Raw genomic sequence first — 112002 nt, 5'->3', positions numbered from 1 at the left:
CGCCCATCGTCGCGATGATCCACCATCCGCTGGCGCAGGAAAGCGACCTGCCCGACGACCTTGCCGACCACCTGTTGCGGACCGAGCGTGCGAACCTGAGGCTGGCCCGCCATGTCTTGGTCCCCAGCCCGCATACCCGCGACATGCTGATCGAACGCTATGATGTGCCCGCCGACCGGATCACCATCGCCCGCCCCGGAACCAAGGCCCGCCAGCCGCGGCAGGTCCGCAAGGCACACCCTGCGCTGATCCTCTCGGTGGGGATCCTGCATCCGCGCAAGGGACATGACGTACTGGTGCAGGCGCTTGGGATGCTGGGCGATCTGGAATGGCAGGCGCAGATCGTGGGCAACCCTTGGGACGACGCCCATGTCACCCGGTTGCAAGACCTGATCGCCCGCAGCCCCCTGGGCGACAGGATCACCCTGGCGGGGCGAGTGTCCGACGACCGGCTGCAGGACCTCTATGGACAGGCGTCGGTCTTTGCGCTGGCCACCCGGTACGAGGGCTATGGCATCGTCTTCGACGAGGCACTGTCCCATGGGTTGCCCATCGTCAGTACCACGGCGGGCGCCGTTCCCGGCACTGTTCCCGCCGATGCCGGTCTGCTGGTCGCCCCCGATGATGGCGCAGCCTTGGCGGATGCCCTTCGTCGCATGCTGACCGATGTGTCCTTCAGGGAAAGGCACGCGGATGCGGCACGTCAGGCGGGTCTGGCTCTGCCCAGCTGGGACGACACCGCCCGCATCGTGGCGCGTGTGCTGGACGATGTCATGGACGCGCCTGCCCAGTAGACAGTTTGCAGATCCTGCATCACCATGCGCCAAATCACCGACCGGAGAACGCCATGAGATCCCTGTTCCACCTTGCCATCCATGTGACCGATCTGGATCAGGCGCGACGCTTCTACGGTGACATCCTAGGCTGTGCCGAGGGGCGTTCGACGGATACATGGGTCGATTTCGACTTCTTCGGCCACCAGCTTTCCCTGCATCTGGGCCAGCCCTTTGCCACCACGCGCACGGGCAAGGTGGGCGACCACATGGTGATGATGCCGCATATGGGCGTGGTCCTGGCCCTGCCCGATTGGCTGACACTGGCGGAACGCCTGCAATCGCATGGCGTCGAATTCGACATCCCGCCCGTCATCCGCTTTCAGGGCCAGCCGGGCGAACAGCGGACGATGTTCTTCTTCGACCCCTCGGGCAACCCGATCGAGGTCAAGGGTTTCGCCGATTTCGAAGGGCTTTTCGCGTCATGAAGCTGCCCGTTGTAATGCAAGCAACCCTGCCAATCCACGACAGCGCTGATCGTTTCCCCGTGCGCCGCATCTTCTGCGTCGGCCGCAATTATGCCGATCACGCGCGCGAGATGGGCCACGACCCCGACCGCGAGCCGCCGTTCTTCTTTACCAAGCCCGCCGATGCCGTGCTGACCGACGACGACGATCTGCCTTATCCGCCCGCGTCATCGGATCTGCATTACGAGGCAGAACTGGTCGTCGCCTTGGGCGCGGGCGGCACGGAGATCGCGCCGCAGGATGCCACGGCGATGATCTGGGGCTATGCGGCGGGGAACGACTTCACCCGGCGCGACCTGCAGGCGCAGGCCAAGAAGATGGGGCGACCGTGGGACATGGCCAAGGGGTTCGACCTTTCGGCGGCCATCGGCCCGCTGCATCCGGCTTCGCAGACCGGCCCGATGGACAAGGGCCGGATGCAGCTGCTGGTCAACGGCGACATCCGGCAGGATGCCGATCTGTCGCAGATGATCTGGCCGGTGGCGGATATCATCAGCCACCTGTCGGGGTTGGTACGCCTTGCCCCCGGCGATCTGATCATGACCGGCACGCCCGCAGGCGTGGGTGCCGTGACGCGCGGCGATCAGGTGACGGTGCGGATCGAGGGCCTCAGCCCCCTCTCCACCCGCATCACCTAGCCCAGGGAATATCCGGTGCCGCGAACCGTACGCACCGGATTGTCGCCACCGTTCTGCATCAGCGCCTTGCGCAGACGCCCGACGTGGACATCGATGGTGCGCGTATCGACATAGATGTCGCGCCCCCAGACCCGGTCCAGAAGCTGTTCACGTGTCCAGACCCGCCCCGGCTTCTCCATCAGGGTGGACAGCAGGCGAAACTCGGTCGGGCCCAGGTGCAGCGACTGGCCCGCGCGGAAGACGCGATGTTCGGATGCATCGAGGATGATGTCCGCGAATGACAGCCTTTCGCCCATGCTGGCGGGGCGCGTGCGGCGCAGCTGGGTACGCAGACGGGCCATCAGCTCGACCACGGAATAGGGTTTGACGACGTAATCGTCGGCCCCCGTCTCGAGGCCGCGGACGCGGTCGACCTCTTCGCTGCGGGCCGACAGCATGATGATGGGGATATTGCGGGTGGCGGGGTCGGCCTTAACCTGACGGCAGACCTCGATCCCGGACACCTTGGGCAGCATCCAGTCCAGCACGATCAGATCGGGCATCTCTTCCTGCACCAGCAGCAACGCGTCCTCGCCATTGTCGGCCACGACGCATTCGAACCCTTCGGCTTCCAGGTTGTAGTGAAGCACTTCGCGTTGCGCGCCCTCGTCCTCGACGATCAGCACGCAGGGGGCTTGGCGGGACATGGATCAGCCCTCCTGGATCGTGTCGACCATCGGGACGCTGTTGCTCTTGGGGCGGGCCTCGTCGGGCAGTTCGCCCGTCACCAGATAGACCACCTGCTCCGAGATCGAGGTGGCGTGGTCGCCCATGCGTTCGACGTTCTTGGCAATGAAATGCAGATGCATGCAAGACGTGATGTTGCGCGGATCTTCCATCATGTGGGTCAGGAATTCGCGGAACAGCGCATTGTACATCTGGTCCACCTCAAGGTCGCGCTGGCGCACGTCCTGCGCCAGATCGGCGTCGCGGCGGATATAGCTGTCCAGCGCATCCTGCAGCATCTTGTTGACCGCCGTGCTCATCCGGCGCAGGGCCATGCCCGCGCCCTCGATGGCGGGCATCTGCGACAGGACCGAGGTGCGCTTGGCCATGTTCTTGGCGTAATCGCCCACCCGTTCCAGCGACGCCGAGATCTTGATGACGGCCAGCACCATCCGCAGGTCGGTGGCGGTGGGCGCGCGCAGGGCGATCAGGCGGGCGGCGTCCTCGTTGATCTGCACCTCCAGCGCGTCGATGGCCTTGTCGCGGCGGCGGACTTCCTCGGCCAGTTCCTCGTCGCGGGTGTCCAGCGCGGTCGAGGCATCGGTGATGGCGGCTTCCACCATGCCGCCCATCTTGACGACCAGGGCCTGGATGGTTTCCAGGTCGCGGTCGAACGCCGAGGAAATATGCTTGTCGCGGTTCATGATCGCTTCCTTCTGACGGTTCAGCCGATCCGGCCCGAGATGTAAGCCTCGGTCCGGCTGTCACTCGGTTTCGTAAAGATGTCGTCGGTATCGCCATATTCGACCAGGTTGCCCAGGTGGAAGAAGGCGGTCTTCTGACTGACGCGGGCGGCCTGCTGCATCGAGTGCGTGACGATCACGACCGAGAACTGTTCGCGCAGCTGGTCGATCAGCTCCTCGACCTGTCCGGTGGCGATGGGGTCAAGTGCCGAACATGGTTCGTCCATCAGCAGCACCTCGGGGGCGGTTGCGACGGCGCGGGCGATGCACAGACGCTGCTGCTGGCCACCCGAAAGGCCGGTGCCGGGTTCATGCAGGCGGTCCTTGACCTCGGACCAGAGGGCGGCACCGCGCAGGCTCTTCTCGACGATTTCGTCCAGTTCGGCCTTGTTGCGGGCCAGACCGTGGATGCGGGGGCCATAGGCGACGTTGTCGAAGATCGACTTCGGGAAGGGGTTCGGCTTCTGGAAGACCATCCCCACCTTGGCGCGCAGCTGCACCGGATCGACGCGGCGGTCGTAGATGTCGTCGCCGTCGATGCGGATCTCGCCCTCGATGCGGGCGATGTCGATGGTGTCGTTCATACGGTTGATGCACCGCAGGAAGGTCGACTTGCCACAGCCCGAAGGGCCGATGAAGGCGGTGACGGTCTTGTCCAGGATCTCGACGTTCACGTCCTTGATGGCGTGCTTTTCGCCATAATAGACCTGCACGTTCCGGGCCGAGATCTTGATGTCTTGCTGGCTCACGGCGCTCTCCGTTCGGGTCGTGTCATACATGTTCTATACGGCCTTCTTGTGCAGGTTACCAACGGCGCTCGAACTTGCGGCGCAGGAAGATGGCCAGCAGGTTCATGCACAAAAGGAAGATCAGCAGGATGATGATGGCACCCGAGGCCCGCTCGACGAAGGCGGGGTCGCTGCGCTGCGTCCAGTTGTAGACCTGGACCGGCAGGGCGGATGCGGGGTCGAACAGACCCTCGGGCGGGGCGGCGGGGAATTCGCGCACGAAGGCCACCATCCCGATCAGCAGCAGCGGCGCGGTTTCACCCAGGGCCTGCGCCAGACCAAGGATGGTACCGGTCATGATGCCGGGCATGGCCAGCGGCAGGACGTGGTGGAAGACCGACTGCATCTTGGACGCACCCACCCCAAGCGCGGCGTCGCGGATCGACGGCGGCACCGCCTTCAGCGCCGCACGGGTCGAGATGATGATCGTCGGCAGCGTCATCAGCGTCAGCACCAGGCCGCCGACGATGGGCGCCGATTGCGGCAGGCCCGCGAAGTTGATGAAGACCGCCAGACCCAGGATGCCGAAGACGATGGACGGCACGGCGGCCAGGTTCGAGATGTTGACCTCGATGATGTCGGTCAGGCGGTTCTTGGGGGCGAACTCCTCGAGATAGATCGAGGCGGCGACCCCGATCGGCACCGACAGGAACAGCACCACCAGCATCATGTAGAGCGAGCCGAGGATCGCGATGCCGACGCCCGCAGCCTCGGGGCGCTGGTCGGATGCGTCGGGGTTGGTGATGAATTCGCGGTTGAAGCGGGTGACCAGCACGCCATCCTCGGCCAGCGCATCCGCCAGCATCAGCTGCTGGGGCGAGGTGTTGCTGTCACGCTCGGCGCTTTCCTTGCTGACGCGGCCCTTGAAGTATCCGTCGATCCGGCCATTCACCAGCACGTTCACATCGACCGTCTGTCCGACCAGTTCGGGGTCGGCCAGCACGCGGTCGCGCAGCTGGGCCGATGCCTCCTTCGAGACCAGGCCGGTCATGTCCTTTTCCGACAGGCCCTCGATCTGCGTATCCATCTGGGCCACGGCCGCATCCAGCGCGTCGTCCAGCACGCGGCCATAGGCCAGCGTCAGCACCTTGGACATTTCCGCCGGATCGCGGTTTCCCTTGGGGTCCAGCTTTTCGGCGCTGAGCGCGACGGGCATCGACAGGTAGGTCTGGCGGAAGGCCCCCGAACCGTCACGAAGAATGGTTCCGACCAGCAGGACCAGCGCGATGACCGCGATGCAGATGGCAGTGGCCCCATAGGCGCGGAACCGCTTTTCGGCAGCATTGCGGCGGCGGGTGCGGGGATCGACCTCGAACAGGGAAATCCGTGAGGCGTGGTTCGACATATCGGTCATTCGTACTGCTCGCGGTATTTGCGCACGATGATCAGCGCGACGATGTTCAGGCACAGGGTGATGACGAAAAGCGTCAGCCCCAGGGCGAAGGCGACAAGCGTCTCGGGCGAGGAGAAATCGTTGTCGCCGGTCAGCTGGCTGACGATCTTGACGGTGATGGTGGTCATCGCTTCGAGGGGGTTCAGGCTCATGGTGGCGGCGGCACCGGCACCGAGGACCACGATCATGGTTTCCCCGATGGCGCGGCTGGCGGCCAGCAGGACGGCACCCACGATGCCCGGAAGTGCCGCGGGCAGCACCACCTGGCGCACGGTCTCAGAGGGCGTGGACCCAAGGCCAAGGGCGGCGTCGCGCAGGCTTTGCGGCACGGCGTTGATGATGTCGTCGGACAGCGAGCTGACGAAGGGGATCAGCATGATGCCCATGACCAGACCTGCCGTCAGCACCGATGACGCCGAATTGCCCAAGCCCAGGGGCTGCGCGATCCAGTCGCGCAGCATCGGACCCACGGTGATCAGCGCGAAAAGGCCATAGACGATGGTGGGGATGCCCGCCAGCAGCTCGACCATGGGCTTGGCAAAGCTGCGGATGCGGGGGCTGGCGTATTCCGAAAGGTAGATCGCGGCGAACAGCCCGATCGGCACCGCCACCACCAGCGCGATGAACGAGATGTAGAGCGTCCCCCACAGCAGCGGCAGCATGCCGAGGCGCGAATTGCCGTCAAAGCGCGGTGTCCATTCCAGGCCAAAAAAGAACTCGTGCCAGCTGTATTTCTGGAAGAAGCTGCCTGTTTCGAAGATCAGCGACAGCACGATGCCGACGGTGGTCGCGATGGCGATCAGCGAACAGATGATCAGGACGGACATGACCATGCGCTCGACCGCGCTGCGGGCCTGGAAGTCGGCTCCGATGCGGCTGATGCCCCAGCCCAGCCCCAGGATCGCCCCGCCCAGAACGGCAAGCCCCGCCACCCCGCCGGTTGTCGGGTCGATCTGGCCGGTCATCCGCAGCAGCAGCGCCAGAACCACGATCACCGCCGCCGGACCGAAGGTGGTCAGTGCGACGCTGACGCCGTGATAGGTCGGGCGGCTGTGCAACATCCGCACGTCGGGGCCAGCGGCACCCAGCGCACGGTTGCGACCGATCAGGTATCCGGCGACGGCCAGAAGCAGGCTGGCGATCAAAGCCCAGGACAGTGGCATCGGTGCTGTTCCTTGCTGTTGGAAAAGGATCGGACCGCGGGATCATGCCCCGCGGTCCGCGTTGCGTCTTACTGCATGGTCGCTTCGTCGGCCACGGCAGCCTGGGTCTCGGCCAGCTCGGGGTCGGAAACCAGGCCGTATTCGGCCAGCGGGCCGTCGGGGCCTGCGATCTCGTCCGACACGAAGAATTCGGCGAATTCCTTCACGCCCGGTACTTCGGAGATGTGGGCCTTCTTGACGTACATGAACAGCGGACGCGACACGGGGTATTCGCCCGAGGCGATGGTCTCGGTCGAGGGGGTCACGCCGGACATGGTCGCGACCTGCAGCGTGTCGGTGTTGTTCTCATAGAAGGACAGACCGAAGACGCCGATGCCGTTGGGCGAGCTGTTGATGCGGGCCAGCGTCTCGGTGTAGTCGCCGTCGATGTCGACCGACTTGCCGTCCGTGCGCAGCGTCATGCAGGCGGCTTCGGCGTCATCTTCGCCCATCTCGGCGGTGAAGACTTCCAGCGCGCCGCTGTCTTCGCAGCCCTGCAGGATGACCTTTTCCTCGAAGACTTCGCGGGTGCCGTGACGGGTGCCGGGCACGAAGGCCAGGATTTCCTGATCGGCCAGGTCGGGGTTCACCTCGGACCAGTTGGCGGCGGTGTTGTCGACGATCTTGCCGTCCTCGACGACCTTGGCCGAAAGGGCCTTGAACCAGTCGGTGGGCGTGAATTCGAAGGCATTGCCGTCGGCCAGGTTCGCGAAGACGATCCCGTCATAGCCGATGCGGACTTCCATGATGTCGGTCACACCATTGGCGGCGCATTCCTCGACTTCGCTGTCGCGGATCTTGCGGCTGGCGTTGGCGATGTCGATGGTGTTTTCACCGACGCCTTCGCAGAAACGGCGCAGACCGGTGGACGAGCCGCCCGATTCCACGACCGGGGTCGCAAAGTCGCTGTTCTCGCCAAACAGTTCGGCCACGATGGTCGAATAGGGCAGCACGGTCGAGGAACCTGCGACCTGCACCTGATCGCGGGCAGCGGCAGCGCCTGCCGACAGGGCGATCACGGAAATGGCGGTTGCGGTAAAGCCGATGGTCTTCATGCGTGTTCTCCGGGATTGGATGGAACGGAATGTCATGACGGCAGGCCTAGTCAGTTCTGATGACGCCTATGTATGATTTTTGTGACAATCACATGACAGTCACCGGGGTTCGGCAAAGAAAAAAGACCCCCGCGTCGCATGACGCAGGGGCCTTTTCTGCAATGAATGCGGGTGTCTCAGCCCCAGTCGGCCTGAAACTCGCGCCATTCGCGCGCGCCCATGCCGCTGTCTTCCTGTGTGACAGTTTCCCCCGCAAGGCGACGCTTCAGCACGGCCGCGGCCTGCGCGGACAGGCTGACGGCATCCATCCGGTAATCGCGGAAGGCGCCGAAGGCGGCCGGCACCCAATCCTTGACGATGTCGCAGATGACATCGGCATAGGCCCGGATTTCATACTGCGCATGGCTGTCGGCACGCAGGCGCAGGAAGTGCAGCAGGTTGTGCAGATCGACCTTCCAATACCATTGGGTATAGATGTTCGTCGGCAGGTTCATCCGCGCCAATTCGCGCGCCAGCCCCTGCTGTCCGTCCTGGCTCAGCATCGATTCATAGTTGTCATAGCTGCGCATCGCATCCTCGCGCAGCAGGTTCAGCACGCGCTGCGCTTCCTCGCCCTGCAGCACCTCGCCCCGGCCCTGATGGTTCTGGCTGGACTGCGCGGCCAGCTTCTCCTCAGCCGGGATGTAGAATTCGCGGTCCATCACCGAATAGCGGCCCGAGTATTCGTTGATGTTGGCCGTGCGGTGGCGGATCCACTGGCGGGCGACGAAAACCGGCAGCTTGACGTGCAGCTTGACCTCGCACATCTCGAAGGGGGTCGAATGCCAGTGGCGCATCAGATAGCGGATCAGGCCTTCGTCGTTCTGAACCGACTTGGTGCCCCGGCCATAGCTGACGCGCGCCGCCTGACAGATGGCTGCGTCGTCGCCCATGTAGTCGATGACCCGCACGAAGCCATGATCCAGCACCGGATAGGCGGTATAGAGATGCCGCTCCATCCCTTCGGCGACGGTGCGAAGGGTCTGGCGGGGGGATTGGCGCTGTTCGTCGATCTGGGCCTGCTGTTCGGGCGTCAGGGGCATTGGGGGACCTCATGGATGGCAAGCCTTCCTTTGCCATGCTGCCGCCTCGGCTGCAACCGCGCTGCGCCCGGCGACGTTGCATAGCCCGAAGGTGCGTGCCACCCTGCGCGTCACAAGACAGGAGATCCCATGAAAGTCCGCTATCTGCACAGCATGGTCCGCGTAAAGGACCTGAAGAAGACGATGGAGTTCTTCGGCCTGCTGGGGCTGAAGGAAACCCGCCGCATCGACAACGACAAGGGTCGCTTTTCGCTGATCTTCATGGCCCCCGAAGGCCAGCCCGAATGCCCGGTTGAACTGACCTACAACTGGGACGGCGATGAAGGCCTTCCCTCGGACAGCCGCCACTTCGGTCACCTGGCCTATAGCGTCGGCAACATCTATGAGATGTGTCAGAAGCTGCAGGATGCGGGCGTGACCATCAACCGTCCCCCGCGCGACGGGCACATGGCTTTCGTGCGCAGCCCCGACAACATCTCGATCGAGCTGCTGCAAGAGGGCGACAGCCTGCCCCCGCAGGAACCCTGGGCCAGCATGGAAAACACCGGCAGCTGGTAAGCCGGCCCCGCGCGCATTCGCAAGGATGCGCGCGAGACCCTAATAGATATAGCGGATCTGCTCCGTCCAATATCGCTCGATCCGGCGGTTCTGCAGATTGACCAAATCCAGCATCGGATCCTCGAGCACCCCCGACATCGCCAGATCCTCGGCATGGCGGATGAACATGCCGCGCACCATGTCACGCACCATCTGCCCCTCGGGCGTCAGGCGCACACGGACCGATCGGCGATCGGCGTCGCAGCGTTCGTGATGGACATAGCCCATCGTCACGAGCTTCTTCAGGTTATAGCTGACGTTCGACCCCTGATACATGCCGCGGGACCGTAGTTCACCGGCGGAAACCTCCGCCTCGCCCAGGTTATAGAGGATCATGGCCTGCACCGGGGTCAGATCGCCACGGTGCAGACGTTCGAATTCATCCTTGATCGTGTCCAGCATCAGCCTGTGCATCCGCTCCAGCAGCTGCAGCGATTCAAGGTAGGCCACGGTCAGGTCGGACGTGTCGTCCGCAAGGGGGCTGTGGTCTTTGGTCGGGCGCGGATCGCGTGGGGCCTGTGCGAGCATGGCGGTAAGATGTCCTGTCCTGTTCGTCATGGACCGACATTCGCGCGAAAAAGGAAATCTTGAGTTAATTCCCGCGCACCCGACCTGCATGATTCAAGACAATTTTAGCGATCTGTCGCGAATCTTTCACCTGCATGGGCCGCGATGCGGTCCAGAAGCGGCGCGAACATCGCGGCAGCGGGATCGCGCGCGGCCTGCGTGTCCTGACCGATGCGCGCGGTGACCCACAGATACAGGTCCTGATCGTTTTCACCCAGCATCCGCTCATAGAGGTTCAGATCATCCGCCGACAGCGCAGCCAGCTGATCGTCGGCGAAATGGCCCAGGATCAGGTCCATCTCCTTCATTCCGCGCCGCCAGCTGCGCATGTGCAGGCGCTTCAGGCGGTTTTCGGGGGTTTCCATCGTGTCAGCCATGACCCAGAGCCTCTTCCATGCGTTCGATGCGGTCGCAGACCTCGGCCAGCAGCTGGCGCAGATCGCGCAGTTCCGACCGCAGGGCCTGACCTGCTGCGGTGTCTTGGGGCCCGGCGCCCTCTCCCGTCAACAGCCAAACGGGGGAAACCCCCGCGATTGCGGCGATCCGTCCCAGGATCGAGGGCATCGGCTCGGCCTGATCGACCTCCCACCCTTCCAGCGTCTCGGGGCGCAGGCCCAGCTGTTCGGCCATCTGATCGACCGACAGGCCCACACCTTCGCGTGCGGCGGTCAGCCGGTCGCCCATCGTCGCCACCGGATCGGCATAGCTGTCCATCGTGATCAAACCCCTGCTTGTGGCACATATCGGCAAAGCGTATGCCAAGCCTGTGCGCAGTTCAAACGCAGTTCAAACAACGACAGGTGCATCATGGCATTCATCTCTGACCGGCTTGCCCGCATCAAGCCCTCGCCGACCATCGCCATGACGACCCGCGCGGCGGAACTGCGCGCCGAAGGCCGCGACATCATCGGCCTGTCGGCGGGCGAGCCGGACTTCGACACGCCCGAGCATGTCCGCGACGCTGCCAAAGCCGCCATCGACGCGGGCCACACGCGATATACGGCGGTCGATGGCACCCCTTCGCTGAAACGCGCCATCGCGGATAAATTCGCGCGCGAGAACGGGCTGGACTATGCGCCCTCGCAGATCACGGTCGGCACGGGCGGCAAGCAGATCCTGTTCAACGCCCTGATGGCGACGCTGGACGAGGGCGACGAGGTGATCGTCCCCGCCCCCTATTGGGTCAGCTATCCCGACATGGTGCTGCTTGCGGGTGGCACGCCGGTGGTGGTCGAATGCGGCATCGATGTCGGTTTCCGCCTGACACCCGAGGCGCTGGAAGCTGCGATCACGCCCCGCACCAAGTGGCTGATCCTGAATTCACCCTCGAACCCCTCGGGGGCGGGATACGACCGCGCGCAGATGCAGGCGCTGTGTGATGTGCTGCTGCGTCACCCGCAGGTCTGGGTGCTGGCCGACGACATCTATGAACACCTCGTCTTCGACGGCTTCGAATTCTGCACCCCCGCGCAGGTCGAGCCGCGTCTGAAGGACCGCGTGCTGACCATGAACGGGGTCAGCAAATCCTATGCCATGACCGGCTGGCGCATCGGCTATGGTGCTGCACCCGAGCCGCTGATCAAGGCGATGGCCAAGCTGCAGTCGCAATCGACCTCGAACCCCTGCTCGGTCAGCCAATATGCCGCCGAGGCCGCGCTGACCGGTCCGCAGGATTACATCCGCGACAGCCGCGCGGTCTTTCAGCGGCGTCGCGATCTGGTCGTCGCAGGGCTGAATGAATGCCCCGGTCTGGAATGTCCCGTCCCGCAGGGGGCGTTCTATGTCTATCCCTCGATGGCGGGGCTGATCGGGGCGACCTCGGCGGGGGGCACGCTGATCCGCGACGACGAGACCTTCGCCAACGCCCTGCTGGACGAGGAAGGCGTCGCCGTCGTCTTCGGGGCTGCCTTCGGCCTCAGCCCGCATTTCCGGATCTCTTATGCGACGGGGGACGATGTCCTGCGCGATGCGGTCGCAAGGATCCGCCGGTTCTGCGAAGGGTGCAACCGCCCCTGACCGGGGCGCGTTGGGTCCGGAACACAACCAGGAAAGGACCTCTCATGCTGCCCCATAACGCCATGGTGGTCGTCGCTGACGGCCATTCCGCAAAGATCTTCCGCAATGTCGCCAAATACGGGATCGAACTGTCCGAGACGCACCATGTGACCCCGGCCTCGCTGGCCAGCCCCGCCCATATGGCGATCCCGGATGAAGCAGCCGCGAACAGTGATCATGACGAGGCCGTCTTTGCCGTCGATCTGACCCATCACTTGAATACGATGATGCTGCAGAACGATATGGACGACGTGGCGATCATCGCCGATCCATCGACCCTTGGGATCATGCGCAAGCATTACCACAAGGAACTGCAGTTGCGCCTGCGCCGCGAGGTCGCCAAGACCATGACCAATTCGGATGTCCGCAGCGTCCAGACCGCGCTGAACTGAGATCGCCTACAGAACAACTGAAAAGGGCGCCCCGATCGAACGGGGCGCCCTTTTCTGAATCAGAAGATGCCAAGAACATAAAGAATGACGATCACGACGACCGGAACACCCAGAAACCAGGCTGCGATACCCTTCATTGCGCTTCTCCTTACGCGATATCTCGGGTAACGCGGCGTTCTGTCGCGGGTTCCGTTACAGCGCCGTCCAGCCGCCATCGACGCTGATCGAGGTTCCCGTGATCTGGGCGGCCGCATCGCTGCACAGGAAGACCGCCGTGTCGCCCAACTGGTCCGTCGTGGCGAATTCCTTCGAGGGCTGGCGTTCCAGCAGGATCTTCTCGATCACCTCGTCGCGGCCCATGTCATATTTCTTCATCGTGTCGGGGATCTGCGATTCAACCAGCGGCGTCAGGACATAGCCGGGGCAGATGGCGTTGCAGGTGATCGGCTCGCGCGCGGTTTCCAGACCGGTGACCTTGCTGAGGCCAAGGATGCCGTGCTTGGCCGCGACATAGGCCGATTTGAACGGGCTGGCCGTCAGACCATGCGCCGAGGCGATATTGATCACCCTGCCCCATCCCGCCTTGCGCATCATCGGCAACGCCGCCGCCGTCGTATGGAAGGCCGAGGACAGGTTGATGGCGATGATCGCGTCCCATTTCTCGGTGGGAAAATCGGGAATGGCGGCGACATGCTGGATGCCCGCATTGTTCACCAGGATGTCGCAGGCCCCCGCCTTTTCGATCAGCGCGCGGCACTCATCGCCCTTGGACATGTCGGCCTTGATATAGCGGACGCTAACGCCATGTTCGGCGGCCATGTCGCGGGCCAGTTGATGGTCGCCCTCGCTGTCGGTGAAGCTGTTCAGCACGACATCCGCACCCGCCTTTGCCAGACGGTGGGCCACGCCCAGCCCGATGCCGGAATTCGATCCGGTGATGATTGCGGTCTTGCCTGTCAGGAATCTTTCGAACATCGGCTGCTCCTCGGGGTTGGCCTCGTCCGGCGCATCGGCCGGGCGATGTTGCAGGCGCAGCATGGGCAAAAAAAAACGCCCGCACAAGGCGGGCGAAGTTATGAGGCAGGTTTCATACAGGCAAGAAACCTATCGAGCAGTGCCCTATTTATACGCGAGGAACCGCCCGAGTCCAACAGACTTCTTTCCCCCTTGGTTGACGCCCCCTCGGCGAGCCTGTTGATAATGCGATCAAAGAACGACAAACGGGGCGGTGGGCGATGCGAATCTGGGAAATCCTTAACAATTACGGAACGGATCGTATCCTTCCCGTGATCGCGGCCTTGACAATCGGTGTTGCAGCAATGCCTCTGGCAAGCCTTGCCGAACCTGCACATGGTCTTGCAATCTATGGCAAACCTGCGCTTTCCCCTGATTTTTCCCATCTTCCTTACGCGAATCCTAAGGCGCCGAAGGGCGGTGCGATTCGGCTGGCGGAACCGGGCGGCTTCGATTCCCTGAAGCCCTGGGTGCTGAAGGGCAATCCGGTCTGGGGCGTGGGCGTCCATGTGGCGGAAACGCTGGCCATGCGGTCGATCGACGAGCCTTTCACCGTCTATGGCCTGCTGGCCGAGACCATCGACACCGCCCCCGACAGGTCCTGGGTCGAGTTCACCCTGCGCCCCGAGGCCCGTTTTTCCGACGGCAGCCCGGTCACTGTCGAAGATGTGATGTGGTCCTATGAGACTCTTGGGACGAAGGGCCACCCGCGCTATCTGGGGACCTGGTCCAAGGTCGCCAGCATGGAACAGACCGGCCCGCGCAGCATCCGCTTCACCTTCACCGAACAGGACCGCGAACTGCCCCTGTTGATGGGTCTGCGCCCGATCCTGAAGAAGGCGCAGTGGGAGGGGCAGGATTTCAGCGATTCTAGCCTGGAACCGCCCATCGGCACCGGCCCTTATGTGGTCGACCGGGTCGATCCGGGCCGTGCCATCACCTTCCGCCGCAACCCCGACTATTGGGGCAAGGATCTGCCGCTGATGGCCGGGATGAACAATTTCGACACCATCCGCTATGACTATTTCGGCGATGCCAATGCCATGTTCGAAGCCTTCAAGGCAGGCGAGGTGAACGCCTGGCGCGAGCTTTCCGCCCAGAACTGGGCCAGCGAATACGACTTTCCGCTGGCAACCTCAGGCGGGATCGTCATGGATCAGATTCCGAACGAACGTCCCTCGGGGATCATGGGGCTGGTGATGAACACCCGAAATCCGATCTTCGACGACTGGCGGGTGCGCCAGGCGATGATCGAGATGTTCAATTTCCGCTTCATCAACCGCACGCTGAACGGCGGGGACGATCCGCGGATCACCTCGTATTTCTCGAACTCGGTGCTGGCGATGTCGCATGATGCGGCGACGGGAAAGGTGGCCGAGCTGCTGGAACCCTTCGCGGACGACCTGCCCCCCGGCACGCTGGAAGGCTATGACCTGCCCGAGGGCAGCGAACGCCCGATGGACCGCCCCGCCGTGCGCCGCGCGCTGGCCCTGATGAACGATGCGGGGTGGACGGTGCAGGACGGCAGGCTGGCCGATGCCGAGGGCCGCCCCTTTTCCTTCGAGATCCTGCTGAACCAGAACGGATCGTCCATGCGGACCGGGTCCGAGACGCAGCAGATCGTGAACATCTATGTCGAGGCCCTGCGCCCGCTTGGCATCACGCCCCGCGTCACCCTGCTGGACAGCGCCCAATACATCGAACGCACCAACAACTATCAGTTCGACATGACCTGGTACGAACGCGGGCTGTCGCTGTCGCCGGGCAATGAACAGCGCCTCTATTGGGGCAGCGAGGGCGTCGACACCCCCGGCAGCCGCAACTGGATGGGCATGGACAGCCCCGCCGCCGAGGCGATGATCGACGCCATGGCCACCGCCGAGACGGGCGAGGATTACACCGCCGCCGTCAGGGCGCTGGACCGCGTGCTGACCGCCGGTCGCTATGTGATCCCGGTCAATTTTTCACCCTTTTCGCGTCTGGCGCATTCGTCGGACCTGAAATACCCCGAGGAAATACCGATTTACGGAGACTGGCCGGGATTTTTACCGGAAGTCTGGTGGCAGGAGACGAACTGATGCGCATGTTCTGGGTTACATTGCTGGCCTGCATCACGCTGGCCGGATGCAACACGATCGCCGGCATCGGCGAAGATATTACCGGAGTGGCCCGCTGGTCCCAAGGCGGCATATCCGGAGGAGGTTATTGATGAAGTGGCACCACGTTAAGGAAAACTGGCCTGCCTTCTATGAAGCCATCATCGACAAATGGCCTCAGGTCGACGAAGCCGATCTGGACGAGATCGACGGCGATCAGGGCGCCTTTGTCGACTATCTGGTCGAGGCGACCGGGCAGGACCGCGAGGAGATCCGCGAGGAGCTGCGCGAATGGCTGGTGGGGGAAATCCCCTCGGACATCGTCATGGACCCCAGCCATGACAATCACTCGATCGCGCTCAGCGCCAAATATGTCAACGAGGGCGAGGACGAATACAGCGACGACGCCGCATTCGGCGACGACGGAGAAAGCCCCGACGACGATTGATCGCCGGGAACCGCAGCCGCCCAACCCCATGCGGGTCGGGCGGCGCAGCGGATGTCACTGAATGATCTGCCTGTCGCTCAGCCGCGACAGCTTGCCGATCCGGGACACCATCAGCGCATAGATCACCGCATAGAGCCCGGCGACGATCAGGCCGACCCATTGGATCTCGAACGGGGTGAAGAAATAGGCCCCGACCAGCGCCAGCTGCAGCAGGAAGTGCAGCGGGTAGTATTTGCGGTCACCCAGGCTCTTGCGCGACCAGTTCAGGTTCGCGGAATACAGCCGGATCAGGCTGTCCAGCGAATTCACCACGAAGACCACGCCGACGAAGATCATGAACCAGTTCAGCCATCCGGGGATGACGACATGCCCCTGGTGATAGACGAAGAGGACGCAGAACCACAGCCCCAGCGGAATGGCGGGAAGGATGACCATGGCGGCCGCCAGCTGCCAGACGAGCAGGCCGCTGACGAAGCGGGCGACGAACTGGCCGATCATGATGCTCCAGGCGAACCACCAGAACAGGTAGAACTCGTGATAGTCCGAGATCGGGGTGGCAAAGCGGCGGATGTGGACGAAGTAGTCCATCAGCAGCCCGATGTTGGCATAGAAGTCGTCCATTCCCACGCGACTATAGACGAAGGCGATCATTGCCAGCGCGGTGAAGGCCAGCATCCCGAAGCCATAGCTGGACAGGATCGCCAGCCATTTCATCACGCGCATGTCGCCGCTGCTGATGACGGCGGTCGCGATGACCCCGATGACCAAGGCCCAGACCACGCCCATCGGCAGATCGGGGGCATAGGTCGGCAGGTTCGTCATGAACAGATAGCAGGTGAAGGAACAGGTCGCGATGACCGTCAGGTTGTAGACCCACTTGATGACCGGGATCTCGAACAGCCTCAATCGCGGCTCGATCGCGACGAAATAGAAGGTCGTGACGAAATACATCAACCAGACCAGGGGACCCCACATGCCGAATTCCACAGCCAGCGCATTGGTGAAATCGAAGGCGGCATCGGCCTCATAGACGGGAAATTCGCCCAAGGGTAGCATCACCAGTCCCATGTCCAGACCGGCGGTGAAAAGAAGGGCAATCAGCGTGAACAAGCCGACGGGCTGTTCCCCCTGTACGCGCATGTTGGGCCAGCGGATCAGGACGAACAGCGCGCAGGCCAGCACGCTGAGATAGGCAATTGTGATGATCGGCGTCATAGACGATCCTTTTCTTCTTTCGGATTTCTCCGCGACGGAGACCGACCCGCATCCGCGCAGTCGCAACCGAAAGGCACAACCACCGGATCGATGCCGGCACGGCGCAAAGGCGCCGCTGGTTATCTTGGTTCGCCGGCGTTATCCGGTAAATTGAGTGATTAGTCAATCAAGAAACCGGACAGCCCTGGGCGCGGTTCCCCTTCCGTGGTCCTATCCCGCATATTGGACGCCTCGAAGGGTTGAGCTTGCAGCCACGATCTGACAAATGCTCGGCGCTTAACGTCGGGCTGACGGACAAAGGAGCCGTGACCGTGTCGAGCACGCTGAAAATCGCCTTGGGCAGCATTCTGGTCGGAATCGTGGTGCTCGGGCTCAAGACGCTGGCCTGGCATCTGACGGGTTCCGTGGCGCTGCTTTCGGACGCGCTGGAAAGCACGGTCAACGTCGCGACAGCCCTTGCGGCGGTCATCGCCATCCGCGTGGCGCAGCGTCCCGCCGATCAGGGCCACCCCTACGGCCACCACAAGGCCGAGTTCTTCAGCGCCGTGCTGGAAGGCGTGCTGATCATCGTCGCGGCCCTTCTGATCCTGCACGAGGCGTGGTCCGTCTTCCAGAACCCCCGCCCCATCGAGGGTGCCGGCCCGGGTCTTGCCATCAACGCGGTCGCAGGCGTCCTGAATGCCATCTGGTGCAGCGTGCTGATCCGTCATGGCAAACGCCTGCGGTCACCGGCACTGGTGGCAGATGGCAAGCACCTGCTGAGCGATGTTGTTTCCTCGGGCGGGGTGCTGCTGGGCGTCGGCCTGTCGGTGTTGACCGGATGGTGGGTGCTGGACCCTGCGCTGGCAATGCTGGTCGGCGTCAACATCCTGTGGTCGGGCTGGAAGGTGATGACCGCATCGCTGAGCGGGCTGATGGATGAGGCTGTGCCCGACAAGACGCTGACGATCATTCGCGACATCATCTCGGACAAGGCCACCGGCGCGATCGAGGCGCATGACCTGCGCACCCGTCATGCCGGCAAGGTCACCTTCATCGACTTCCACCTTGTCGTGGATGGTCAGACCACGGTCTGCGACGCCCATGAAATCTGCGACCGGATCGAGGCCTCGTTGAAGGCCCGCCTGCCCGACGCGCAGATCACCATTCATGTCGAGCCCGAGCACCATGCCAAGCACTCGGGCGTCCTGGTGATCTAGGCCTCCAGTCGCACCCAGACCGGGACGTGATCGCTTGGCTTTTCGCCTGCGCGGGCGTCGCGGTCCACGCCTGTTTCGCGCATCAGATCGGCCGCCTGCGGCGACAGCAGCAGATGGTCGATGCGGATGCCGTCGTCCTTGTTCCACGCCCCGGCCTGGTAATCCCAGAAGGTGAAGGGCCCGCGCGTGGCCCAAGGATCACGGGCGCGGATCGCCTCGGTCCAGCCCTGGTTGAGGATGGCGCGGAATGCGGCGCGGCTTTCGGGGCGGAACAGGGCGTCGTCGACCCATTTCTGCGGATTGGCGGCATCGCGCGCCTCGGGGATGATGTTGTAATCGCCCAGCATGACCACGGGCATTTCCATGGCCAGCAGTTCGGCGGCGCGCAGGCGCAACCGTTCCATCCATGCCAGCTTGTAGTCGTATTTCGGTCCCGGCGCAGGGTTGCCGTTAGGCAGATACAGCCCCGCGATGCGCACGGCCTGATCGCCCACCACCGTCGCCTCGATATAGCGGGCCTGTTCGTCGCCGTCGTCGCCAGGCAGGCCGCGGGTCACATCCTCAAGCGGCAGCTTGGACAGGATGGCCACCCCGTTGAAGCCTTTCTGGCCGTGGGTTTCCACCGTCCAGCCGAGGTCCTGAAAGTGTTCGCGCGGGAACCCTTCGTCAACGGACTTGATTTCCTGAAGGACGACGACGTCGGCATCGGTCTGGGCCAGCCAGTCGGTCAGCGCCTGGATGCGCGCCTTGACACCATTGATATTGAAGCTTGCGATTTTCATGGCCGCATCTTTAGCGTGACCCATGCGTTTGGCAACCGGAACCGCGAAAGGATCACCATGCTGCGCATCCTGATGCTGGCGACCGCCCTGCTGCCGACCGGCACATATGCCGAACCGCGGCCTGCGACGGGGTTGCTGTCGAAACAATCACCCCTTCCCGCGACGATCCCCCTGCAGGTTCGAACGTCCAAGGGGCATGACTATGCGATCAGCCTGCAGGACGACAAAGGGTCACCCGTGATCAGCGGCTATCAGCGCGGGGGCGACTTTTTTCGTCTGCTGGTCCCACCGGGGCGGCATGACGTCACGATCACAGCGGGCCTGCCAAAGGACTGGCAGTCGGATCAGGGCTTCACCACGGGAATGAAAGCCTCCGTCGCAATGGACTTCGCCATACGCGCCAACCGGCGAGAGGGGCATCAGATCACGGCAAAGGTCGTGAACGGTGAACTGCGGCTTGGCGATCGGCGGGATCAGACCATCTGCCAGATCGCGGAATGGGACAGCATTCAGAAAGAGACGACCGAAGGCGGCATCCCGCTGCGCTATCTGGACCAAAGCCTGGATACGCGCAGCAGGTTCTGCGACTGATCACATCGAGAAGGACGTTCCGCAGCCGCAGCTGCTGGTCGCATTGGGGTTCTCGATGACAAAACGCGCGCCAATCAGCTCATCGCTGAAATCGATGACGGCACCGGCAAGGAAGGGCAAGGATACCGGATCGACGACGACGCGCTGGCCCTCGTTCTCCAGGATCAGGTCGTCATCCTCGGGCTGATCGAAGCGGATGTCGTATTGGAACCCCGAACACCCCCCACCCGACACGGCCACCCTCAGCGGCAGTGCATCGCGGTCGGCGTTGATCTGGGCAAGGCGCTGAAACGCGCGTTCTGTGACTTTCGGCGGCAGGTTCATGGGGCGTTCCCGTTTTCGTCCGTAGGGTTGGAATATAGGGTTTCCGACGAACACTCGCAAGGAAGGGCCCTGTCCCGTGACTGCACTAGCGCCTTATGCCTGCCAGCCCGCCGACAGTCGCGGGCGGCTTCACGCTGAAAAGCTGTCCACCTTCCGGTCGCCCTGGCAGCGCGACCGCGACCGGATCATCCATTCCAGCGGCTTCCGCCGGTTGAAGCACAAGACGCAGGTCTTCGTCGAACATGACGGAGACGCCTATCGCGGGGATTATTTTCGCACCCGCCTGACCCACACGATTGAGGTCGCGCAGGTCGCCCGCACCATAGCCGGCGCGCTTGGGCTGAACACCGACCTGGCCGAGACCGTCGCGCTGGCACATGACCTCGGCCACCCGCCCTTCGGCCATACCGGCGAAGACGCACTGGCGGAACTGATGGCACCTCATGGGGGCTTCGACCACAACGCGCAGGCGCTGCGGATCGTGACCAAGCTGGAGCGTCATTACGCCGATTTCGACGGGCTGAACCTGACATGGGAAAGCCTTGAAGGCATCGCCAAGCACAACGGTCCGATCACCGGCGATCTGCCCTATGCGCTGGCCGAAGTGAACGCACAGTGGGATCTGGAACTGCATACCAATGCCAGCGCCGAGGCGCAGGTCGCGGCCGTGGCCGATGACGTCGCCTACAACCACCACGACCTGCACGACGGGCTGCGCGCCGAGCTGTTCACCGAGGCCGAGCTTTCCGAATTGCCGATCATCGGTCCCGCCTTCGCCGAGGTCGACCAGCTCTATCCCAGCCTCGACCCGACCCGCCGCCGCTACGAGGCGCTGCGCCGTGTCTTCGGCGTCATGGTCGAGGATGTGATCGCCGTCGCCCAGAATCGCCTGACCGGACTTCAGCCGCAGTCAGTGGATGACATCCGCAACATGGACGGCCCGATCATCCGCTTTTCCAAGCCGGTCTATCAGAACATCAAGGCGATCAAGTCCTTCCTGTTCCAGCGCATGTATCGCGCCCCTTCCGTTGTGGTCGAGCGCAACAATGTCACGCGCATGCTGCACGACCTGTTCCCGCTGTTCCTGGACGATCCCTCGAAGCTGCCCGATCAATGGGGGCAGATGGCGCGGCAGATGGACGACCGGACGGAACGGGCGCGGCTGGTGCTGGACTATGTCTCGGGGATGACGGACCGCTATGCCATTGCGGAACACCAGCGCTTGATCGGACACGGTTGAACCATCCGGCAGGGGGCCGCGTTGACCGGGCGAAACGATGAACAAGGAAGGATCCTGTCATGATCAATCGTACCGGTTCTGCGAAATGGGAAGGCGGCCTGAAAGAGGGCAAAGGCCAGGTCTCGACCGAATCCGGCGCCCTGTCGGCCCAGCCTTATGGCTTCAACACCCGCTTCGAAGACAAGGCAGGCACCAACCCCGAGGAACTGATCGGCGCGGCCCATGCTTCCTGCTTCTCGATGGCACTGGCCATGATGCTGGAGCAGGAAGGCGTCACGGGCGTCAGCATCGAGACGACCTCGAAGATCTCGATGGACAAGGAGGGCGAGGGTTTCGCCGTCAAGAAGGCGCATCTGACCACCCAGATCACCGCCGATGCCGATGAGGCCAAGGTTCTGGAAGTCGCCGACAAGGCCAAGGAAGGCTGCCCCATCAGCAAGCTGCTGAATGCCGAGATTACGATGGACGCCAAGGTCGCCTGACCCCGCCCCATCCCAATGCTAAACGCCGGCGCGATTGCGCCGGCGTTTTCATGTCAGACCATCATTTCCTTGGTCGAGGTCAACTTCACGTCCGGATGGTCGCGCCCGACCCGGTCGATGTCCCACTGCAGGCGCGTCAGATAGACCAGATCGCCGTCGTGGTCATGGGCCAGATGGCCCTTGTTGCTTTCGGCGAACGCATCGACCTTGGCCTTCGGCCCCGCAACCCAACGGGCGCTGGTGAACTGCGACCCCTCGAAGCGGACGGGGATGCCGTATTCCAGCTCGATCCGGCTGGCCAGAACCTCGAACTGCAGGGCACCCACGACGCCGACGATGAAGCCCGAACCGATGGTGGGCTTGAAGACCTTGGCGGCCCCTTCCTCGGCGAATTGCATCAGCGCCTTCTCAAGGTGCTTGGCCTTCATCGGATCGGTCGCCCGCACCGATTGCAGCAGTTCCGGCGCAAATGACGGAATGCCGGTGAAGCGCAGCGCCTCGCCCTCGGTCAGGGCATCGCCGATGCGCAGCTGGCCGTGGTTCGGGATGCCGATGATGTCGCCGGCCCAGGCCTCCTCGGCCAGTTCGCGGTCGGCGGCCAGGAACAGCACCGGGTTCGAGATTGCCATCGGCTTCTTCGTCCGCACATGGGTCAGCTTCATTCCACGCTCGAAATGCCCCGAGGCCATGCGCACGAAGGCCACGCGGTCGCGGTGCTTGGGGTCCATGTTGGCCTGAACCTTGAATACGAAGCCCGTGACCGTGGTTTCCTCGGGCGCGATTTCGCGATCCGCGCTGTTCTGCGGCTGCGGAGGGGGACCGTATTCGCTGATCCCCTTCATCAGCTCCTGTACGCCAAAGCTGTTGATCGCGCTGCCGAACCAGATGGGCGTCATATGCCCTTCCAGAAAGGATTTGCGGTCAAAGGCGGGCAGCAGTTCGCGCGCCATCTCGACCTCTTCGCGCAGCTTGGCCAGCAGGTCGGCGGGCACGTGATCGGCCAGCTTGGGATCGTCCAGACCGTCGATGGCGATGGATTGCGCGACCTTGTTGCGGTCTGCGCGGTCCATCAGCTCCAACCGGTCATGCAGCATGTCGTAACAGCCGATGAATTCCCGCCCGACCCCGATGGGCCAGGATGCGGGGGCCACGTCGATGGCCAGGTTTTCCTGGATCTCGTCAATGATCTCGAAGGTGTCGCGGGATTCGCGGTCCATCTTGTTGCAGAAGGTCAGGATCGGCAGGTCGCGCAGGCGACAGACCTCGAACAGCTTGCGGGTCTGGCTCTCGACGCCCTTTGCGCCGTCGATCACCATGATCGCGGCGTCCACCGCCGTCAGCGTGCGATAGGTGTCCTCGGAAAAATCGCTGTGACCGGGCGTGTCGACCAGATTGAAGCGATGTCCGTCAAAATCGAACGACATTGCCGAAGCCGAGACCGAGATCCCGCGATCCTGTTCCATCTTCATGAAATCCGACCGCGTGCGCCGCGCCTCGCCCTTGGCACGCACCTGTCCGGCCATCTGGATGGCACCGCCATACAGTAGGAATTTCTCGGTCAGGGTGGTTTTGCCGGCATCCGGATGCGAGATGATCGCAAACGTCCGGCGGCGTGAAATCTCGGGCGGGAGTTCGGGGCGATTGGTCATGTTTGCGGCTTTATCGCGCAAAATTGGGCATGGCAATCGCCGTAATACTTGACCTTTAAGACAAGATTTGAATTTTCCGCATCCAAAACTTGAACGTTTGTGAGAATAACATGTTCATTCGTGTCGTTAACGAGGGAGCATGTGATGCATCAGTCAGTCCAACAATTGGCACATATGGTGTCCGCGCGCGGCATGGACTGGCTGCAACGCAAGATCCTTGCCCTGCCCGAAGCATGCGCCCCCGACCATCCCGACATGTCGGGCCTGGCCACGGCCGCCCGCATCGCGCCCATTCTGTCAGGTTTCCGCGGGCGCATCTCGCCCTTGGAAATCGTCGTCAAGCGGCGTGTGTCCGGCGACATGATCCGGCAGGCCGCGCAACGATGTCTGAATGGTGCACGCGATTTTCCGACACTGCAACTGTTCCAGGCCGGAAATTTCCTGACACCCGAAGATCCCCTGTGGCAGCTTGCCTGCCGCACCTTGGCCGAGGATGGCGAAACGCCCTTGGCCCGCCGACTGTGCGCCTGTCGCAATGACACGTTGGAATGCGTGGCCGAGGTGGCGCTGACCCGGCCCTTCAGGGACATGACCACCGATCAGGTAACGGCCTATGCCCATATCGTCCTGCTGAGCTATGACTTCAGAACGGGTCGCATTCGGGTTTCGGACAAGCGATCCGTCACCAGGATCTATGACAACCTGTGCCAGATGGCCGATTGGGCCTTGCAGGAACGCTGTACCTCTTCGGTTGCCTGGACGGCCTTCTGCCTGCGCCTGATCGATTCCGATCACGACATCACCGAGGCCATGGCCGAGTTGATGCAGTTCCAACGCAGCGACGGATCTTTTCCCGCCCGCCTGGTCGAAGGTGATGAGCGTCAGGAATTCTCCGATGGCGCCTATCCGACCCTGCTGGCCGTCTTGGCGCTGCACAGCGCGCTTTATCGCCGCTGGCGGGGGCCGCTGCCGGTGCCGACCCAGAGCAGGCCCCTGCACGCCGCGATCAGACAAGCGGCTGACGCCGCCATCGTGCAACTGGGTGAGGCTCGCCCAACGCTGGAGCAAGCCGTCATTCTTTCCCGCGCAACGGGCCGCGACTGGATCGCCCGTATCGGCGTACCGTTCCGGACCCTGTCGCCAAAGCGCTCTATTCACATCGCCACGCTGTGCTTCCGCGATCCGATATCCGCGCGACACGTGCGCAATCGCATCAGCCTGCGCGAGATGCCGGGGCTGAATGATATCGGTCAGGCCGAGGTCAACTGGCTGCAAGGCAGGCCCGTCGTCATCACTGACACGCTGCCCGAGGCGCTGCTGGCGCTGTGGATGCGGGCGGCAGACGCCGATGACGCCGATGCCTTCATGCATTGCACCCGACTGGCGGCACATTTCCATCTGTGCCCCCTGCCCTCGGCGATCGTCAGAATGGCCAACCGGCTTGCGGCTGCCACGATCGATCTTGACGTCGATGCGACGCTGGACGACAGGCTGCACCAGATCCAGCGGCTGAACATGATGGCCCAGATCTTCGAGCCTGCCGAAGAACTGGCGGCAGCCGCCTAGAACAACCCCTCGACCTGTCCTTCGGGGTCCAGGCCGATCACCTCGGCTGCGGGGTTTCGCGGCAGGCCGGGCATGGTCATCACCTGCCCGCAGATCGCGACGATGAAGCCTGCGCCCGCATTCAGCCGCACCTCGCGCACCGGAATGACGTGGCCTTCCGGCGCACCGCGCAGTTCCGGATCGGTCGAGAAACTGTATTGGGTCTTGGCGATGCAGATCGGCATATGCCCATGACCCGCGTCTTGCCACGCCTGCAGTTGTTCACGGACACCGGGGGCCGCTTCGGCGTGATCTGCATGATGGATCTGGGTGCAAATGGTCTGCACCTTGTCCCACAGCGGCATATCGTCGGGATAAAGCGGCGTGAAACCACCCTCGGCCTGATCGACGATCGCGACCACGGCATTGGCCAGATCCTCGGCCCCGGCGCCGCCTTCGGCCCAGTGGCGCGCCACGATGGCCTGCACGCCGCGCGCTGCGCAGTAGTCCTGCATGGCCGCAATCTCGGCCTGACTGTCACCGGCGAAGTGGTTCAGCGCTACGACCACCGGCACGCCGAAGCTGCGCAGATTGTCGATGTGACGGCCTAAGTTGGCGCAGCCACGGGTCACGGCGCCCACGTCTTCGGCACCCAGGTCCGCTTTTGCCACGCCGCCGTTCATCTTCAGCGCCCGCACCGTCGCCACCAGCACCACCGCCGAGGGTGCCAGCCCTGCCAGACGGCACTTGATGTTCATGAACTTCTCGGCGCCCAGATCGGCGCCGAAGCCAGCCTCGGTCACGACGTAATCCGACATCCGCAGCGCGGCCTTGGTGGCGATGACGCTGTTGCAGCCATGGGCGATATTGGCAAAGGGGCCGCCGTGCACCAGCGCCGGGTTGTTTTCCAAGGTCTGGACGAGGTTCGGCTGCAGCGCGTCCTTCAACAGCACCGTCATGGCACCGTCCGCCTTCAGATCACCCGCCGTCACGGGATTGCGGTCGTCGTCATAGGCCACGACGATCCGCCCCAGACGGTCCTGCAGATCTTCCAGATCGCGGGCTAGGCACAGGATCGCCATCACCTCCGAGGCCACGGTGATGTCGAAACCGGTCTGACGGGAATAGCCGTTCATCGGGCCGCCCAGACCCACGACCGTATCGCGCAACGCCCGGTCGTTCATGTCCACCACGCGCCGCCAGGTGATGCGGCGCGTGTCGATCCGCAGCGCGTTCCCCCAATAGACGTGGTTGTCGATCATCGCCGCCAGCAGGTTGTGGGCCGAGGTGATCGCATGGAAATCGCCGGTGAAATGAAGGTTCATATCCTCCATCGGGACGATCTGGGCATAGCCGCCGCCCGCAGCCCCGCCCTTCATGCCGAAGTTCGGGCCAAGGCTGGCCTCGCGGATGCAGATGATGGCACGCTTGCCGATGCGGTTCAGCGCATCGCCCAGGCCCACGGTGGTGGTGGTCTTGCCCTCGCCCGCGGGTGTCGGGTTGATGGCGGTCACAAGGATCAGCTTGCCCTGCTTACGTCCTTCAAGCCCTTTGATGGCATCATGGGTTATCTTGGCCTTGTCATGGCCATAGGGCAGGATCTGCTGTTCGCTCAGTCCCAGCTTGGCTGCGATCTGCGCGATCGGGCGCTTGACCGCGGCGCGGGCGATGTGAAGATCGGTCGTCATCTGTCTGATATTCCCGTTCTTTTCCTGACGGTAGCCCTCAGCGGACCACCATGACCGAGACGGGCGAATGCCGGACCACGGCATTGGCGTCGCGGCTGACAAGGATGCTGCGCAACTCGTCGGGCTGATGGCTGGCCATGACGATCAGATCGGCCTGATACTTGCGCGCGGACTTCAGGATCGTCTCGGCCACGTTGCCATGCCCGACATGGGTGCGGATGCGCGAGGGATCGTCGAAGTGGGCGTCAGCGAAGGCGTCCAACGCCTCTTTCATGGCCTGCAGGACGCCGGTCTCGTATCCCTTGGGCAGGAAGGTCGCCACCATCGAGCTGCCGAAGTCGTGGACGACGCCCAGAAGGTGGATGGTGCCGCTGTCCCCTGCCAGCCGCTTGGCGACCGGCAGGGCTTTTTCCCAGCTTTCAGGGTGCTGAAGATCGATGGGCAGCAGAATGTTGTCATGCATGGGCGTGATCCTTTCGCGGGGCCGGGTCCGACGGCAGACGCCGCCGTTGCGCCCAGACCACCAGCATCAGCAGCAGGAAGGAGGGGATATAGATCCAGTACTTCGACGGCGCCTGAACCGGGGCGTTGACCGACATGATGGTCTGATCCCAATCAAGACCTGCCTCTTGCGCAGGGCTGTCGAAGGCGACGTTGTCGATGATCACGCTGTCCCCGTCGGTGATCAGATCGATCCCTGCCGCGGCCAGGCGATCCTCGCCCGTGTCGCCCTCGGGGACCTCCAGCAGGGCCACGAATTCGACGGGGCTGCCGATTTCGTCCAGACCCGAGATGCGCAGCCGCAGGCCGTCGCCGACCTCGCTGTCCTCCAGCGCTTGCACGAATTCCGTCGCGGGGCGTTCCTGATAGGAGGGGAAGGCGTATTCCCAGAAGAAGCCGGGACGGAAGATGCTGAAGGCGATGACCAGCAGCAGCACGGTTTCCCAGATGCGGTTGCGGGCCAAGAACCAGCCTTGGGTCGCCGCCGCGAACAGCAGCATGGCAATGGTCGCCGTCACGAAGACGAAGATCCCGTGCAGGAAGTCCACGTTGATCAGCAGCAGGTCGGTGTTGAAGATGAACAGGAACGGCAGGGCCGCCGTGCGCAGGCTGTAGAAGAAGGCCACGACGCCGGTGCGGATGGGATCGCCCCCCGACACGGCGGCAGCGGCGAAGGACGCCAAGCCGACGGGCGGCGTCACGTCGGCCATGATGCCGAAGTAGAAGACGAACAGGTGCACCGCGATCAGCGGCACGATCAGCCCGTTTTGCTGGCCAAGGGTCACGATGACCGGCGCCAGCAGCGCCGAGACGACGATATAGTTCGCGGTCGTCGGCAGCCCCATCCCCAGGATCAGCGACAGCACCGCCGTCAGCCCAAGGATGGCCAGCAGATTGCCGCCCGACAGGACCTCGACCACATCGGCCAGGGCCGATCCGACGCCGGTCTGGCTGACCGCGCCCACGATGATGCCGGCGGTCGCCGTGGCGATGCCGATGCCGATCATGTTTCGCGCGCCTGAAATCATGCCGTCGACCAGGTCGTTGACCCCGGCACGGATGGCATGGCCGGTCGTGCTGTTTCCGGTGCGGTCGCTGCCGCGCAGCAGCACCATCAGCGGGCGCTGCGTGACCAGGATGAAGATCATGTAGGCCGTCGCCCAGAAGGCGGAAAGGCCGGGCGACAGGCGGTCCACCATCAGCGCCCAAACCAGCACCACGACCGGCAGGATGAAGTGCAGGCCAGACCGCACCGTCGGTCCCGGCAGGGGCAGTTCGGTCACCGGCGCGTTGGGATCATCGATCTCCAGCGGTTCCTCGCGCGACGCGACCCACAGCAGGCCGACATAGGCGGCGGTCAGCAGCGCGAAGACGATATAGGGCGACGCCTCGCCAAAGGCGGGACGGATCCAGCCCATACCATAATAGACCGCGATCGACAGCGCGCAGATGCCCGCGATGATGAAGGCGGCAGTCAGCAGACGGCGCAGGATCGGCGGCGGGGTATAGGAGCGTGCCAACCCCTCCATCCCGGCCTTCATGGCCTCAAGGTGGACGATATAGACCAGCGCGATATAGCTGATCGTGGCGGGCAGGAAGGCGTGGCGGACGACGTCGAAATAGGGGATGCCGACATATTCGACCATCAGGAAGGCCGCGGCCCCCATGACCGGCGGCATGATCTGGCCGTTGACGGATGATGCGACCTCGACGGCACCGGCCTTTTCGGAACTGAAGCCGACTTTCTTCATCAGCGGGATGGTGAAGGTGCCGGTGGTGACGACGTTGGCGATGGAGGAGCCCGAGATCAGGCCGGTCATCGCGCTGCTGACCACGGCCGCCTTGGCGGGACCGCCCCGCATGTGACCCATCAGCGAAAACGCCACCTGGATGAAGTAGTTGCCCGCCCCTGCCTTGTCCAACAGCGCGCCGAACAGCACGAAAAGGAAGACGAAGCTAGTCGAGACGCCAAGTGCGATGCCGAAGACGCCTTCGGTGGTGATCCACTGGTGGTTGGCGACCTCGGTCAGCGAATTGCCGCGATGCGCGATGATCGAGGGCATGTAGGGGCCGAGGAAGGTATAGACCAGGAAGACCGTCGCCACGATCATCAGCGCCGGCCCAAGGCTGCGGCGCGTCGCCTCCAGCAGCAGCAGGATGCCGACGACAGCCACCATCAGGTCCGGCGTGATCGGCGCACCGACCCGGCGGCCCAATTCGTCGCTGTAGACGAAGACATACATGGTGGCGACAACCGACAGGATCGCCAGCGCCCATTCCCACCACGGGATGCGGATCTTGGGGCTGCCCATCAGGACGGCCGCGACGACGCCCGCCGCCGCCATGCCGATGAACCAGACCGGCATGCTGGAGGGTGCGCCATAGATGAACAGGCCAGCCAGCAGCACGGGAACGGCGACACCCAGACCGATCTGGAATGGCGACTTTTCAGCGGGATAGGCCATGAAACCCAGAAACATCGCGAAGGCCAGATGGACGGCCCGCGCGTCGGTCGCGCTGATGATCCCGAAGTTCAGCATGAACGGCAGAGGCGAGGCGATCCACAGCTGGAACAGCGACCAGCAGAAGGCCACGACCAGAATGAACTTGCCGACGAAACCGGGGGGCGTCCGCGCGCCCGTGTCCGAGGAGGCGACCAGTTCGTCCAATTCGGCCTGCGACAGCTCTCCGCGGCCCGCTGCCTGCATCTCGACCGCGCTGGCCTGCTGCTGGCGCTTCTTGGTTTCGTCTTCGTCCATCCTGCCCCCTCGTCAATTCGTTGTTTCAATGGCTTCTTATTGAAAGGGCGGCCCCGAAGGACCGCCCCGTTCAGACCAGGATCACTCGACCCAGCCCTGTTCGCGGTAATACCGCTCGGCGCCCGGATGCAAGGGGGCGCTGTTGCCATCGGCAATCATTTCTTCCGGTTCGAGGTTGGCGAAGGCCGGGTGCAGGCCCTTAAAGCGGTCGAAGTTGTCGAAGACGGCCTTGACGACCTGATAGACGGTCTCCTCGGGGATGTCGGCCGAGGTCACGAAGGTCGCCTTCACGCCGAAGGTCTCGGTGTCCTCGTCGTTGCCCGCATACATGCCGCCGGGAATGGTGGCCTTGGCATAATAGGGGTTGTCCTCGACCAGCTTGTCGATGGCCGGGCCCGCGACGGTGACCAGCTTGGATTCGACCGTCGAGGTGGCTTCCTGGATCGAGCCGTTGGGATGGCCGACGGTATAGGTGATCGCATCGACCTGGTTGTCGCCCAGTGCCGCCGACTGTTCAGCCGGACGCAGTTCCGAGGACAGCGAGAAGTCGTCCATCGACATGCCCATTGCGTCCAGAACGATCTCCATCGTGCCGCGCGAGCCGGAACCCGGGTTGCCGACGTTGACGCGCTTGCCTTTCAGGTCCTCGAAGGTCTCGATTTCGCTGTCGGCACGGGCCACGACGGTGAAGGGCTCGGGGTGGACGGCAAAGACGGCGCGCAGCTTGTCGAAGGCATCGCCTTCGTAATCCGAGCTGCCGTTATAGGCGTGATACTGCCAGTCGGACTGGGCCACGCCCATCGTCATGTCGCCCGCCTTGATGGCGTTGATGTTGGCGATCGAGCCGCCGGTGGCGGGCGCGGTGCAGCGCAGGCCGGTTTCGGCGGTCTGGCGGTTGACCAGGCGGCAGATCGACTGGCCGACGACGTAATAGACGCCGGTCTGGCCGCCGGTGCCGATGGTGATGAACTGTTCCTGCTGGGCAAGCACCGGCGATGCGGACAACGCGAATGCGGCCCCCATCAGGATCGGTTTCATTTTGCTCATGCGGTTTCTCCCTTGGTTTTATGACGGGGCTGCCTTCCGGCTGCCCTCATGCCTGCCGCCAAGGTTAAAGCACCGGGCGGCTTTGACAATCCCCAAGGGCAACCGCGCGGCATGTCGCCCGGTTCCCGCCCTATGGGGGACATCCGGTTTTTCCTGTCATGTGCAGGGTTTAAGGGTCATTTCGTGTCAAATTGGCGACAATGAACGCTGGCTATCGGGGCACGGTGCGGGCCATCGTGGCAAGGGTGGACAGCATCCGCCCGTCACCCTAATGTCGCCCCGTGCAGCGACCGACTGCTGCATGGCATGCCTCGCGCCCAGTTTATTTCGGTATTACAAAGCCATGCTAGAGTTTGACAGCGTCTCCAAGTCGTTCTGGACGGGGAAACAGCACAAGATCATCCTTGATCGGGCCTCGTTTCAGGTCGAACTGGGCAATTCGCTTGGCATCCTGGCCCCGAACGGCACGGGAAAGACGACGCTGATCAACATGATGTGCGGGTTGGAGCAGCCGGACGAAGGCCGTATCAGGCGCAATTGCCGGGTGTCCTTCCCCCTTGGGTTCATGGGCGGGCTGATCACCCGGCACACGGGGAACGAAAACGCCCGCTATATCGCGCGGATCTATGGTCTGGACCCGGATTACGTGTCGGCCTTCACGCGCTGGTTGACCGATATCGAAGAATATTTCGACATGCCCGTCGGCACCTATTCCAGCGGGATGAGGCAGCGTTTCACCTTCGCACTGCTGCTGGCGCTGGACTTCGACATCTACCTGATCGACGAGGGCATGCCCCAGACGACCGATGCGGAATTCAACCGCAAGGCGGGCCGCGTGCTGTTCGACCGGCTCAAGACCGCGACGACCATCGTCGTGTCGCATCAGCCGACGACGATTGAAAAGTTCTGCAACCGGGCCGCCATCCTGCGCGACGGCAAATTGTACATGTTCGAGACCTTGGACGAGGCGAAGCAATACTATGACTACACCTCCTAAAGCGCGCCGCTATCACGCTTCGATTTCGGAATCGGTCACGCCCGGATCGGCACCGCAGACCCATGATCCCGAACCGGCGGCCACGCCGAATGCCGCGCCCGCGCCCAAGGTCCACCTGGAGGTCAGCCGCAAGACACCCCCGCAGGACGAGGACGAACGCCTGAAGAAGTTCATGACCACCGAGCCGGTCGAGGACGGCTTCGGTGATCTGCGCATGACGCAGCCGCAGGACAAACCCACCGCCACCGCGGCCGATCAATCCGAGATCACCGAGGAACAGCTGGCAGCCGTGCGTGCCGAAAAGCTGACCGAACGCCAGCTCCGCATTGCCGGACGGATCGCAAACCTGCACCAGATCGCGTTTTCGTCGAACGAGGAGGCGATCCTGCGCCTGCGCGAACGCGGGATCGATCCGTCGCAACGCAGCGCCGTCGGGCGCATCCTGTCGTCCGAAGGCAGCCGCGCCAAGGGCAGCGAGGCACCCCGCGATCCGAAATCGGGCATGCCGGCCCTGCGTGCCGCGGGTCCTGCAAATCCGGGGCCCAACAGCCTGCCTGCGCTGACCCCCGGCGACAATCGCGGCAAGACGCCCGCCCTGCCCTCGCGCGAGGATCTGACCGAGGATAGGCGCGCCGCCGAAATCTATCGCATCCAGAAGGACCTGGCCCGCCGTCGCCGCAAGCGGATGATGATGCTGGCCTTCCGCCTGCTGTTCTTCGTCTTCATTCCGACCTTTGCCGTGGGTTGGTATTACGGCAAGGTCGCATCGCCTCTCTATGCGACCTTCACGCAGTTCCAGATCCAGACCGCCGACGGCGGCGGTGGCGGTGGCGTGAGCAGCCTTCTGGGCGGATCGGGCATGGGAACCAACACGGATTCCGTCGCGGTGCAAAGCTATCTGACCTCGCGCGATGCGATGCTGCGGCTTGATGCCGACAAGGGCTTCAAGCGGGCCTATCAGGACCCCAGCATCGACCCGATCAAGCGCCTGGACGACGACGCGACGAATGAGGCGGCCTTCGACGTCTATCAGGATTCGGTCAAGATCGGCTATGATCCGACCGAAGGCGTCCTGAACATGGAGGTCATCGCCCCCGACCCGCAGCTGAGCGTCGAATTCTCTCGCGCGCTGATTTCCTATGCCGAACAGCAGGTCGATGCGATGACCGCGCGCATGCGCGCCGATCAGATGGACGGCGCGATCCAGACCTACGAGGATGCCGAGGCCAAGATGCTGGCCGCACAGCAGCGCGTGCAGGAATTGCAGCAGACCCTCGGCGTTCTGGACCCCGTGGCCGAAAGCAGCGTCGTCATGGGCAAGGTCAGCGAGCTGGAAAGCCAACTGACCGCCAAGCAGCTGGAACTGGGGCAACTGTTGGCCAACCCCCGCCCCGTCCAGAGCCGCGTCGATGCCGTGCGTGGCGATATCGAACGTCTGCGCAGCCTTGTCGCCGAAACCCGTCTGCAACTGACCGAAGGAAACGACACGCGCAACTCTCTGGCCGCCATCGGCGGGCAACTGCGCGTCGCGGAGGCCGAGATGGCCACCCGGCAGGAAATGCTGGCGGCATCGGCCGCCCAGATGGAGGCTGCGCGCATCGAGGCGAACAAGCAGGTCCGCTATCTGTCGCTGTCTGTATCCCCCATCGCGCCCGACGAGGCGACCTATCCCAAGGCATTCCAGAACACGATCGTGGCCTTCCTGATCTTTTCGGGTATTTACCTGATGATGTCCCTAACGGCCTCGATTCTTCGCGAACAGGTATCCACATGACACAACACAAACACGTCCGCATCGGTCATCTGACCTGCGGAAACGACCTTCCGCTGACCGTCATCGCCGGTCCGTGCCAGCTTGAATCGCTGGACCACGCCATGATGATCGCCGAGCGGATGGCCGAAGCCTGTGCCAAGGCCGGCGCCGGTTTCGTCTTCAAGGCATCCTACGACAAGGCCAACCGCACCTCGCTGTCGGGACGCCGCGGGCTTGGGATCGAGGAAGGGCTGGACATTCTTGCCACCGTCCGCGAACGCCTCGGCTGTCCGATCTTGACGGACATTCATGACGCAGAACAGGCCATCCGCGCCGCAAAGACGGCCGATATCATCCAGATCCCGGCGTTCCTGTGCCGCCAGACCGACCTTCTGCTGACGGCGGGACAGACCGGTGCAGTCATCAACATCAAGAAAGGTCAGTTCCTGGCCCCTTGGGACATGCCCAATGTGGCAGCCAAGGTCGCCTCGACCGGCAATGAAAACATCCTGCTGACGGAACGCGGGGCAAGCTTTGGCTACAATACGCTGGTCGCCGATATGCGGTCGCTGCCGATCATGGCGCGCACCGGCTATCCGGTGATCATGGATGCGACCCATTCGGTGCAGCAGCCCGGCGGACAAGGCGGGTCGTCGGGCGGTCAGCGCGAATTCGCACCGGTCATGGCGCGCGCGGCAGTCGCGCTTGGCGTGGCCGGCGTCTTCATCGAGACGCATGAGGACCCGGACAACGCGCCCTCGGACGGCCCGAACATGATCCATCTGGACCGCATGCCGACGCTGGTCGCTTCGCTGATGGAGTTCGACAAGCTGGCAAAGGCCGATCCGCTGTCCGCATGATCCGCGTTCTGCTGTTCATCCTGATCGGGCTGATTGCCGCCCCTGCCATCGCGCAGGGGCCACCGGCGCAATCCGCGCCAAGCGGCGCCATCGCCACCCACGACAACGTCAACACCGATCTGGCGATTCTGAACCGGATTTCCAGCATTCTGGCGCAGTTACCTGATTTCGATCAAATAAATGCGCAGGTCGATGCGGGTATCGTCACCCTCAGTGGCGAGGTGACCGAGCAGCCCACCGTCGAGCGCCTCAAGACACTGATTGCCCGTGTCGAGGGCGTCGTCGCCATCGAGGACAGCGTCCAACTCTCCACAGACCTGACGACGCGACTGGAATCGGTGCGCGAAAGGTTTCAGTCGCGACTGACGCAAGTGGTCGCGGGCTTGCCCTTCATGGGGCTTGGCCTGGCCGTCGGCGCGGTTATCGTGCTGGCCGGTGGCTGGCTGTCGCGGCGCGAACGGACCTTGGCCAGCATCGCGCCGAACCCTTTCATTGCCGGTTTCCTTGCGCAGGCCATCCGGCTTTGCACCTGGATCGTGGCATTGGTCGTCGCATTGGACCTGATGGGCGCCCGGGCATTGCTGGGGACGCTGCTGGGTGCGGCAGGTATCTTCGGCCTCTCGCTCAGCTTTGCCGCCCGCGACACGATCGAAGGCTTCGTCGCGACCATGCTTCTGTCGCTGCGCCAGCCATTCAACCCGAACGACCTGATCGAGGTGAACGGCCTGCGCGGTCGTGTGATCCGTTTGACCAGCCGCGGCACGACGCTTTTGACGCTGGACGGCGACCATATCCGGATCCCGAACCAGATCATCTACAAGGCGGTCCTGGTCAACTATACGCTGAACCCGGAACGCCGCTTCATGGTGGATCTGACCATCGACCCTGCTGCCGATCTGGGTCGCGCCCGCGATCTGGTCGTGCGTGCCTTGAACAACATGGATTTCGTGCTGAAGCGCCCCGAACCCGTGGCCTGGCTGGACGCCGAGGGCCCCGAGCATGTGGTCATCCGCGCCGGTGGCTGGGTCTCGCAGGACGGGACCGATTTCGACCTGGCGCGGGGCGAAGCCTTCCGCCTTCTGCGTCATGAATTGGACGCCAAGGGCTATCTGCTGCCCGAACCCGTCCATCGCATCAGGCTGGAGCAGCCCGAGGAAGAGGCGCCTTCACGGGTCCGTCCGGTGCGTCCGGCAGACCGACGTCTGGCCGATTCCAGCCCGGATGAGGCTTTCGAGGAAATGGTCGAACGCGGGCGCGTTGATGACGGACGCGATCTTCTGTCGCCGGGGACGCGCTAGGGCGCCCGCCCCGCCGCATCCGCCGATGCCCAAGCCCATTGGAAGTTGTATCCGCCCAACCAGCCGGTGACGTCCACGCATTCGCCGATGAAATAGAGCCCCGGCACCTGCCGCGCCTGCATGGTCTTGGCATCCAGATCGCGGGTGTCGATCCCGCCAAGCGTGACCTCGGCGGTGCGATACCCCTCGGTTCCAACGGGTCGCAGCGTCCAGCGGTTGATCCGCTTGCCCAAAGCATCCAACACCTTGTTTGGCTGATCGGCCAGACGCGCCTTTGCCAATCCCATCTCGGCCGCCACAGCCTGCGCCAGGCGTTCCGGCAGCAGATGGGTCAGGGCAGTAGAAACGGCGATCTTGCCGCTTTCCTGCTTGCGCTGCTTCAACGCCGCCGCAACATCAGCCTGCGGGCAAAGATCGATTTCCAAGGGTTCGCCGCTTTGCCAGAAGCTCGAGATCTGCAGGATCGCAGGTCCGCTCAGGCCACGATGGGTGAACAGCAGGGCATCCCGGAACGATCCGCCCTTGTGATCGATCCGCACCTCCAGCGAGACGCCGGCCAAGGGTTTGCACAGCGCCAGATCCTGTTCGGCAAAGGTCAGCGGCACCAGTGCGGGGCGCGTATCCGTCACCCGCAAATCGAACTGTCGTGCAAGATCATAGGCGAAACCCGTCGCCCCGATCTTGGGGATCGATTTTCCCCCCGTCGCCACGATCAGGCGATTCGCGCGAATCGCGCCGGTCGATGTGCGGATGACGAAATCATCCGAATCGCGGGCTACCGATTCGACGTTCGTGCCCAGCCTCAGTTCGGCGCCGGTCATGCGCTTCAGCAACATATCGGTGATCTGCGTCGCCTTTCCGTCGCAAAACAGCTGCCCCAAGGTCTTTTCATGCCAAGAAATACCGGCCCTATCGACAAGCCTGACAAAATCAGCGGGCGAATAGCGCGCCAAGGCGCTAGCGGCAAAGCGGCGATTCCCGGACAGGAACCGATCCGGCGTCGTCGCCATATTCGTGAAATTGCACCGGCCGCCCCCCGAGATGCGGATTTTTTCGGCCGGGGTCGCGGCGTGATCCAGCACCAGAACGCGCCTGCCCTGCCCCAAGGCCGAGCCCGCGCAAAAGAGACCGGCAGCCCCAGCCCCCATAATAACGACGTCAAACTGTTCCATGGGCTGCCGGATAGACCCGAATGAAAAAAGTGGCAAGATTTCTGCAAATTTCGACTTGCACCCCCCGAACAGCTTGGCTATTCACCCTCTCACAAGTTGGGGCGTGGCCAAGTGGTAAGGCATCGGTTTTTGGTACCGTGTACCGTAGGTTCGAATCCTACCGCCCCAGCCAATATCTTCTAAGTCGTTGAACTAAATAGTCTTATCGAAGACGGACAGCCGATATGGACCATTGTCCATCATCACTGTCCATCATGGCATTTATGTCCCCAGCCAAAGGGACCCGTCATGGGCATCGCCAATTTCACATTTCGCCGGGGCGCGATCTACACTTGGCGTCGCCGCATTCCCAGACGTGCCGATTCAGACGCATCGAACCTGCAGGTGTCCCTTCGCACCGCTTGCCCGTGGACAGCGCGCAGGCTGGCCGTCATCGTAACAGCAGAGAGTGAGAAGGTATTCGACCGCATGGGAATGGATGGTCTGACGCCCGATGTGGCGCGGCAGTGGCTTCAGACGGTAATCCGCGACGAGTTGGAAGATACGGCACGGCGCACCCGCGCGGCCTTCCACCTACCGAAAACTGGCAATTCTGTGGAAAGCGTTCACCACGATCGAGTGGTTGGCGAAGCCCTGCGTCTGGTGGCGCGCAAGGGTGCAGAGGTGGACCTGGATGAGGACGAGTGTCGCAAACTGACCGCACGCGGCTATTCCAGCGCCGATCTCGACTGGATCAACCACTACCAGCACCACCTTGGGCGGGCGGCCGCCACCGAAGCGATGGAGAGCAAGGTCAGCCGCCATGTCGCCGAGATTGCAAGGCAAAGAGCGCATTAGCGAGCATGAATTATTCGACGCCAAACGCATCTATCTGAAAGGACGCGCAGTCCCCTAGACTACTACCCGTCCTTTGAAAAGAATTTGACGTAAAGTAAGCTATTTGTTGCACCTGTTGATCGGGTTGGTTGAAATCGTTTCTCTACCAAGCCACCAGTACTGGTGGCTTGCCGCCGAGGACTGAATGAGGGCCTGGTGATTGCAGAAGGTCGTTCATTTCCGGATGGCCGCCTTCATCTCCGATCCTGTCTTCTGATCATGCCGGTCAACGCGCTCGTATTTCGCTGCGCGGTCCTGCGGTTCAGGAAGCGCCACAGCCCCTCATTAGAGACGTGGTCGAAGGTGGGCTTGCGAACGCCCTTCCTATACATGGATATTTGCACGCTGGAGCAGCGGCGCCGATTTGCCCAGGCAAAGGACGTGAATTGCGATCCCTGATCTGTATTCATGATTTCGGGTCGGCCGAACTTGTGGATGGCCGAGCGTGATTCATGACCACGACAATCGCCCACCCTGCGGCGCGTGTCGAAATTTCCGTGCCACGGGCGACCGCCTTTATTGTGTCGATCGGCCAAACCCCAACCGGGTTCAAGTGGCAGCTGAATGTATGTGCAGCCGCAGGGCCATGCTGTCAGGCCCCGCGGCAATCTTTCTTGATGGCAACTATTCAGGCAGCGCCGATATTGGCTGGGAGGCACCCAGTGTTTCGCGCATCCGGCCGACCTTTGCCGGGGCAATGGCCGCGGCCTGGTTGCCCCATGAATTGCGGACATAATCCAGGACGGACGCGATCTGCGCGTCGTCCATCTTCCAGGCGAAGCTGGGCATGCCGGCGGCCGTCCTCGCACCTTCGGTATAGGGCGCGCGGGCGCCGTTCAGCATGACGTGGATCAGGCTTGACGGATCGGCAAGCAGTGCGTTGTTGCCCTTGAACGCCGGGACCGCATTGACGATCCCCTCGCCGTTCAGCCCGTGACAGGCCGAGCAGTTCACCTCGTAGGCCAGTTCCGCCGAGTCGGCGATCTTTGCGGGGGCGGTCCGTTCCGCGCCGCTGTCCTCGACCGACAACAGATAGTTTGCCATCGCCAGCCGGTCATCCACGGTCAGGTATTGCAGCGAATGCTGGACGGCTTCGGCCATCGGGCCCGAGGCCACGGCAACCCCGTCGGTGCCCGTTCCAAGATATCGCGCCAGATCCTCGGCCGAGGTCCCGCCGACCCCCATGGCGGCGTTCGAGGTGATGTCCGGCGCGTGCCAGCCGTCGACATTTGCGCCATGCAGATAGGCGCTGCCCTGCTCGGCACCCAGGATGTTGCGCGGGCTGTGGCAGGCAGAGCAATGCCCCGCCCCGTCGACGATATAACGGCCTCGATCCGCGACCGGATCGCCGTCGAAGCCCTCGTTCTTGAAGAACAGCATGTCCCAGCCTGCCATCGCGAGGCGGATGTTGAACGGGAAGGGCATTCCCGCATTCTCGTCGATGTCGTTCTGCACCGGCTCGACCGTGGACATGTAGGCCCAGAGGTCGTGCATGTCCGCATCTGTCAGCTTGGCATAGGCCGTGTAGGGCATTGCCGGATAGAGCAGACCATGCTGACCGATACCTTGGCGCAGCGCGTTGAAGAAATCCCGCTCGGTCATTTTGCCGATGCCGGTTTCGGTATCGGGCGTGATGTTGGAACTGACCAGCTTGCCGAAGGGCGTCTCGATCTCGTATCCGCCGGCCATCTCGCCCTGCCCGCGCGTGTGACAGGCCGCGCAGTCGCCCATCCGCATGACGTATTCGCCTCGCTCGGCCGCCTCGGGATTGGCCTCGAACGTGGCCAGGGTCACGTTGTCATCCGCCACGTCCGAACGTGACGTCTCCAGCGTTTCATATGCCCAGGTCCCCGCTCCGATCGCCGCGACTGCCGCGATTGCACCGGCGCCCGCCCCGATCTTCTTCCAGTTTGCCATGAGTTACGCCTCCACCAGCGGGCCGGGATTGTTCACATAGGTCGAATGGATCGCCTTGGCCGCGCGGATCGCCAGCGCGCCGATCGTGACGGTCGGATTGTATCCCGCGTTGTTCGGGAAGCAGTTCGCCCCGACCGAAAAGACGTTGTGGCAGTCCCAGCTTTGGCAATAGGGGTTCAGCGCCGAGGTGGTCGGGTCCGCGCCCATCACCAGCCCGCCGATCGTGTGCGAGCTCAACTGGGTATAGGGGTTCCAGCTGTTTTCCGTCTGCAGATCGGTTGTCATCGCGTCGGCGCCGGCCTCTTGCATGATGGCTTGCGCCTTGTCGGTGATATGGCGCATCATTGCCTTGTCGTTGCGGTTCCAGTCGAAGGTGATGCGCAGCAGGGGTTGGCCGAAACGGTCCTCGTACGTCGGATCGAGCGACAGGTAGGCATCGCGCGTCGACATCGAGGTGCCCTGATTGAACAGCGTGGCCGCCTCGTTGTAGCTTTTCGAGAAGCCTTCCTTCCACCCCGAACCCCAGCGGCTTGTCCCCGGGCGCAGCGTGTTCGCCAGCGCGATGGGTCGTCCCTGCGTCTGCACCGACATCATCCCCGCACCCCCGATGAAGTCGAGATCCGCGTGATCGAAGTTGTCGCCGTTCAGGTCGTCGATCTGCACCGCCATCGCGCCTGCCGAAATGAACGGGTTCATCTTCGCGCCGTCGAAATAGCCCGTCACCGACGAACAGGTCTGATAGTTGTAGTTGCGCCCGATGGTGCCCTGCATGGTCGAGGGGTCGTACTGCTCTCCGATCCGCGACAACAGCATCAGCCGGACATTGTCCATCTGATAGGCGGTGAAGATGACGATATCGGCGGGCTGGAAGCCTTCGCCTTGCCCGTCGCTGCCGACATATCGAACCCCGGTCACTGTCTTGCCGTCCTCGGACTTGACTGCGTTCAGGGCCTGGGTCTCGGTCAGGACGGTGAAATTCGGGCGACGCATCAGGACCGGCAGGATGCAGGCCTGCGGGCTGGATTTGGAATAGTTGCCGCAGCCGTGGAAGTCGCAGAACCCGCAATAGGTGCACGGCCCCATGCTGACGCCCAGCGGGTTCACATAGGCCTGCCCCAGGTTCCCCGCCGGAATGGTGAACGGGTGATAGCCCATCCGCGTGGTCGTATCGCGATAGCGCGCCATCCAGTAGCTGTCCTTCAGCGGCGGCGTCGGGTAATCCCGGCTGCGCGGCCCCTCGAAGGGATTGCCGCCGGGCCGGATCTCGCCGTTCAGGTTGCCCGCGATGCCCGAGGTTCCGGCGATACGCTCGAACCGGTCGTAATCCTCGGCCAGGTCGTCATAGGTGATGCCCCAATCCTGCAACAGCAGCCCCTCGGCCCGCAGCGCATCCAGTCTTGCGCGGCCGTAGCGATCCTCGGTGCGGGTCGCGACCTCGAAGTCCCAGGGCGAGAAACGCCAGGACATGCCCGCCCAATGGGTGCCCGCACCGCCGACATTCTCGCCGAACTGGAATGCGGACCATTCGCGTGTGGGCGCCGCAGTCTGCGACGAGCGGTTTCGGAAGGTGTACGTCTCGCGGCTGGGGGCGGCCAGCATCTGGCGCCGGGTGTGCCATTTCAACTCGTCCGGATCGACGGCGGGCGGAAAATCGGTCGAGGTGTCGCGCCACTTTCCCCGCTCGATCGCGACGACGTTCAGCCCCGCGCGCGTCAGTTCCTCGGCCATGACGGAACCCGCCCAGCCCAGCCCCACGATGACCACATCGGCCTTGGGTCTTTCATTTGCCATGGGAACGGCTCCTTCAGTTCGACGGGATCAGGCTGACCGGAGCCAGCGCAAGGTCTTCGTTGTGGCGGTCGACATAGGCGCGATAGTCGTAGCGCGCGCCCGGAAAACCGATCATGGTCCAGCCTGCGAAATCGCGGTTGCCGCCATAGATCGGGTCCGACAGATACCCTTCGCGGGCGTTCTGCAGCATCAGTTCGAAGAATGCCTGGCCAAAGACCCCGCCCGGCAGGTCGATCCGTCCCGCCTCCATCCCGGTCAGGATCTCGTCGATCCGGTCGGGCGACAGTGCGGCAAAGCTCGCGCCGTCATTGTCCTGTGCATATTGCTCCAGCGCCTTCAGACCCTTGGCATAGCGCTGGCGCGGGGTTTCCAGGAACTGCTTTTGCCCCATGACCTCTTCCTCGTGGCCGGGCTGAAGCGGGCCTTCCAGGTAGTAGGCCGCCCCATCGCCATAAGGTCCGGCAAGCTGCGCATCCAGGAAATCAAGAACCCCCGCCTCGGATGCCGAGGGACCGTGGTCGTCGGACGGGATCAGCCGGTCGAAGACGGCCTTCAACGTCGCGTGGTCGGTCTGATCGGTGAACACCTTGAAATCACCGCCGCGCACGATGGGACCCGGCATGTGATCTGCGGTCTGGGCGGTCGCGGCGGGTACCCCGCGCAGTTCGGCGGCACTGGCACGCCCTGCAATGCCTGCACCCGCGGCCGCTGCGCCGATCGAGAAAAGCGCTTCGCGTCTGTTCATGAACGATCCTTTCGGTTCGATGATGGGATCCCCGCCGGACCGGACGCCCGGCCCCTTGCAGCTGCAGGATCGCCTGCTGTGAGTTGTGAAGTTTACCGGCAACCTCGAAGCACATCCGCGTGGTAAAAACCCCTGCCGAGGACGCTGGCATTCCCCTCGAATGTCATGTGCCAGGCCGTAGGACCGCGGCACGATGCGGACAAGGCATCGCCTCCGCCCACGGCGCGAATTGCGGACGTTTGCTGCAGTTCGTCTCATCCGGAGCGAAACGTCTCATGCCCGCTGTTTCAATTTGACATCCGGGCCCCATGTCGCCGCGGCCTTGACAGTCCCGCGCCCAAGGTCAAATTGCCCCTGTGGGAGGATCGACGCCCCGGCGACAGCCGGGCTTAACCGGGCAAGTTGCGTGGCAGGACCGACCATTTCAGAACTTGCGGCAGAAGCCGGGGTCAGCAAGAGCACCGTGAACCGCATTCTGGCAGGGCGGGGCGCGGTCCAGAAAGTCACTGTGGCACAAGTGCTGACGGCCGCCGAGCGCATCGGCTATCGCGGCACCACGGTCATCCGTCCACAACTGCACCGGGCGTCCCCGGAACGCCGCTTCGGCTTTTTGATGAACGGTCGCGACAGGCTGCTCTACCGAGAGCTTGCACGATATGTCGAGATGCAGGCAGGCGCCATTTCCGAACTGAAGGTAGCGACCGTGGTCAGGCATCTCGACCGTCCCGACCCGACCGAGACCGTCGCCGCGCTGCGCCACCTTGCACAAAGTTGCGACACCATTGCGGTCGAGGCCATCGACCACCCCGAAGTGACCGCCGAGATCGCCGCGATCGAAGCGCAAGGTACACCGGTCGTCGCCTTTATCTCGAACCTCTCCAGCCCGGAACGCAGCGGTGCGATCGTCGCGAACGAATGGCAGCTAGGTCGGACCGCCGGGCGTTTCGTGTCTCTGATGGCGCCCAGAAGCGGCAAGGTGGCGGTGCTGAACGGCGATTTCGGCTATCTGTGCCAGCAGTCCGAGGATGCAGCCTTTCGGGGCTATCTGCAGGACCGGTGCCCGGGGCTGGTGCTGTTGCCCACCATGAAGACGAATGAATGCGATACGCACGCGCGGGCGATCATGCTTGATCTGCTGCACGCCCATGGCCAGGCGCTGGTCGCGGTCTTCGTGACCGGAGGCGGGCTTGAAGGGGTGGTCCAGGCGCTCGAGGATGCAGGGCGCTGCGATCTGATCCTGATCGGGAACGAGCTGACCGAGACGACGCGCGCCGCCCTTGGTCGGGAAACCGTCAATGCGATCCTGAAGCATCCTGTCCGCAGGATGATCGACGAAGCGCTTGATGTTATGGTTCGCCTGACCGGTCCCACCTCTCCGCCCAAGCCCATCCTCCGCGAGCTGCCCTTCGAGATACTGCTTCCCGAGAATTGTTGAACTTGAAACGAGGCAGGGGCACCTTTGAAAACCCGGCCCCGCCACTTGGATCATTTCAGCGAACGGTCGGGCGCGAGCTTCCTTCCGGTTCTGTCCCGCAATCCCGCAATGCATGGTTCGGACGCTCTGCAATCATGGCACATGCTGGCGTCCGTCCGAGCCAATTTTCCGATCTAAAACCCGAACTCATCCGAAGTGATATCGAATCCATATCCTTCCGAATATCGCCCTGTCCCTTGCCGATCCAATGCTGTTTCGAAAAGGTTTTGGTCGAGGCGCAAACCTTGGATGCGGGTCGACAACCACAGATTGAGGCCGCGCAGATTCTGCGCCCCTCCAAGCTGAAATGATGCCCGCAGGACCTACCCTTATAGATAGGTCATTGAAACAGAAGCATTAAATTTTTCGGCCAGCTTAGATAAGCATAGACATATAAAATATTAACGGTATGTCCTTGAAGCCGGGACAGCGTCGGTCGACGGGCTTCTGAGGCCTGACGACCGACCCCGGAACTGGCGGTTCAAGATGCCCTGGCCAGACCTCCGGATGAGTTTTTCGGTTTGCCTTCGGGGCGCTTTAGGGACGACAATCATGACATATTATTACAAGAAGTACGAGTGGACCGCTTTCACCGAGGCGGACCTGCTGGCCAGCGGCAAGAACGGCTGCGATTTCGGCAAGGGCGACTCGTTCGTGATGAGCCACGCCACCGTCAAGATGTCGACCTATGACAACGACAGCAAACTGTCGGGCGACAGCTGGTACGACTGGTACGACTATTCCGAGGATCGTTCGGGCCAGGACGGCTATGTCGACGGCAAGGCCACCGGCTGCAAGATGTTCGCCGAACAGTATCACGTGCTGCACGGTTCGGACGGCAAGACCTACTACATGATCGAGATCAAGATCGAGGGTCACGATTCAGCCGGTGCCGGCAACGGCTATTTCACCTACTATGGTGCACAGCCCGCCGCGGGCGTGGAACTGACGGTCGTGAACACCTGCAACGTCGCAGGTTCCTGGATCGACTACTCTTGCCTTGGCGCGGGCAAATCCGCCCCCCCGAACACGCCCCCGACCTTCACCAACGTCCCCGCGAACGGCGTCTTCTGCGTCGATGAGAACATCAAGCTGGTCGTCGACCTGAACGCCAATGATGCCGATGGCGATGCGCTGAACTTTTCGCTGGTGGGTGGCGAGGATGCCGCCCTGTTCGAGATCGACGCCAAGACCGGCGTGCTGACCTTCAAGGCCGCCCCGGACTTCGAGGCCCCCGGTTCCAAGGATGGCGACAACCTCTACAAGGTCATCGTCGCGGTCGACGACGGCAAGGGCGGCGTCAAGCACGCCGAGCTGTCGGTCTGCGTCAAGGATGTGGACGAGACCCCCAAGTGCGTCGTCTATGAAGCCGAGGACATGAAGCTGTCCTGCTATACCGTGAAATGCGCATCAAGCGCGTCGGGCGGGGAATACATCGCGCTGACCGGCTATCACGGCAGCGCCTCGCAGGTCTTCGACGGCGCTTCGGGCGACTACGACCTGACCCTGCGCTTCTGGGATGCGGCCCGCGGTGACGGCTATGTCAAGATCCTGGTCAACGGCCAGGAAGTCGGCGTCGCCCGCCTGAACGCCGAAAACAACCAATGGTCCGAGGTCAAGATCGAGGATCTGAACCTGTCCAAGGGCGATGTCGTCACGCTGAAAGGCTATGGCGTCGGCTGCGAATACGCGATCATCGACAACATCAAGCTGTGCCCCGCCGATCCCGCCATCAAGCCGGGCGCGCTGGAAGGGCGCCTGTTCCTGGATGCCGACAAGGACGGTTTGGACAATGCCGAGGCCGGGGTTGCCGGTGTGACCGTGCAGCTGCTGGACAGCGCCGGCAACGTGGTTGCGACCACCACCACGGGCGCCGACGGCGACTATCGCTTCGACGGCCTGCAGCCGGGTGAATACCGCGTCGCATTCCCGACCGAGGTCGAGGGCCGCGTGCTGACCGATCAGAACGTCGGATCGGACGACGGCATCGACAGCGATGCGGACACCGCAACCGGCATCACGGATGTCGCAACCGTTCTGGAGGGCCAGATCACCAAGGACGTCGATGCGGGCCTGAAGGATCCCGGCACCGCAGCCGTCGAAGGCCGCATCTTCATCGATGCCGATGACAACGCCGTGGACGATGCCGAAGCCGGCGCTGTCGGCGTGACCGTGCGCCTGCTGAATGCAGCCGGTGCCGTCGTCGCGACCACCGTGACCGCAGCCGATGGCTCCTATGTCTTCGATGGGCTGGATGCGGGCGATTATGTCGTCGAGTTCCCCACGACCGTCGACGGCCGCGTGCTGGTCGCGGCCAACGTGGGCGCCGATGACACCATCGACAGCGATGCCGACACCGCAACCGGCCGCACCGGCACCATCAGCCTATCGATCGGTCAGGTTTCCTCGGACAACGACGCCGGTCTGAAGGATCCGGCGACTGCAAGCCTCGGCAACCTCGTCTTCCTGGATGCAGACAAGGACGGCGTGCAGGATGCCTCCGAGGCGGGCGTTCAGGGCGTGACGGTCACGCTGTTCTTGGGCGGCGTGGCGATGGCCACCACGACCACCGATGCGAACGGCAACTATCTGTTCACCGGTCTGAAGGCGGGCACCTATACCGTCGGCTTCACCGAAAAGGCGGGCTTCGACTTCACCGCCGCCAATGTCGGCGCCAATGATGCGCTGGACAGCGACGCCGACGCGGTGACCGGCATCACCGGCCCGATCACCCTTGGCATCGGCCAGACCAACCTGGACGTGGATGCCGGCCTGGTGATCGAGAACCGCGCCCCCGAGGCGATGGACGATGTCGCCAAGACCTGCGCCGACGATGCGGTGACGGTCGACGTGCTGGCCAACGACGGCGATCTGGACGGCGATGCGCTGAGCATCACGCAGGTTGCAGGTCAGGACATCGTCGAGGGCGGATCGGTCGACGTGGATGGCGTCTCCATCGCGCTGGTCGACGGCAAGCTGGTCTTCGACGGATCGGCCGCCTATGCCGATCTGATCCTGGGCCAGAAGGCGACCGTCAGCTACAGCTACGAGGTCTCGGACGGCAATGGCGGCTTCGATACCGCGAATGTCGACATGACCTTCTGCGGCGCCAAGAACACGCTGGACACGATCAAGGACAGCCTGCCCACCAGCGGCAATCTGGTGCTGACCGCCGATGCGTCCTTTGACGGTGGCTTCTACGGCGTCACACTGTCGGGCACGGGCGACGACCGTCTGGACGGCAAGTTCTTCGACATCACATACTGCGTTTCGGCCTATGAACCGATCCTGCCTGACGTGACGGTCCCCTACAGCGTCTATCTGGCGGATGCAGCCTCGGTTCCCTCGGGCGTCGTCGCACGACCGCAGAACCTGGACGCCGTCAACTGGATCCTGAACCAGGGCTTCGAGGATGTCGACAATGGCGACGGCACGGGTCAGACCTATACCCAAGCCGAAATCCAGGGCGCCATCTGGGGCCTGACCGACAACATCGTCTTCGTGAACAGCGCCATGGGCACCGATGCCAACGCCCGCGAGATCTATGATCTGGCGCTGGCAAACGGCGAAGGCTTCCAGGCAGGCGAAGGCGACATCATCGGCCTGATCCTCGATCCGACCGCCGAGGCAGAGGCCGCGGGCAACCAGCAACCGCTGATTGTCGGCGTCGAATGGGATGTGCTGGAACAGGACTGCTTCTGCTTCGCCTGATCGCCATCGCAGCGGTGCCCCCGGTCGGGGCGCCGCTTTCAATTCCGGTCGTCCAAGGGCCGGAATCGGGTCACGCAGCCCGTGATTCCGCCATGTAAAGGACGGCACCTTGGACAGCCGTCCGTTGTTTTCGGAGTTCGAACCTTATGAAGATCTTCTCGATTGCCACTGCCGCCGCCAGCATCTCGGCCTTCGCCACGGGCGTCGCCCATGCAACCGTCGCAGGCTTCGGCCCCCCGCCCCCGTCGGTCACCCCGGTTCCGGAAATCAGCGCGCTGGAAGGCACCGCCGCCCTGGCAGCCCTGGCCGCCATCGTGCTGCTGACCTGGGAGCGCCGCCGCCGCGCCCACTGATCGCGCGTTTCCACGGCATCAAGCTTGACAGGCCTGCCGTCCGGCGGGCCTGTTCGTCTGAAGACCACCCGATCCCCCGAAGGCCCATGATGAGCGACATGCCCGCCCCTCCGCTTCGTCCCCGCGTCGCGCCCTGCGCCTTGGCAGCCGGGCTTCTGGCGCTGGAATTCCTGGTCATCGGGATGATCTTCAAGCATGTCATCGATTTCGACTGCCGCGGGAACTGGGGCGTCACGGCCTGCGGCACCGCCAGCAAGAGCCTTGCCGCGCTTTACTGCATGATCGCCGCCGTCGGGCTGTTCTCGATGCTGCGGCCCGCGCTGTTCCGCGACCTGCTGAGCGAGGCAGGGCATGACGCGCGCCCCCTGCTGCTGAACCTTGCGGGCTTCGTCCTTGCGATGATCCCCGTCCTGATGCTGCAAGGTGCGACGGGAACCGCGATGATGGCACCGGCCTTTGCCCTGTGGATCGCGGGAATGGGCCTGATCCTGACCGGCCTTGCGGGTTGGCTGGCGCCCCGGTTCCGCTGGCGGGCATTCCTTGGGCAGACCGGCCTGCCCCTGGGTGTCGCGCTGATCGCCAGCGGCCTGGCCCCCGCCCTGGCCGTGCGCCTGCAGCCGATCTGGCAGATCGAACGCATCTCGGACGTGACCTTCCGCGTCGTCACCATGCTGATCGAGCCGTTGGGCTATGACCTCTATGTCGACCCGATCCGCAAGCACATCGGCGAGGGCGACTTCATCCTCTCGATCGCGCCCGCCTGTTCGGGGATCGAGGGCATCGCGCTGGTGATGATCTTCGTCAGCCTCTACCTGTGGCTGTTCCGGTCCGAACTGCGGTTTCCCCGTGCCTTCCTGCTGTTCCCGGTCGGCATCGCCGCCAGCATGGTGCTGAATGCGGTGCGCATCGCGGTGCTGCTGTTGATCGGCCTGCACGGCCAGCCCGAACTGGCCGTCGGCGGCTTTCACAGCCACGCGGGCTGGATGATGTTCACCATCGTGGCGCTTGGCATCATCCTGATCGCCCGCCGCGTTCCCGCGCTGCATCGCGCGCCCGTCCTGCGGGCCGCACGCACCGAGACGCTGCCTCCGCTGTGGCGCGATCCGGTCGCCGCGCGCATTCTGCCTTTCGCCGTCTTCATGCTGACCGCCGTGGTCGCACCCGCCATCAGCATGACGCCCGCGATGCTCTATCCCCTGCGGGTGATTCTGGTGGCGGCCGCCGTGGCGCTGGTCTGGCCGGTCCTGCGAAACCTTGTCTGGCGCATCTCGCCCTTGTCTTGGCTGGCGGGCATCCTGGTTGGCGTGATGTGGGTCCTGATCCCCGTCGCCCCGACCGAAGGCCCCCTGCCCTATGGCACGCTGTCGGGCGGCATGGTCGCGCTGTGGTTCCTGTTCCGCGGCATCGGCACCGTGCTTCTGGTTCCCCTGGTCGAGGAGCTGTTCTTCCGCGACTATCTGGAAACCCGCCTGCGCGGTTCGGAACCCGACAGTCCCGCCCCGATGGCCCGCGTGATCCTGGCGGCGCTGATCACCGCCGGCCTTTTCGCGGCCCTTCACGACCGTTGGGCCGAGGCCTTCGTCGCGGGGCTGGTCTTCTCACTGGTCGCAAGGCGCAGCGGGCGCATCTCGGACGCCATCGCGGCCCATGCGGCGGCGAACCTCGTGGTCTTTGCCGTGGCCGTGGTGACGGGAAACCTGGCCATCATCTAGGCGACCCCGACAGATCGACCTGACGTCGCAAACGGGCTTGTCGATGGCGCAAATGTCGGGGCGCGTCGATCTCGATCGCGGCAAGACTGCGCGCAAACGGGCCGGTCGAAGGGAAAACCAGCGTGATCAGCGTTCTATCGTCAGTCTGGGCTCTTCTTGTCGGCGTCGTGCTGATCATGCTGGGCAACGGCATGCATTTCACGCTGATCGGCCTGCGCGGCGGGATCGAGGGTTTCACCTCGGTCGAGCTGGCCATCGTCACCTCGGGCTATTTCGTGGGCTTTCTGTCGGGGGCGCGGCTGACGCCGGTGATGATCCGCCGCGTGGGGCATGTGCGGGTCTTCGCGGCCTTGGGCAGCTTCACCTCGGCGGGGTTGATCGCCCTGCCCCTGCTGGCCGAGCCCTGGGCCTGGACCATCCTGCGCGCGCTGATCGGCTTTTGCATGTCGGGGATCTATGTGGCGGCGGAAAGCTGGCTGAACGCGGCCTCGACCAACCAGACACGGGGCAAGGTGCTGTCGGCCTACATGATCGCGCAGACGCTTGGCATCATCGGGGCGCAGGCGCTGCTGACCTTGGGCGATGCGGGCAATTCTGCGCTGTTCATCGTGGCCTCGATCCTGGTGTCGATCTCATTCGCGCCGATCCTGCTGTCGGTGGCCCCCGCCCCCGTGGTCGAGGTCGCCCGCCCCATGTCGCTGACCGCCCTGATGAGGGCTGCGCCGCTCAGCACCGTGGGGATCTTCCTGCTGGGCAGCGTCTATGCCACGCAATCGGGGATGGCGGCCGTCTTCGGCACCAAGATCGGCATGACGGCATCGCAGATCGCGCTGTTCGTGGCGATGCTGTTCGCGGGCGCGCTGGTGCTGCAATACCCCATCGGCTGGCTGTCGGACCGCATCGACCGTCGCAAGCTGATCTTGGGCGCCGCCGCCCTGGGCGCGGGCTGTTGCGCGTGCGGCGGCATGGTCGATGGCGCGCTTTGGCCGATGATGGGCGCGGCCTTCTTCGCGGGTGGTGTCACCACGCCGCTCTATGCGCTGTTCCTCGCTTATACCAACGACGCCCTCACGCCTGAGGATATGCCCGCGGCTTCGGGCGGGTTGGTCTTCACCTTCGGGCTGGGCGCGATCGCGGGTCCGGTCGCGACGGGCTGGGCCATGCAGGCGACGGGACCGGGGGCGTTCTGGGTGGTGCTGGGCGGGCTTTTCGCCGTCATCGCCCTCTATGCGCTCTATCGCATGACGCAGCGGGCGCCGGTGCCGGTCGAGCAGACCGAAAGCTATCTGGGCGTCCTGCCCACGACATCGCCGGTCGCGGTCGAGGCCGCGGGCGCATGGTCCGCCGAACAGGCCGAACAGTCCGAGGCCCCCCAGACACCCTGATGCCCCACCCGCAAAGGCGGATGGGGCGTCGGTCCTACCAGTTGCGGCGCAGGGTGGCGGAAACCTCGCGTCCGGCGTTGTAGAAATCGGCGTAGAGCCCGCCGTATGCCGAATATTTCTCGTCCGTCAGGTTGCTGACATTCACCGACAGTTCGGTCCGGTCGTCCACCTGGTAGGTATAGGCCGCATCCAGCAGCACATGACCCGAAGTCGAGGCCGTGTTGGCATCGTCATACTCATAGGAACCGACATAGCGCGCACCCAGCCCGAAGGTCATCTGCCCAAGGTTCGGCGTGGCATCCAGCCGATAGTTCACCCAGACCGACCCCGAATGCTCCGGGATCAGCGCAAGGCGGTTGCCCTCGTTCCCGGCGGTGCCGTTCTCGACGATCTCGCTGTCGACATAGGAATAGGCGGCGGTCATCGTCAGGTTCGGTGTCAGCTCGGTCTTGGCTTCCAGGTCCAGCCCGCGCACCCGGACCTTGCCGATGGTCGCCGCCATGTTGGTCACGGGATCGGTGCGGGTGATATTGTCCTTGGTCAGGTCATAGACCGCGGCGCTGAAGATCGAGCGGCTGGAGAGGGGTGCATATTTCACGCCCAGCTCGTATTGCTCGCCCCGTTCGGGGGCCAGACCCGTGCCGGCAGGGACGACCGATTGCGCAAAGCTGCCATAGACCGACAGCTCGTCCGTGGCCTTGTAGGTCAGACCCACCCGGCCCGTCGTCTCGCTGATGTCGTCCCTGCTGGTCGTGCCCGCAAGCCGGTCCTCGATGCGGGTGTCCAGCCAGTCGTGACGCAGCCCCAGGGACAGGACATAGCGATCCGCGAAGGTCAGTTCCTGCTGTCCATAGATCGCGCGACCGCGCGTGCGCGTCAGGGTGTCGGTGATGACCGGAACGCTGTCGGGCGCCCCCGTGTAGACGGGGTTGGTCCAGTCGATGTCGGGGGCCGCGCCGAAACCATAGATCTGGCCCTCGGTCGACTTGCTGTATTCCACGCCCAGCAGGCTGCGGCTGTCGATGCCGTTCAGGGTCGTGTCATATTGCAGATGCGCCTCGCCGATCAGCTGGTGATCGTGGCTGTCGTCGGTGAAATAGGCGCGGTTCGCGATGGTCCCCGATCCGCCCGAGACATAGGCATAGCCGAAATCGCTGTCGGTATCGCTGTAGCGCAGGGTCGAACCGACACTGAGCCCTCCGCCCAGATCGCGGTTCATGATCAGCGTGGCCGTGGTGCGATCCGTGCCGCGATAGTTGAAATCGGGTTCGCCGAAGAAATCACTGCGGTCGAAATCGCCGCCGACGGGGAAGCCGCCGCTGCCCGGAACGCCGTCGCGGTCCAGCACATCGACCACCAGGTTGACGCTTGTGGCGTCGTCGGGACGCCATGTCAGGCCGCCCATCAGGAATTTTTCGTCGTTGCGGGATTGTTCGTAGTCGGATTCGCCGTCCCGCAGCTTGCCGGTCAGGCGATAGGACAGCGTATCGTCCCGGGTCAGATTGTCGCCGATGTCGAAGCCTGCCTCGACCCGGTCGTTCGATCCGACGGTCGAATAGACCTCGCCGAAGCGGTCCGACTTGGGCAGCTTGGTCTGGTAATTCACCACGCCGCCGGGGTCCGAAATGCCGAACGAACTGGAGTTGGCACCCTTGACGATCTCGAACCGGTCATAGGCATAGGCTTCCTCGCGGATGGCACCGAAGGGGGTGCCAAGCGGCAGGCCGTCGCGATAGGTGTTCGGATCGAAGCCGCGCACCTTGAAATAGTGGAAGCGGTCATCGGCGCCATATTGGTCGGTGACGACGCCCGCGGTATAGGACAGGACATCCTCGACCGTCTCGGCGCCGCGGGCGCGGATCTCGGCCTCGGTCACCACCGATACCGATGCGGCGCTGTCCAGAAACGGCGTCTCGAGCCTGCCCGCCCCGTTCGACTGCAACGCCACGATAGAGCCGTTGTCCTGACCCTCGACGACGATGGGGTCCAGAACGACCACCTCGTCCTCGGTCTGCTGCGCGTGAAGGCCCGTGGCCATCACCGCCAGGGCTGAACTGCATCCAAGCAGGGTCGCGATGAACGCCCCGCGCCGACGGCCCGTCACGGGGCCGTTCGCTGTCATGATCCGCATGAAGATCTTCCACAATATCGATTTGTTGTCGTGCTGGCCACCGGATGGGCCGCGCTGCCTCACGCGGCCTATGCCGGATCGCTGATGGACGGGCTTCTAAAGCCTCGGGCCGCAAACGTCTTGCTTATTCCTAGTGTTTTTGTAAGAAACTGCGGGACTGTCGCAGAAATGCGACGCATGACAGCCAGACGATCCGAAAAACCCGGATCAAATTCGTTCATATTCAACGGAGTGTCGCCGATGTGGTGTCGTTTCCTGCCCTGCGCAACGGCCATGGCCGCCTGCCTGCCCCTGCCTGCCCATGCAGAGGAAGCAACCTATCCGCAGATCGTCACCCATGCTCTTGGGCAGACTACCATTCCCGCGCGCCCCGAACGCATCGCCACCGTAGGGTGGGCAAACCACGAGGTTCCCCTGGCCCTTGGCATCCTGCCCGTCGGCTTTGCAGGTGCAGGCTTCGGCGATGACGACGGGGATCGCATCCTGCCTTGGGTCGGCGACGAGCTGCGGCAGATGGATGCCGCGCCCCCGCCCCTTTTCGACGAAACCGCGGGCATCGACTTCGAGGCCGTCGCCGCCACGCGCCCCGACGTGATCCTGGCGGCCTATTCGGGGCTGGACCGCTCGGAATATGAGACGCTTTCGATGATCGCCCCCGTCGTCGCCTATCCGCAGTCGCCCTGGACCACGGACTGGCGCGACATGATCCGGCTGGACAGCGCGGGGATGGGCAGGGCCGCCGAAGGCGGTGCGCTGATCGCCGAAACCGAGGCTCTGATCGCACAAACCCTTGCGCAGCATCCGCAGATCGAGGGCAGGACGGCAATGTTCGCCACCTTCCCCGACCCGACCGACCTCAGCGTCGTCAGCTTCTACAACGACAACGATCCCCGGGTTCGCTTCCTGCACGACTTGGGGCTGGTATCGCCCGACAGCGTGACGCAGGCGACCGAAACGGGCCAGTTTGCCGGATCCGTCAGCGCCGAGAGGGTGGATCTGTTCGACGATGTCGACATCATCGTGACCTATGGCGGGCAGGACATGCTTGATCTGCTGAAGGCCGATCCGCTGCTGGGGCGCATGCCCGCCATCGCCGATGATGCGGTGGTGATGCTGGGCACGGGACCGCAGGCGGCGGCGGCGAACCCGACACCCCTTTCCATCCCTTACGTCCTGCCGGACTATGTCGAGAAGCTGGCGCAGGCCGCGCGGAAGGCGCAATGACGATCCGCCACCCCCGGCGCATCTGGCTGGCCGTGATCCTGCTTGTGCTGGCGGCGCTCTGCGTGCTGTCGGTCGTGGTCGGCACGCGGCATGTGGGGATGGCTGACATTCTGGCGGCCCTGTCGGGCGGGACCCAGACGATGGGCCAGGCCGCCGTCGCCACGCGCATCCCGCGCACCATCCTGGCCGTCATGGCGGGGGCGGCACTGGGACTGGCGGGGGCCATCATGCAGGGCGTGACCCGCAACCCGCTGGCTGATCCGGGGATCCTGGGCGTCAACATGGGCGCATCGCTGGCGGTGGTCATCGGCATCGCCTGGTTCGACATGTCGTCCCTTGCGGCCTATGTCTGGATCGCGATCCTCGGCGCGGGGGTGGCGGCGGTATCGGTCTATGCCATCGGATCACTGGGCCGGGGCGGCGCGACGCCGCTGAAGCTGGCCTTGGCGGGCGCTGCGACCTCGGTCGCGCTCTCCTCGATGGTGATCGCGGTGGTGCTGCCGCGCAACGACATCGCGGGCGGCGTGCGGGCCTGGCAGATCGGCGGCGTGGGCGGCGCGACCTTCGACGCGATCGCGCAGGTGGCGCCCCTGCTGGCACTGGGCCTGCTGCTGGCGATCCCCACCGCCCGCCGCCTGAACATGCTGGCCCTGGGCGAGGATCTGGCCCGCGGCCTTGGCGAAAGCCCCGCCGTCGCGCGCGGTCTGGCGGCGGTCTCGGCCATCCTGCTCTGCGGTGCGACGACCGCGATCTGCGGGCCGATCGGCTTTGTCGGTCTTGTCGTGCCGCATGTCTGCCGCCTGCTGTTCGGCGTCGATCACCGCTGGCTGCTGCCCCTGTCGGCGCTGACGGGGGCCTGCCTTCTGCTGGCCGCCGATACGCTTGGCCGCATCCTGATCAGCCCCACCGAGCTGCCGGTCGGGATCGTGACGGCCCTGATCGGCGCGCCTTTCTTCATCTGGATCGTCCGTCGGCAGAGGATCTCAGCCCTGTGACCGATCAATCCATCCCGACGCGTCTGCGCAGCGCCCGCCTGCAACGGTCCAACGGTTATCGCACGGCGGTCGCCTGCCTGGCGGGCCTGTTGGCGCTGGCCGTCATGATCACGCTGTGCGTCGGGCAATCGGTGACGCCGCCCGGCGACGTGCTGCGCGTGCTGGCGGGCGTCGATGTGCCGGGCGCATCATTCACCGTGGGACAGCTGCGCCTGCCGCGTGCGGTGCTGGCGGTGCTGGCGGGCCTGTGCTTCGGCCTTGGTGGCGCGGCCTTCCAAGTGATGCTGCGCAATCCCTTGGCCAGCCCCGACATCATCGGCATCAACGCGGGCGCCAGCGCGGCGGCGGTCTTTGCCATCGTCGCGCTGTCGCTTGGCGGGCCATCGGTCGCGCTGATGGCGGTGGTCGCGGGTCTGGGGGTGGCCGCGCTGATCTTCGGGCTGTCGTTCAGGAACGGCATTTCGGGGGGACGGCTGATCCTGGTGGGAATCGGCGTATCCTCGATGCTGGACAGTGCCATCGCATTCCTGCTGGCGCAGGCACCGGCCTGGGACCTGCAACAGGCGATGCGTTGGCTGACCGGCAGCCTGAACGGCGCGACGCTGGACCAGGCGCTGTGGCCCGCGCTGGCCTTGGCGACCTGCGGCAGCCTGCTGATCGGCCAGCGGCGCGGATTGGAGATGCTGAGGCTGGGCGATGACACCGCAGCGGCCCTTGGCACGGATGTCGCCCGCACGCGGCTGATCGTCATTCTGACGGCGGTGGGCATCATCGCGGTGGCGACCGCCATCACCGGCCCCATCGCCTTCGTGGCCTTCCTGTCCGGCCCCATCGCCGCGCGCATCGTGGGGCCGCGCGGATCCGTGCTGATCCCCGCCGCGCTGGTCGGTGCGCTTCTGGTGCTGGCAGGCGATTTCGCGGGCCAGTTCCTGCTGCCGGGGCGCTATCCGGTGGGTGTCATGACCGGCGCCATCGGGGCCCCCTATCTGATCTTCCTGATCATCCGCGCCAACAAGACCGGAGCGACCTGATGCCAGACCGCATGACCCAGCACAGCCTTGCCGCCCATGACCTGTCATCGGGCTATGCCGAGCGGATGATCTTCCAGGGGCTGAACCTGCAGATCCCCGCGGGCCGGATAACCGCCATCGTGGGGGCGAATGCCTGCGGGAAATCCACCCTGCTGCGGACCATGTCGCGGCTGATCGCGCCCAAGGCCGGGCAGGTGCTGCTGGACGGCAAATCGATCCACGCCATGTCGCCCCGGCATCTGGCCCGGACCCTTGGCCTGCTGCCGCAATCCCCCATCGCCCCCGAGGGCATCACGGTGGCCGATCTGGTCGGGCGCGGCCGCCACCCCCATCAGGGGTTCCTGTCGCGCTGGACTGCGCGGGACGATCAGGCCGTGGCCGAGGCGCTGCAGGCGACCGGCACGCAAGATCTGGCCGAACGCGCGGTCGACGAATTGTCGGGCGGCCAGCGTCAGCGGGTCTGGATCGCCATGACGCTGGCCCAGCAGACCGACCTTCTGCTGCTGGACGAACCGACCACCTATCTGGACATCTGCCACCAGGTCGAGGTCCTGGACCTGCTGGTCGACCTGAACCGCGCGCGCGGCACGACGGTGGTGATGGTGCTGCACGACCTGAACCTGGCGGCGCGCTATGCCGATCACCTGGTCGCGATGCGGGCGGGCAGCATCGACGCCGTCGGCCCGCCCGACCAGGTGCTGACGCGCGACATGGTGCGCCGCGTCTTCGGGCTGGACAGCATGGTGATCAGCGACCCGGCCTCGGGGCGGCCGCTGATGCTGCCCCTGGGGCGGCACGGGGTGGCGCAGCCCGCCGCGCGTTCGGCCTAGTGGAAATCGCGGCTGGGGAACAGCTGACGGGCCTGATCGCGGGGATGGCGGGGGCCGCCGCGCATGCTGCCCCCCACGGGGCGGCGGGTTTCGTCGGCGCGTCCGTCGTTCACCTGCAGCGTGACGGGATGGCCCAGATGCGACAGGCGGGGTGAGAGGTCCTCGATTCGTTCGGCAATGATATGGACGACCTGCCCGTCGCGCTGGACGCGACCATGAACCCGCAGCAGGCGCCCCGTGACGACCTGCTGGCGGAACGCCTCATAGACCTTGTTCCAGACGACGACATTGGCATTGCCGGTCTCATCCTCCAGCGTCAGGAAGATCACGCCCGATGCCGTGCCGGGGCGCTGACGGGTGATGACCAGACCCGTGACCGAGATGCGCCCCGACGCCTGCCCCAGCCGTTCATGGGGCACGCAACCCGGCAGATCGGGGCGCAGCAGTTCCAGCGGATGGGCGCGCAGCGACAGGCGCAAGGACACGTAATCCTCGACCACCTCCTGGCCAAGGGACATGGGGGGCAGGATCATCTGCGGCTCATCCCCGCCCTCGCCATCCAGGCCGAACAGCGGCAGGGGTTTGGGGGCATTCAGCGCCTTGGCCGCCCAGAGCGCATCGCGCCGCGTCAGCCCCAGGGCGGCAAAGGCATCGGATTCCGCCAGCCGTTCCAGCGTGGCGGGCGGCACGCCGGCGCGGCGCCACAGGCTCTCGACATCGGCATAGCCGTTGCCGCGCGCCGCCCCGATCCAGGCCGCATCCTCGGCTTTCATGCCGCGGATCAAACGGAACCCCAGACGGATGGCCAGCGACCCGTCTTGGCGTGGTTCGACCGTGCAATCCCATTCGGAATGGTTGACCGAAACCGGACGCACCTCGACGCCGCGGTCGCGGGCATCGCGGACCAGCTGGGCGGGGGCATAGAACCCCATCGGCTGGCTGTTCAGCAGCGCGCAGGTAAAGATCGCCTGGTGGTGGCATTTCAGCCAGGCCGAGACATAGACCAGCCGCGCGAAACTGGCCGCATGGCTTTCGGGAAAGCCGTAACTGCCGAACCCCTCGATCTGGGCAAAGCAGCGCTGCGCGAAATCCGCGTCATAGCCCCGCGCCAGCATCCCCGACACGAAGCGGTCGCGAAAGCTGCCGATGGTGCCCATCCGCTTGAAGGTCGCCAGCGACCGGCGCAGGCGGTCGGCCTCGGAGGGGGTGAAGCCCGCTGCGACCACGGCGATCTGCATGGCCTGTTCCTGAAACAGCGGCACGCCATAGGTGCGGCCCAGAACCTCCATCATTTGGGGGCCCAGATCCTCGATCGGTTCGCGTTTCTGACGGCGGTTGATGAAGGGATGGACCATGCCGCCCTGGATGGGACCGGGACGGACGATGGCGACCTCGCAGACCAGGTCATAGAAGGCGCGGGGCTGCATGCGCGGCAGGAAATTCAGCTGCGCGCGGCTTTCGACCTGAAAGACCCCCACCGCATCGGCGCGGCACAGCATGTCATAGACCCGCGGGTCATCCGCAGGCACGTTGGCCAGCGTCAGCTTCTGGCCGCGGTGATCAGCCAGGAGGGCAAAGGATTTGCGGATCGCCGTCAGCATCCCCAACGCCAGAATATCGACCTTCAGCAGGCCAAGCGTGTCGATGTCGTCCTTGTCCCATTCGATGATGGTCCGCCCCTCCATCGCGGCATTCTCGATGGGGCAGAGTTCGTCCAGACGGTCGCGGGTGATGACGAAGCCGCCGACATGCTGGGACAGGTGGCGGGGAAAGCCGATGATCTGGGAAATCAGCCAGGCCGTCTGGCGCAGCCGACGGTCGCGCGGGTCCAGCCCCGCATCGCGCAGCCGGTCGTCGCCCGGTGCCGCAGAAGACCAGCCCCAGATCTGCCCCGTCAGCCGCGCCACCACGTCCTGCGACAGGCCCATGACCTTGCCCACCTCGCGGATGGCGGCGCGCGACCGGAAATGGATCACCGTCGCGGTCAGCCCGGCGCGTTCGCGGCCGTATTTTTCATAGATCCACTGGATCACCTCCTCGCGCCGTTGATGTTCGAAATCAACGTCGATATCGGGCGGCTCGCCCCGGTCCTTGCTGATGAAGCGTTCAAAGATCAGCGTGATGGATTCTGGCGGAACCTCGGTGATGCCCAGCAGATAGCAGACCACCGAATTGGCCGCAGACCCCCGCCCCTGGCACAGGATGCCCTCGCTGCGGGCAAAGGCCACGATGTCATGGACAGTCAGGAAATAGGGGGCGTATTCCATGTCGGCGATCAAGGCCAGTTCCTTGCCGATGCCGTCCAGAACCTTCTGGGGGGCGCCTGCCGGATACCTCCAGGCCACGCCTTCGCGGGTCAGGCGTTCCAGCCGCTGCTGGGCGGTTTCGGAGCCGCTGTCCTCTTGCGGATACTGGTATCGCAGATCGTCCAGCGCAAAGGTGCAGCGCGCCGCGATCTGGATGCTGCGGTTCAGCGCGGCGGGATAGCGGTGGAACATCCGCGCCATTTCCGCCCCCGATTTCAGGCGGCGTTCGGCATTGGGCAAGCGGGCGCTGCCGATGTTGTCGATGGTCCGGCCAAGGCGCAGGCATGTCAGCACATCGGCCACGGGACGGCGATAGGCGCGATGCATCAGCGCGTCCCCCACCGCCACCATCGGCAGACCCGTCGCGGCCGAGACCTGCGCCAGCGCGTCCAGCCGCGCCTGGTCGCGCCCGTCATAGCGGGGTGCCGCGCCCAGAAAGGCATGGCCCGGAAAGCGCCGCGCCATGGCCAGCAGGTCGTCCTTGTCGGGGCCCTCGCCCAAAGGGTCGGGCGGCAGCGCGATCAGCACCATTCCCGCCCCCCATTCGGCCAGATCGGCACGGGTCAGGTGGCATTCGCCCTTGGGGGCACGCCGCTTGCCCAGTGACAGCAGCCGCGTCAGCCGGGTCCATGCCGCCAGATCGGTCGGCAGGGCGATCCATTCGACCGCGCTGTCGCTCAGCACCAGCCGACTGCCCGCAATCAGGCGCGGCAGGGTCGGGCCGGACAGTTCAGGCGCGGGCGTCTGGCCGGTGAAATGCGGCACCACTTGGCGGCTGGAATGGTCGGTGACACGCTGCGACCGAATGGTGGGCCCTGCCTCGGCCTCAAGGCGGCGCAGTTCCTTCAAGGCCGAGAACGCCCGCACCACCCCCGCGACGGAATTGCGGTCGGTGATGGCGATCGCCTCGAGGCCCAGTTCGGCGGCGCGGGTGACCATTTCCTCGGGGTGGGAGGCGCCGGTCAGGAAGGTGAAATTCGTGGTCACGCAGAGTTCGGCATAGCGGGTGTGGGGGGTGGTCATGCGAATTCCCCCGCCACCTGCCAGCCGGGATCCTGGGGCGTGTGGAACAGCCACAGCCGCGGCCCCTGATGCGTCTGGATGCGCCAATAGTCGCGCAGCCCCGTGCGCCAGTCGGGATCGTCCAGCCACCATTCGGGCGCGATCCGTTCCGGACCCGCCGCGCGCAGCGTCGTCAGCACCTGCCCCTGCCAGGAAAAGCCCGCGGGGGGCGTTCCCGGACGCGGGTCCGATGTCGGCGCGACCGGGCGCGGCGGGAACAGGCGCAGGGGGCGTGCGGGACCGGTGCCGCCAAACCCGCGCGCCGCGCAGGAATAGGCGGCTGCGGCCAACTGGAAGCTGCGTTCGGGGATCAGGCTGTCCATCGGCAGGAAGCGCAGCACCGCATCGAAGCCCAACCGGTTGCCCAAGCGCGACAGCAGGTCGGCCATCGCATCGGCACCCTGCCCCGCCTGCCCCATGACGATCTGAGCGGGGGCCAGGGCCTCGGTGACGGGGGCGGTCAGGCGCATCGCCTCGATCCCGAAACCGGCGTCGATGTCGTCCAGGCCGCGCGCGAACAGGGCGGCCATGCGACCGGCGTCGCGCATGGCGCGGGCCAGGCCGATCTCGACCGTCAGGGTCTCGCGGTCGACGCGCGACAATTCCAGCCGCAGGCGCCGCGCGCCATACTGGTGGTGGGACAGGTGATCGCACAGCCGGTCCAGCAGGCGTTCCAGCCCCGCCATGACATCGACCGTCAACCCGATCGGTTCGGGCAGGGTCAGTCGCACGCCGAAATGCGGAGCCTCGGGCTCGGCGGCGACGGGTTCGGGCTGGTGGCCCAGCAGCTGGTCCAGCCGCACCATCAGATCAGCGCCGAAGCGACGGGCCAGCGGCGCGCGCGGCAGGGCCGCCAGATCGGCCACATGGGTCAGGCCCGCACGCCCCAGGGCCGCAGCCGTCACCGCATCGATGCGCAGCGCCTGCACCGGCAGATGCATCACCCCCTGCATCAGCTGCCCATCCGGCACGATCCCCCCGCCATGACGGGCCAGCGCATGGGCCGCCGCCCGCGTGCCCGCAATGCCCGCGACGGCGGAAAGCCCCGCCCGGGACAACCCGTCGTGCAGATCTGCCAGCAGCTCGGCCTCGCCCCCGAACAGATGGGCCGCGCCGGTGATATCGGCCAGCAGCCCGTCATCGCCATCCCGCGCCACCAGCGGCGAATAGCGCATCGCCCATCGGCGCAAGCTGGCCAGCGCGGCCGCCTCGGCAACCGGATCGGCGGGACGGGTGCAGAGGTCGGGACAGATGGCGCGGGCATTGGCCAGCGCCATGCCGCGATGCAGCCCCTGCCCCTGTGCATCGGCGTTCAGGCAGTGCAGCTGATCGGCATTGCCCACCCGATGGACAAGGGCAAAGGGCCCCTCGACGGGTCGGCGACGCTGGCTGGCCTCGCTTGCCAGCCGTGGAAACCAGATGCCAAGCAGCCGCCGTCCCATGATCCTTTCCCATCCATTGCTGTTTGTTCACTATCCGTTCTCATTACGGAACATCTTTCCGCAAGTCGAGTCCAGCATTTCCGCATCTGCGGACTTTACTTGTATGGAAGTATGGCATAGTTCGAGATGCAGGAGATCACGATGCCCGAACACACGATCCTTGCCCGACCGGCCTCGACCGCCCAGCAGGTCCACGACTGGCTGTATCAGCGCATCATCCGTGGCGATCTGGCCCCCGGCGCCCGCCTGTCGGAAACCGAGATCGCCGAGACCATCGGTCTGTCCCGCCAACCCGTGCGCGAGGCGTTCATCCGGCTGGCCGGCGAGGGACTGGCCGAGATCAAGCCGCAGCGTGGCACCTATATCGGCAAGATCTCGATCCGCGCGGTGCTTTCGGCCCGCCTGATCCGCGAGGCGGTGGAGAGCGATCTGGCCCGCATGGTGGCCGATGCCCGCCCCGATCTGACCGCGATGCAGGCCGAGATGGAGGTCCAGGACCGCACCGACAAGGCAGGCGATGTGGCCGAATTCATCGCCTCGGACGACCGCTTCCATCAGGCCATGGCACTGGCTGCCGGTCAGCCCGCCGTCTGGCAGGATCTGGAGCGGCTGAAATCGCAGATGAACCGGATGCGCCACATGTCGATGCGCGTCTTCGACCGCAGCCAGACCATCGCCCAGCACCGCACCATTCTTGACGCGCTGCTGGCGGGCGATGCCGACACGGCGGAAACCGCCATCCGCGCTCATCTGCGCCAGATGCTGACCGAGCTGCCGGAAATGGCCGCAGCCCATCCCGACTACTTCACCGACTGAGAGATACCCGATGCGACAGACTTGGCGCTGGTTCGGCCCGAACGACCCCGTATCCATCGACGACATGCTGCAGGCCGGCGTGCAGGGCGTGGTCAGCGCGCTGCACCACGTCCCCACCGGACAGGTCTGGACGCCCGATCAGATCCGCCAGCGTCAGGACCAGATCGCCACCATGCGCGACGGCACCCCTTCGGGGCTGGCATGGGAGGTCGTCGAAAGCCTGCCCGTCTCCGAGGCGATCAAGACCCAGACCGGCGATTGGCGGGCGCATGTCGACAATTGGATCACCTCGATGCGGAACCTGCATGCGGCGGGCATCCGGGTCATCTGCTACAACTTCATGCCGGTGCTGGACTGGACGCGGACCGATCTGCAATGGCGCAGGCCCAATGGCGCGCGCTGCATGCGCTTCGATCTGACCGATTTCGCGGCCTTCGACCTGCACATCCTGGAACGCCCCGGCGCGACGGACGACATCCCGCAGGATCTGCAGGACGCCGCCGCCCGCCGCTTTGCCGATATGGACGACGCACGTCGCACGCAATTGACGGGCAACGTGGTCTTCGGCCTGCCAGGTGCCGCCGAACACATGACGATGCAGGACGTGCGCGACCATCTTGCCAGCTATGCCAAGGTCACCGATCCGGTGCTGCGCGGCAATTTCCACGCCTTTCTGGAACTGGTCGCGCCTGTCGCGCAGGACCTCGGGATGCGGCTCTGCTGTCACCCCGACGATCCCCCCTTTCCGCTGCTGGGCCTGCCCCGCGTCATGTCGACCGAGGCCGATTTCGCCGAACGCATCGCCGCCGTCGATCTGCCCGCCAATGGCATCACCCTGTGTTCCGGATCCCTTGGCGCACGGCATGACAACGATCTGACGGGCATGATGCGGCGCTTGGGCGACCGGGTGCATTTCCTGCACCTGCGCAACGTCCGCCGCGACGGCGACACCATTCCCGCCTCCTTCTTCGAGGACGAACACCTGGGCGGTCAGACCGACATGGTGGCCCTGATCCAGGCGGTGGTCGAGCAGGAGGCCGCCCGCCGTGCCGCCGGACGCGAGGATGCCGTCATCCCCATGCGCCCCGATCACGGGCAGGACATTCTGGACGACATCGGCCGCGGCGGTCAGCCCGGCTATCCCGCCATCGGTCGCCTGAAGGGCCTCGCCGAACTGCGCGGCGTCGAGGCCGCATTGACCCATCGAAAGGAGGGCTGACATGTCACGCATCATCTCGATCGGCGAGGCCATGGTCGAACTTTCGGCCAGCGATCAGCCCGACCTGTGGCGCCTTGGGGTCGCGGGCGACACGCTGAACACCGCTTGGTATCTGCGCCGCCTGATGCCGCGCGACTGGCAGATCGATTACCTGACGCGCGTGGGCACCGGCGAATTTTCCCAGAAGCTGCTGGATTTCCTGCACGTCGAAGGCATCGGCACCGACCACATCGCCCGCGACCCCGAGCGTGAGATCGGCCTCTATGCCATCAGCCTGAAGGACGGCGAACGCAGCTTTTCCTATTGGCGCGACAGTTCGGCGGCACGCAGGCTGGCCGATGATCCGGGCGCGCTGGCCCGTGCGTTGCGGGGCGCGCGCATGGCCTATCTGTCGGGGATCACGCTGGCGATCCTGCCCGAGGAGGGCCGCGCAAGCCTGATGCAGGCCCTGACCGAGGCACGCGATGCGGGCACCACCGTGGTCTTTGATCCGAACCTGCGGCCCCGGCTGTGGAAGGACGGCGAGACCATGTGTCATGTCATCCAGCAGGCGGCGTCCCATGCCGATCTGATCCTGCCCAGCTTCGACGATGAGGCGGTGCATTTCGGTGACAGCGATCCGCAGGCGACCATCGACCGTTATCTGGCCGTCGGTGCGGGCCATGTCGTAGTCAAGAACGGCGGCGGTCCGATGGCCTTCGATGGCGCTGAAGGCGCGGGCACCCTGCCCGATCTGTGCCCCGAAGCGGCAGTGGATACCACCGCCGCGGGCGACAGCTTCAACGCAGGCTATCTGGCGGCTTGGCTGCAGGGGGCGGATTGCCATGCCGCCATCATGGCGGGCCACGACCTAAGCCGCCGGGTGATCCAGCATCGCGGCGCGCTGGTGCCGCAGGCCGTGGGTTAGACCACGGCCCCGATTTGCCAAGGCAGGAATTCATTGTCGCCAAGCCCCAAGGCCTCGCTTTTGGTTTCCTGCCCCGAGGCCACCTCCAGGATCATCGCGACGATCTGGCGGGCCTTGTCCTGCAGGCTGACACCCGACAGGATATCGCCGCAATTCAGGTCCATGTCGTCGCGCATCGCGGCATAAAGCGCGTCATTCGTGGCCAGCTTGATCGTCGGCGCGGGCTTTGACCCGAAGGCCGATCCGCGCCCGGTGGTGAACACGATCAGCTGCGCCCCGCCCGCGATCTGGCCCGTGGCCGAGACGGGATCATAGCCGGGCGTGTCCATGAAATTCAGCCCCGGCGCGGTGATGGGTTCACCATATTTTAGAACCGCGTTCAGCGGCGTCGCCCCCGCCTTGGCCACCGCACCCAGGGATTTCTCCAGGATGGTGGTCAGCCCGCCGGCCTTGTTGCCGGGGCTGGGATTGTTGTCCAAGGACGCGCCGTTCCGGGCGGCGTAATCCTCCCACCAGCGCAGGCGGGCCAGCAGTTTGTCGGCCAGTTCTGGGCGCGACACACGGTCCAAAAGCAGACGTTCGGCACCAAAGATCTCGGGCGTTTCGGACAGCACGACCGATGCGCCCTGCGCCGCCAGCATGTCGCAAGCCACCCCAAGCGCCGGGTTCGCCGTGATCCCCGAAAATCCGTCCGAGCCGCCGCATTGCAGCCCGATCTTCAGCGCCGATGCGGGCGCAGGCGCACGCCGCGCCTGGTCGACCTGCGGCAGCATCTGCCGCACCCGCTCCTTGATGGCGTCGATGGTGCGCCGCGTGCCGCCGTTTTCCTGGATGGTCAGCCCGTGGAACCGCGCGGCCTGCCCCAGTTCGCGCTTCATGCGGGAAATCTGCATCACCTCGCAGCCCAGACCCACGAACAGCGCCGCGCCAACGTTGGGATGGCCCGCATGGCCGGTCAGCACCCGTTGCAGCACCTGCCAGCCCGGCCCGCTGTCGGCCATGCCGCAGCCCGTGCCATGCGCGAAAGCCACCACTCCATCGACATGGCGGTAAGGGTCCAGCGCCCCTTCGATCCGCAATTCCTCGGCGGCGCGGCGGATGACGGTGGCCGAACAGTTCACGGTGGCAACCAGCGCGATGAAGTTGCGGGTGCCAACCTGTCCCCCGTCGCGGTGATAGCCCTGAAAGACCATTCCCCCGTCTTGATACGCCGCCAGCGCGGCCTGCGCTTGGGCCAGCCCTACGCCGGGGCGATAGTCGCGGTCATGCTCGCCAAAGGCGCAGTTGTGGCTGTGGACGTGATCGCCCGCGGCGATATCGGCGGTGGCATAGCCGATGGTCTGGCCGTATTTGACCACCGCCTGCCCTTGGGCGATACCCGCGCGGGCGATCTTGTGACCGGCAGGGGCGGCGCCCTTTTCGGTCAGGATCGCCACGTTGTCGGCGGGGTTCAGGACCAGCGGATCACGCATCGGCTACCGCCTGCGCCGCCCCCTTGTTGCAAAGCGCCGTCAGTGCCGTAGTCAGGTCGCGCGCAAAACCCGCGTCGTCACGCAATGCTGCCGGAAACACCTGTTCCAGTGCCAAGAAGCCCGCGACCGTTTCGGCGGGATCATCGCGCCACAGGGCGGCCAGCCGGTCGGCCATCGGGTCCTTGACCTCGATCGCCGCACCTGCCAGATCGACGCGCGAAACATAGCGCATCCAGGCCGCCACCGCCAAGGTCAGACCCGGAACCGCCCGGCCCGCGGCGCGGCCTTCGGCGATGGAGCCCAGGATACGCTGCGGCAGCTTCTGGCTGCCATCCATGGCGATCTGCCAGGTGCGGTGCCGGATGGCGGGGTTGGCATAGCGGTCGTGAAGCGCATCGGCGTAGCTGGCCAGATCCTCGCCCGGCGGCGGGGTCAGGGCCGGAATGATCTCGTCCCGCCACAGCATGCGCACGAAGCGCGAGAAGACCGGATCACCCACCGTTTCGGCAATCGTCTGATGCCCCGCCAGATAGCCCAGATAGGCCAGCGAGGAATGCGTGCCGTTCAGCATCCGCAGCTTCATGTGTTCATAGGGCGTGACATCGGCGACCAGCTGCACGCCGACGGCGCCCAGATCGGGGCGGTCGCCGCCCACGAAATCATCCTCGACCACCCATTGGCGGAAGGGTTCGTGCATGACCGGGGCCTCGTCGCGCAGGCCGGTCAGTTCGGCCACGCGGTCGATGTCCTCGGGACTGGTCGCGGGCACGATGCGGTCCACCATGGTCGAAGGGAAGCGCCCCTCTGCCGCGATCCAATCGGCCAGATCGGGGTCGATCAGCCGCGCCAGTTCCAGCACCACGCCGCGCAGGACGCGCCCGTTCTCGGGCAGGTTGTCACAGCAGAGCACCGTGAAGGGCGCGATGCCAGCAGCACGACGCAGCGCCAGGGCACGGACCAGAAAGCCGGGGGCCGAACAGGGCAACGGGCCCGCCAGATCCTGCGTTATATCAGGATGATCGGCATTCAGCCTGCCGGTCGAAGGTTCGTGGCAATAGCCCTTCTCCGTCACCGTCAGGCTGACGATGCGGACGGCGGGATCGGACATGGCCTTCAGCACGGCCTGCGGGTCCTCGGGGGCGACCATGACGTCGCGCAGGATGGTCACGACCTGCGGACGTTCGCCCGTGGGCGCCAGTTCGACCGCGGTATAGGACCAACCCTGCGGGCGCAGCTTGTCGCGCATGCCCGGCGATTTCAACGACACCCCGATGATGCCCCAATCGCCGCCGGCCGCAGCCATCGCTTCTGAGACGTAGATTGCCCCGTGGGCCCTAAAGAACGCCCCCAGACCCAGATGCACAATGCCCGCGGGGGCCTCGGATGGGGTGTGATGCAGCCTATCTTGCAAGCCAGCCTCCATCGACGTTCAGGATCGCGCCGTTGATGTAATCGGACGCAGGTGCCGCCAGGAAGACGGCGGTCTGGCCGATGTCGTCGGCCTTGCCCCAACGGCCCGCGGGGATGCGGTCCAGAATGGCGCGCGACCGGTCGGGGTCGGCGCGCAGGGCCTCGGTGTTGTTCGTCTCGATGTATCCCGGCGCGATGGCGTTGACGTTCAACCCCTTGGCAGCCCATTCGTTCGCCATCAGCTTGGTCAGCCCCGCCACGCCATGCTTGCTGGCGGTATAGGAGGGCACGCGGATGCCGCCCTGAAACGACAGCAGCGACGCGATGTTGACGATCTTGCCCATGCCGCGCGGCAGGGCGGCACGCGCAAAGGCTTGGCAGGTAAAGAACAGCGCCTTGGCATTCACGTCCATGACGTCGTCCCAATCGGCCTCGGAGAAGTCGACGGCATCGTCGCGGCGGATGATGCCTGCGTTGTTCACCAAGATGTCGATGCGCTGTTCGGCAAAGACGTCGCGCGCGGCCATCGGGTCGGCGAAGTCCAGGCGCATCGCGCGCCCCGACCCCATCATGGCCAGGGTCTCATCGCAATCGCGACGTCCGGCGGCGATGACATCGGCCCCCGCCTGCGCCATGGCGACGGCAATGGCTTGACCGATGCCCGTGTTGGCACCGGTCACAAGGGCGGTGCGGCCTTCCAGCGAAAAGGGGCTCAACGCATGTCCTCCGGCTGGATGAAGTCCATGTCGGTGTAATCGACGTTGTCGCCTGCCATGGCCCAGATGAAGGTGTATCCGCCGATGCCCGCGCCCGAATGGATCGACCAGGTCGGCGACAGGACGGCCTGTTCATTGGCCACGAACAGGTGGCGCGTTTCCTGCGGTTCGCCCATCAGGTGCAGGACGCGCGATTCCGGCGCCATGCCGTGGTACAGGTAGGCCTCCATCCGGCGGTCGTGGACATGGCTGGGGATGGTGTTCCAGACCGAGCCATCTTCCAGCGTGGTATAGCCCAGAACCAGCTGGCAGCTTTCCATGACCAGCGGGTGGATGAACTGCTTGATGGTGCGCTTGTTGCTGGTTTCGACCGCGCCCATGTGGACGTGCTTGGCCTCGGCCACCGTGACCAGCCGATGCGGCAAAGCGCGATGCGCGGGCGCCGAGGTGATGTAGAACCGCCCCTGCCCCGAAAACGTCACCGCCCCCGCGCCCATGCCCAAATATAGCACGTCGCCCGTGGCCATGTCCCAAGCCTCGCCCGCGGCCTCGACCCGACCGTCGCCGCCGATGTTGACGATGCCCATTTCACGGCGGTCCAGGAAGCTGGGGGTCTTCGTTTCGTCGATGGCGTCCAGCGTCAGGGGGGCGCCGTTCGGCACCACGCCGCCCACGACGAAGCGGTCGTAATGGGTATAGGTCAGGCGGATCTGGCCGTCCTGGAACAGACCCTCGACCAGGAAATGCTGGCGCAGGGCCTCGGTATCCATCGTCTTGGCATGGGCGGGGTGAATGGCGTGGCGGGTTTCGACTTGGGTCACGGAAGGTCCTTTCACAGAAAATCGTCGCGGCGGGGGGTGAAGCTGTCGATCAGCTCGCCCGCCTCAAGACACAGGCAGCCGTGTTCGGCGCCCGATGGGATCACGAAGGCATCGCCCGGCCCGACCTCGAAGTCGCGGCCGTCCTGGGTGAAGCGATAGCGCCCCGATTGGACATAGGTGGATTGCACATGCGGATGGCTGTGCAGCGCGCCCCGGTCGCCCGCCGCAAAGGCAAAGCGGACGACCATCAGTTCGGGCGAATGGGCAAGAACGGTGCGGATGGGATCGCTCATTTGAACACCGAAGGCAGCCAGAGGGACAGGGCGGGGACATAGGTGACCAGCATCAGAGTCAGGAACGCCGCGCCATAGAAGGGCCAAATGGTGCGCATCGCCTGCCAGATGCTGATGCGTCCGACCGCGCAGCCGACAAACAGCACCGCCCCCACGGGTGGCGTGCAAAGCCCGATGCCCAAGTTCAGGATCAGGATGACCCCGAAATGCACCGGATCGACCCCGAAGGCTTGCGCCACCGGCAAAAAGATCGGCGTGGTGATCACGATCAACGGCGACATGTCCATGAAGGTGCCAAGGATCAGCAGGATCACGTTCATCAACAGCAGGATCACCAGCGGATTGTCCGAGACGCTTTCCAACAGCGCGACCAGTTGCGTGGGGACACGCAGATAGGCCAGCAACCAACCGAAACAGGCCGCGCAGCCGATGACCAGCAGGACCATGGCGGTGGTGCGCACGGCGCCCTTGGTCGCCTCGACGAATTCGGACCATGGCAGGCTGCGATAGACCAGCGCCGTGATCAGCAGGGCATAGACCACCGCGATGTTCGAGGATTCGGATGCCGTGAAGACCCCCGACCGGACGCCGCCGAAGATGATGGCGATCAGGATCAGCCCCGGCAGGGCCGAAACGAACAGCGTGCCCAGCATGCGCAGACCGGGGAAGGCCTCGGTAGGATAGCCCTTCTTACGCGCGACATACCAGGCGGCCGCCATCAGCATCAGCGCCAGCAGCATCCCCGGCAGAATCCCCGCCGTGAACAGGTCCGCAATCGACAGGCGCCCGCCCGCGGCGATGGAATAGATGATCATGTTGTGGCTGGGCGGAATCATCAGCGCGATGATGGAACTAACGACCGTGATGTTGACGGCATAATCGACGTCATAGCCGCGTTCCTTCATCTGGGGGACCATCAGCCCGCCGACCGCGCTGGCGTCGGCCGCAGCAGATCCGCTGACCCCGCCGAACATCAGGCTGGCCATGATGTTGACCTGTCCCAGGCCCCCGCGCATGTGCCCCACCATCGCCCCCGCAAGGGCCACCAGCCGCCGCGCGATATCGCCGCGCACCATCAGGTCGCCCGCGAAGATGAAGAAGGGAATGGCCATCAGCGCAAAGACGGAAATGCCGCTGTTCAGCCGCTGGAAGACCACCACCGGCGGCAGCCCCAGATAGAGGATGGTCGCAAAGCTGGCCGCGCCCAGGCAAAACGCCACCGGCGTGCCGATCAGCAGAAGCGCGGTGAAGCTGCCGAAGAGTATCCAAAGTTCCATCGCGTCATTCCTTGCCGGATTTCAGGACGTCCAGCGCGGCGGGGCCTTCGGCCACTCCGTCCAACTGGCCGTCGGCGGCGTCATCCATTTCACCAAAGCGGGCGGTCTTCAGGCCGGCGGCGCGGCGCAGGATGCGCTCGATCGAAAACAGCATCAGCAGGACGCCGCCGCCCACCAGAGGCGCAAAGTCCCACAGGCGGGAAATCCCCAGACCCGGCACCACGCCCGAGGCGACCCGTTCGGCCAACTGCCAGCCATAGAAGGCCATCCCAAAGCCGAAGGCCGTGACGACCAGATCGGACAGGCTGTGGAACCACGGGCGCCAGCTGGCCGGGACCAGCATCAGCCCCACGTCGAAGGACAGGTGATAGCCTTCCTTGACGCCCACGGCGGCGCCCAGAAAGATGAACCAGCCCATCAGCATGACGCTGGCGGGTTCGGCCCAGAACAGGCTGCTGCCGATCACGTAGCGAAAGACCACCTGGGCAAAGACGAAGGCGGTCATCAGCACCAGCCCGATGCCTGCCAGCCACAGGCCCGCGGTGGCGACAGCCCCCGTCATCCGGGCAAGCCGGATCAATCCATCGCGCATGGCGCGTTCCCTTCAAGGTTCGAAAGGGCCGCCCGCGGATCGCGCGGGCGGCCTGATGTCACTGCGTGTCCTGGATGCGCTTGACCAGGTCCTGCGCGTCCGGGGTGGTGACGTATTTCTCATAGACCGGGGCCATGGCCTCGATGAACGGGGTCTTGTCGATCTCGGTGATGATCTCGGCGCCGGCGGCCTCGACCTTTTCCTGCGAGGCCTTTTCCTGTTCGGCCCAGAGCTCGCGCTGGACCTGCGCCGAATTGCGGGCGGCCTCGCGGATGATCTGCTGATCCTCGGGGGTCAGCTTGTCCCAGCTGGCCTTCGACATGGCGACCAGTTCGGGCACCATCAGGTGTTCGTCCAGCGTGAAGTACTTGGCGACCTCGGCATGGCCCGAGCTGTCATAGCTGGGGAAGTTGTTTTCCGCCCCGTCGATGACGCCGGTCTGGATCGAGGAATAGACCTCGCCGTAAGGCATCGGCGTGGCATTGGCACCAAGCGCCGACATCATGTCCACGAAGACATCGTTCTGCATCACGCGGAACTTCATGCCCGCCAGATCCTCGATCGAGGTGATGGGCTTTTGCGAGTTGTAGAAGCTGCGCGAACCGCCGTCGTAATAGGCCAGCGCGATCAGGTCGTTCTCCTCGAAGCCCGCGCCGATCTCCTCGCCGATGGGGCCGTCCATGACCGCGTGCATGTGATCGACCGACCGGAACAGATAGGGCAGCGACATCAGCTGCGTGACCGGCACGATGTCGTTGAACGACCCGAAGCTGGCGCGGACCATGTCGATGACGCCGAACTGGGTCTGCTCGATGGTGTCCTTTTCCTCGCCCAGCTGGGACGAGGGGAAAACCTCGATGCAGATGCGGCCATCGGTCTTTTCCTTGACCTCGGTGGCCATGGCCTTGACGCCCTCGACCGTGGGATACCCGTCGGGATGCGTGTCCGAGGACCGCAGCGTGATCTCGCACGCGCCCGCAAGGCTGGCCGAGCACATCAGCCCGGCAATCGTCGTCATCAGGAACTTCATCTTATCCTCCCAAATAAGCAGTTCAGAGTTTGTAGGCCCGTTTCGCCAGGCCGTAGGTCAGGTCACGCGCCACCTCGGGGGCCTCGTCTTCCGCAAGACGACCCGTGGCGACCAGCGTGGCCAGATAGGAACAATCCACCCGGCGCGCGACGTCGTGGCGCGCGGGGATCGAACAGAAGGCGCGGGTGTCGTCGTTGAACCCGACCGTGTTGTAGAAGCCCGCCGTTTCCGTCGTCATCTCGCGGAAGCGGCGCATGCCTTCGGCGCTGTCGTGGAACCACCATGCGGGACCAAGCCGCAGGCAGGGCCAGACGCCGGCCAAGGGGGCCAGTTCGCGCGCATAGGCGGTCTCGTCCAGCGTGAACAGGATCACCGTCAGGCGCGGGTCCATGCCCACCGCGTTCAGCAGCGGGCGCATCGCGGTCACGTAATCGGTGCGCCCGGGAATGTCGAAACCCTTGTCGCGGCCGAACATGGCCATGACCTGATCGGAATGGTTCCGGCGCGATCCGGGGTGGATCTGCATGACCAACCCGTCCTCAAGGCTCATGCGGGCCATTTCGGTCAGCATGTGGCCGCGGAAGGCGTCGGCTTCTTCCGCGGTGCAGATGCCGCGCAAGGCCTTGTCGAACAGCGCCGCCGCATCGGCCTGAGGCAGATCCTCGGTCCGGGCGCTGGCGTGGCCGTGATCGCTGGAGGTTGCGCCATGTTCGATGAAGAACGCCCGCCGCGCCCGATGGGCGTCCAGATAGCCCGCCCAGGTCGTCGTGTCGAAGCCAGTCTGCTGGCCCATCAGGGCGACGTTGTCGGCGAAACCCGCCATCTCGGGGTCGATGACGCCATCGGGACGATAGGCGGTGATGACCCGTCCCTGCCAGCCGCTGTCGCGGATCATCGCGTGCCAGCGCAGGTCGTCGGTGGCAGCCTCGGTCGTGGCAATGGCCTCGATGTTGAACCGCTGGAACAGGGCGCGGGGGCGGAATTCGGGCTTGGCCAGACATTCCGCGATATGATCGTAATACCAGTCGGCGGTTTCGGCAGACAGGCGCCGGTCGATGCCGAAGACGTCCTGGAACGCATGGTCCAGCCACAGACGCGACGGCGTTCCGCGCAGCAGGTAATAATTTTCTGCGAACCGCTGCCAGATGCGGCGCCCGTCGGCCTCGGTCGACCCGCCATCCACACGCGGCACGCCCAGGTCGGTCAGCGGCACGCCTTGCGAACACAGCATCCGGAAGACGTAATGGTCGGGCGTGACGAACAGCTGCGCGGGGTCGGGAAAGGGCTGATCCTCGGCGAACCAGCGCGGATCGGTATGGCCGTGCGGGGACAGGATCGGCAGTGTCCGCACGGTCGCGTAAAGGTCGCGCGCAAGGTCGCGAACACCTGTTTCCGTTGGAAAAAGCCTGTCTTCGTGCAAAAGCGCCACCAGTTGATCCCCTGCCCTGCTTGTCTTGGCTGTGGTCAACTAATATGCTAGTTTACAAATTGCGTCAACAGGAGCCGCATATGTCCCCTTCAAGCCTCAAGGCCTTGCCAAGCATGGATGAACTGCGGCCCCGCACGGTGACCGATCAGATTTTCGACGTGCTCTATGACCGCGTGGTGAACCTGACCCTGCCCCCCGGCACCAAGCTGTCCGAATCAGAGGTGGCCGCGCAGATGAACGTCTCGCGGCAGCCGGTGCGCGATGCCTTCTATCGCCTCTCGCAGCTGGGCTTCATCCAGATCCGCCCTCAGCGCGCCACCACCGTCGTGCCGATTTCGCAAGAAGCCGTGCTGCAGGCCTATTTCATCCGCAGCGCTCTTGAGGAACAGACCATCCGCCATGCCGCGACCACCTTGACGCCGGCGCATCTTTCGGATCTGAACGCGCTGCTGGACAGGCAGGAGGCCGCGATCAAGACCGACAGCTTCGCCGAGTTCCATGCCCTGGACGATCAGTTCCACCACGACATCTGCAAGGCGGCGGGGCTGGAGTTTGTCTGGGCGCTGGTGCGGGACAACAAGGGCCACATGGACCGCGTACGCTATCTGAGCCTGACGTTCGGGGCCGAATTCGCCTTCAGCGAACATCGCACCATCATCGCGGCCCTGCAGGACCGCGACCCCGATGCCGCGGCGGCGGCCATGCGGGGGCACCTTGGCCATATCAGCGACATCCTGGCACGCCTGCGCATCGACCGCCCCGAGGTCTTTGGATGACCCCCTTCAGGGGATCGTGAAGCGATAGTCGGTGGCACGGCGATAGGTCTGCCCCGGTCGCAGGATGACATCGGGATAGCCTGCGCGACCGATCGCATCGGGCCAGGCCTGCGTTTCCAGCGCCAAACCGGCACGCGGCCCATGGACACGCCCCTCCAGCCCCGCGAGCCCCGCGAGCCCGTCGAAATGGGCGCCGTCATAGACCTGCAACCCGGGTGCATCGCTGTGCACATCCATCCTCACGCCGCTGGCCCCCTGCAAGGTCGCCACGCAACGCATCCCCCCGCCGTCCGGAGGGCAGAAGTTGTGGTCGATGCTGACGCCCGCCAACCGGCGCGGCTGCCGGAAATCGAACTCGGTCCCCGCGACAGGCTGCGGCGCGCCCAAGGGGATAAGATTTGCATCCACCGGCAGATAGGATGCCGCGGGAACCTGCAGGCGGTGACGGTCGATGTCATCGCTGCCATCGAGGTTGAAGTAACCGTGATGGACGATGTTGCAGGGCGTGGGCGCGTCGGTCGTGGCGGTGATGCCGATATGAAGCGCATCGGGACGCAGGGCGATCACGGCATTCATGGTGATCCTGCCGGGAAAGCCCATATGTCCGTCCGGCAGGGTCAGCGACAGGCAGACCTGATCGGGTTGCACATCGCTTGCCTGCCAGATCTGCACCGCCGAACCGTCGCGCCCGCCATGCAGGCAGTGACGCCCGCGAAAGTTCCTGTCCAGATGGCAATGCCTGCCATCCACCACCGCGCGCCCCTGCGCGATGCGATTGGCGCAGCGCCCCACCAAGGCGCCGACATAGAGCCCGCCCTGCAGGTAATCCGCGACATTCGCACAGCCCAGCACCAGCGGATGCGCGACCTTGTCATGACGCAGGTCCTGCACGATGCCCCCGAGGGTCAGGACCTGCGCCTGCATCGGACCGTTCCGCAGCGCGATCACCTGAACGACGCGACCGTCGGGCAATTCGATATCGGGCATGCGCTTTCCTTTCCACCGCATCGTTCAGACGTCTTGATGGCCCATTCCGGCATCCTCGGAAAGAGCAAGTCTGGCGGCCACCTGCGCGACCAACCGCGCCACGCCTTCGACCCGTGCGGTCATGGGCCGATCCTTGCGGCTGACAAGCCACAGCTGGTGATGACGCTTGTGGGGCAGATCGGCGATGCGCAGCATGGCCCTGTCCGGGTGGGTCTGGAACCCGCTGCGCGGTAGCAGCGTATAGCCGATGCCCTGCACCACCGGCGTCGGGATCTGGCCGATCTGGTTGACGAAGGCGCGCTGATGCAACCCCTCGGCCCCCGTGAACCGATCCGGATAGTTCAGGGCAAACAGCTCATCGGCATAACCGAAGCCGTCGGGATGGGCGATGAACCCCGCCTGTTGCAGATCATGAAAGGTTGGTCTGGGGTTCTGATCGGCGGGGATGACAAGACACAGCTGTTCCTGCCCCAGATGGCGTGCGTCAAGACGCGGATGGGCGGGGTCGTGACCCAGAACGCCCAGGTCGACCCGTCCCTCGTGCAACCCTTGCAGCACGCTGGCCTGAGGCGCCGCGTCCAGCCTGATCGACAACCCCGGTGCCTGCTGCATCAGCGGCAGCAGCGCGGGCATCAGCGGCAGCGCGAAGCTGCCTGAACAAGCTATACGCACATCGCCCTGATGCGGGTCGTCGGTCTGCAGCGCCTGCATCAGCTGGCGCTCCTCCTCGCGCCGAGATTGCGCCAGTTGCAGCACGGCCTCGCCCGCGGCGGTCAGGGTAAACCCTTTCCCCTGTCGGATGATCAGCGGATGGCCCAGCTGCGCCTCCAGCTTGCGCAGGTGCTGCGACACGCCCGGTTGCGTCATCCCAAGGTTCTGCGCCGTCTTGGTGAAATGCCCCGTCCGGCACAGTTCGGCAAAGGTCCGCAGCCAAGCCGCATTCAGCATCATGACGATCCGTTATCAAAACCATGCCGAATGATAATTTCACATATGGGATGACGATGTCTAGCTGAGGGTCAGCAGAACGAAAGGATATCACCATGAACCCGACACCCCGCAGCTTTTCGCATATCGGTCTTTCGGTCCCCGAGCTGGACGCCGCCGTCAAATTCTATTCCGAGGTGATGGGCTTTTATACCATCATGGAGCCGACCGAGGTGACCGAGGATGACAGCGACATCGGGCAGATGTGCACCGACGTCTTCGGACCCGGTTGGAACCGCATGCGCATCGCCCATCTGGCGACCGCAGACCGCATCGGTTTCGAACTGTTCGAATTCGACGGCAACGAGGCGCCCGAGGACAACCTGCCCTTCCGCCGCCACGGCACCTTCCACTTCGCCATTCAGGACCCCGACCTGGAAGGTCTGCTGGCCCGCATCGTCGCGGCAGGTGGCAAGCAGCGGATGCCCGTGCGCGAATACTTCCCGGACGAAAAGCCCTATCGCATGGTCTATGTCGAGGACCCCTTCGGCATCGTCTTCGAGATCTACAGCCACAGCTACGAGCTGACCTATTCCGCCGGCGCCTATTCCTGACAGCACAACGAAAAAGGGCGGCCCTTGCGGACCGCCCTTTCAACAGAGAGACGACTGATCGGGTGATCAGAAGCCGTAGACCACTGCCAGACCGAGCGAGTTGTCGGTGCGGATCTTGCGGTTTTCCTGGTATTCCGTGGTGTAGCTTGCACGGGTTGCCAGCTGCTCGGACAGGCGGAAGTTCACGCCGAACTCGTTGGTGATGACGTCGTCGGCATCGCTCGACCCCAGATAGTCGGTGTCGTTGGTGATGAAGACGTTCTCGTTGATGCGGTGGTACAGACGCGAGGACGCGATGTAGCCGACCTCGGTGTCCGAGCTGTCGCTGACGGTGTTGCCGTCGAAATCACGGCCGGCATACTGGGCACCGGTCTGCGTGTAGCGGACGCCGACACCGGCCTGAACGCGCCAGGTGGTGGTGGGGGTGTTCAGAACGCGGTAACCCGGACCGAAGCCCAGGAAGGCGTCGCGGCGCAGATCGCTGAATTCGGCTTCGAAGTCATCAGCCGACTGCGCATCGCTGTCACGCTCGCCGTCGACCAGACCGTTCTGGCTGATGCGACCCAGGGCGAAGGCATAGAACTGATCGTTGAAGTAGTACTGCGCGTCGTAGATCGCGTTGGCTTCTTCCTGATCCTTGTCGCCGTTTTCGTCTTCGCCGAATTCGATCGACAGGCCGACGCTCTGGGCGAACTGGCCCTGATTGTAGTTCACGCGGCCAGCGACGGCCAGATCCTGGTTCTCGTTGTTGCCGGTGCGGCCCGAGTAGCTGAGCGACATGGTGCCGAACAGGCCCTGGCGGCGGTCTGCGGGACCGAAACGGTCGGCGTCGACGGCGCGGTCGAAGCTGTCGGTGACGTTGTCTTCGATGTCGGTGATGCGGTCATCGATGGCCGACACGCCGGTTGCATCTGCACCGGTGGCGATTTCGCTTTGGGCAAAGGCAGGGGCCGACAGTGCGGCAAGAATGGCGGCGGTGCCGGTCAGCAGCGTAACTTTTTTCATGTCATGTCCTCACGAGCTGAGTTTGGAGTGTCCCGTCCCCGACATGGGCCCGGTGCATCTCTGCTGGTGGATCAATTAACGAGTGCCCCTGCCGGTTCAAAGGCCTAACGCCGGAAACGCCTGCTAGCGGAAATGTGAGCAGCCTCGGCCTTGACAATAAATGGCAGAAACTTGCCGAAAAACCACTGAAACATAAAGTGATGCAACCAATTGCCCATTCTGCCAAGTGCCGCGCATGCGGGCGCAATTCGGTGTTCCGGTTTGGAAGATGGGTGACCTTACGTTACATGCAGATTGAAACATCACCGTGACTGTTCAATTTTCAGGCAGTGAAATGCAGCGCTGACGACAGCGTGATTGTTGCACAGATACCACGGTCGCTACGTCATCTTGCAGCCGGGCCACGGGGCAAATGTGCAGGCTTGGGACCCAGACTGACGCAACATGGGCCAAAATCAAGAAAAAAGGCCCGGACCTTCACGGGTCCGGACCTTTTCGTTGTCAGGTTCCAGGTCGGATCAGTCGAACGAGTCGGGCTGCAGCGACCGTGCCATGTGGTCGAGGACGGCATTCACGAACTTGGATTCCTTGCCCTCGGCGAAGAAGGCCTGCGTCAGGCGGACGTATTCGGTGATCACGACGCGGAAGGGTGCGCGGTTCAGGACCAGTTCGGCCCCGGCGGCACGGAAGACCGCGCGCAGCACCGGATCGATCCGCTCGATCGGCCATTTCGCGACCAGCCCCTTGTCGGTGGCCTGGTCGATGCGCGATTGCCACATCACGGCGTGATCGACGATACGCTCGAACAGCTCCTCGTCGGCCTGGGCCGTCGGACCATCGCGATCCTCGAAGTCGATGCGATAGTTGCGGAATTCACGCGTCACGCGGTCGGAGGCCTGACCCATCGCCTCCATCTGGAACAGCGCCTGAACGGCATAGAGCCGCGCCGCGCTGCTGAGCGTCCGGCGGTCGGGGCGCTTGGCGCCCTCGTGTTCGATATCGCTCATGCTTTGCCTTGCCCTTCCAATTCGCCCGCCAGGCGGATCACATCATGCGGGGCGGCGGCGTCCTTGCGCGTGCCTGCCCATCTGCGGGACAGCGCGACCAGATGCAGCGCCGCTGCGGCCGCCCCGCCCCCCTTGTTCTGTCCATCCGGATCGGCACGGACCTGGGCCTGGCCCAGGTTTTCCACCGTCAGGATGCCGTTGCCGATGCAGACGCCCTGCAGCCCCAGCAGCGTCAACCCGCGCGAGCTGTCGTTGCAGACCGTGTCGTAATGCGTCGTTTCCCCGCGGATCACGCAGCCCAGCGCCACAAAGCCGTCATAGTGGCCGCTGCGCGCAGCCATGCCCACGGCTGTCGGAATTTCCAACGCGCCGGGCACTTCGATGACGTCGAACACGGCACCGGCCTGTGCCGCGGTTGTACGGGCGCCCGCCAGCATCCCGTCGGTGACGTCCTTGTAATAGGGCGACACGACGGCCAGCAGCCGCACCGGCGCGTCAAACTGCGGCAATGCCAATTCGTGATGTTGCGTGTTCGAGGCCATGTCTCAATCCTTGGGGATAGGCCGGGTGGAATGGATGGAAAGGCCGTAGGCGTCAAGCCCCACCACCTTCACCGGCGCGGAATTGGTCAGAAGGATCAGTTGCGACAGGCCCAGCGCCGACAGGATCTGCGCCCCCAGCCCATATTGACGCAGAGTATGGGGCCCGGCTTCGGTCGCATCGACGATGGCATGGGTCAGATCGCGGATCAGGACGACCGCGCCGCGGCCTTCCTCGGCGATGGCCTTCATGGCGGCACCGATGCTGCCCGATGCCTCGCGTCCGACACCCAAGACATCATGCAGCGGGTCCAGCGCGTGCATGCGCACCAGCACGGGTTCGTCGCCCGTCACGTCGCCCTTGGTCAGCACGATATGTTCGGTGCCCTGCGTCTGATCGGCAAAGACCCGCATCGTCCAGTCGCCCCCGAAGGCCGAGGTGACCTGACGTTGGCTGCGTTCCACGATCAGGTTGTCGTGACGGCGACGATAACGGATCAGATCGCTGATGGTGCCGATCTTCAGGTCGTGGCGTTTCGCGAAATCCACAAGGTCGGGCAGACGCGCCATGCTGCCGTCGTCGTTCATGATCTCGCAGATGACGCCCGAGGGGTTCAGGCCCGCCAGCCGCGAGATGTCGACCGCAGCCTCGGTATGGCCCGCGCGGACCAGCACGCCGCCGTCGCGGGCGCGCAGCGGAAAGACGTGGCCGGGGGTCGCAATGTCTGTGGCGCCCTTCGACGGGTCGATCGCAACGCTGACGGTGCGGGCGCGGTCGTGCGCACTGATGCCCGTGGTCACGCCCTCACGCGCCTCGATGGAGGCGGTGAAGGCGGTCTCGTGGCGGCTGGAGTTCTTGGGGCTCATCAGGGTCAGACCCAAGGCCTCGATCCGTTCGGCGGTCAAGGACAGGCAAATCAACCCGCGTCCGTGGGTCGCCATGAAATTGATCGCATCGGGCGTCGCCATCTGGGCGGGAATGACCAGATCGCCCTCGTTTTCCCGATCCTCGTGGTCGACCAGAATGAACATGCGACCGTTGCGGGCCTCGTTGATGATCTCCTCGGTGGGGGCGATCACCGCCGACAGATCGCTTTCGACCGGACCGGGTTCTTCGAATTTCATCTGGCTGTCCTTTGATGGCCCTGTCGGCGGGGTGGGTTATCCGGCTTCGGCAAGCCGCGCGACATAGCGGGCCAGCGTGTCGATTTCCAGGTTCACGGCGTCACCTTCACGGGCGTCGCCCCATGTGGTGACCTGCTGGGTATGGGGGATCAGGTTGATGCCGAAACGATTGCCCTCGACCTCGTTCACAGTCAGCGAGGTGCCGTTCAGCGCGACCGATCCCTTGGGGGCCACAAAGCGGGCCAGTTCGGGCGGCGCCTCGAAGGTCAGGCGCAGGCTGTCGCCATCGTTCACCGCCGAGACGATCCGCGCCACGCCGTCGACATGGCCGCTGACGATATGGCCGCCCAGCTCATCCCCCACGCGCAGCGCCCGTTCCAGGTTCAGGCGCTGGCCGACCTGCCAGCCGTCGCTGCCGATGTTGGTCTTGGATAGCGTCTCGGCCGAGATGTCGACATCGTACCAGTCGTCGCCCTTGGCCACCACGGTCAGGCAGACGCCGTCCGAGGCGATGGATGCCCCCATGTCCACGCCCGACATGTCATAAGCGCAGCCAATGCGCGCCCGCATGTCGCCGCGCATCTCGACCGCGCGAACGATGCCGATATCCGTGATGATCCCGGTGAACATAGCCATCCCTTTCCGTCTTTGCGTTTGACCTAGGCCATCACCCCTGCCCGATCAAGCACCAAGCCCGCGCCGATGGAATGATCGGCATTTGCATCATTGGCAAAATTCGCTGGATCGAGGGCCGGCTTCATGGCATCCCATGATGTAACGTATCGGTGAGGATACGACCCTGTTGCAAGTTGCCCTTTCAATGATCCGGTATGATCCGCAGACCGTCAGCGCCGCCAAGGCCGATCCGCCCTCGGGCGCGACCGGAAAGGTGGATGTGGCTGGCGGCCGCGAAGGGCGCGTCTTCCTGATGCTGCAGGGGCCGCATGGTCCCTTCTTCGACCGGCTGGCGCGCCTGCTGCGGGCCACGGGCGCCGAGGTCTGGCGCTGCGGCTTCAACGCCGGCGACGAGTTTTTCTGGAGCGACAAGCCACGTTTCATCCGCCACGAAGGCAGCGTGCTGGAATGGCCCGATCACCTGGCCGCGTTGATCCGCGACAAGGGCGTCACCGACATCGTGCTTTACGGCGACGTCCGTGCCATCCACGACACAGCCCGGTCGCAGGCCGCCGCGAACGGCATCCGCTTTCACGTCTTCGAGGAAGGTTACCTGCGCCCCTATTGGATCACCTATGAACGGCACGGGTCGAACGGCAACTCGGCACTGTTGGGCATCGGCCTGGCCGAGATGCGCGCCGCCCTGCGCGAACAGATCAACGAGGTTCGCCGCCCCCCCGCCCATTGGGGCGACATGCGCCAGCACAAGTTCTATGGCGCCTTCTATCATTTCCTGATCCTGATCGCGAACGGCCGCTATCGCGCCTATCGCGGGCATCGGGCCATTTCGGTCGTTCAGGAATTCCGGTTGAACCTGCGCCGCTTCGTGCTGGCCCCGGCCTACAACATCGGGCGGGCGGTCCAATGGCGGCGGCTGCGGCTGTCGGGCTTTCCCTATGCGCTGGTCCCGATGCAGCTTGAACACGATTCGAACTTTCTGGGCCATTCGCCCTTCACGAAGAACGCGCAGTTCATCCAGCAGGTCGTCGCGGCCTTTGCCCGTTCGGCCCCCCGGCATCATCACCTGGTCTTCAAGGCCCACCCGCTGGAGGATGGGCGCGCGGGAAACCGCAAGGCCATCCGCGCCGCAGCCGAGGAGGCGGGCATCGCCGAACGCGTGCATTACATCCGCGGCGGCAAGCTGGCCGAGATCCTGTCCCATGCCCGTGCCGTGGTGACCGTCAATTCCACCGCAGCCCAGCAGGCCCTATGGCGCGGAATCCCGGTCAAGACCCTGGGGCGCGCGGTCTATGAAAAACCGGGGCTCGTGTCCGAACAGACACTGGACGATTTCCTGCAATCGCCCGATGCACCCGATCCGCAGGCTTACCGCGTCTTTCGCGATTACCTGCTGCAGACCAGCCAGGTGCCCGGCGGATACTATGCCGGAAGGTCGCGCGCCCATGCCCTGCGGCAGGTGGCAGACATGATGCTGTCGCCCGAGGACCCCTATCAGGCGCTGGCATCGGGGCGAACCCTTCCGCGTCAGCAGCTTGGCGATCGGGACGGATGATGCCGCAATGGCAATATTCCGTGGCCTGCCGCGTGCAGGAACGCTAGAATGACAACGAACCGGTCGACAAAGACCGGAACTGGATAACAGGAGTAAGCGAGGTGACAGTTTTGTTTCGGTTCAATGCCCCGGTAAGGCTGCTTCTGATTGCGTCGATGACACTTGTCTCGGCCTGTGCGCTGCCGCGTTCGGGCCCCAACAAGAGCGAGATCTTCGATGGCGCGGTCGAACGCGGCGGCAACACTCAGGTGATCTATGTGAATGATCACGTGACCAGGGCCGCCAATTTTGCACCCTCCTACGGTTTCTCGAACAGCTTCCGTTCGGCCGGTCAGGTCGGGGCGGACGAAATCCGTGCGGGCGACGTTCTGGGTCTGTCGATCTGGGAAAACGTCGATGACGGCCTGCTGGCATCGCTTGGCAGCAGCTCGACCCAGCTGACCGAGATCCAGGTGGACAGCGCGGGGTATATCTTCGTGCCCTACGCGGGCCGCGTCCGCGCCGCAGGCAGCACCCCCGATCAGCTGCGCCAGACGATCACGCAGCGCCTGTCCGCGCAGACCCCCGATCCGCAAGTGACGGTGCAGCGCATGGCAGGCGACGGCGCGACCGTTTCGGTCGTCGGCAGCGTCAGCGCGCAGGGCGTCTATCCGATCGAACGCCCGACCCGCAGCCTCTCGGCGATGCTGGCGCGCGCAGGCGGCGTCGCCATCGCCCCCGAGGTTGCCGTCGTCACCGTCAAGCGCGGCAACGACAGCGGTCGGGTCTGGCTTACGGATCTTTATGCCAGCCCCTCGAACGACATCGCGCTGCGTCCGGGCGACCTGATCGTGGTCGAGGAAGACCAGCGCAACTTCACCGCGCTTGGCGCCCTTGGCGGCCAGACCCGCGTGCCCCTGGGCAATGAGACCATCAACGCAGCCGAGGCGATCGCCATGGTCGGCGGCCTGAATTCGACACTTGCCGACCCGACCGGTGTCTTCGTTCTGCGCAACGAACCCGAATCCGTGGCAAGCCGGGTGCTGGGCAAGCCGGTGATCGGTTCGCAGCGTTTCGCCTATGTGCTGGACCTGACGCGCCCGAACGGGCTGTTCCTGGCCCGTGACTTCGTGATCCGCGACGGCGATACCGTCTATGTGACCGAAGCGCCCTATGTGCAGTGGAAGAAGACCCTGTCCGCCGTCACCGGCAGCGTGGCCACGGCCGACAGCCTCAGCTCGATCGGCAATTGACCTTTCGATGACAGGTGAAGACGACAAGGCCGCCGGGACCCCTCGGCGGCTTTGCATTTACAACCTCGGGTTCCTGAACCGCCCGCGGTTGGCGCGCATCCTGAGGCTGGCCGGATGGCGTCCTGTCATCGGCCTGCCCCGGGCGGGACAGCCCGTGGGCATCTGGGGCGCAAGCCCGACGGCGTGGCGCGGCAAGGCCGTCGCGGAACGCTGCGGCAGCCCCTTGATCACGGTCGAGGATGCCTTCCTGCGTTCGATCCTGCCCGGTCGCAGCAAGGGGGCGCTGGCGCGTCGCGGCCCCATCGGCCTGCTGATCGATCCGGTGGGGCTGCATTTCGACCCCACCAAACCCTCGCGGCTGGAACAGCTGGCGCAGCGACCGCTGACGTCCCATCAGATCGCGCAGGCGGAAATGGCGCTGGAGCGACTGCGGGCGCTGGACCTGTCGAAATACAACATGCACGACCCGGAGCTTGCGCCGCCACCGCCGGGGTATGTTCTAGTCGTCGACCAGACGCGGGGCGATGCCTCGTTGCAGGGCGCGGGTCGCGAGCGGTTTCTGCAGATGCTGACCGCCGCGCGCGATGAAAACCCCGGGAAGCGCATCGTCATTCGCACCCATCCCGAAACTGCCGCCGGACTGCGCGCCGGGCATCTGGGGCGCGATGACCTGCGACCGGGCGACCTGATCAGCGATGGGCCGGTCTCACCCTGGCGGCTGGTCGAAAATGCCGATGCGGTCTATGCCGTCAGCTCTCAGTTGGGATACGAGGCTATGCTGGCGAGTCATCGGCCACGCCTGTTCGGTCAACCCTTCTATGCGGGTTGGGGTCTCAGCCGTGACGAATTCCCCCTTCCCGTCGGGCGGCGCGGTGCCGCGACATGGCAGGCTCTGTTTGCCGCCAGCCATCTTGACGGTCCGACCTGGTATGATCCCTGCCGCGACCGGCTGACCGATTTCCACGGCGCATTGGACCAGATGCAGGCCGAGGTGCGCGCCTTCCGTCAGGACCGCCACGGCCATCTGGCCTATGGCATGCGGCTGTGGAAACGCCGCTTCATATCGCGCGAGTTCGGCGATGCGGCACCCTTGCACTTTGCGTCGGAACCTTCGGCGCAGGTGACGCTGGCATGGGCCGGACATGCCGCCGCCGTCCCCCAGGCCACGCGGGTCGAGGACGGCTTTCTGCGCTCGCGCGGCTTGGGGGCGGCCCTGACGCCGCCCCTGTCGGTGGTCGCGGACGACATCGGCATCTATTTCGATCCGACTGCGCCGTCGCGGCTGGAACAGCTGATCGCGGATGGACCGCCCCCCGACGGACGGGACCGGGCCAAGCGGCTGATGGCATCCCTGATCGCGGCACGCCTGTCAAAATATAACTTGGCCGGCGCGACCGACCTGCCCCCGCGCGACGGACGCCTGCGCATCCTGGTGCCGGGACAGGTCGAGGATGACGCTTCGATCCTGAAGGGGGCGGGGCGCGAACGGAGCAATCTTGCCCTGCTGCAACGGGTGCGGGCGGAGAACCCCGATGCCTGCATCATCTACAAGCCGCATCCCGACGTCGAGGCGGGGCTGCGTCCCGGCAAGATCGACGCGTCGGCGGCTGACAATGTAGCGCTGCTGGCCGACCCCATCGCGCTGATCGAGGACGTGGACCAGGTCTGGACCATCACCTCGACCTTGGGATTCGAGGCGCTTTTGCGGGGGGTGCCGGTGACGACGCTTGGGGCGCCCTTCTATGCTGGATGGGGGCTGACGCGCGATCTTGGCCCCATTCCGGACCGCAGGCAGGCACGCCCCGATCTGGCGGCATTGGTCCACGCCTGCCTGATCGCCTATCCCCGCTATCGCGATCCGCTGACCGGCCTGCCCTGCCCGGCCGAGGTCGCCGTCCAGCGCCTGCGCGAAGGCGTCAGCGGTCAGCCGCCCAGCCTGCGTTTACTTGCCAAGGCCCAAGGCGCACTGGCCGGTCACGCTTGGATCTGGCGGCGCTAGATCGCCCGCCAGCGGTGGAAAAGGTCGGGACCGATGGTGCGTGTCTCGACCAGCCGGAAGCGCGGGGCATCGGCCAGACGGTCCCACCCGGTCGGCCCGACAAAGGGGCGCGCGTCCGACCCCAGCATCAACCCAGCGCTGTAACCGATGACCTGATCGACGAGGCCAGCCGACAGCAGGCTGGCGGCAAGGCGGCCGCCCCCCTCGCAGAAGACGCGGGTGATGCCGCGACCGGCCAGATCAGCCATGATCTGATCGGGCGGACCTTCGACGCGCCACAAAGGCCCGTGATCGTCGTCCTGCGGCGCAAGCGCGGGCAAGGCCTGACCCGAGACCACGATCCGCACCGGCTGCTGCGGCGTCCGGATGCCGCGCACGTTCAGCTGCGGCAGGTCGGCGCGCGCGGTCATGCCGCCCACCATCACCGCATCATGCTGGGCGCGCAGCGCATGGACATGCGCCCGCGCATCCGGCCCGGTGATCCAGCGGCTTTCCCCGCTGGCCATGGCGATGCGGCCATCGAGGCTGCTGGCCAGCTTCAGCGTCAGGAAAGGCCGCCCGCGGGTGATCCGGCTGAGGAAACCCGCCTGCAACTCGGCGGCCTGATCGGACAGCACGCCCTGGGTCAGTGCGATCCCCGCCGCCCGCAGCATGGCATGCCCCTTGCCCGCCACGCGCGGATCGGGATCGGTCAGCGCGGTCACGACGCGTGCCACACCCGAGGCCGCCAACCCTTCTGCGCAGGGGGGCGTCCGCCCGTGATGGGCGCAGGGCTCCAGCGTCACATAGGCCGTGGCCCCGCGCGCCAGATCGCCCGCCTGATCCAGCGCCATGCGTTCGGCATGGGGCCGCCCGCCCGGCTGTGTCCAGCCCCGACCCACGATGCGGCCATCGCGCACCAGCACGCAGCCGACGGCGGGATTGGGCCAGACATTGCCAAGCCCGCGGCGCGCAAGGCGCAGCGCATGGGCCATGTGGCTGGCATCGCGTGATGGATCAGAGGTCAATCTTGGTGGCGCCGGGGCGCAGTTCGGATACGAATTTGTCGAAGTCATCCGCATCCTGGAAGTTCTTGTAGACGCTGGCGAAACGCACATAGCCGACGTTGTCGATGCGCGACAGGGCCTCCATCACGATCTCGCCGATGGCCTTCGAGGGAATGTCGGTCTCGCCCGTGCTTTCGAGGCGACGGACGATGCCGCTGATCATCTGCTCGATGCGCTCGGGCTCGACCGGGCGCTTCTGCATGGCGATCCGGATCGAACGGGCCATCTTGTCGCGGTCGAAATCCTCACGCTTGCCGTTGGATTTGACGACCACCAGATCGCGCAGCTGCACGCGTTCATAGGTGGTGAACCGCCCCGAGCAGGACGGGCAGAACCGGCGTCGGCGGATCGCCACATTGTCTTCGGCCGGACGCGAGTCCTTGACCTGAGTATCCACGTTTCCGCAAAACGGGCAGCGCATTCCGTTGTCCCTTCGATCCGGCAATCCGCAGCCACTATAGGGATCTTGGCAGGGCTTGGGTAGCACTATCCGTGGCACACAAGATGGGCGTTTCGGAACCTGTGACGTGAAAGCCGCGTTCGAGGGCAGCTTTTCCACGGAATTTCATAGGATTGGAAAGACAATGGCCAAGACCCTGTTCATCACCGGCGCATCATCCGGCATCGGCGCCGCAACCGCGCGAAGCGCCGTCAAGGCGGGCTGGAACGTCGCGCTCTTTGCCCGGTCGGAAGACAAGCTGTCGGATCTGGCGCAGGAACTGGGCGACAAGGCGCTGGTCGTCACCGGGGACGCGACCGACATGCAGGCGCTGACCAATGCCGTCGCCCAAACCACAGATCGTTTCGGCGGCATCGATGCGGCCTTCGCCAATGCCGGGCGCGGGCTGTCCAAACCCGGCACCGAGGCGGGCGATCTGGACGACATCAAGGGCATGGTCGATCTGAACGTCATGGGCGTCATCATGACCGCACGCGCCACCCTGCCGGAACTGCGCAAGACCAAGGGCACGCTGGTCCTGACGGGATCTGCGGCGGGGCGCAGGCATATCTCGGGCTCGATCTATGGGGCGACCAAGTGGTTCGTCCACGGCTATGCGGGCAACCTGGCCGAGGAGATGCGCGAATGGGGTGGCCGTTGTTCGGTGGTGGCACCGGGCATGGTTGATACCGCCTTCTTCGACGACGGCGCGCCCGACAAGCTGCAGGCGCAGGACGTGGCCGAAGCCGTGATGCAGATGATCCAAGCGCCCGCCCGCGCCGTCATCCGCGAAACCTACCTGATGCCGCAGAACTAAAGCGGCTGGAACATCGCCGCGACCTGACGCCTGTGCGGTGCGCGGCGATGTTCGACCAGATAGATCCCCTGCCACCGCCCCAGCATCATCCGCCCCTGCGACACCGGCACCTGCAGGCTGACCGGCAGGACCGAGGCCTTCAGATGCGCGGGCATGTCGTCGGGGCCTTCGTAGCGATGCGTGATCCACCCCATCGACAGATGATCGGCGGGCGGCGCAATCCGGTCCAGCCATCCCAGCAGGTCGACCTGCACATCGGGATCAGCGTTTTCCTGAATCAGCAGCGAACATGAAGTATGCTGCACCATTAGCGTCAGCAGGCCGTCGGCGGCACCGCTGTTCCGCAACCAGTTTCCGACCTCTCGGGTGAATTCGTGGCAGGCGGGGCCTTGGGTGTCGATGGTAAATTCAGTGATCATTCCGCAGCCTCGGGTCCGGACAAGGCCTCATCGTCGCCGCGATCATGGTCCAATGCAATCTGCTTGGAGGTCCGCGCCCCGAGCCCGCGCAGCATCTCGACCTGGCGGATGACGTTGCCCGATCCGCGCGTCAAACGATCCATCGCCTGCCCATGGGCGCGGTTGGCCTGATCCAGCGCCTTGCCGACCCCCTCCATCGCGTCGACGAAACCCGCGACCTTGTCGTAGAGCTGCCCCGCGCGCCTTGCGATCTCCATCGCATTGCTCTCGCGCCGTTCGACCGCCCAGATATGTTCAATAGTCCGCAAAGTCAGCATCAGCGTGGTCGGCGTCGTCAGCCCCACACGCCCCTCCATCGCGAAGGAGGCCAGCGTCGGATCGGCCCGCAGCGCGTCCGAGAATGCGCCCTCGATCGGGATGAACATCAGCACATAATCGACCGAGGCGTCATCCATCCGGTGATAGCCCTTGGCCGACAGCGTCGAGATATGGGCGCGGATCGCGGCGACATGGCGGCGCAGGGCCGCCTGCGCTTCGGCGGGGTCGTCATGGGTCACCGAAACCTCGTAATCGTTCAGCGAGACCTTGCTGTCGATCACCATGACCTTGCCGCGCGGCATCTTCACGACAACATCGGGTCGCCACAGCTTGCCGTCGTCATCGCGCCAGCTGGATTGCAAGTCGTAATGCGTGCCATCCATCAGGCCGGATTCTTCAAGGATGCGTTCCAGCACCATCTCGCCCCAGGCTCCCTGCCGCTGCTTGTCGCCCTTCAAGGCCCGCGTCAGGTTCATCGCCTCGCGTGAGATCTGCTCAGATCGGTTGTGCAGCGACAGGATCTGTTCGCGCAGCCGGGCGGATTCCTCGTCCAGGATCTTATTACGGGTCTGCATCTCGGTCTGGAAGCGGTTCACCTGGTCGCGGAAGGGGTTCAGCAGCGCGTTCAGCTGATCGTTCTGCGCCTGCTGAATCTGCCCTTGCTGCACACGCAGGGTTTCCGCGGATAACAGCTTGAACTGCGCCGTCATCTCGGCCCGCATCTCGCGCAGAGTGGCAATCTCGCGCGCGGCGGCCTCGGCGTCCTTTTCGGCACCAAGGCGATGCTGCGCCAATTGGGTTTCCAGCCGATTGGTAGATTGATGCGCCCGGTGCAGCGCATCGGTCAGGCCGTCGCGCTCTTCCTCAAGCTGCGACAGGCGGTCGGCCAGCAAATCATGCCGCGCCTGCAACTGGCCCAAGGCCACGTCACGTTGGTGCAGTTGAGCTTGCAATGCCGACAGATCGGCGGCGCCGCGACGCTGCTGTCCCGCCGCGCGGAACCAACCCATGATGGCGATCAGCGCGACCACGCAGGCAAATGCCAGCGCTTGACCGCCCTGCCACCAGATCATGTCCTCAAATCCCTGCATCGCCGCACTGTCCCTTGATATTTCGGCCAGTGTTCACTTTTCGTGCCCGGCCTGCAAGGGCAGCCGTCAAATGGCGATGGATACCAGAAAGGCCACCACCGCGCCCGCGTAATCCTGCGGACGCACGGTGGATTTCCCCGAGCTGGCGAACCAATCCATCAACGAGGCGCGATCCTTGTCGGAAAAACGCATCCGCCAATCCTGGAACCGGCGCAGGTCCAATGCGCCCTGATCCAGAATGGTAATATCCTCGTGGCGGTCGTCTTCAAGGATCAACTCGACGACCTCGATCAGCCCTTCCTTGGGGCCTTCCAGCCACTGGAAGAACATCCCGTCCTCGAAGTGCAGGCAGCCCGTCAGGCCAAGCGCCTGATTGCGGTGACGCGCCGAACGAAGAATGTCCTGCGTGTCGCCGCTGCTCAATCCGGGTGCGGCAGAGCTGCGATACAAGAAGTACCCCAGCCCATCGACTTCTCTCAGCTCATTGATCAAGGAAAGACCGCAGCTTTCTGCTGCGCGACGGATGCTTCAGCTTGCGAAGCGCCTTGGCCTCGATCTGACGGATCCGTTCGCGGGTGACGCTGAACTGCTGGCCGACCTCTTCCAGCGTGTGGTCGGTGTTCATGCCGATGCCGAAGCGCATCCGCAGAACGCGTTCCTCACGCGGGGTCAGGCTGGACAACACGCGGGTCGTCGTTTCCTTGAGGTTTTCCTGAATGGCGCTGTCCAAGGGCAGAACGGCGTTCTTGTCCTCGATGAAGTCGCCAAGCTGGCTGTCTTCCTCGTCCCCGATGGGGGTTTCGAGGCTGATCGGTTCCTTGGCGATCTTCATCACCTTGCGAACCTTTTCCAGCGGCATCTGCAGCTTTTCGGCCAGTTCTTCCGGGGTCGGCTCGCGGCCGATCTCGTGCAGCATCTGGCGTCCGGTGCGAACCAGCTTGTTGATCGTCTCGATCATGTGGACCGGGATGCGGATGGTCCGCGCCTGGTCCGCGATCGAGCGCGTAATCGCCTGACGGATCCACCAGGTCGCATAGGTCGAGAACTTGTAGCCGCGGCGGTATTCGAACTTGTCCACGGCCTTCATCAGGCCGATGTTGCCTTCCTGGATCAGGTCCAGGAACTGCAGACCGCGGTTCGTGTACTTCTTGGCGATGCTGATGACCAAGCGCAGGTTGGCCTCGACCATCTCCTTCTTGGCCTGGCGGGCTTCCTTTTCGCCGCGCTGGACCTGCGCCACGATGCGGCGGAATTCCTCGATGTCGACGCCGACATACTGGCCGACCTCGGCCATGTCACCGCGCAGCTTTTCGACCTGGTCGCGCGACCGGTCGAACAGGGCCTGCCAACCGCGACCGGCCTGACCCGACATGCGATCCACCCAGGTCGGGTCCAGTTCGCTGCCACGATAGGCGTCGATGAATTCGCGACGGTTGATGCGGGCCGCATCGGCCAGCTTGACCATGCCGCTGTCGATGGTGACGATCCGGCGGTTGATGCCGTAAAGCTGGTCGACCAGCGCCTCGATGCGGCCGTTGTTCAGGTGAAGCGAATTCACCAGCACGACGATCTCGCTGCGCAGGGTCTGATAGTCGGTTTCCGCCGTGGCCGAGAAGCTGTCGTCCTCGTTCATGGTGGCCGACATGCGCTGATCCTGCATGTCGGACAGACGCTCGTAATAAAGCGCGATGGATTCCAGCGTTTCCAGAACCCGCGGCTTCAAGCTGGCTTCCATCGCGGACAGCGACAGGTTGGCGCCTTCGTCCTCGTCATCCTCGTCGTCGGTCCGCAGAGGATTGCCGTCGGCGTCGTATTCCTCGCGCTTGGTGGTCTCGGCGGCGCCAGAGTTCGCGGTGGTCTCGCTGCCTGCGACGGGAACGACGACTTCCTCGCCCTCCTCGCCTTCCATGGATTGACCAAAGGTGGTTTCCAGGTCGATGACGTCGCGCAGCAGGATGTCTTCGTCCAGCAACTCGTCGCGCCACAGCGTGATGGCCTTGAAGGTCAGCGGGCTTTCGCAGAGGCCCGCAATCATCGTGTTGCGACCGGCCTCGATCCGCTTGGCGATGGCGATCTCGCCTTCGCGCGACAGCAATTCGACGCTGCCCATCTCGCGCAGGTACATGCGGACGGGGTCGTCGGTGCGGTCCAGCTTTTCGGTTTCGGTGGTCGCGACCGCGACCTCGCGGTTGCCGCTGCCGGTGGTGGCCAAGGCGCCGCCTTCGGATTCCTCGGCTCCGTCCTCGTCCTCGATGACGTTGATGCCCATTTCGGACAGCATCGACATCACGTCCTCGATCTGTTCGCTGCTGACCTGCTCGGGCGGCAGGACGGCGTTCAGCTGGTCATAGGTGATGTAGCCACGTTCACGCGCCTCGGCGATCATCTTCTTGACCGCAGCCTGGCTCATGTCCAACGAATGGGCGTTGTCGTCCTTGTCGGTCTTGTCGTGGTCGTCGTCCTTGGCGGCCATCCAGGGCTCCTTCTCGGCGCGGTCTTGGGCAGGCGATTCGGCCGATTTGGCGAATCACTGCAAAATTATATCGTTTCTAGCGCGGTTCCCGGCCGATTCAAAGGCCGTCCGCGCTGATGATTCGCAATCCCGGCATCCGGTGATTCGCGCCCGCCGCGCAGGTTCACCGCCCCGAGGGCTTGCGCCAGATCTCTCCGTTCAGCCATCCCGACAGCTGTGCCGACAGGGCATTGCGGTCTTCGTCCATGTCGCCGCTGGTCTCCAGTTCAGGACGTTCGGCCAAGTGACGGGCGCGGGTGGTCTGGCTGATGCGCCAGGTCAGCCCTTCGTCGGCCTCGCCCTGGATCTCGCTTTCGGCGCGGGCCAGTTCGTGGCTTGTGGCACGGGCCGCTTCCAGCCGGTCCAGAAGGTTGTGCAGGATTGCGGCGGCGGCGGTATCCTCTTGCTGCTGGATCACGTTCGGGGTCAGACCCAGATGGGCGTCGCGGCGCAAGGTTTCAAGGCAGCGCCGCCCCATCTGGCTTTCGCCCTGGGTCAGCAGATCGTGAAGCAGCGCGCCGCGTTCGGCATCGCGCGGGACCAGGCGTTCCAGCCGTGCCTCGACCATCGCCACCATCGAGGGGCGCAACGCGCAGATCAGCAGGGCCGCCCCTTCCAGCAGATCCTCGCCGTGTTCGGGCATGTTCAGGTTGACCGGCGGCAGGGGCCCGCGCGGGACCGAGGGCTGGCCGCCCCGCTTGCCGCCTGCATTGCGGCCGTTGGCTGGCTGCCAGTTGGACTGCGCCTTCTTGCGGGCGCCGCCACCAAAGGCCTCCCACCGCTTGCGGCGGATCTCCTCGGTGTAATGGCCGCGGGTCAGCTCGTCCGGGATGCGGGCGACGGCTTCCTGCAGGCGGCGGTCCAGCGCGGCCTTGCGCTCGGGGCTGTCGAAGACCTGCCCTTCGGTTTCCCGCGCCCAGAGCAGATCCAGCAGCGGCTTTGCCCCGTCCAGAAGCGCCCCCATGGCACCCGGCCCCGACGATTTGATCAGATCGTCGGGGTCCTGCCCCGCGGGAAGGATGACGAAACGCAGGGCCTGCCCCGGTCCCGTCATCGGCAGCGCCAGGTCGATCAGCCGTTGCGCCGCCCGCTGCCCCGCCGCATCGCCGTCCAGCGCGATGACCGGCTCGGGCGAGACGCGCCACATCAGGCGCAGCTGGTCTTCGGTGATGGCCGTCCCCAAGGGGGCGACGGCCCCTTCGAAGCCCGCCCGCGCCAAGGCGATCACATCCATATAGCCCTCGGCCACGACAAGGCGCTGGCCCTTGGCGACCGCACTCCGCGCGGGCCCGAGGTTGTAGAGGTTGCGCCCCTTGTCGAAGAGCGGCGTTTCCGGGCTGTTGAGGTATTTCGCCCGCGCGTTCGGGTCCATCGCGCGACCGCCGAAGCCGATGCAGCGGCCCTGCCCGTCACGGATGGGAAAGATGATGCGGTCGCGGAAGCGGTCATAGATCGCGCCGCCGTTGTCGGGCTTGGCCGACATGCCGGCCTGAATGATGAGCGCCTCGGGGAAGCCCTTTTCGCGCAAGGCCGTGGTCAGCGCCTGGCGGCTGTCGGGGGCAAAGCCGATCTCGAAGCGTTCCAGCGTGGCCGCGTCCAGCCCACGACGGTCCAGATAGTCGCGCGCGGCGGCGGCCGATGATGTCTGAAGCTGCAGGCGGAACCAGCGGCAGGCGGCCTCGGTCACCTCCAGAAGCTTGCTGCGCAGGTCGGTGCGTTCGCGGGCGCGCGGGTCGGGTTCGGGCATCTGCAGCCCGGCCTCGGCAGCCAGCAGCTTGACGGCATCCATGAATTCGAGGCCGTCGGCCTCGCGCAGGAAGGTCAGGGCATCGCCCTTGGCCTGACAGCCGAAGCAGTAATAGAAGCCCTTCTGGTCGTCGCAGTGGAAGCTGGCGGATTTTTCCTGGTGGAAGGGGCAAGGCGCCCACCAGTCGCCCCGCGCCTGGTTCGACTTGCGCAGATCCCACACCACCTTCTTGCCGATCACGCGGCTGATCGGAACGCGATTGCGGATCTCGTCGAGGAAACCGGGAGGGAGGGCCATGGTCTGATTATCTGCGATGATGCGCCCTGCGGCAAGCTGGGCGGAATGGGTATTTGGGCAACCGAGAAGATGCGATCAATGCGCCCCTACGGCACCGCGTGCAAGTCCCCAGTAGATATCCGCGATCCGGTCGCGATCAAGACGCCCGCCCTCGCGGTACCAGTTGGTGACGCCGGTCAGCATCGCGATCAGCGCCAGGGTGGTCAGCTTGGGGTCCTCGAGCCGCATGACATTCGCGGCGTTGCCGTCGCGCAGGATGCGTTCCAGCGCGGCCTCGTAGCGGCCGCGCAATTCGGCGATGGCGGCAAAGTTTTCGGGGCTGAGGTTGCGCAGCTCCATGTAGGACAGGAAGACCGCGTCGGGATGGTCCAGGCTGAAGCCGATGTGGAAGCGGACGAAACGTTCAAGCCGCGTCAGGGCGTCGGCCTCGGGGGTGTCGGTCCAAGCCGCCAGCAGGTCCTGCATGTGGCTTTCCAGCAGATCGTGCAGCAGCGCCTGCTTGTCAGGCGTATAGGCATAGAGCGCCCCCGCCTGCACACCCACCGCCGCCGCGATCTGGCGCATGGACACGGCCGCATAGCCCTGTCTTGCGAACAGGCGGCGGGCTTCGTCGCGAAGCAGGGGGCCGGTGATCTCGGCGCGGGAACCTTGGGTGCGGGCCATGCGCCGTTCTAGCCCGCGCGGGGGGCGGTGAAAAGGCATCAGGGCCGTTGCCGCCGCCCCGGCCTGCGCGTAATCATGTGGCCATGACACATGCACCCCGCCTTGCGCTGATCCTTGTCGCTGCCCTTGCTGCCTGCGGGGGTGATGGCGACTACCCCGAGCTGCTGCCGACCAGCCAGCTGCTGGCAGAACCCGCGGTGCCGGTGCATGCGAGGGCCGCTGCCGCCGACCCCGCCCCGGTCGAGGCTGCCACCGCATCGCGCGCCGAGGCCCTGCGCGCCCGCGCCCGCGCCCTGCAGGGGCCCGTCGTCCCCGAGGCGTTGCGCCGCGCCGCGATGCGGTGATTGCACGCGGCGGGGGGCGCTGCTACCAATTTGCCTGCACATGGGGAGGATGGGCGACATGGGGGTGATCACCTCGATCGAGGATCTGAAGAGGCTGCATCGGGCACGAACGCCCAAGATGTTCTATGATTATGCGGAATCGGGCAGCTATACCGAGCAGACCTTCCGCGAGAACACGACCGATTTTGCCAAGCTGAAGCTGCGCCAGAAGGTGGCCGTGGACATGTCTGACCGCAAGCTGGGCGGCGACATGATCGGCATGCCGGTGACGATGCCGGTAGGGCTGGCCCCGGTCGGCATGACCGGCATGCAGCATGCCGACGGAGAGATCCACGCCGCCCGCGCCGCCGAGAAGTTCGGTGTGCCCTATACGCTGTCGACCATGTCGATCTGCTCGATCGAGGATGTGGCCGCCCATACGACCAAGCCCTTCATGTTCCAGCTGTACGTGATGAAGGATCAGGATTTCCTGTCGGCCATCATCGAACGCGCCAAGGCCGCCAATTGCAGCGCGCTGGTGTTGACGTTGGACCTGCAGATCCTGGGGCAGCGTCACAAGGATCTGAAGAACGGGCTCTCCACGCCGCCCAAGATGACGCTGCCGACGATGCTGGATCTTTCCACGCGCTGGCGGTGGGGCATGGGCATGCTGAAGACCAAGCGCCGCTTCTTCGGCAATATCGTCGGCCATGCCAAGGGGGTCGGGGACACCAGTTCGCTGATGGATTGGACGCACAAGCAGTTCGACCCCAAGCTGGATTGGGACAAGGTCGCCCGCATCCGCGAGATGTGGGGCGGCAAGCTGATCCTGAAGGGTATTCTGGACCCTGAGGACGCCCGCATCGCCTCCGATTTCGGCGCGGATGCGATCATCGTCAGCAACCATGGGGGGCGTCAGCTGGACGGGGCGCTCTCCTCGATCCGCATGCTGCCGCATATCGTCAAGGCCGTCGGCGACCGGGTCGAGGTGCATATGGACAGCGGCATCCGGTCGGGTCAGGACGTGCTGAAGGCGCTGGCGCTTGGGGCGCATGCGACATGGATCGGGCGGGCCTATATCCACGGCCTCGGCGCCATGGGCGAAGCCGGCGTCACCACCGCGCTGGAGGTCATCCGCAAGGAGCTGGATATCAGCATGGCGCTTTGCGGGGAACGCGACCTGAAGAACGTCGGGCCGCAGAACCTGCTGATCCCGCGCGGCTTTACCGACGAATACCCGATAGCCTGACCGCGACCGCCTTCTGCGCCCAGACCACGGCGAAAGGCAGCGCGATCCCCAGCACAACGGCGACCAGCAGGTCGTCGACCCCGATCAGCGGCAGACCCTGCAGCACGATCACATGCATCACGTAGATGCCCGCAGCCGCCGCCCCCAGAGGCAGGGTCGTTGCGGGCATCGGGATGCGCCGGACCAGCAGGAAGATCGCCGGACACAGCAGGAAATGGCCCAGGGGGATCTCCAACAGCGGGTCGTCGCCAACGCGGGCGATCCAGAACATGTTCTCGGCCACGGTCAGGGCCAGCCCGACCGCAGCGGCCAGTGCGACCAGACGCATCCGCGCGCCCTCGGCCAGCAGCCAGCCCATCGCCAGATAGGGGTAAAGATACATCGGGCCGTTGCGGTAATGCTCGATCGGGACCTGCGACAGGCCAGTCATGCGGGCGTATTGCAGCCCCAGCCCCAGCAGCGCGAAGCCGATGGCAGATACGATCACCGCCCGCCGCCCCATCATGCGAAACGCCCCCAGCATGATGCCCGCGATGGCGATGCCCTGCAGGAACCACAGGTGCATGAAGCCCAAGACCAGCTCACGCAGGGTGTCACCCACCGGACGCGCGCTGAAATAGGGCCAGAGGAACAGCAGATAGACCCCCGACCAGATGGCATACATCGCCAGCAACTGCCCCACCCAAGGCGACAGCCGACCCCGGCGCAGGGTGGCTGCCAGGAAATAGCCCGCGATGATCGTGAAGACTGGCACCGCCACGCGCAGGATGCTGTTGCCAATGGCCAGCCCGGTGTCGCCGATGGTATCGCGGGCAAAGCCGGAATGCCCCAGCACGACGAACCCCGCCAGAAGGACGCGCAGATAATCGATCGACATGATCCGGCCTTGCACGTGTCGCCCCCGTTCCCGACAAGCTGTTGGACAGGGGCGTTATCTGCGATTGCCGCGCCAAGTCAAACCGAGGTTGCACCCCGCCCTCGCAAGACACGCGAACGTCATTTTCGACCTTCACAACCCGGGGCGATTGCGTTATGGGCACCGCTTGGTCGCCGTGCACCCTTGGAGGACGGCGTCATCACATATGGTTAAGGATAAATAACATGGCCAAAGAGATTCCGGATCTGGTGGCTGAGGCACGCGCGGGGACAGGCAAGGGGGCCGCCCGCCAAGCTCGCCGTGACGGCAAGGTGCCCGGTATCGTGTATGGTGGCGGCGCAGAGCCCGTCGCGATCGCGTTCGACTTCAACAAGCTGCTGACGCAGCTGCGCAAGGGCCGCTTCATGTCCACGCTGTGGAACCTGCAGGTCGAAGGCCAGGACGACGTCCGCGTCATCTGCCGCGGCGTGCAGCGCGACGTCGTCAAGGATCTGCCGATCCACATCGACTTCATGCGCCTGCGCCGCACCTCGAAGGTGAACCTGTTCATCCCCGTTGAATTCATCAACGAAGACAAATGCCCCGGCCTGCGCAAGGGCGGCACGCTGGTGACGGTTCGCAACGAAGTCGAGATGATCGTGACCGCGGGCGACATCCCCGACCACATCACCGTCGACTTGGAAGGCGTCGACATCGGCACCTCGATCCACATCAGCAGCGTCAAGCTGCCGGAAGGCGCGAAGCCGACCATCGACCGCGACTTCGTCGTCGCCAACATCGCCGCTCCGTCCGCCCTGCGTTCGGAAGGTGATGACTCGGAAGGCGAAGAAGCCGAAGCAGCCGCGGAATAATCGTTCCCCGCGCTTGGGTCGCATGACCGACGGGGCGGTGCCACAGGCGCCGCCCCTTTCCTTTTGGGCCGTGCTTTGCTAGCTCCGCCCCGCATCCCTTGCAGGAGATCCGCATGGAACCCGTCCACATCATCGGCGCCGGCCTTGCCGGGTCCGAGGCCGCCTGGCAGATCGCACGCGCAGGCGTCCCGGTCGTGCTGCATGAAATGCGCCCGACCGTCGAAACCTTCGCCCATAAATCCGGCGATTGCGCCGAGATGGTCTGTTCCAACAGCTTCCGGTCCGATGACGACGTGATGAACGCCGTGGGCCAGCTGCATTGGGAAATGCGGGCCGCGGGCGGTCTGATCATGGCCATGGCCGACAAGCACAAGCTGCCCGCAGGTGGCGCGCTGGCCGTCGACCGCGAGGCGTTCTCGGCGTCCGTCACGGCGGCGCTGAAGGCGGAACCGCTGATCACCATCGTCCCCGGTGAGGTTACCGAGCTGCCGACCACCGGCAACTGGATCGTGGCGACGGGTCCCCTGACCTCGGACGCGCTGGCCGGTGCCATCCGCAAGATCACCGGCGCCGAGGCGCTGGCCTTCTTCGACGCCATCGCCCCCATCGTGCATGCCGATACCATCGACATGTCGATTGCATGGGAACAAAGCCGCTACGACAAGGGCGATACGCTGGAGGAACAGCGCGCCTATATCAACTGCCCGATGACCAAGGACGACTACGAGGGTTTCATCGACGCCCTGCTGGCCGCCGAAAAGACCGAGTTCCACGAGGGCGAGACCGCCGGTTACTTCGACGGCTGCTTGCCGATCGAGGTCATGGCCGAGCGCGGTCGCGAGACCCTGCGCTTTGGCCCGATGAAGCCGGTCGGCCTGACGAACGTCCACAAGCCCGATGAAAAACCTTACGCAGTGGTTCAACTTCGCCGTGATAACGCATTGGGCACGCTGTATAATATCGTCGGTTTCCAAACCAAGATGAAATACGGCGCCCAGACCGAGGTCTTCCGCCGCATCCCCGGTCTTCAGGACGCCAGCTTCGCGCGCCTTGGTGGCATCCATCGCAACAGCTTCCTGAATTCTCCCACGCTGCTGGACGACCGGATGCGCATGAAGCGCCAGCCGAACCTGCGTTTCGCGGGTCAGGTCACCGGCGTCGAGGGCTATGTCGAAAGCGCCGCGATGGGGCTGCTGGCGGGCCGGATGGCGGCCGCACAGGCCAAGGGCCAGGACCTTGCGCCCCCCGCCTTCACCACCTCGATGGGTGCGCTGGTCAACCACATCACCGGCGGGGCCGAGGCCAAGACCTTCCAGCCGATGAACGTGAACTTCGGCCTGTTCCCGCCGGTCGAGGAAGGCCGCAGCGGTCGCCGTGGCCGCAAGGACCGCTATCCTGCCTATACGCAGCGCGCCAAGGATGATTTCAACGCATGGCTGGCCGCCCAGTAACGCGCTTTGCGCCCTCGCCCACGGGGCTTCTGCACCTCGGGCATGCGTTCTCGGCGCTGACGGCGGCGCGGGCGGGGGATTTCCTGCTGCGGATCGAGGATATCGACCGCGACCGCTGCAGGCCGGAATATGAACAGGCGATCCATGACGATCTGGCGTGGCTGGGGCTGGACTGGCCCCGCCCCGTCATGCGCCAGTCGGACCGGATGGAGGCCTATCGCGACGCCTTGGCGCGTCTGGCGCGGCTGACCTATCCCTGCCGCTGCCGTCGTGGCGATATCCGTGCGGCGCTCTCGGCCCCGCAGGAAGGCGCCCTGCCCGCTGGACCGGATGGGCTGATCTATCCTGGCACCTGTCGCCACCGCCCGATGCGCGACGCCGGTCCCGACGACGTGATCCGGCTGGATGTGGGCCGCGCCTTCGATGCCCTTGGGGTCGACCGCATCGGCTTTGTCGAACAGGGCACCCCGCACCGGATGACCCGCAGCCAGTTTCTGGACGGCATCGGCGATGTCATCCTGTCACGGCGGGGAATGGGCACCTCCTATCACCTGGCGGTGGTGGTGGATGATGCGGCGCAGGGGATCACGCTGGTCACGCGCGGCAAGGACCTGTTCGACAGCACATGGATCCATGTCCTGCTGCAGCACCTGCTGGACCTGCCGACGCCCGCCTATCTGCATCACCGCCTGATCCGCGACGAGGCGGGCAAGCGGCTTGCCAAGCGCGACGACGCCCGCGCCATCCGCCACTATCGCGACGAGGGCGCGACCCCCGCCGATATCCGCGCCATGGTCGGGCTTCAGGACATCGGCTGAAGGATCTCGACCTCGGCTCCGTCGCGGATGGCGGTATAGAAGCAGCTGCGGCGGTTCGTGTGACAGGCGGGACCGGTCTGGCGCACCAGAACCAGCAGGCAGTCGGCGTCGCAATCGACGCGCATCTCGACCAGCTCCTGCACATTCCCCGAGCTTTCGCCCTTGACCCAGAAGGACTGGCGCGACCGCGACCAATAGGTGACGCGCCCGCTTTCCAGCGTCCTGGCGACGGCCTCGGCGTTCATCCAGGCCATCATCAGCACCTCGGCGCTGGAGGCATCCTGCGCGATGACGGGGATCAGCCCCTTGGCATCATATTTCAGGCTGAGGGGATCGAACATCGGGTTTCCTTTCACGGGGCGCATACCTATCTAACCCTGAGAACAGGTGCCGAAAAGACCGCAGGACAGATTATGGCCGACAGCGACCTCATGCAGCTTTACTCGCGCCGTATCCTGGCGCTGACCACCGCGATCCCCCATCAGGGCAAGCTGGAGGATGCGCAGGCCAGCGTGTTGAAACGGTCGCCGCAATGCGGATCCTCGGTGACGGTGCATCTGTCCGTGACGGATGGGGTGATCTCGGATTTCGCGCAAGAGGTGCGGGCCTGTGCGCTTGGGCAGGCCTCGGCCTCGGTGCTGGGCCAGGCGGTGATCGGGTTGGATCGGGATAGCGTCGTCGCCGCGCGTGACCAGTTGCGCGCCATGCTGACGCAGGAGGGTCCGCCCCCCGCCGCCCCCTTCACCGACCTAGAGGCGCTGATCCCTGCACGCGCCTATCCCAACCGCCATGCCTCGATCCTGCTGGCATGGGACGCGACAATCGAGGCGATGGACAAGGCCGCCGCCTGACCTTTTCGAGACAATGAGAATGAAAAAAACCGGCCCCTGCCAGGGCCGGCCAAGTTGCGCGTGCTGGACAGTGGCGGCGCACAGGCAGGGCGCCGCATCGCAACGCGGGGCAGACGAAACAGTCTAGGCTTGCAGGATCGCGGGCAGCCAAAGCGTCACGACGGTCGTGGTCGCCAGGGCGGTAACACCAACAAGGTCACAGATAAAATCGCGGGTCATGGGCAGCAACTCCTTTTCCGTTGCTGCTTTGTTCTCATGTTCCTGCGATTCTGTAAAGAACATTTTAAGAACATTATGTGTTGTCAGCCGACCTGGACCAATCGAATCGCCTGATCCTGCTGCATCAGCCACATCAGGTGCCGCATCGCCACGCCACGCGGGCTGTCCAATCCGGGGTCGCGTTCCAACAGTGCACGCGCATCGTTGCGGGCCACTGCCATCAGCCCGGACTGATGTTCCAGATCGGCGATGCGAAACCGCGGAAGGCCCGATTGCGCCGTGCCGATGACGTCCCCCGCACCGCGCATCTCCAGATCGACCTGGGCGATGCGAAAGCCGTCCTCGGTGTCGCGCAGGGTGGTCAGGCGGCGCGCGCCGGTTTCGTTCAGCGGCGGGTGATACATCAGCAGGCAGGTCGAGGCCCCCGCCCCTCGCCCCACCCTGCCCCGCAACTGGTGCAACTGCGACAGGCCGAAGCTTTCGGCGCGCTCGATCACCATGATCGTCGCCTCGGGGACATCGACGCCAACCTCGATCACCGTGGTGGCCACAAGGATCTGCGCCACGCCCGAGGCGAAATCGGCCATGGCCGCGTCGCGTTGTTCGGTGGGCAGCTGGCCGTGGACCATGCGCACCAGATCGCCGAATTGCGCACGCAGCGTGGTAAAGCGGGCCTCGGCGGCGGTCAGGTCGCTGACTTCGCTTTCATCGACCAAGGGGCAGACCCAATAGGCACGCGCGCCCTGCGCCAGCGCCACCCGCAGCCGTTCCGTCACCTGACCAAGCCGCTGATCGCTGATCATCACCGTCGTGATCGGCTGACGCCCGGGCGGCTTTTCATCCAGCACCGAGACGTCCAGATCGCCATATTGCGACAGCGCCAGCGACCGCGGGATCGGCGTCGCGGTCATGATCAGCATGTCGGGCGGAACATCGCCCTTGGCGGCCAGCTCCAGCCGCTGACCCACGCCGAAGCGGTGCTGTTCGTCGATGATGGCCAACCGCAGGTCGTTGAAATGCACGTCCTTCTGAAAGACGGCATGGGTGCCGACCAGGATATCGATGTGGCCCCCGGCCAGATCGGTCAGGATCTGCTGGCGCGTGGCGGTCTTATCGCGCCCCGTCAGTGCGGCCAGTCGCACCCCGGCCGCGCGGGCAAGGGGTTCGAGGGCGCGGGCGTGCTGGCGGGCCAGGATCTCGGTCGGGGCCATCAGGACGGCCTGCCCGCCCGCCTCGACCGCGACCAGGGCGGCCAGCATGGCGACCAGCGTCTTGCCCGCGCCGACATCGCCCTGCAGCAGGCGGTTCATGCGGCGGTCGCTGGCCATATCCTCGGCGATTTCCTGCACCGCACGGGCCTGCGCCCCCGTCGGAGGCCATGGCAGATGGTCCAGCACCGCGCGGCGCAGGCCGCCATCACCTTGGCTGGGTCGCCCCTTGAGGCGGCGCTTCTCACGACGCACCAAGGCCAGCGTCATCTGATGGGCCAGGAATTCGTCATAGGCCAACCGCGCCCTTGCGGGACTGTCCGGCGACATGTCGGCAGGCGATTGCGGCGCATGGGCCTGCGCCAGAGCGTCCCGAAAGCCCGGCCATTTGCGGTCCCGGAGCAGCTGCGGGTCGATCCATTCCTGCATCTCGGGCACCCGTTCCAGCGCCCCCCTGACGGCCTTCGCCATCACCCCCTGGGTCAGCCCCGCCGAGAGGGGATAGACCGGCTCGAACTGCGGCGGCAGGGGGTCGGCCTCGGGCAGGATATGGTCGGGGTGGACGATCTGGGCGTGGCCGTCGAACAGTTCCAGCTTGCCGCTGACGATGCGGCGCTGTCCGGCGGGCAGCTGCCCCTCGATCCAGTTTTCGCGCGGGCGGAAGAAGACCAGCGTCAGGTCGGTCTTGCCATCGGTGCAGTGAACCCGCCACGGCCTGCCCCGGACCTGCGGCGGGTAGTGGCGGAGAATGGTGATGGCGATGGTCACGATCTCGGGGGCGCGGGCCTCGTCGATGGCGGTGATGCGGCGGCGGGTGATGCCGCTGGCAGGCAAGGTCATCACCAGGTCGCGTGGCTTTTCGATCCCAATCTGCTCCAACGCGGCACGGCCCTTGGGGCCGATGCCGGCAAGCGTGTCGATGCTGGCGAACAGCGGAAACAGGGCGGGCGGGCGGCCCTTGGGCTGGGTCATTCGACCCCCGCGATGCGCAGCCATTCATCCTCGTCGATGACCTTCACGCCCAGATCGGCGGCCTTCGTGGCCTTGGACCCCGCCCCCGGCCCGGCGATCAAGAGGTCGGTCTTGGCGCTGACGGACCCCGCGACCTTGGCCCCCATCGCCTCGGCCTTTGCCTTGGCCTCGGCGCGCGACATGCGTTCCAGCGTGCCGGTGAAGACCAGCGTCTTGCCCGAGACCTCGGTCTGGGCGCTGGCCCTGGCCTCGACGGGTTGGACCGTCAGCTGCGCCAGAAGGCGGTCGATCCCCTCGCGTTCGGCGGGCTGGCTGAAGGTCGTGACCAGCGAATTGACCAGAACGCCGCCGATGCCGTCGATGCCCGTCAGTTCCGACCAATGCGGGCTTTCGGCCAGAACCGCGCGCCGTTCCTTGTCGTCGGCGACCTTGAAGGCGGGTTCTGCGGCGGCACCGTCGATGGCGGCGATCAGCGCCTCCCACGTGCCGAAATGGCGGGCGAGCGTCGCGCCTGCAACCTCGCCCAGATGGCGGATGCCAAGGGCGAAGAGCAGGCGCGACAAGGGGATCCGGCGCTTGTCGTCGATGGCGTCGAACAGCTTGCGGGCCGATCGTTCGCCAAAGCCGTCGCGGTTCTTCAGGCGGGTCAGCTGCGCCTTGTCGCGCGCCTCCAGCGTGAAGATATCGGCGGGTTCGCGGATCGGCAGGATGGGATCGGCGAAGAACATCTCGATCTGCTTGGCGCCAAGCCCGTCGATGTCGAAGGCGGCGCGGCTGACGAAATGCTTCAGCTTCTCGACCGCCTGCGCGGGGCAGATCATGCCGCCGGTGCAGCGCCGGACGCTGTCGCCCGGTTCGCGGATGGCCTCGGACCCGCATTCCGGGCAATGCGTCGGAAAGACATAGGGCGTATTGTTGTGCCGCCGCGACAGGTCCACATCGGCGATCTTGGGGATGACGTCGCCCGCGCGATAGACCTTGACCCAATCGCCCTCGCGGATGTCGCGCCCCTCGCGGATGGCTGCGCCGGTGTTGTCGCGACCGGCGATGTAATCCTCATTGTGCAGTGTCGCGTTCGAGACGACGACGCCGCCCACGGTCACAGGCTCCAACCGTGCGACGGGCGACAGGGCGCCGGTGCGGCCGACCTGGATCTCGATCCGGTCAAGGCGCGTCCAGGCGGTTTCGGCGGGAAACTTATGGGCTATCGCCCAACGCGGCGTGGTCGCCCGAAACCCCAGACGCGCCTGATAGGCCAGATCGTTCACCTTGTAGACGACGCCGTCGATGTCATAGCCCAAGGTCGCACGCTGCTGTTCGATCCGCGCCCAGACCGCGATCAGCCCGGCGGCATCGTCGCAAACCTCGGTCAAGGGGTTCGTCTGAAAGCCCAGATCCGCCAGCCGCTGAACGGCCTGCATCTGCGTGGAGGCCAAGGGTTCGGACAGCTCACCCCAGCTGTAGGCGAAGAAGCGCAAGGGGCGGCTGGCCGTCACCTTGGGGTCGATCTGGCGCAGCGATCCGGCGGCGGCGTTGCGCGGGTTCGCAAAGACACGCCCGCCCTCGGCGCTGTTCAGCGCTTCGAAATCGGCATGGGTCATGTAGACCTCGCCGCGCACTTCAAGGATGTCGGGGACATCACCTGTCAGGCGCTGCGGAATGTCGTCGATGGTCCCGGCATTGGCCGTGACGTTTTCACCGACCGTGCCATCGCCTCGGGTCGCCGCCTGAATCAACCTGCCCTTTTCATAGCGCAGCGACAGCGACAGCCCGTCGATCTTGGGCTCGGCCGTGACCTGCAAGGGCGCGTCGGCACCAAGCCCCAGAAAGCTGCGGATGCGGGTCAGGAAATCGGCGACATCCTCGTCCGAGAAGGCATTGCCAAGCGACATCATCCGTTGCGCATGGGTGATCTTGCCGAAGCCCTCGGCAGGCGCGGCGCCCACCTGCGCGGTGGGGCTGTCTGGCCGGGCCAGATCGGGGAAGGCATCCTCCAGCAGCGCCAGCCGCGCCTTGGCGGCGTCATATTCGGCGTCCGAGATGACCGGCGCATCCTGCCCATGATAGGCAGTATTGGCGGCGGCGACCTGCGCCGTCAGTTCCGCGATCTCGGATGCGGCCTGATCATGATCCAGATCCGCCACGGGCGGCCGCCCTGCCACATTCTGCGCCATCTTATCCTCTCCGGCTCGGCATGGCCGGAAAGCGTCCGGCCACATATCCTCGTCAGATCAGGGTATCGCCCAAGGTGGCGCGATCGTCCAGCGCCAGCGGGCGATCAGGCGCCGATCGCAATGCGTTGATCCGCACCCGAGGACGGATCGCGCAGGACATAGCCCCGGCCCCAGACCGTCTCGATGTGGTTTTCACCACCCAGGGCTTCGGACAGCTTCTTGCGCAACTTGCAGATGAAGACGTCGATGATCTTCAGTTCCGGTTCGTCCATCCCGCCGTAGAGGTGGTTCAGGAACATCTCCTTGGTCAGGGTCGTGCCCTTGCGCAGGCTCAGCAGTTCCAAAATTTGGTATTCCTTGCCCGTCAGGTTGACCGGCTTGCCCTTCACCTCGACCGAGCGCGCGTCCAGGTTGACGGTGATTTCTCCGGTCCGGATCAGGGCCTGGCTGTGCCCCTTGGAACGGCGGATGATGGCTTGGATGCGGGCCTGCAGCTCTTCGCGGTTGAAGGGCTTGGTCATGTAGTCGTCCGCCCCGAAGCCGAAGCCCCGCAGCTTGCTTTCGGTATCGTCCGAGCCCGTCAGGATCAGGATCGGCGTGTCGATCCGGGCAAGGCGCAGGTGACGCAGAACCTCCATCCCGTGCATGTCGGGCAGGTCCAGATCCAGCAGGATCAGGTCGTAATCATAGAGCTTGGCCAGATCGATGCCTTCCTCGCCCATGTCGGTCAGGAACACGTTGTAGCTGGCCGCCGTCAGCATCAATTCGATCGCACGTGCCGTGCTGGGATCGTCTTCTACCAAAAGAATGCGCATGGCTGATCATTTCCCCCGATTCGCCGCAATGTCATGGGCCGACATTCTGATGAATAGGTTAACATGCGGTTTACCGGCCCCATGACCCATGCATGATCGAACAACCTAAAGTTGTCTATACTTTTGAAGCGACGTCGTCTTCAAAGCCGGCGCACCGTGTTTTTCGAACGCCATGCACCAGCCGTCGAACTCCTCGGGCGACAGCCCGTAGCGGCGCAACGCATCATCCCGCGAAATTAGACCGTTCTGCACCGCCAGAACCACGATCTGCTTGCGGCTGGCCACCCAACGGGTCTGCGGCGATGGCAGATCGGCCACGCTGATGATGCGCCCGTCATCAAGCGCCGCGATGCGCGGTCCGGTGGTCTTCTTCACGAACATGGATGCCGTCCTTTTCTTCCTGTCCCCCTGTTCGTGACGCAAAGCTTTTAAGTCCGGGTTAGTGGCAATGGCTTTTCTGCCCCGCGCGGGGTTGAGAATGCAGGGCATTTACATATATTTTGACGCACTTCCGCATTGAACGCCCAAAGCCCCGCGGGGGCGAAAGATCACCCGATGACCATGATTGCCGTCGAACGTGCCGAAGCGCGTGATACCGAATTGAACAGCCTCGGCTTTGCCAAGCCGCCCGCGCAGACGCGGGTCGTCGTGGCCATGTCGGGCGGCGTCGACAGTTCGGTGGTCGCGGCCAAGCTGAAGACCGAAGGTTATGACGTTGTTGGCGTCACCTTGCAGCTCTACGATCACGGTGCGGCGCTGGCCAAGAAAGGCGCATGTTGTGCCGGTCAGGACATCCATGACGCCCGCCGCGTGGCCGAGCGCATGGGCTTTCCGCATTACGTCCTCGACTATGAAAACAAGTTCCGCGAATCCGTGATCGACGAATTCGCCGATGCCTATCTGGCGGGCGCGACACCGGTGCCCTGCATCAGGTGCAACGAACGCGTCAAGTTCCGCGACCTGCTTGAGACCGCCCGCGATCTGGATGCCGATTGCATGGCGACCGGCCATTACATCCAGCGCAAGGACGGTGCCGCCCGGGCCGAGCTGCACATGGCCGCTGACCCGAACCGCGATCAAAGCTATTTCCTGTTCTCGACCACCCAGGAACAGCTGGATTTCCTGCGCTTCCCCCTGGGCCACCTGGTCAGCAAGGATGAGACTCGCGCCTTGGCCGCTGAATACGGCCTGTCGGTTGCCGACAAGCCTGACAGCCAGGACATCTGCTTCGTCCCGAACGGCGATTACGCCGCCGTCATCGAAAAGCTGCGCCCCGGCGCGGCCGATCCCGGCGAAATCGTCGACATGGAGGGCAACGTTCTGGGCACCCATCGCGGCGTGATCCATTACACCATCGGCCAGCGTCGCGGCTTGGGCATCGGCGGTCTGGGCGATCCGCTTTATGTCGTTAGGCTGGAGCCCGAGACGCGCCGCGTCGTCGTCGGACCGCGGGCAGCGCTCTCCACCAAGACCGTCAACGTCACCGAGGTGAACTGGCTGGGCGACGACACTTACGAAGGCGAGATCCCCTGCCTTGTCCGCATCCGCTCGACGCGCCCGCCGCGTCCCGCAATCCTGCGCCCCCTGCCCGGCCGCCGTGCCGAGGTCGAACTGCTGGACCCCGAGGACGGCGTCAGCCCCGGACAGGCCTGCGTGTTCTACGAACCCGAAGGGACCCGCGTGCTGGGCGGCGGCTGGATCAGCTTGCGTCGGCGGCCAGCAGCCTGATCCGCTCGATCATGGCGCGAACCCCGTTCGACCGCTGTGCCGACAGATGTTCGTCCAACCCCAGCCGTGCCAGCGCGGCGGGGGCATCGACGCCCTCGACCTCGGCCACGGGCAGCCCCGAATAAAGCGCGTGCAGGACGGCGATCAACCCGCGCACGATGATCGCGTCGCTGTCGCCCTGAAAATCGAACGTGCCATCTTCGATCTGCGGCAGGATCCAGACCTGGCTGGCGCAGCCGTCGACCTTGGTGGCGGGCACCTGAAAGGCGGGGTCCAGACCGGGCATGGCCTTGCCCAGTTCGATCACATGGCGATAGCGTTCCTCCCAGTCATCCAGGAATTCGAACGTTTCGGCGATATCCTCGAAAGCGGCGGTGGGCATGGGTCTCTCCGTTTTGCGCAAGAAGGCCTAGCCCGCCCGCGCCCCAAGGTCAAAGAGGCTTTTCCGCGCGGCCCGTTTCCCCTATCACCAAGGGCAAATGCCGAAGGGATGCGCCATGACCAGACTGACCCTGCCCCTGTTGATCGCCGCCGCGCTGGTGTCCGGATGCGGACGGTTCGGGGATAGCGGCTGGAACCCGCTGTCGTGGGGCGGAGGACGCAGCGCGCCCGCATCCTTGGCACCCGAGGGCGGCTATGTCACCGCGGACGATCAGCGCCCCGCCGTCCCCCAGATCCTCTCGGCCGAATGGGAACCCCTGTCCGAGGGACGGCTGCTGGTCGTGCGCGGCATGGCCCCGACCAAGGGCTATCACTCGGCCGAGCTGGTCTCGGTCCGCCCCCAACCCGGCAACCGCATGACGCCCGATGCGGATGGCGTCCTGCGCCTGCGCTTCGTGGCCAGCCCACCCCCCGCCGACAGCCCCGCCGCCCGCCTGCCCGCCAGCCCCGCCACCGATCAGATCATCGTAGGCCTGCCGCTGAGCTTCTTGCAGCTTGGCAAGATCTATGCCGTCGAGATCGCCGGCGCCAACCAGGTCGTCAAGCTGTCGCGCTAAGTCCCTTGCACCGCCCGCCCCGCCGCGCTAATCCGCCAATGTCGGAGGCGTGGCAGAGTGGTTTAATGCACCGGTCTTGAAAACCGACGTGGGTGAAAGCCCACCGTGGGTTCGAATCCCACCGCCTCCGCCACTCCTACGCAGAAACGATTGTTTTATAACAATTATTTAAGGTGGATGGTTCTCAACCCCCCCAATTCTCCCCCCAGGTGTGCCGGGTAGTAGTGGGACCGCTTGAGAACCAACATGCTCAGAGCAACGCGGTTGCTTAGGCTTTTGCATTATCGATCTTCTTCAGGCGCGCTCTCACTTCGTCCCGCGGAGAGGAAGGCGTCAGCCTCATCCTACCGCAGGATACTGCCGAGGTCTCGGGTCTTTCAGAAGTTTCTGAGCCCATGGCCAAGATCACTCGGGAAGCTTACTCATCGCCGACGGCGGTAGTCTCCAATGCTCCGGATAACTGCGGCATTCCTTGCAGCATGGTGGTGGCGTTTCACAAGGATCACGTCTTCGTGCTTTTCCAGTCGGCCGAGGCCCCGATGGCCGCACTCCTCAAGTTGTAGAGTAGCACCCAGAGCCAAGTCTTCTAGACGGGAGTTTGCTGCGGCTCACATTAATGCCCCTGTGAGCATTCGCCGGCGCAGCATCACCGACATGGACGGCGGAGAGCGGACCTTCGCCGCAGCAGCGAAGGCGCCACTGCCAAACCGCGGAAGCGGACATTCAGGCGAGAACCAGGGCCGCAACCCGCTTGATCGACATCAGGGGCGGTAAGCAGGCCTTCGCTTTGATCATCTCGAATGATCGTTTAGCGAGAGTGAGCGGTCATTCAGCCCTTAGGCGGCATCGCGCCTTCTGTTCTGAAACATTGTCCGATCAGATTTCGTTGCCCCGAAAACGTTTGGCAACGACCCAAGGCACCGTGACGCAATCTTGAACGCATCTTCCCGTTCCGGAGTGTCCGGAAGCGGTCTCGCGGCACGGGAAGATCGCCAATTGCATTTGCATCGTGAGAGTGAAATTCGCCCCGATCAGTCTTCCATCGCCAGCTCTTCGGAACGGGCGCGTGCTGCAGCGACGCCCCGAAGACACAAGGAGGACAGTCCGGCGTCAGCTTCGAACACGGCAAGCCCTGCTTCTGTCGTGCCGCCCTTGCTTGTCACCGCCTGCTTCAGGTCCAGCGCAGAGCGTGCATCGGCGCGCAGGAGTTCTGCCGCTCCAAGCAGTGTCTGGCGCACCAGAGTGTCAGCGAGATCCCCCGGAAGCCCCTCGGCTTTGGCGGCCTCTGTCATATAGTGCGCGAAAGCAAAAATGTAGCCGGGACCACTGCCTGCAACCGCTGTGACGATGTCGATCTGAACCGCTCCGGGTTTACCGGAGGCTGATTTCGGTTAGTTACGCGGCCACGGCTTCTGTTTCCATAGTGGCGTAGAAGTTTGCCTCTGCTTCTGCCGGCGGGATGTTCCCGATCGGCTCGAGCAGGCGACGGTTGTTGAACCAGTCGACCCATTCGAGGGCGGCATATTCGACGGCCTCGAAGTTGCACCAAGGACCGCGACGGTGGATGACCTCGGCC

104 protein-coding genes, 2 tRNA genes and 1 pseudogene (1 of these 107 only partly in view) are annotated in these 112002 nt (G+C 64.7%); 48 read left to right on the top strand and 59 right to left on the bottom strand.

Going from position 1 to position 112002, the window contains the following annotated elements; genetic code table 11:
- The 3 genes in view from DDE75_RS05890 to DDE75_RS05880 are tightly spaced (at most 53 nt apart) and all read left to right on the top strand, a layout consistent with a single transcriptional unit that may run on beyond the window.
- On the top strand, window positions 1-794 hold the 3' portion of the coding sequence (locus tag DDE75_RS05890) for a glycosyltransferase family 4 protein (protein ID WP_108501462.1). The gene continues 268 nt to the left of window position 1, outside the view; the window shows 794 of its 1062 coding nt (coding positions 269-1062); its start codon lies beyond the left edge, outside the window; its stop codon occupies window positions 792-794.
- A 53-nt stretch (window positions 795-847) separates the two neighbouring features.
- Window positions 848-1261, top strand: coding sequence for a VOC family protein (locus tag DDE75_RS05885; protein WP_108501461.1), 414 nt, complete (start codon window positions 848-850; stop codon window positions 1259-1261).
- Window positions 1258-1938: a fumarylacetoacetate hydrolase family protein gene (locus DDE75_RS05880; protein ID WP_108501460.1), complete on the top strand. Its 681-nt coding sequence runs from the start codon at window positions 1258-1260 to the stop codon at window positions 1936-1938. The genes DDE75_RS05885 and DDE75_RS05880 overlap by 4 nt, the downstream gene beginning before the upstream one ends.
- Here DDE75_RS05880 and phoB read toward each other — a convergent pair.
- From phoB to thyX, 7 genes are all read right to left on the bottom strand, one after another.
- On the bottom strand, window positions 1935-2624 hold the full coding sequence (phoB, locus tag DDE75_RS05875; protein ID WP_108501459.1) for a phosphate regulon transcriptional regulator PhoB: 690 nt from the start codon (window positions 2622-2624) through the stop codon (window positions 1935-1937). The genes DDE75_RS05880 and phoB overlap by 4 nt on opposite strands.
- A 3-nt stretch (window positions 2625-2627) precedes the next feature.
- Entirely contained in the window at window positions 2628-3347 is a 720-nt protein-coding gene (gene phoU, locus DDE75_RS05870; RefSeq protein WP_108501458.1) for a phosphate signaling complex protein PhoU, read from the bottom strand.
- A gap of 20 nt (window positions 3348-3367) precedes the next feature.
- Window positions 3368-4165 carry a phosphate ABC transporter ATP-binding protein PstB gene (gene pstB / locus DDE75_RS05865; protein ID WP_108501457.1) on the bottom strand — a complete coding sequence of 266 codons (798 nt, stop codon included), beginning with the start codon at window positions 4163-4165 and terminating at the stop codon, window positions 3368-3370.
- Window positions 4166-4190: 25 nt separating this feature from the next.
- A complete protein-coding gene (pstA, locus tag DDE75_RS05860; protein WP_108501456.1) occupies window positions 4191-5528 on the bottom strand; it encodes a phosphate ABC transporter permease PstA in 1338 nt (445 codons plus the stop codon).
- Window positions 5525-6730, bottom strand: coding sequence for a phosphate ABC transporter permease subunit PstC (gene pstC / locus DDE75_RS05855; protein ID WP_108501455.1), 1206 nt, complete (start codon window positions 6728-6730; stop codon window positions 5525-5527). The genes pstA and pstC overlap by 4 nt, the downstream gene beginning before the upstream one ends.
- 68 nt (window positions 6731-6798) lie before the next feature.
- Window positions 6799-7824 (bottom strand): substrate-binding domain-containing protein, encoded by a 1026-nt coding sequence (locus DDE75_RS05850; RefSeq protein WP_108501454.1) that lies wholly within the window; start codon window positions 7822-7824, stop codon window positions 6799-6801.
- Window positions 7825-8000: 176 nt separating this feature from the next.
- Entirely contained in the window at window positions 8001-8906 is a 906-nt protein-coding gene (gene thyX, locus DDE75_RS05845) for an FAD-dependent thymidylate synthase (protein WP_108501453.1), read from the bottom strand.
- Window positions 8907-9035: 129 nt separating this feature from the next.
- On the opposite strand from thyX, the gene DDE75_RS05840 reads away from it, so the two are divergent.
- Window positions 9036-9464, top strand: a complete 429-nt coding sequence (locus tag DDE75_RS05840) for a VOC family protein (protein WP_108501452.1) — start codon at window positions 9036-9038, stop codon at window positions 9462-9464.
- A gap of 39 nt (window positions 9465-9503) precedes the next feature.
- Here DDE75_RS05840 and DDE75_RS05835 read toward each other — a convergent pair whose 3' ends face one another.
- The 3 genes from DDE75_RS05835 to DDE75_RS05825 all read right to left on the bottom strand — a co-directional run bounded on the left by DDE75_RS05835 (window position 9504) and on the right by DDE75_RS05825 (window position 10784).
- Complete coding sequence (locus DDE75_RS05835) at window positions 9504-10031, bottom strand: MarR family winged helix-turn-helix transcriptional regulator (protein ID WP_108501451.1); 528 nt, start codon at window positions 10029-10031, stop codon at window positions 9504-9506.
- 104 nt (window positions 10032-10135) lie between these two features.
- On the bottom strand, window positions 10136-10447 hold the full coding sequence (locus DDE75_RS05830) for an FAD assembly factor SdhE (protein ID WP_245894635.1): 312 nt from the start codon (window positions 10445-10447) through the stop codon (window positions 10136-10138).
- The gene (locus DDE75_RS05825) at window positions 10440-10784 is read right to left on the bottom strand and encodes a helix-turn-helix domain-containing protein (protein WP_162798922.1); all 345 of its coding nucleotides are present in this window, start codon (window positions 10782-10784) and stop codon (window positions 10440-10442) included. Before DDE75_RS05825 ends, DDE75_RS05830 begins: the two co-directional genes overlap by 8 nt.
- A 93-nt stretch (window positions 10785-10877) precedes the next feature.
- Here DDE75_RS05825 and DDE75_RS05820 point away from each other — a divergent pair, with 93 nt between their 5' ends.
- Both DDE75_RS05820 and DDE75_RS05815 read left to right on the top strand, forming a co-directional pair.
- Window positions 10878-12086 (top strand): pyridoxal phosphate-dependent aminotransferase, encoded by a 1209-nt coding sequence (locus DDE75_RS05820; protein WP_108501449.1) that lies wholly within the window; start codon window positions 10878-10880, stop codon window positions 12084-12086.
- 44 nt (window positions 12087-12130) lie between these two features.
- The gene (locus DDE75_RS05815) at window positions 12131-12517 is read left to right on the top strand and encodes a baeRF12 domain-containing protein (RefSeq protein ID WP_108501448.1); all 387 of its coding nucleotides are present in this window, start codon (window positions 12131-12133) and stop codon (window positions 12515-12517) included.
- Window positions 12518-12709: 192 nt separating this feature from the next.
- Here DDE75_RS05815 and DDE75_RS05810 read toward each other — a convergent pair whose 3' ends face one another.
- Window positions 12710-13492: a 3-hydroxybutyrate dehydrogenase gene (locus DDE75_RS05810; RefSeq protein ID WP_108501727.1), complete on the bottom strand. Its 783-nt coding sequence runs from the start codon at window positions 13490-13492 to the stop codon at window positions 12710-12712.
- Between the two features lie 344 nt (window positions 13493-13836).
- Here DDE75_RS05810 and DDE75_RS05805 point away from each other — a divergent pair, with 344 nt between their 5' ends.
- From DDE75_RS05805 to DDE75_RS05800, 3 genes are read left to right on the top strand one after another with little or no spacing between them, the layout of a single operon-like run.
- Window positions 13837-15609, top strand: a complete 1773-nt coding sequence (locus DDE75_RS05805; RefSeq protein ID WP_245894634.1) for an extracellular solute-binding protein — start codon at window positions 13837-13839, stop codon at window positions 15607-15609.
- Complete coding sequence (locus tag DDE75_RS17750; protein ID WP_267895643.1) at window positions 15609-15740, top strand: hypothetical protein; 132 nt, start codon at window positions 15609-15611, stop codon at window positions 15738-15740. The genes DDE75_RS05805 and DDE75_RS17750 overlap by 1 nt, the downstream gene beginning before the upstream one ends.
- Window positions 15740-16075: a hypothetical protein gene (locus DDE75_RS05800; RefSeq protein ID WP_108501446.1), complete on the top strand. Its 336-nt coding sequence runs from the start codon at window positions 15740-15742 to the stop codon at window positions 16073-16075. The genes DDE75_RS17750 and DDE75_RS05800 overlap by 1 nt, the downstream gene beginning before the upstream one ends.
- Before the next feature lie 54 nt (window positions 16076-16129).
- Here DDE75_RS05800 and DDE75_RS05795 read toward each other — a convergent pair whose 3' ends face one another.
- On the bottom strand, window positions 16130-17290 hold the full coding sequence (locus DDE75_RS05795; RefSeq protein ID WP_108501445.1) for a choline transporter: 1161 nt from the start codon (window positions 17288-17290) through the stop codon (window positions 16130-16132).
- A 311-nt stretch (window positions 17291-17601) separates the two neighbouring features.
- Here DDE75_RS05795 and DDE75_RS05790 point away from each other — a divergent pair, with 311 nt between their 5' ends.
- A complete protein-coding gene (locus tag DDE75_RS05790) occupies window positions 17602-18489 on the top strand; it encodes a cation diffusion facilitator family transporter (RefSeq protein WP_162798940.1) in 888 nt (295 codons plus the stop codon).
- Here DDE75_RS05790 and xth read toward each other — a convergent pair.
- Window positions 18486-19271 (bottom strand): exodeoxyribonuclease III, encoded by a 786-nt coding sequence (gene xth, locus DDE75_RS05785; protein WP_108501444.1) that lies wholly within the window; start codon window positions 19269-19271, stop codon window positions 18486-18488. The two genes, DDE75_RS05790 and xth, sit on opposite strands and share 4 nt — an antisense overlap.
- A gap of 15 nt (window positions 19272-19286) precedes the next feature.
- Here xth and DDE75_RS05780 point away from each other — a divergent pair, with 15 nt between their 5' ends.
- On the top strand, window positions 19287-19862 hold the full coding sequence (locus DDE75_RS05780) for a peptidase associated/transthyretin-like domain-containing protein (protein ID WP_108501443.1): 576 nt from the start codon (window positions 19287-19289) through the stop codon (window positions 19860-19862).
- Here DDE75_RS05780 and erpA read toward each other — a convergent pair whose 3' ends face one another.
- A complete protein-coding gene (gene erpA, locus DDE75_RS05775; RefSeq protein WP_108501442.1) occupies window positions 19863-20186 on the bottom strand; it encodes an iron-sulfur cluster insertion protein ErpA in 324 nt (107 codons plus the stop codon).
- Between the two features lie 76 nt (window positions 20187-20262).
- Here erpA and DDE75_RS05770 point away from each other — a divergent pair, with 76 nt between their 5' ends.
- Entirely contained in the window at window positions 20263-21426 is a 1164-nt protein-coding gene (locus DDE75_RS05770; protein WP_108501441.1) for a deoxyguanosinetriphosphate triphosphohydrolase, read from the top strand.
- Between the two features lie 59 nt (window positions 21427-21485).
- Window positions 21486-21908 (top strand): OsmC family protein, encoded by a 423-nt coding sequence (locus DDE75_RS05765; RefSeq protein WP_108501440.1) that lies wholly within the window; start codon window positions 21486-21488, stop codon window positions 21906-21908.
- Window positions 21909-21961: 53 nt separating this feature from the next.
- Here the strand turns inward: DDE75_RS05765 and DDE75_RS05760 are convergent, their stop codons facing one another.
- The gene (locus tag DDE75_RS05760; protein WP_108501439.1) at window positions 21962-23557 is read right to left on the bottom strand and encodes a peptide chain release factor 3; all 1596 of its coding nucleotides are present in this window, start codon (window positions 23555-23557) and stop codon (window positions 21962-21964) included.
- Window positions 23558-23701: 144 nt separating this feature from the next.
- On the opposite strand from DDE75_RS05760, the gene DDE75_RS05755 reads away from it, so the two are divergent.
- The gene (locus DDE75_RS05755) at window positions 23702-25123 is read left to right on the top strand and encodes a hypothetical protein (protein ID WP_162798920.1); all 1422 of its coding nucleotides are present in this window, start codon (window positions 23702-23704) and stop codon (window positions 25121-25123) included.
- Here DDE75_RS05755 and DDE75_RS05750 read toward each other — a convergent pair.
- From DDE75_RS05750 to DDE75_RS05735, 4 genes are all read right to left on the bottom strand, one after another.
- Entirely contained in the window at window positions 25120-26790 is a 1671-nt protein-coding gene (locus DDE75_RS05750) for a formate--tetrahydrofolate ligase (RefSeq protein WP_108501437.1), read from the bottom strand. The two genes, DDE75_RS05755 and DDE75_RS05750, sit on opposite strands and share 4 nt — an antisense overlap.
- A gap of 37 nt (window positions 26791-26827) precedes the next feature.
- The gene (locus DDE75_RS05745; RefSeq protein WP_108501436.1) at window positions 26828-27253 is read right to left on the bottom strand and encodes a universal stress protein; all 426 of its coding nucleotides are present in this window, start codon (window positions 27251-27253) and stop codon (window positions 26828-26830) included.
- Window positions 27246-30050, bottom strand: a complete 2805-nt coding sequence (locus DDE75_RS05740; RefSeq protein ID WP_108501435.1) for a TRAP transporter permease — start codon at window positions 30048-30050, stop codon at window positions 27246-27248. The genes DDE75_RS05745 and DDE75_RS05740 overlap by 8 nt, the downstream gene beginning before the upstream one ends.
- Window positions 30051-30131: 81 nt before the next feature.
- A complete protein-coding gene (locus DDE75_RS05735; RefSeq protein WP_108501434.1) occupies window positions 30132-31088 on the bottom strand; it encodes a TAXI family TRAP transporter solute-binding subunit in 957 nt (318 codons plus the stop codon).
- 352 nt (window positions 31089-31440) lie between these two features.
- Here DDE75_RS05735 and DDE75_RS05730 point away from each other — a divergent pair, with 352 nt between their 5' ends.
- The 4 genes from DDE75_RS05730 to DDE75_RS05715 are packed head-to-tail and all read left to right on the top strand — an operon-like array spanning window position 31441 to window position 36005.
- A complete protein-coding gene (locus DDE75_RS05730) occupies window positions 31441-32094 on the top strand; it encodes an ABC transporter ATP-binding protein (RefSeq protein WP_108501433.1) in 654 nt (217 codons plus the stop codon).
- Window positions 32078-33868, top strand: coding sequence for a KpsE/RkpR family capsule polysaccharide export protein (locus DDE75_RS05725; RefSeq protein WP_108501432.1), 1791 nt, complete (start codon window positions 32078-32080; stop codon window positions 33866-33868). The genes DDE75_RS05730 and DDE75_RS05725 overlap by 17 nt, the downstream gene beginning before the upstream one ends.
- Window positions 33865-34707 (top strand): 3-deoxy-8-phosphooctulonate synthase, encoded by an 843-nt coding sequence (kdsA, locus tag DDE75_RS05720; RefSeq protein ID WP_108501431.1) that lies wholly within the window; start codon window positions 33865-33867, stop codon window positions 34705-34707. The genes DDE75_RS05725 and kdsA overlap by 4 nt, the downstream gene beginning before the upstream one ends.
- Entirely contained in the window at window positions 34704-36005 is a 1302-nt protein-coding gene (locus DDE75_RS05715) for a mechanosensitive ion channel domain-containing protein (RefSeq protein WP_108501430.1), read from the top strand. The genes kdsA and DDE75_RS05715 overlap by 4 nt, the downstream gene beginning before the upstream one ends.
- On the opposite strand, the gene DDE75_RS05710 is transcribed toward DDE75_RS05715, so the two are convergent.
- Window positions 36002-37177 carry a BaiN/RdsA family NAD(P)/FAD-dependent oxidoreductase gene (locus tag DDE75_RS05710; protein ID WP_108501429.1) on the bottom strand — a complete coding sequence of 392 codons (1176 nt, stop codon included), beginning with the start codon at window positions 37175-37177 and terminating at the stop codon, window positions 36002-36004. The genes DDE75_RS05715 and DDE75_RS05710 overlap by 4 nt on opposite strands.
- A gap of 97 nt (window positions 37178-37274) precedes the next feature.
- Between DDE75_RS05710 and DDE75_RS05705 the strand changes: the two genes are divergently transcribed.
- Window positions 37275-37349 (top strand) — tRNA-Gln (locus tag DDE75_RS05705).
- Between the two features lie 116 nt (window positions 37350-37465).
- A complete protein-coding gene (locus DDE75_RS05700; protein WP_108501428.1) occupies window positions 37466-38014 on the top strand; it encodes a DUF6538 domain-containing protein in 549 nt (182 codons plus the stop codon).
- A 663-nt stretch (window positions 38015-38677) separates the two neighbouring features.
- On the opposite strand, the gene DDE75_RS05690 is transcribed toward DDE75_RS05700, so the two are convergent.
- Genes DDE75_RS05690 through DDE75_RS05680 form a run of 3 tightly spaced genes read right to left on the bottom strand, consistent with a single transcriptional unit; the run spans window position 38678 to window position 42506 of the window.
- On the bottom strand, window positions 38678-39970 hold the full coding sequence (locus DDE75_RS05690; protein WP_108501426.1) for a c-type cytochrome: 1293 nt from the start codon (window positions 39968-39970) through the stop codon (window positions 38678-38680).
- 3 nt (window positions 39971-39973) lie between these two features.
- The gene (locus tag DDE75_RS05685; RefSeq protein WP_108501425.1) at window positions 39974-41761 is read right to left on the bottom strand and encodes a GMC family oxidoreductase; all 1788 of its coding nucleotides are present in this window, start codon (window positions 41759-41761) and stop codon (window positions 39974-39976) included.
- Window positions 41762-41774: 13 nt separating this feature from the next.
- Window positions 41775-42506: a gluconate 2-dehydrogenase subunit 3 family protein gene (locus tag DDE75_RS05680; RefSeq protein WP_108501424.1), complete on the bottom strand. Its 732-nt coding sequence runs from the start codon at window positions 42504-42506 to the stop codon at window positions 41775-41777.
- Between the two features lie 193 nt (window positions 42507-42699).
- Between DDE75_RS05680 and DDE75_RS05675 the strand changes: the two genes are divergently transcribed.
- The 5 genes from DDE75_RS05675 (at window position 42700) to DDE75_RS05655 (ending at window position 51141) form a co-directional block, all read left to right on the top strand.
- Window positions 42700-43941, top strand: coding sequence for a LacI family DNA-binding transcriptional regulator (locus DDE75_RS05675; protein WP_108501423.1), 1242 nt, complete (start codon window positions 42700-42702; stop codon window positions 43939-43941).
- Between the two features lie 591 nt (window positions 43942-44532).
- Window positions 44533-47691, top strand: coding sequence for an SdrD B-like domain-containing protein (locus tag DDE75_RS05670; RefSeq protein WP_162798918.1), 3159 nt, complete (start codon window positions 44533-44535; stop codon window positions 47689-47691).
- A gap of 146 nt (window positions 47692-47837) precedes the next feature.
- Window positions 47838-48044 carry a hypothetical protein gene (locus DDE75_RS05665; protein ID WP_108501421.1) on the top strand — a complete coding sequence of 69 codons (207 nt, stop codon included), beginning with the start codon at window positions 47838-47840 and terminating at the stop codon, window positions 48042-48044.
- A gap of 89 nt (window positions 48045-48133) precedes the next feature.
- A complete protein-coding gene (gene xrtE, locus DDE75_RS05660; RefSeq protein ID WP_162798917.1) occupies window positions 48134-49756 on the top strand; it encodes an exosortase E/protease, VPEID-CTERM system in 1623 nt (540 codons plus the stop codon).
- A 122-nt stretch (window positions 49757-49878) separates the two neighbouring features.
- Complete coding sequence (locus DDE75_RS05655; RefSeq protein ID WP_108501419.1) at window positions 49879-51141, top strand: MFS transporter; 1263 nt, start codon at window positions 49879-49881, stop codon at window positions 51139-51141.
- 34 nt (window positions 51142-51175) lie between these two features.
- Here DDE75_RS05655 and DDE75_RS05650 read toward each other — a convergent pair whose 3' ends face one another.
- The gene (locus DDE75_RS05650) at window positions 51176-53272 is read right to left on the bottom strand and encodes a TonB-dependent siderophore receptor (RefSeq protein WP_108501725.1); all 2097 of its coding nucleotides are present in this window, start codon (window positions 53270-53272) and stop codon (window positions 51176-51178) included.
- A gap of 240 nt (window positions 53273-53512) precedes the next feature.
- On the opposite strand from DDE75_RS05650, the gene DDE75_RS05645 reads away from it, so the two are divergent.
- Genes DDE75_RS05645 through DDE75_RS05630 form a run of 4 tightly spaced genes read left to right on the top strand, consistent with a single transcriptional unit; the run spans window position 53513 to window position 57352 of the window.
- Complete coding sequence (locus DDE75_RS05645; RefSeq protein WP_108501418.1) at window positions 53513-54496, top strand: iron-siderophore ABC transporter substrate-binding protein; 984 nt, start codon at window positions 53513-53515, stop codon at window positions 54494-54496.
- On the top strand, window positions 54493-55491 hold the full coding sequence (locus DDE75_RS05640; protein ID WP_108501417.1) for a FecCD family ABC transporter permease: 999 nt from the start codon (window positions 54493-54495) through the stop codon (window positions 55489-55491). The genes DDE75_RS05645 and DDE75_RS05640 overlap by 4 nt, the downstream gene beginning before the upstream one ends.
- Window positions 55488-56522, top strand: coding sequence for a FecCD family ABC transporter permease (locus DDE75_RS05635; RefSeq protein ID WP_108501416.1), 1035 nt, complete (start codon window positions 55488-55490; stop codon window positions 56520-56522). The genes DDE75_RS05640 and DDE75_RS05635 overlap by 4 nt, the downstream gene beginning before the upstream one ends.
- Before the next feature lie 11 nt (window positions 56523-56533).
- The gene (locus DDE75_RS05630; protein WP_108501724.1) at window positions 56534-57352 is read left to right on the top strand and encodes an ABC transporter ATP-binding protein; all 819 of its coding nucleotides are present in this window, start codon (window positions 56534-56536) and stop codon (window positions 57350-57352) included.
- Here DDE75_RS05630 and DDE75_RS05625 read toward each other — a convergent pair.
- Window positions 57349-60681, bottom strand: coding sequence for an error-prone DNA polymerase (locus DDE75_RS05625; RefSeq protein ID WP_108501415.1), 3333 nt, complete (start codon window positions 60679-60681; stop codon window positions 57349-57351). The two genes, DDE75_RS05630 and DDE75_RS05625, sit on opposite strands and share 4 nt — an antisense overlap.
- On the bottom strand, window positions 60678-62162 hold the full coding sequence (locus tag DDE75_RS05620; protein WP_108501414.1) for a Y-family DNA polymerase: 1485 nt from the start codon (window positions 62160-62162) through the stop codon (window positions 60678-60680). Before DDE75_RS05620 ends, DDE75_RS05625 begins: the two co-directional genes overlap by 4 nt.
- A gap of 141 nt (window positions 62163-62303) precedes the next feature.
- Here DDE75_RS05620 and DDE75_RS05615 point away from each other — a divergent pair, with 141 nt between their 5' ends.
- The 3 genes from DDE75_RS05615 to DDE75_RS05605 are packed head-to-tail and all read left to right on the top strand — an operon-like array spanning window position 62304 to window position 65104.
- Entirely contained in the window at window positions 62304-62978 is a 675-nt protein-coding gene (locus DDE75_RS05615; RefSeq protein ID WP_108501723.1) for a GntR family transcriptional regulator, read from the top strand.
- A 10-nt stretch (window positions 62979-62988) separates the two neighbouring features.
- A complete protein-coding gene (uxuA, locus tag DDE75_RS05610) occupies window positions 62989-64197 on the top strand; it encodes a mannonate dehydratase (protein WP_108501413.1) in 1209 nt (402 codons plus the stop codon).
- A gap of 1 nt (window position 64198) precedes the next feature.
- Entirely contained in the window at window positions 64199-65104 is a 906-nt protein-coding gene (locus DDE75_RS05605) for a sugar kinase (RefSeq protein ID WP_108501412.1), read from the top strand.
- Here the strand turns inward: DDE75_RS05605 and DDE75_RS05600 are convergent.
- Genes DDE75_RS05600 through uxaC form a run of 9 tightly spaced genes read right to left on the bottom strand, consistent with a single transcriptional unit; the run spans window position 65101 to window position 74144 of the window.
- The gene (locus DDE75_RS05600; RefSeq protein WP_108501411.1) at window positions 65101-66576 is read right to left on the bottom strand and encodes a UxaA family hydrolase; all 1476 of its coding nucleotides are present in this window, start codon (window positions 66574-66576) and stop codon (window positions 65101-65103) included. The two genes, DDE75_RS05605 and DDE75_RS05600, sit on opposite strands and share 4 nt — an antisense overlap.
- Window positions 66569-67999, bottom strand: a complete 1431-nt coding sequence (locus DDE75_RS05595) for a mannitol dehydrogenase family protein (protein WP_108501410.1) — start codon at window positions 67997-67999, stop codon at window positions 66569-66571. The genes DDE75_RS05600 and DDE75_RS05595 overlap by 8 nt, the downstream gene beginning before the upstream one ends.
- Window positions 67977-68702 carry a 2-dehydro-3-deoxy-D-gluconate 5-dehydrogenase KduD gene (kduD, locus tag DDE75_RS05590; RefSeq protein ID WP_108501409.1) on the bottom strand — a complete coding sequence of 242 codons (726 nt, stop codon included), beginning with the start codon at window positions 68700-68702 and terminating at the stop codon, window positions 67977-67979. Before kduD ends, DDE75_RS05595 begins: the two co-directional genes overlap by 23 nt.
- Window positions 68699-69523, bottom strand: a complete 825-nt coding sequence (gene kduI / locus DDE75_RS05585) for a 5-dehydro-4-deoxy-D-glucuronate isomerase (protein ID WP_108501408.1) — start codon at window positions 69521-69523, stop codon at window positions 68699-68701. The genes kduD and kduI overlap by 4 nt, the downstream gene beginning before the upstream one ends.
- Before the next feature lie 11 nt (window positions 69524-69534).
- Entirely contained in the window at window positions 69535-69816 is a 282-nt protein-coding gene (locus DDE75_RS05580; RefSeq protein ID WP_108501407.1) for a cupin domain-containing protein, read from the bottom strand.
- Window positions 69813-71093, bottom strand: a complete 1281-nt coding sequence (locus tag DDE75_RS05575; RefSeq protein ID WP_108501406.1) for a TRAP transporter large permease — start codon at window positions 71091-71093, stop codon at window positions 69813-69815. Before DDE75_RS05575 ends, DDE75_RS05580 begins: the two co-directional genes overlap by 4 nt.
- A 4-nt stretch (window positions 71094-71097) precedes the next feature.
- Window positions 71098-71685 (bottom strand): TRAP transporter small permease, encoded by a 588-nt coding sequence (locus DDE75_RS05570; protein WP_108501405.1) that lies wholly within the window; start codon window positions 71683-71685, stop codon window positions 71098-71100.
- 58 nt (window positions 71686-71743) lie between these two features.
- On the bottom strand, window positions 71744-72715 hold the full coding sequence (locus DDE75_RS05565) for a TRAP transporter substrate-binding protein (protein ID WP_170310928.1): 972 nt from the start codon (window positions 72713-72715) through the stop codon (window positions 71744-71746).
- A gap of 22 nt (window positions 72716-72737) precedes the next feature.
- Window positions 72738-74144 (bottom strand): glucuronate isomerase, encoded by a 1407-nt coding sequence (uxaC, locus tag DDE75_RS05560; RefSeq protein WP_108501404.1) that lies wholly within the window; start codon window positions 74142-74144, stop codon window positions 72738-72740.
- Between the two features lie 113 nt (window positions 74145-74257).
- Here uxaC and DDE75_RS05555 point away from each other — a divergent pair, with 113 nt between their 5' ends.
- A complete protein-coding gene (locus DDE75_RS05555; protein WP_211659305.1) occupies window positions 74258-74920 on the top strand; it encodes a GntR family transcriptional regulator in 663 nt (220 codons plus the stop codon).
- Between the two features lie 6 nt (window positions 74921-74926).
- Here DDE75_RS05555 and DDE75_RS05550 read toward each other — a convergent pair whose 3' ends face one another.
- Entirely contained in the window at window positions 74927-75907 is a 981-nt protein-coding gene (locus DDE75_RS05550) for an aldose epimerase family protein (RefSeq protein ID WP_108501402.1), read from the bottom strand.
- 24 nt (window positions 75908-75931) lie between these two features.
- Entirely contained in the window at window positions 75932-76855 is a 924-nt protein-coding gene (locus tag DDE75_RS05545) for a LysR family transcriptional regulator (protein ID WP_108501721.1), read from the bottom strand.
- A gap of 95 nt (window positions 76856-76950) precedes the next feature.
- On the opposite strand from DDE75_RS05545, the gene DDE75_RS05540 reads away from it, so the two are divergent.
- Entirely contained in the window at window positions 76951-77448 is a 498-nt protein-coding gene (locus DDE75_RS05540; protein ID WP_108501401.1) for a lactoylglutathione lyase family protein, read from the top strand.
- Window positions 77449-77514: 66 nt separating this feature from the next.
- On the opposite strand, the gene DDE75_RS05535 is transcribed toward DDE75_RS05540, so the two are convergent.
- From DDE75_RS05535 to DDE75_RS05515, 5 genes are all read right to left on the bottom strand, one after another.
- Window positions 77515-78453: a DUF481 domain-containing protein gene (locus DDE75_RS05535; protein WP_108501400.1), complete on the bottom strand. Its 939-nt coding sequence runs from the start codon at window positions 78451-78453 to the stop codon at window positions 77515-77517.
- Between the two features lie 518 nt (window positions 78454-78971).
- Window positions 78972-79460 (bottom strand): transcription antitermination factor NusB, encoded by a 489-nt coding sequence (gene nusB / locus DDE75_RS05530; protein WP_108501399.1) that lies wholly within the window; start codon window positions 79458-79460, stop codon window positions 78972-78974.
- The gene (locus tag DDE75_RS05525; protein WP_108501398.1) at window positions 79457-80002 is read right to left on the bottom strand and encodes a 6,7-dimethyl-8-ribityllumazine synthase; all 546 of its coding nucleotides are present in this window, start codon (window positions 80000-80002) and stop codon (window positions 79457-79459) included. The genes nusB and DDE75_RS05525 overlap by 4 nt, the downstream gene beginning before the upstream one ends.
- A 3-nt stretch (window positions 80003-80005) precedes the next feature.
- Window positions 80006-81124, bottom strand: a complete 1119-nt coding sequence (ribB, locus tag DDE75_RS05520; RefSeq protein WP_108501397.1) for a 3,4-dihydroxy-2-butanone-4-phosphate synthase — start codon at window positions 81122-81124, stop codon at window positions 80006-80008.
- Window positions 81125-81160: 36 nt separating this feature from the next.
- Window positions 81161-81754: a riboflavin synthase gene (locus DDE75_RS05515; RefSeq protein ID WP_108501396.1), complete on the bottom strand. Its 594-nt coding sequence runs from the start codon at window positions 81752-81754 to the stop codon at window positions 81161-81163.
- 190 nt (window positions 81755-81944) lie between these two features.
- On the opposite strand from DDE75_RS05515, the gene DDE75_RS05510 reads away from it, so the two are divergent.
- The 3 genes from DDE75_RS05510 (at window position 81945) to DDE75_RS05500 (ending at window position 86543) form a co-directional block, all read left to right on the top strand.
- Window positions 81945-83312 carry a capsule biosynthesis protein gene (locus tag DDE75_RS05510; protein ID WP_108501395.1) on the top strand — a complete coding sequence of 456 codons (1368 nt, stop codon included), beginning with the start codon at window positions 81945-81947 and terminating at the stop codon, window positions 83310-83312.
- 155 nt (window positions 83313-83467) lie between these two features.
- Window positions 83468-84544 (top strand): polysaccharide biosynthesis/export family protein, encoded by a 1077-nt coding sequence (locus DDE75_RS05505; RefSeq protein ID WP_108501394.1) that lies wholly within the window; start codon window positions 83468-83470, stop codon window positions 84542-84544.
- Window positions 84545-84551: 7 nt separating this feature from the next.
- Window positions 84552-86543: a capsular polysaccharide biosynthesis protein gene (locus tag DDE75_RS05500; RefSeq protein ID WP_108501393.1), complete on the top strand. Its 1992-nt coding sequence runs from the start codon at window positions 84552-84554 to the stop codon at window positions 86541-86543.
- Here the strand turns inward: DDE75_RS05500 and ribD are convergent.
- Complete coding sequence (gene ribD / locus DDE75_RS05495) at window positions 86540-87598, bottom strand: bifunctional diaminohydroxyphosphoribosylaminopyrimidine deaminase/5-amino-6-(5-phosphoribosylamino)uracil reductase RibD (RefSeq protein WP_418304173.1); 1059 nt, start codon at window positions 87596-87598, stop codon at window positions 86540-86542. The two genes, DDE75_RS05500 and ribD, sit on opposite strands and share 4 nt — an antisense overlap.
- Window positions 87540-88010, bottom strand: coding sequence for a transcriptional regulator NrdR (nrdR, locus tag DDE75_RS05490; protein WP_072296300.1), 471 nt, complete (start codon window positions 88008-88010; stop codon window positions 87540-87542). The genes ribD and nrdR overlap by 59 nt, the downstream gene beginning before the upstream one ends.
- Before the next feature lie 163 nt (window positions 88011-88173).
- Between nrdR and DDE75_RS05485 the strand changes: the two genes are divergently transcribed.
- Window positions 88174-88845 carry an SDR family oxidoreductase gene (locus DDE75_RS05485; protein WP_108501391.1) on the top strand — a complete coding sequence of 224 codons (672 nt, stop codon included), beginning with the start codon at window positions 88174-88176 and terminating at the stop codon, window positions 88843-88845.
- Here DDE75_RS05485 and DDE75_RS05480 read toward each other — a convergent pair.
- The 6 genes from DDE75_RS05480 to DDE75_RS05455 all read right to left on the bottom strand — a co-directional run bounded on the left by DDE75_RS05480 (window position 88842) and on the right by DDE75_RS05455 (window position 95892).
- Entirely contained in the window at window positions 88842-89264 is a 423-nt protein-coding gene (locus DDE75_RS05480; protein ID WP_108501390.1) for a secondary thiamine-phosphate synthase enzyme YjbQ, read from the bottom strand. The genes DDE75_RS05485 and DDE75_RS05480 overlap by 4 nt on opposite strands.
- A complete protein-coding gene (locus DDE75_RS05475) occupies window positions 89261-90673 on the bottom strand; it encodes a DNA recombination protein RmuC (protein WP_108501389.1) in 1413 nt (470 codons plus the stop codon). The genes DDE75_RS05480 and DDE75_RS05475 overlap by 4 nt, the downstream gene beginning before the upstream one ends.
- A gap of 66 nt (window positions 90674-90739) precedes the next feature.
- On the bottom strand, window positions 90740-91165 hold the full coding sequence (locus DDE75_RS05470) for a BLUF domain-containing protein (protein WP_211659304.1): 426 nt from the start codon (window positions 91163-91165) through the stop codon (window positions 90740-90742).
- Window positions 91155-93146, bottom strand: a complete 1992-nt coding sequence (rpoD, locus tag DDE75_RS05465; protein ID WP_108501387.1) for an RNA polymerase sigma factor RpoD — start codon at window positions 93144-93146, stop codon at window positions 91155-91157. The genes DDE75_RS05470 and rpoD overlap by 11 nt, the downstream gene beginning before the upstream one ends.
- 163 nt (window positions 93147-93309) lie before the next feature.
- The gene (gene dnaG / locus DDE75_RS05460) at window positions 93310-95229 is read right to left on the bottom strand and encodes a DNA primase (RefSeq protein ID WP_108501386.1); all 1920 of its coding nucleotides are present in this window, start codon (window positions 95227-95229) and stop codon (window positions 93310-93312) included.
- 75 nt (window positions 95230-95304) lie between these two features.
- A complete protein-coding gene (locus tag DDE75_RS05455) occupies window positions 95305-95892 on the bottom strand; it encodes a TetR/AcrR family transcriptional regulator (RefSeq protein WP_108501385.1) in 588 nt (195 codons plus the stop codon).
- 83 nt (window positions 95893-95975) lie between these two features.
- Between DDE75_RS05455 and DDE75_RS05450 the strand changes: the two genes are divergently transcribed.
- Together DDE75_RS05450 and DDE75_RS05445 are read left to right on the top strand one after the other, a co-directional pair.
- Window positions 95976-96236, top strand: a complete 261-nt coding sequence (locus DDE75_RS05450) for a hypothetical protein (RefSeq protein ID WP_108501384.1) — start codon at window positions 95976-95978, stop codon at window positions 96234-96236.
- A gap of 58 nt (window positions 96237-96294) precedes the next feature.
- Window positions 96295-97464, top strand: coding sequence for an alpha-hydroxy acid oxidase (locus DDE75_RS05445; RefSeq protein WP_108501720.1), 1170 nt, complete (start codon window positions 96295-96297; stop codon window positions 97462-97464).
- On the opposite strand, the gene DDE75_RS05440 is transcribed toward DDE75_RS05445, so the two are convergent.
- Window positions 97439-98341: an acyltransferase family protein gene (locus tag DDE75_RS05440; protein WP_108501383.1), complete on the bottom strand. Its 903-nt coding sequence runs from the start codon at window positions 98339-98341 to the stop codon at window positions 97439-97441. The two genes, DDE75_RS05445 and DDE75_RS05440, sit on opposite strands and share 26 nt — an antisense overlap.
- Window positions 98342-98565: 224 nt before the next feature.
- On the opposite strand from DDE75_RS05440, the gene DDE75_RS05435 reads away from it, so the two are divergent.
- The 3 genes from DDE75_RS05435 to gluQRS all read left to right on the top strand — a co-directional run bounded on the left by DDE75_RS05435 (window position 98566) and on the right by gluQRS (window position 101461).
- Complete coding sequence (locus tag DDE75_RS05435; RefSeq protein ID WP_108501382.1) at window positions 98566-99192, top strand: 50S ribosomal protein L25/general stress protein Ctc; 627 nt, start codon at window positions 98566-98568, stop codon at window positions 99190-99192.
- 113 nt (window positions 99193-99305) lie between these two features.
- Window positions 99306-100643 carry a methylenetetrahydrofolate--tRNA-(uracil(54)-C(5))-methyltransferase (FADH(2)-oxidizing) TrmFO gene (gene trmFO, locus DDE75_RS05430; RefSeq protein WP_108501718.1) on the top strand — a complete coding sequence of 446 codons (1338 nt, stop codon included), beginning with the start codon at window positions 99306-99308 and terminating at the stop codon, window positions 100641-100643.
- Entirely contained in the window at window positions 100625-101461 is an 837-nt protein-coding gene (gluQRS, locus tag DDE75_RS05425) for a tRNA glutamyl-Q(34) synthetase GluQRS (protein WP_108501381.1), read from the top strand. Before trmFO ends, gluQRS begins: the two co-directional genes overlap by 19 nt.
- On the opposite strand, the gene hisI is transcribed toward gluQRS, so the two are convergent.
- Entirely contained in the window at window positions 101446-101802 is a 357-nt protein-coding gene (gene hisI, locus DDE75_RS05420) for a phosphoribosyl-AMP cyclohydrolase (RefSeq protein WP_108501719.1), read from the bottom strand. The two genes, gluQRS and hisI, sit on opposite strands and share 16 nt — an antisense overlap.
- Before the next feature lie 72 nt (window positions 101803-101874).
- On the opposite strand from hisI, the gene DDE75_RS05415 reads away from it, so the two are divergent.
- Window positions 101875-102312, top strand: coding sequence for an iron-sulfur cluster assembly scaffold protein (locus DDE75_RS05415; RefSeq protein WP_170310927.1), 438 nt, complete (start codon window positions 101875-101877; stop codon window positions 102310-102312).
- 302 nt (window positions 102313-102614) lie between these two features.
- Here DDE75_RS05415 and recG read toward each other — a convergent pair whose 3' ends face one another.
- From recG to sciP, 4 genes are all read right to left on the bottom strand, one after another.
- A complete protein-coding gene (gene recG, locus DDE75_RS05410; protein ID WP_108501380.1) occupies window positions 102615-104711 on the bottom strand; it encodes an ATP-dependent DNA helicase RecG in 2097 nt (698 codons plus the stop codon).
- Complete coding sequence (gene ligA, locus DDE75_RS05405) at window positions 104708-106885, bottom strand: NAD-dependent DNA ligase LigA (RefSeq protein WP_108501379.1); 2178 nt, start codon at window positions 106883-106885, stop codon at window positions 104708-104710. The genes recG and ligA overlap by 4 nt, the downstream gene beginning before the upstream one ends.
- Window positions 106886-106989: 104 nt before the next feature.
- Complete coding sequence (ctrA, locus tag DDE75_RS05400; protein WP_108501378.1) at window positions 106990-107700, bottom strand: response regulator transcription factor CtrA; 711 nt, start codon at window positions 107698-107700, stop codon at window positions 106990-106992.
- A gap of 105 nt (window positions 107701-107805) precedes the next feature.
- Window positions 107806-108081 carry a CtrA inhibitor SciP gene (gene sciP / locus DDE75_RS05395; protein ID WP_108501716.1) on the bottom strand — a complete coding sequence of 92 codons (276 nt, stop codon included), beginning with the start codon at window positions 108079-108081 and terminating at the stop codon, window positions 107806-107808.
- 180 nt (window positions 108082-108261) lie between these two features.
- Between sciP and mnmA the strand changes: the two genes are divergently transcribed.
- Window positions 108262-109428, top strand: coding sequence for a tRNA 2-thiouridine(34) synthase MnmA (mnmA, locus tag DDE75_RS05390; RefSeq protein ID WP_108501715.1), 1167 nt, complete (start codon window positions 108262-108264; stop codon window positions 109426-109428).
- Here the strand turns inward: mnmA and DDE75_RS05385 are convergent.
- Window positions 109400-109810, bottom strand: a complete 411-nt coding sequence (locus DDE75_RS05385; protein WP_108501377.1) for a SufE family protein — start codon at window positions 109808-109810, stop codon at window positions 109400-109402. The genes mnmA and DDE75_RS05385 overlap by 29 nt on opposite strands.
- 115 nt (window positions 109811-109925) lie before the next feature.
- Here DDE75_RS05385 and DDE75_RS05380 point away from each other — a divergent pair, with 115 nt between their 5' ends.
- From DDE75_RS05380 to DDE75_RS17220, 3 genes are all read left to right on the top strand, one after another.
- A complete protein-coding gene (locus DDE75_RS05380) occupies window positions 109926-110426 on the top strand; it encodes a hypothetical protein (RefSeq protein ID WP_162798914.1) in 501 nt (166 codons plus the stop codon).
- Window positions 110427-110469: 43 nt separating this feature from the next.
- Window positions 110470-110559, top strand: a tRNA-Ser gene (locus DDE75_RS05375).
- A 262-nt stretch (window positions 110560-110821) separates the two neighbouring features.
- Window positions 110822-110989 carry a hypothetical protein gene (locus tag DDE75_RS17220; RefSeq protein ID WP_162798913.1) on the top strand — a complete coding sequence of 56 codons (168 nt, stop codon included), beginning with the start codon at window positions 110822-110824 and terminating at the stop codon, window positions 110987-110989.
- Window positions 110990-111457: 468 nt separating this feature from the next.
- Here the strand turns inward: DDE75_RS17220 and DDE75_RS05370 are convergent, their stop codons facing one another.
- Both DDE75_RS05370 and DDE75_RS05365 read right to left on the bottom strand, forming a co-directional pair.
- Complete coding sequence (locus tag DDE75_RS05370; RefSeq protein ID WP_272482566.1) at window positions 111458-111775, bottom strand: pyrroline-5-carboxylate reductase family protein; 318 nt, start codon at window positions 111773-111775, stop codon at window positions 111458-111460.
- Window positions 111776-111821: 46 nt separating this feature from the next.
- Window positions 111822-112002 (bottom strand): annotated as a pseudogene (locus DDE75_RS05365) (IS3 family transposase); the annotation flags it as partial.

It is taken from the genome of Paracoccus indicus (assembly GCF_003056335.1).
GTDB classification, from domain to species: domain Bacteria; phylum Pseudomonadota; class Alphaproteobacteria; order Rhodobacterales; family Rhodobacteraceae; genus Paracoccus; species Paracoccus indicus.
Note: the sequence above shows the minus strand (reverse complement) of the source record. Positions and strands in the feature narration are given on the sequence as shown.

What these genes read in the sequence shown, in the direction of transcription:
- DDE75_RS05630 (WP_108501724.1), top strand. Translation starts at nt 56,534, where the DNA reads ATGACCCAGCACAGCCTTGCCGCCCATGACCTGTCATCGGGCTATGCC.
- DDE75_RS05710 (WP_108501429.1), bottom strand. Translation starts at nt 37,177, where the DNA reads ATGGAACAGTTTGACGTCGTTATTATGGGGGCTGGGGCTGCCGGTCTC.
- thyX (WP_108501453.1), bottom strand. Translation starts at nt 8,906, where the DNA reads ATGCCCCTGACGCCCGAACAGCAGGCCCAGATCGACGAACAGCGCCAA.
- DDE75_RS05380 (WP_162798914.1), top strand. Translation starts at nt 109,926, where the DNA reads ATGACCAGACTGACCCTGCCCCTGTTGATCGCCGCCGCGCTGGTGTCC.
- ligA (WP_108501379.1), bottom strand. Translation starts at nt 106,885, where the DNA reads ATGGCGCAGAATGTGGCAGGGCGGCCGCCCGTGGCGGATCTGGATCAT.
- DDE75_RS05810 (WP_108501727.1), bottom strand. Translation starts at nt 13,492, where the DNA reads ATGTTCGAAAGATTCCTGACAGGCAAGACCGCAATCATCACCGGATCG.
- DDE75_RS05730 (WP_108501433.1), top strand. Translation starts at nt 31,441, where the DNA reads ATGCTAGAGTTTGACAGCGTCTCCAAGTCGTTCTGGACGGGGAAACAG.
- DDE75_RS05750 (WP_108501437.1), bottom strand. Translation starts at nt 26,790, where the DNA reads ATGACGACCGATCTTCACATCGCCCGCGCCGCGGTCAAGCGCCCGATC.
- pstB (WP_108501457.1), bottom strand. Translation starts at nt 4,165, where the DNA reads ATGTATGACACGACCCGAACGGAGAGCGCCGTGAGCCAGCAAGACATC.
- DDE75_RS05625 (WP_108501415.1), bottom strand. Translation starts at nt 60,681, where the DNA reads ATGACCACCCCCCACACCCGCTATGCCGAACTCTGCGTGACCACGAAT.
- uxuA (WP_108501413.1), top strand. Translation starts at nt 62,989, where the DNA reads ATGCGACAGACTTGGCGCTGGTTCGGCCCGAACGACCCCGTATCCATC.
- DDE75_RS05820 (WP_108501449.1), top strand. Translation starts at nt 10,878, where the DNA reads ATGGCATTCATCTCTGACCGGCTTGCCCGCATCAAGCCCTCGCCGACC.
- DDE75_RS05645 (WP_108501418.1), top strand. Translation starts at nt 53,513, where the DNA reads ATGTGGTGTCGTTTCCTGCCCTGCGCAACGGCCATGGCCGCCTGCCTG.
- DDE75_RS05450 (WP_108501384.1), top strand. Translation starts at nt 95,976, where the DNA reads ATGACACATGCACCCCGCCTTGCGCTGATCCTTGTCGCTGCCCTTGCT.
- DDE75_RS05685 (WP_108501425.1), bottom strand. Translation starts at nt 41,761, where the DNA reads ATGGCAAATGAAAGACCCAAGGCCGATGTGGTCATCGTGGGGCTGGGC.
- DDE75_RS05670 (WP_162798918.1), top strand. Translation starts at nt 44,533, where the DNA reads ATGACATATTATTACAAGAAGTACGAGTGGACCGCTTTCACCGAGGCG.
- DDE75_RS05725 (WP_108501432.1), top strand. Translation starts at nt 32,078, where the DNA reads ATGACTACACCTCCTAAAGCGCGCCGCTATCACGCTTCGATTTCGGAA.
- DDE75_RS05565 (WP_170310928.1), bottom strand. Translation starts at nt 72,715, where the DNA reads ATGAAGTTCCTGATGACGACGATTGCCGGGCTGATGTGCTCGGCCAGC.
- ctrA (WP_108501378.1), bottom strand. Translation starts at nt 107,700, where the DNA reads ATGCGCATTCTTTTGGTAGAAGACGATCCCAGCACGGCACGTGCGATC.
- DDE75_RS05680 (WP_108501424.1), bottom strand. Translation starts at nt 42,506, where the DNA reads ATGAACAGACGCGAAGCGCTTTTCTCGATCGGCGCAGCGGCCGCGGGT.
- DDE75_RS05485 (WP_108501391.1), top strand. Translation starts at nt 88,174, where the DNA reads ATGGCCAAGACCCTGTTCATCACCGGCGCATCATCCGGCATCGGCGCC.
- DDE75_RS05885 (WP_108501461.1), top strand. Translation starts at nt 848, where the DNA reads ATGAGATCCCTGTTCCACCTTGCCATCCATGTGACCGATCTGGATCAG.
- DDE75_RS05765 (WP_108501440.1), top strand. Translation starts at nt 21,486, where the DNA reads ATGATCAATCGTACCGGTTCTGCGAAATGGGAAGGCGGCCTGAAAGAG.
- DDE75_RS05755 (WP_162798920.1), top strand. Translation starts at nt 23,702, where the DNA reads ATGCATCAGTCAGTCCAACAATTGGCACATATGGTGTCCGCGCGCGGC.
- DDE75_RS05445 (WP_108501720.1), top strand. Translation starts at nt 96,295, where the DNA reads ATGGGGGTGATCACCTCGATCGAGGATCTGAAGAGGCTGCATCGGGCA.
- DDE75_RS05600 (WP_108501411.1), bottom strand. Translation starts at nt 66,576, where the DNA reads ATGCGTGATCCGCTGGTCCTGAACCCCGCCGACAACGTGGCGATCCTG.
- DDE75_RS05795 (WP_108501445.1), bottom strand. Translation starts at nt 17,290, where the DNA reads ATGACGCCGATCATCACAATTGCCTATCTCAGCGTGCTGGCCTGCGCG.
- DDE75_RS05555 (WP_211659305.1), top strand. Translation starts at nt 74,258, where the DNA reads ATGGATGAACTGCGGCCCCGCACGGTGACCGATCAGATTTTCGACGTG.
- DDE75_RS17750 (WP_267895643.1), top strand. Translation starts at nt 15,609, where the DNA reads ATGCGCATGTTCTGGGTTACATTGCTGGCCTGCATCACGCTGGCCGGA.
- DDE75_RS05735 (WP_108501434.1), bottom strand. Translation starts at nt 31,088, where the DNA reads ATGAAACCGATCCTGATGGGGGCCGCATTCGCGTTGTCCGCATCGCCG.
- DDE75_RS05595 (WP_108501410.1), bottom strand. Translation starts at nt 67,999, where the DNA reads ATGGAGGCTGGCTTGCAAGATAGGCTGCATCACACCCCATCCGAGGCC.
- kdsA (WP_108501431.1), top strand. Translation starts at nt 33,865, where the DNA reads ATGACACAACACAAACACGTCCGCATCGGTCATCTGACCTGCGGAAAC.
- dnaG (WP_108501386.1), bottom strand. Translation starts at nt 95,229, where the DNA reads ATGGCCCTCCCTCCCGGTTTCCTCGACGAGATCCGCAATCGCGTTCCG.
- DDE75_RS05440 (WP_108501383.1), bottom strand. Translation starts at nt 98,341, where the DNA reads ATGTCGATCGATTATCTGCGCGTCCTTCTGGCGGGGTTCGTCGTGCTG.
- DDE75_RS05575 (WP_108501406.1), bottom strand. Translation starts at nt 71,093, where the DNA reads ATGGAACTTTGGATACTCTTCGGCAGCTTCACCGCGCTTCTGCTGATC.
- DDE75_RS05605 (WP_108501412.1), top strand. Translation starts at nt 64,199, where the DNA reads ATGTCACGCATCATCTCGATCGGCGAGGCCATGGTCGAACTTTCGGCC.
- DDE75_RS05540 (WP_108501401.1), top strand. Translation starts at nt 76,951, where the DNA reads ATGAACCCGACACCCCGCAGCTTTTCGCATATCGGTCTTTCGGTCCCC.
- DDE75_RS05675 (WP_108501423.1), top strand. Translation starts at nt 42,700, where the DNA reads ATGCGGACAAGGCATCGCCTCCGCCCACGGCGCGAATTGCGGACGTTT.
- DDE75_RS05455 (WP_108501385.1), bottom strand. Translation starts at nt 95,892, where the DNA reads ATGGCCCGCACCCAAGGTTCCCGCGCCGAGATCACCGGCCCCCTGCTT.
- xrtE (WP_162798917.1), top strand. Translation starts at nt 48,134, where the DNA reads ATGAGCGACATGCCCGCCCCTCCGCTTCGTCCCCGCGTCGCGCCCTGC.
- DDE75_RS05550 (WP_108501402.1), bottom strand. Translation starts at nt 75,907, where the DNA reads ATGCCCGATATCGAATTGCCCGACGGTCGCGTCGTTCAGGTGATCGCG.
- DDE75_RS05480 (WP_108501390.1), bottom strand. Translation starts at nt 89,264, where the DNA reads ATGATCACTGAATTTACCATCGACACCCAAGGCCCCGCCTGCCACGAA.
- DDE75_RS05385 (WP_108501377.1), bottom strand. Translation starts at nt 109,810, where the DNA reads ATGCCCACCGCCGCTTTCGAGGATATCGCCGAAACGTTCGAATTCCTG.
- DDE75_RS05840 (WP_108501452.1), top strand. Translation starts at nt 9,036, where the DNA reads ATGAAAGTCCGCTATCTGCACAGCATGGTCCGCGTAAAGGACCTGAAG.
- DDE75_RS05760 (WP_108501439.1), bottom strand. Translation starts at nt 23,557, where the DNA reads ATGACCAATCGCCCCGAACTCCCGCCCGAGATTTCACGCCGCCGGACG.
- mnmA (WP_108501715.1), top strand. Translation starts at nt 108,262, where the DNA reads ATGATTGCCGTCGAACGTGCCGAAGCGCGTGATACCGAATTGAACAGC.
- DDE75_RS05715 (WP_108501430.1), top strand. Translation starts at nt 34,704, where the DNA reads ATGATCCGCGTTCTGCTGTTCATCCTGATCGGGCTGATTGCCGCCCCT.
- DDE75_RS05525 (WP_108501398.1), bottom strand. Translation starts at nt 80,002, where the DNA reads ATGGCCTCGAACACGCAACATCACGAATTGGCATTGCCGCAGTTTGAC.
- trmFO (WP_108501718.1), top strand. Translation starts at nt 99,306, where the DNA reads ATGGAACCCGTCCACATCATCGGCGCCGGCCTTGCCGGGTCCGAGGCC.
- phoU (WP_108501458.1), bottom strand. Translation starts at nt 3,347, where the DNA reads ATGAACCGCGACAAGCATATTTCCTCGGCGTTCGACCGCGACCTGGAA.
- DDE75_RS05505 (WP_108501394.1), top strand. Translation starts at nt 83,468, where the DNA reads ATGACACTTGTCTCGGCCTGTGCGCTGCCGCGTTCGGGCCCCAACAAG.
- DDE75_RS05515 (WP_108501396.1), bottom strand. Translation starts at nt 81,754, where the DNA reads ATGTTCACCGGGATCATCACGGATATCGGCATCGTTCGCGCGGTCGAG.
- gluQRS (WP_108501381.1), top strand. Translation starts at nt 100,625, where the DNA reads ATGGCTGGCCGCCCAGTAACGCGCTTTGCGCCCTCGCCCACGGGGCTT.
- pstA (WP_108501456.1), bottom strand. Translation starts at nt 5,528, where the DNA reads ATGACCGATATGTCGAACCACGCCTCACGGATTTCCCTGTTCGAGGTC.
- phoB (WP_108501459.1), bottom strand. Translation starts at nt 2,624, where the DNA reads ATGTCCCGCCAAGCCCCCTGCGTGCTGATCGTCGAGGACGAGGGCGCG.
- hisI (WP_108501719.1), bottom strand. Translation starts at nt 101,802, where the DNA reads ATGTTCGATCCCCTCAGCCTGAAATATGATGCCAAGGGGCTGATCCCC.
- nrdR (WP_072296300.1), bottom strand. Translation starts at nt 88,010, where the DNA reads ATGCGCTGCCCGTTTTGCGGAAACGTGGATACTCAGGTCAAGGACTCG.
- DDE75_RS05435 (WP_108501382.1), top strand. Translation starts at nt 98,566, where the DNA reads ATGGCCAAAGAGATTCCGGATCTGGTGGCTGAGGCACGCGCGGGGACA.
- DDE75_RS05745 (WP_108501436.1), bottom strand. Translation starts at nt 27,253, where the DNA reads ATGCATGACAACATTCTGCTGCCCATCGATCTTCAGCACCCTGAAAGC.
- DDE75_RS05475 (WP_108501389.1), bottom strand. Translation starts at nt 90,673, where the DNA reads ATGCAGGGATTTGAGGACATGATCTGGTGGCAGGGCGGTCAAGCGCTG.
- rpoD (WP_108501387.1), bottom strand. Translation starts at nt 93,146, where the DNA reads ATGGCCGCCAAGGACGACGACCACGACAAGACCGACAAGGACGACAAC.
- nusB (WP_108501399.1), bottom strand. Translation starts at nt 79,460, where the DNA reads ATGAGCGATATCGAACACGAGGGCGCCAAGCGCCCCGACCGCCGGACG.
- DDE75_RS05740 (WP_108501435.1), bottom strand. Translation starts at nt 30,050, where the DNA reads ATGGACGAAGACGAAACCAAGAAGCGCCAGCAGCAGGCCAGCGCGGTC.
- sciP (WP_108501716.1), bottom strand. Translation starts at nt 108,081, where the DNA reads ATGTTCGTGAAGAAGACCACCGGACCGCGCATCGCGGCGCTTGATGAC.
- DDE75_RS05535 (WP_108501400.1), bottom strand. Translation starts at nt 78,453, where the DNA reads ATGAAAAAAGTTACGCTGCTGACCGGCACCGCCGCCATTCTTGCCGCA.
- DDE75_RS05415 (WP_170310927.1), top strand. Translation starts at nt 101,875, where the DNA reads ATGGCCGACAGCGACCTCATGCAGCTTTACTCGCGCCGTATCCTGGCG.
- xth (WP_108501444.1), bottom strand. Translation starts at nt 19,271, where the DNA reads ATGAAAATCGCAAGCTTCAATATCAATGGTGTCAAGGCGCGCATCCAG.
- ribB (WP_108501397.1), bottom strand. Translation starts at nt 81,124, where the DNA reads ATGAAATTCGAAGAACCCGGTCCGGTCGAAAGCGATCTGTCGGCGGTG.
- DDE75_RS05650 (WP_108501725.1), bottom strand. Translation starts at nt 53,272, where the DNA reads ATGCGGATCATGACAGCGAACGGCCCCGTGACGGGCCGTCGGCGCGGG.
- DDE75_RS05665 (WP_108501421.1), top strand. Translation starts at nt 47,838, where the DNA reads ATGAAGATCTTCTCGATTGCCACTGCCGCCGCCAGCATCTCGGCCTTC.
- DDE75_RS05640 (WP_108501417.1), top strand. Translation starts at nt 54,493, where the DNA reads ATGACGATCCGCCACCCCCGGCGCATCTGGCTGGCCGTGATCCTGCTT.
- DDE75_RS05545 (WP_108501721.1), bottom strand. Translation starts at nt 76,855, where the DNA reads ATGCTGAATGCGGCTTGGCTGCGGACCTTTGCCGAACTGTGCCGGACG.
- DDE75_RS05805 (WP_245894634.1), top strand. Translation starts at nt 13,837, where the DNA reads ATGCCTCTGGCAAGCCTTGCCGAACCTGCACATGGTCTTGCAATCTAT.
- DDE75_RS05880 (WP_108501460.1), top strand. Translation starts at nt 1,258, where the DNA reads ATGAAGCTGCCCGTTGTAATGCAAGCAACCCTGCCAATCCACGACAGC.
- DDE75_RS05580 (WP_108501407.1), bottom strand. Translation starts at nt 69,816, where the DNA reads ATGAGCGATCCCATCCGCACCGTTCTTGCCCATTCGCCCGAACTGATG.
- DDE75_RS17220 (WP_162798913.1), top strand. Translation starts at nt 110,822, where the DNA reads ATGGCCAAGATCACTCGGGAAGCTTACTCATCGCCGACGGCGGTAGTC.
- DDE75_RS05850 (WP_108501454.1), bottom strand. Translation starts at nt 7,824, where the DNA reads ATGAAGACCATCGGCTTTACCGCAACCGCCATTTCCGTGATCGCCCTG.
- DDE75_RS05500 (WP_108501393.1), top strand. Translation starts at nt 84,552, where the DNA reads ATGACAGGTGAAGACGACAAGGCCGCCGGGACCCCTCGGCGGCTTTGC.
- DDE75_RS05510 (WP_108501395.1), top strand. Translation starts at nt 81,945, where the DNA reads ATGATCCGGTATGATCCGCAGACCGTCAGCGCCGCCAAGGCCGATCCG.
- pstC (WP_108501455.1), bottom strand. Translation starts at nt 6,730, where the DNA reads ATGCCACTGTCCTGGGCTTTGATCGCCAGCCTGCTTCTGGCCGTCGCC.
- DDE75_RS05570 (WP_108501405.1), bottom strand. Translation starts at nt 71,685, where the DNA reads ATGCGCGATGGATTGATCCGGCTTGCCCGGATGACGGGGGCTGTCGCC.
- DDE75_RS05800 (WP_108501446.1), top strand. Translation starts at nt 15,740, where the DNA reads ATGAAGTGGCACCACGTTAAGGAAAACTGGCCTGCCTTCTATGAAGCC.
- DDE75_RS05620 (WP_108501414.1), bottom strand. Translation starts at nt 62,162, where the DNA reads ATGGGACGGCGGCTGCTTGGCATCTGGTTTCCACGGCTGGCAAGCGAG.
- DDE75_RS05830 (WP_245894635.1), bottom strand. Translation starts at nt 10,447, where the DNA reads ATGGCTGACACGATGGAAACCCCCGAAAACCGCCTGAAGCGCCTGCAC.
- recG (WP_108501380.1), bottom strand. Translation starts at nt 104,711, where the DNA reads ATGACCCAGCCCAAGGGCCGCCCGCCCGCCCTGTTTCCGCTGTTCGCC.
- DDE75_RS05690 (WP_108501426.1), bottom strand. Translation starts at nt 39,970, where the DNA reads ATGGCAAACTGGAAGAAGATCGGGGCGGGCGCCGGTGCAATCGCGGCA.
- DDE75_RS05815 (WP_108501448.1), top strand. Translation starts at nt 12,131, where the DNA reads ATGCTGCCCCATAACGCCATGGTGGTCGTCGCTGACGGCCATTCCGCA.
- DDE75_RS05700 (WP_108501428.1), top strand. Translation starts at nt 37,466, where the DNA reads ATGGGCATCGCCAATTTCACATTTCGCCGGGGCGCGATCTACACTTGG.
- ribD (WP_418304173.1), bottom strand. Translation starts at nt 87,598, where the DNA reads ATGACTTCGACAAATTCGTATCCGAACTGCGCCCCGGCGCCACCAAGA.
- DDE75_RS05615 (WP_108501723.1), top strand. Translation starts at nt 62,304, where the DNA reads ATGCCCGAACACACGATCCTTGCCCGACCGGCCTCGACCGCCCAGCAG.
- DDE75_RS05835 (WP_108501451.1), bottom strand. Translation starts at nt 10,031, where the DNA reads ATGCTCGCACAGGCCCCACGCGATCCGCGCCCGACCAAAGACCACAGC.
- erpA (WP_108501442.1), bottom strand. Translation starts at nt 20,186, where the DNA reads ATGAACCTGCCGCCGAAAGTCACAGAACGCGCGTTTCAGCGCCTTGCC.
- DDE75_RS05825 (WP_162798922.1), bottom strand. Translation starts at nt 10,784, where the DNA reads ATGGACAGCTATGCCGATCCGGTGGCGACGATGGGCGACCGGCTGACC.